Annotated in this window: 105 protein-coding genes, 2 tRNA genes and 1 riboswitch (1 of these 108 cut by a window edge); of the genes, 54 read left to right on the top strand and 53 right to left on the bottom strand. The window is 60.4% G+C overall.

All coding sequences use genetic code 11. The features are described from left to right. From A9G06_RS02720 to A9G06_RS02700, 5 genes are all read left to right on the top strand, one after another. On the top strand, positions 1 to 566 hold the 3' portion of the coding sequence (locus A9G06_RS02720) for a DUF4310 family protein (RefSeq protein ID WP_011707606.1). Its footprint begins 85 nt before the window's first position; the window shows 566 of its 651 coding nt (coding positions 86-651); its start codon lies beyond the left edge, outside the window; the stop codon is at positions 564 to 566. A gap of 43 nt (positions 567 to 609) precedes the next feature. After that, positions 610 to 1,749 (top strand): amidohydrolase/deacetylase family metallohydrolase, encoded by a 1,140-nt coding sequence (locus A9G06_RS02715; RefSeq protein ID WP_069554199.1) that lies wholly within the window; start codon positions 610 to 612, stop codon positions 1,747 to 1,749. Continuing rightward, positions 1,733 to 2,848 carry a DgaE family pyridoxal phosphate-dependent ammonia lyase gene (locus A9G06_RS02710; protein WP_069554198.1) on the top strand — a complete coding sequence of 372 codons (1,116 nt, stop codon included), beginning with the start codon at positions 1,733 to 1,735 and terminating at the stop codon, positions 2,846 to 2,848. The genes A9G06_RS02715 and A9G06_RS02710 overlap by 17 nt, the downstream gene beginning before the upstream one ends. Continuing rightward, on the top strand, positions 2,848 to 3,588 hold the full coding sequence (locus A9G06_RS02705) for a KDGP aldolase family protein (RefSeq protein WP_069554197.1): 741 nt from the start codon (positions 2,848 to 2,850) through the stop codon (positions 3,586 to 3,588). The genes A9G06_RS02710 and A9G06_RS02705 overlap by 1 nt, the downstream gene beginning before the upstream one ends. A 107-nt stretch (positions 3,589 to 3,695) precedes the next feature. Next, positions 3,696 to 5,600, top strand: a complete 1,905-nt coding sequence (locus tag A9G06_RS02700; RefSeq protein WP_069554196.1) for a PTS sugar transporter subunit IIA — start codon at positions 3,696 to 3,698, stop codon at positions 5,598 to 5,600. Positions 5,601 to 5,617: 17 nt separating this feature from the next. On the opposite strand, the gene npr is transcribed toward A9G06_RS02700, so the two are convergent. The 10 genes from npr to A9G06_RS02650 all read right to left on the bottom strand — a co-directional run bounded on the left by npr (position 5,618) and on the right by A9G06_RS02650 (position 12,434). Beyond that, positions 5,618 to 5,890, bottom strand: coding sequence for a PTS phosphocarrier protein NPr (gene npr, locus A9G06_RS02695; protein WP_005336318.1), 273 nt, complete (start codon positions 5,888 to 5,890; stop codon positions 5,618 to 5,620). Positions 5,891 to 5,910: 20 nt separating this feature from the next. Next, on the bottom strand, positions 5,911 to 6,777 hold the full coding sequence (gene rapZ, locus A9G06_RS02690) for an RNase adapter RapZ (protein ID WP_069554195.1): 867 nt from the start codon (positions 6,775 to 6,777) through the stop codon (positions 5,911 to 5,913). 45 nt (positions 6,778 to 6,822) lie between these two features. After that, the gene (gene ptsN, locus A9G06_RS02685; RefSeq protein ID WP_005336322.1) at positions 6,823 to 7,269 is read right to left on the bottom strand and encodes a PTS IIA-like nitrogen regulatory protein PtsN; all 447 of its coding nucleotides are present in this window, start codon (positions 7,267 to 7,269) and stop codon (positions 6,823 to 6,825) included. A gap of 2 nt (positions 7,270 to 7,271) precedes the next feature. After that, positions 7,272 to 7,559, bottom strand: coding sequence for a ribosome hibernation promoting factor (gene hpf / locus A9G06_RS02680; RefSeq protein WP_005336323.1), 288 nt, complete (start codon positions 7,557 to 7,559; stop codon positions 7,272 to 7,274). A 20-nt stretch (positions 7,560 to 7,579) separates the two neighbouring features. Further along, positions 7,580 to 9,019 (bottom strand): RNA polymerase factor sigma-54, encoded by a 1,440-nt coding sequence (locus tag A9G06_RS02675; RefSeq protein ID WP_005336331.1) that lies wholly within the window; start codon positions 9,017 to 9,019, stop codon positions 7,580 to 7,582. Positions 9,020 to 9,084: 65 nt separating this feature from the next. Then, positions 9,085 to 9,810, bottom strand: coding sequence for an LPS export ABC transporter ATP-binding protein (gene lptB, locus A9G06_RS02670; RefSeq protein WP_005336333.1), 726 nt, complete (start codon positions 9,808 to 9,810; stop codon positions 9,085 to 9,087). A 3-nt stretch (positions 9,811 to 9,813) separates the two neighbouring features. Continuing rightward, positions 9,814 to 10,341, bottom strand: coding sequence for a lipopolysaccharide transport periplasmic protein LptA (gene lptA, locus A9G06_RS02665; RefSeq protein ID WP_026034862.1), 528 nt, complete (start codon positions 10,339 to 10,341; stop codon positions 9,814 to 9,816). Next, positions 10,328 to 10,888: an LPS export ABC transporter periplasmic protein LptC gene (lptC, locus tag A9G06_RS02660; protein ID WP_069554194.1), complete on the bottom strand. Its 561-nt coding sequence runs from the start codon at positions 10,886 to 10,888 to the stop codon at positions 10,328 to 10,330. The genes lptA and lptC overlap by 14 nt, the downstream gene beginning before the upstream one ends. Next, entirely contained in the window at positions 10,885 to 11,439 is a 555-nt protein-coding gene (kdsC, locus tag A9G06_RS02655; RefSeq protein WP_069554193.1) for a 3-deoxy-manno-octulosonate-8-phosphatase KdsC, read from the bottom strand. The genes lptC and kdsC overlap by 4 nt, the downstream gene beginning before the upstream one ends. After that, entirely contained in the window at positions 11,439 to 12,434 is a 996-nt protein-coding gene (locus A9G06_RS02650) for a KpsF/GutQ family sugar-phosphate isomerase (RefSeq protein WP_058057518.1), read from the bottom strand. Before A9G06_RS02650 ends, kdsC begins: the two co-directional genes overlap by 1 nt. Before the next feature lie 207 nt (positions 12,435 to 12,641). On the opposite strand from A9G06_RS02650, the gene mlaF reads away from it, so the two are divergent. From mlaF to murA, 7 genes are read left to right on the top strand one after another with little or no spacing between them, the layout of a single operon-like run. Further along, the gene (gene mlaF / locus A9G06_RS02645) at positions 12,642 to 13,442 is read left to right on the top strand and encodes a phospholipid ABC transporter ATP-binding protein MlaF (protein WP_069554192.1); all 801 of its coding nucleotides are present in this window, start codon (positions 12,642 to 12,644) and stop codon (positions 13,440 to 13,442) included. Beyond that, positions 13,442 to 14,221, top strand: a complete 780-nt coding sequence (mlaE, locus tag A9G06_RS02640) for a lipid asymmetry maintenance ABC transporter permease subunit MlaE (protein ID WP_069554191.1) — start codon at positions 13,442 to 13,444, stop codon at positions 14,219 to 14,221. Before mlaF ends, mlaE begins: the two co-directional genes overlap by 1 nt. A 7-nt stretch (positions 14,222 to 14,228) precedes the next feature. Beyond that, positions 14,229 to 14,726, top strand: a complete 498-nt coding sequence (gene mlaD / locus A9G06_RS02635; RefSeq protein WP_069554190.1) for an outer membrane lipid asymmetry maintenance protein MlaD — start codon at positions 14,229 to 14,231, stop codon at positions 14,724 to 14,726. Positions 14,727 to 14,728: 2 nt separating this feature from the next. Further along, positions 14,729 to 15,361 (top strand): phospholipid-binding protein MlaC, encoded by a 633-nt coding sequence (locus tag A9G06_RS02630; protein WP_005336350.1) that lies wholly within the window; start codon positions 14,729 to 14,731, stop codon positions 15,359 to 15,361. Continuing rightward, positions 15,358 to 15,630, top strand: coding sequence for an STAS domain-containing protein (locus A9G06_RS02625; protein WP_005336352.1), 273 nt, complete (start codon positions 15,358 to 15,360; stop codon positions 15,628 to 15,630). Before A9G06_RS02630 ends, A9G06_RS02625 begins: the two co-directional genes overlap by 4 nt. Further along, positions 15,630 to 15,887 carry a BolA family iron metabolism protein IbaG gene (gene ibaG / locus A9G06_RS02620; protein ID WP_005306001.1) on the top strand — a complete coding sequence of 86 codons (258 nt, stop codon included), beginning with the start codon at positions 15,630 to 15,632 and terminating at the stop codon, positions 15,885 to 15,887. Before A9G06_RS02625 ends, ibaG begins: the two co-directional genes overlap by 1 nt. 19 nt (positions 15,888 to 15,906) lie before the next feature. Then, on the top strand, positions 15,907 to 17,163 hold the full coding sequence (murA, locus tag A9G06_RS02615; RefSeq protein WP_005336355.1) for a UDP-N-acetylglucosamine 1-carboxyvinyltransferase: 1,257 nt from the start codon (positions 15,907 to 15,909) through the stop codon (positions 17,161 to 17,163). 87 nt (positions 17,164 to 17,250) lie between these two features. Here the strand turns inward: murA and pmbA are convergent, their stop codons facing one another. Further along, positions 17,251 to 18,594, bottom strand: a complete 1,344-nt coding sequence (gene pmbA / locus A9G06_RS02610) for a metalloprotease PmbA (protein ID WP_069554189.1) — start codon at positions 18,592 to 18,594, stop codon at positions 17,251 to 17,253. A gap of 115 nt (positions 18,595 to 18,709) precedes the next feature. Between pmbA and yjgA the strand changes: the two genes are divergently transcribed. Together yjgA and A9G06_RS02600 are read left to right on the top strand one after the other, a co-directional pair. Then, positions 18,710 to 19,234 (top strand): ribosome biogenesis factor YjgA, encoded by a 525-nt coding sequence (gene yjgA, locus A9G06_RS02605; RefSeq protein ID WP_005336359.1) that lies wholly within the window; start codon positions 18,710 to 18,712, stop codon positions 19,232 to 19,234. 396 nt (positions 19,235 to 19,630) lie between these two features. Next, positions 19,631 to 20,413, top strand: a complete 783-nt coding sequence (locus tag A9G06_RS02600; RefSeq protein WP_069554188.1) for a gamma-glutamyl-gamma-aminobutyrate hydrolase family protein — start codon at positions 19,631 to 19,633, stop codon at positions 20,411 to 20,413. A 12-nt stretch (positions 20,414 to 20,425) separates the two neighbouring features. On the opposite strand, the gene A9G06_RS02595 is transcribed toward A9G06_RS02600, so the two are convergent. Next, on the bottom strand, positions 20,426 to 20,809 hold the full coding sequence (locus A9G06_RS02595) for a hypothetical protein (protein ID WP_040069030.1): 384 nt from the start codon (positions 20,807 to 20,809) through the stop codon (positions 20,426 to 20,428). 145 nt (positions 20,810 to 20,954) lie between these two features. Between A9G06_RS02595 and A9G06_RS02590 the strand changes: the two genes are divergently transcribed. Next, the gene (locus tag A9G06_RS02590) at positions 20,955 to 22,481 is read left to right on the top strand and encodes a cyclic nucleotide-binding domain-containing protein (protein WP_069554186.1); all 1,527 of its coding nucleotides are present in this window, start codon (positions 20,955 to 20,957) and stop codon (positions 22,479 to 22,481) included. Between the two features lie 45 nt (positions 22,482 to 22,526). Beyond that, complete coding sequence (locus tag A9G06_RS02585; RefSeq protein ID WP_069554185.1) at positions 22,527 to 22,925, top strand: STY0301 family protein; 399 nt, start codon at positions 22,527 to 22,529, stop codon at positions 22,923 to 22,925. A 76-nt stretch (positions 22,926 to 23,001) separates the two neighbouring features. Here the strand turns inward: A9G06_RS02585 and A9G06_RS02580 are convergent, their stop codons facing one another. The 6 genes from A9G06_RS02580 to A9G06_RS21310 form a co-directional block, all read right to left on the bottom strand. Then, positions 23,002 to 23,712, bottom strand: a complete 711-nt coding sequence (locus tag A9G06_RS02580) for an HAD-IA family hydrolase (RefSeq protein WP_069554184.1) — start codon at positions 23,710 to 23,712, stop codon at positions 23,002 to 23,004. Positions 23,713 to 23,744: 32 nt separating this feature from the next. Further along, positions 23,745 to 24,722, bottom strand: coding sequence for a tyrosine recombinase XerC (gene xerC / locus A9G06_RS02575; protein ID WP_069554183.1), 978 nt, complete (start codon positions 24,720 to 24,722; stop codon positions 23,745 to 23,747). Beyond that, positions 24,715 to 25,395, bottom strand: a complete 681-nt coding sequence (locus A9G06_RS02570; protein WP_005336370.1) for a DUF484 family protein — start codon at positions 25,393 to 25,395, stop codon at positions 24,715 to 24,717. The genes xerC and A9G06_RS02570 overlap by 8 nt, the downstream gene beginning before the upstream one ends. Before the next feature lie 91 nt (positions 25,396 to 25,486). Then, positions 25,487 to 26,317, bottom strand: a complete 831-nt coding sequence (gene dapF / locus A9G06_RS02565) for a diaminopimelate epimerase (protein WP_005336371.1) — start codon at positions 26,315 to 26,317, stop codon at positions 25,487 to 25,489. Positions 26,318 to 26,392: 75 nt separating this feature from the next. Continuing rightward, the gene (gene lysA, locus A9G06_RS02560; RefSeq protein WP_069554182.1) at positions 26,393 to 27,643 is read right to left on the bottom strand and encodes a diaminopimelate decarboxylase; all 1,251 of its coding nucleotides are present in this window, start codon (positions 27,641 to 27,643) and stop codon (positions 26,393 to 26,395) included. A gap of 32 nt (positions 27,644 to 27,675) precedes the next feature. Beyond that, positions 27,676 to 27,852 carry a lipoprotein gene (locus tag A9G06_RS21310; RefSeq protein WP_081990731.1) on the bottom strand — a complete coding sequence of 59 codons (177 nt, stop codon included), beginning with the start codon at positions 27,850 to 27,852 and terminating at the stop codon, positions 27,676 to 27,678. Between the two features lie 73 nt (positions 27,853 to 27,925). Here A9G06_RS21310 and cyaY point away from each other — a divergent pair, with 73 nt between their 5' ends. Then, positions 27,926 to 28,240: an iron donor protein CyaY gene (gene cyaY / locus A9G06_RS02555; RefSeq protein WP_069554181.1), complete on the top strand. Its 315-nt coding sequence runs from the start codon at positions 27,926 to 27,928 to the stop codon at positions 28,238 to 28,240. Beyond that, entirely contained in the window at positions 28,237 to 28,890 is a 654-nt protein-coding gene (locus A9G06_RS02550) for an alpha/beta hydrolase (protein ID WP_069554180.1), read from the top strand. The genes cyaY and A9G06_RS02550 overlap by 4 nt, the downstream gene beginning before the upstream one ends. Before the next feature lie 64 nt (positions 28,891 to 28,954). Here A9G06_RS02550 and A9G06_RS02545 read toward each other — a convergent pair whose 3' ends face one another. After that, positions 28,955 to 31,474: a class I adenylate cyclase gene (locus A9G06_RS02545; protein WP_069554179.1), complete on the bottom strand. Its 2,520-nt coding sequence runs from the start codon at positions 31,472 to 31,474 to the stop codon at positions 28,955 to 28,957. A gap of 323 nt (positions 31,475 to 31,797) precedes the next feature. On the opposite strand from A9G06_RS02545, the gene hemC reads away from it, so the two are divergent. The 4 genes from hemC to A9G06_RS02525 are packed head-to-tail and all read left to right on the top strand — an operon-like array spanning position 31,798 to position 35,678. Further along, the gene (gene hemC, locus A9G06_RS02540; protein ID WP_139126144.1) at positions 31,798 to 32,727 is read left to right on the top strand and encodes a hydroxymethylbilane synthase; all 930 of its coding nucleotides are present in this window, start codon (positions 31,798 to 31,800) and stop codon (positions 32,725 to 32,727) included. Then, positions 32,724 to 33,458 carry a uroporphyrinogen-III synthase gene (locus A9G06_RS02535; RefSeq protein ID WP_069554177.1) on the top strand — a complete coding sequence of 245 codons (735 nt, stop codon included), beginning with the start codon at positions 32,724 to 32,726 and terminating at the stop codon, positions 33,456 to 33,458. Before hemC ends, A9G06_RS02535 begins: the two co-directional genes overlap by 4 nt. After that, the gene (locus A9G06_RS02530; protein ID WP_069554176.1) at positions 33,455 to 34,504 is read left to right on the top strand and encodes a uroporphyrinogen-III C-methyltransferase; all 1,050 of its coding nucleotides are present in this window, start codon (positions 33,455 to 33,457) and stop codon (positions 34,502 to 34,504) included. Before A9G06_RS02535 ends, A9G06_RS02530 begins: the two co-directional genes overlap by 4 nt. Before the next feature lie 10 nt (positions 34,505 to 34,514). After that, the gene (locus A9G06_RS02525) at positions 34,515 to 35,678 is read left to right on the top strand and encodes a heme biosynthesis HemY N-terminal domain-containing protein (RefSeq protein WP_069554175.1); all 1,164 of its coding nucleotides are present in this window, start codon (positions 34,515 to 34,517) and stop codon (positions 35,676 to 35,678) included. Between the two features lie 70 nt (positions 35,679 to 35,748). Here the strand turns inward: A9G06_RS02525 and A9G06_RS02520 are convergent, their stop codons facing one another. Together A9G06_RS02520 and glpX are read right to left on the bottom strand one after the other, a co-directional pair. Continuing rightward, a complete protein-coding gene (locus A9G06_RS02520; RefSeq protein ID WP_069554174.1) occupies positions 35,749 to 36,000 on the bottom strand; it encodes a YkgJ family cysteine cluster protein in 252 nt (83 codons plus the stop codon). A 134-nt stretch (positions 36,001 to 36,134) separates the two neighbouring features. After that, complete coding sequence (glpX, locus tag A9G06_RS02515) at positions 36,135 to 37,145, bottom strand: class II fructose-bisphosphatase (protein ID WP_005336386.1); 1,011 nt, start codon at positions 37,143 to 37,145, stop codon at positions 36,135 to 36,137. Between the two features lie 221 nt (positions 37,146 to 37,366). On the opposite strand from glpX, the gene A9G06_RS02510 reads away from it, so the two are divergent. From A9G06_RS02510 to A9G06_RS02475, 8 genes are all read left to right on the top strand, one after another. After that, positions 37,367 to 38,422, top strand: a complete 1,056-nt coding sequence (locus A9G06_RS02510; protein ID WP_019444867.1) for a porin — start codon at positions 37,367 to 37,369, stop codon at positions 38,420 to 38,422. A gap of 122 nt (positions 38,423 to 38,544) precedes the next feature. Then, a complete protein-coding gene (locus tag A9G06_RS02505) occupies positions 38,545 to 39,468 on the top strand; it encodes an ABC transporter substrate binding protein (RefSeq protein ID WP_069554173.1) in 924 nt (307 codons plus the stop codon). 33 nt (positions 39,469 to 39,501) lie between these two features. After that, on the top strand, positions 39,502 to 40,380 hold the full coding sequence (locus tag A9G06_RS02500; RefSeq protein ID WP_083243719.1) for a DMT family transporter: 879 nt from the start codon (positions 39,502 to 39,504) through the stop codon (positions 40,378 to 40,380). Positions 40,381 to 40,815: 435 nt separating this feature from the next. Next, positions 40,816 to 42,282: a glutamate/gamma-aminobutyrate family transporter YjeM gene (yjeM, locus tag A9G06_RS02495; RefSeq protein WP_069554172.1), complete on the top strand. Its 1,467-nt coding sequence runs from the start codon at positions 40,816 to 40,818 to the stop codon at positions 42,280 to 42,282. A 259-nt stretch (positions 42,283 to 42,541) separates the two neighbouring features. Beyond that, the gene (pbpG, locus tag A9G06_RS02490; protein ID WP_069554171.1) at positions 42,542 to 43,453 is read left to right on the top strand and encodes a D-alanyl-D-alanine endopeptidase; all 912 of its coding nucleotides are present in this window, start codon (positions 42,542 to 42,544) and stop codon (positions 43,451 to 43,453) included. A gap of 222 nt (positions 43,454 to 43,675) precedes the next feature. Next, positions 43,676 to 44,713, top strand: a complete 1,038-nt coding sequence (locus A9G06_RS02485) for an acyltransferase family protein (RefSeq protein WP_069554170.1) — start codon at positions 43,676 to 43,678, stop codon at positions 44,711 to 44,713. Positions 44,714 to 45,006: 293 nt separating this feature from the next. Then, positions 45,007 to 47,049 carry a TonB-dependent siderophore receptor gene (locus A9G06_RS02480; protein ID WP_069554169.1) on the top strand — a complete coding sequence of 681 codons (2,043 nt, stop codon included), beginning with the start codon at positions 45,007 to 45,009 and terminating at the stop codon, positions 47,047 to 47,049. 21 nt (positions 47,050 to 47,070) lie between these two features. Beyond that, positions 47,071 to 47,736, top strand: a complete 666-nt coding sequence (locus A9G06_RS02475; RefSeq protein WP_367141868.1) for a PepSY-associated TM helix domain-containing protein — start codon at positions 47,071 to 47,073, stop codon at positions 47,734 to 47,736. Between the two features lie 237 nt (positions 47,737 to 47,973). On the opposite strand, the gene A9G06_RS02470 is transcribed toward A9G06_RS02475, so the two are convergent. Then, positions 47,974 to 48,059: transfer RNA gene (locus tag A9G06_RS02470), tRNA-Leu, on the bottom strand. Positions 48,060 to 48,202: 143 nt separating this feature from the next. Between A9G06_RS02470 and A9G06_RS02465 the strand changes: the two genes are divergently transcribed. Further along, the gene (locus tag A9G06_RS02465) at positions 48,203 to 48,736 is read left to right on the top strand and encodes an RDD family protein (RefSeq protein WP_069554167.1); all 534 of its coding nucleotides are present in this window, start codon (positions 48,203 to 48,205) and stop codon (positions 48,734 to 48,736) included. Between the two features lie 74 nt (positions 48,737 to 48,810). Here A9G06_RS02465 and lptG read toward each other — a convergent pair whose 3' ends face one another. Together lptG and lptF are read right to left on the bottom strand one after the other, a co-directional pair. Then, positions 48,811 to 49,881, bottom strand: a complete 1,071-nt coding sequence (gene lptG, locus A9G06_RS02460; protein WP_021231808.1) for an LPS export ABC transporter permease LptG — start codon at positions 49,879 to 49,881, stop codon at positions 48,811 to 48,813. Positions 49,882 to 49,906: 25 nt separating this feature from the next. Then, entirely contained in the window at positions 49,907 to 51,019 is a 1,113-nt protein-coding gene (lptF, locus tag A9G06_RS02455; RefSeq protein WP_005356742.1) for an LPS export ABC transporter permease LptF, read from the bottom strand. Between the two features lie 172 nt (positions 51,020 to 51,191). Here lptF and pepA point away from each other — a divergent pair, with 172 nt between their 5' ends. From pepA to A9G06_RS02440, 3 genes are all read left to right on the top strand, one after another. Then, on the top strand, positions 51,192 to 52,700 hold the full coding sequence (gene pepA / locus A9G06_RS02450; RefSeq protein ID WP_005336423.1) for a leucyl aminopeptidase: 1,509 nt from the start codon (positions 51,192 to 51,194) through the stop codon (positions 52,698 to 52,700). A gap of 174 nt (positions 52,701 to 52,874) precedes the next feature. Next, complete coding sequence (locus tag A9G06_RS02445) at positions 52,875 to 53,330, top strand: DNA polymerase III subunit chi (protein WP_069554166.1); 456 nt, start codon at positions 52,875 to 52,877, stop codon at positions 53,328 to 53,330. Between the two features lie 64 nt (positions 53,331 to 53,394). Next, positions 53,395 to 56,247, top strand: coding sequence for a valine--tRNA ligase (locus tag A9G06_RS02440; protein WP_069554165.1), 2,853 nt, complete (start codon positions 53,395 to 53,397; stop codon positions 56,245 to 56,247). Between the two features lie 66 nt (positions 56,248 to 56,313). Here A9G06_RS02440 and A9G06_RS02435 read toward each other — a convergent pair whose 3' ends face one another. Continuing rightward, positions 56,314 to 57,300, bottom strand: a complete 987-nt coding sequence (locus A9G06_RS02435; protein WP_069554261.1) for a sodium:calcium antiporter — start codon at positions 57,298 to 57,300, stop codon at positions 56,314 to 56,316. A gap of 88 nt (positions 57,301 to 57,388) precedes the next feature. Continuing rightward, a riboswitch (yybP-ykoY riboswitch) is annotated at positions 57,389 to 57,495 on the bottom strand. Positions 57,496 to 57,667: 172 nt separating this feature from the next. Here A9G06_RS02435 and A9G06_RS02430 point away from each other — a divergent pair. Further along, positions 57,668 to 58,255 (top strand): superinfection exclusion B family protein, encoded by a 588-nt coding sequence (locus tag A9G06_RS02430; RefSeq protein WP_005336432.1) that lies wholly within the window; start codon positions 57,668 to 57,670, stop codon positions 58,253 to 58,255. A 96-nt stretch (positions 58,256 to 58,351) separates the two neighbouring features. Here the strand turns inward: A9G06_RS02430 and A9G06_RS02425 are convergent, their stop codons facing one another. Both A9G06_RS02425 and A9G06_RS02420 read right to left on the bottom strand, forming a co-directional pair. Beyond that, entirely contained in the window at positions 58,352 to 59,206 is an 855-nt protein-coding gene (locus A9G06_RS02425; protein WP_069554164.1) for a GyrI-like domain-containing protein, read from the bottom strand. A gap of 4 nt (positions 59,207 to 59,210) precedes the next feature. Further along, on the bottom strand, positions 59,211 to 59,708 hold the full coding sequence (locus tag A9G06_RS02420; protein ID WP_069554163.1) for a GNAT family N-acetyltransferase: 498 nt from the start codon (positions 59,706 to 59,708) through the stop codon (positions 59,211 to 59,213). A 161-nt stretch (positions 59,709 to 59,869) separates the two neighbouring features. On the opposite strand from A9G06_RS02420, the gene A9G06_RS02415 reads away from it, so the two are divergent. Then, entirely contained in the window at positions 59,870 to 61,318 is a 1,449-nt protein-coding gene (locus tag A9G06_RS02415) for a catalase (protein WP_069554162.1), read from the top strand. 310 nt (positions 61,319 to 61,628) lie between these two features. Here the strand turns inward: A9G06_RS02415 and A9G06_RS02410 are convergent, their stop codons facing one another. Next, on the bottom strand, positions 61,629 to 61,946 hold the full coding sequence (locus A9G06_RS02410; RefSeq protein WP_021231798.1) for a YnjH family protein: 318 nt from the start codon (positions 61,944 to 61,946) through the stop codon (positions 61,629 to 61,631). 223 nt (positions 61,947 to 62,169) lie between these two features. Between A9G06_RS02410 and A9G06_RS02405 the strand changes: the two genes are divergently transcribed. Beyond that, positions 62,170 to 63,540 carry a hypothetical protein gene (locus A9G06_RS02405; RefSeq protein ID WP_069554161.1) on the top strand — a complete coding sequence of 457 codons (1,371 nt, stop codon included), beginning with the start codon at positions 62,170 to 62,172 and terminating at the stop codon, positions 63,538 to 63,540. Positions 63,541 to 63,649: 109 nt separating this feature from the next. After that, entirely contained in the window at positions 63,650 to 64,426 is a 777-nt protein-coding gene (locus A9G06_RS02400) for an ABC transporter substrate-binding protein (protein ID WP_069554160.1), read from the top strand. Between the two features lie 12 nt (positions 64,427 to 64,438). On the opposite strand, the gene A9G06_RS02395 is transcribed toward A9G06_RS02400, so the two are convergent. Continuing rightward, positions 64,439 to 65,287, bottom strand: a complete 849-nt coding sequence (locus A9G06_RS02395) for a helix-turn-helix transcriptional regulator (protein WP_069554159.1) — start codon at positions 65,285 to 65,287, stop codon at positions 64,439 to 64,441. 145 nt (positions 65,288 to 65,432) lie between these two features. Here A9G06_RS02395 and tyrS point away from each other — a divergent pair, with 145 nt between their 5' ends. The 3 genes from tyrS to A9G06_RS02380 all read left to right on the top strand — a co-directional run bounded on the left by tyrS (position 65,433) and on the right by A9G06_RS02380 (position 68,524). Next, complete coding sequence (tyrS, locus tag A9G06_RS02390) at positions 65,433 to 66,698, top strand: tyrosine--tRNA ligase (RefSeq protein ID WP_069554158.1); 1,266 nt, start codon at positions 65,433 to 65,435, stop codon at positions 66,696 to 66,698. Positions 66,699 to 66,866: 168 nt separating this feature from the next. Further along, positions 66,867 to 67,778, top strand: a complete 912-nt coding sequence (locus A9G06_RS02385) for a triacylglycerol lipase (RefSeq protein ID WP_031227935.1) — start codon at positions 66,867 to 66,869, stop codon at positions 67,776 to 67,778. After that, positions 67,775 to 68,524: a lipase secretion chaperone gene (locus tag A9G06_RS02380; protein ID WP_069554157.1), complete on the top strand. Its 750-nt coding sequence runs from the start codon at positions 67,775 to 67,777 to the stop codon at positions 68,522 to 68,524. Before A9G06_RS02385 ends, A9G06_RS02380 begins: the two co-directional genes overlap by 4 nt. A 36-nt stretch (positions 68,525 to 68,560) precedes the next feature. Here A9G06_RS02380 and A9G06_RS02375 read toward each other — a convergent pair whose 3' ends face one another. From A9G06_RS02375 to sgrR, 4 genes are all read right to left on the bottom strand, one after another. Further along, the gene (locus A9G06_RS02375; RefSeq protein WP_069554260.1) at positions 68,561 to 69,262 is read right to left on the bottom strand and encodes a hypothetical protein; all 702 of its coding nucleotides are present in this window, start codon (positions 69,260 to 69,262) and stop codon (positions 68,561 to 68,563) included. A gap of 44 nt (positions 69,263 to 69,306) precedes the next feature. Then, positions 69,307 to 69,702, bottom strand: a complete 396-nt coding sequence (locus tag A9G06_RS02370; protein ID WP_042081229.1) for a thioesterase family protein — start codon at positions 69,700 to 69,702, stop codon at positions 69,307 to 69,309. Between the two features lie 264 nt (positions 69,703 to 69,966). Then, positions 69,967 to 72,144 (bottom strand): catalase/peroxidase HPI, encoded by a 2,178-nt coding sequence (gene katG, locus A9G06_RS02365; protein WP_069554156.1) that lies wholly within the window; start codon positions 72,142 to 72,144, stop codon positions 69,967 to 69,969. 145 nt (positions 72,145 to 72,289) lie between these two features. Next, positions 72,290 to 73,993, bottom strand: a complete 1,704-nt coding sequence (sgrR, locus tag A9G06_RS02360; protein WP_069554155.1) for an HTH-type transcriptional regulator SgrR — start codon at positions 73,991 to 73,993, stop codon at positions 72,290 to 72,292. Between the two features lie 100 nt (positions 73,994 to 74,093). Here sgrR and A9G06_RS21830 point away from each other — a divergent pair, with 100 nt between their 5' ends. The 3 genes from A9G06_RS21830 (at position 74,094) to A9G06_RS02350 (ending at position 76,422) form a co-directional block, all read left to right on the top strand. Then, positions 74,094 to 74,270, top strand: a complete 177-nt coding sequence (locus tag A9G06_RS21830) for a hypothetical protein (protein ID WP_139126135.1) — start codon at positions 74,094 to 74,096, stop codon at positions 74,268 to 74,270. Positions 74,271 to 74,420: 150 nt separating this feature from the next. Then, a complete protein-coding gene (locus A9G06_RS02355; protein ID WP_069554154.1) occupies positions 74,421 to 75,689 on the top strand; it encodes an aminotransferase class I/II-fold pyridoxal phosphate-dependent enzyme in 1,269 nt (422 codons plus the stop codon). Positions 75,690 to 75,795: 106 nt separating this feature from the next. Then, positions 75,796 to 76,422 carry a glutathione S-transferase family protein gene (locus A9G06_RS02350; protein WP_069554153.1) on the top strand — a complete coding sequence of 209 codons (627 nt, stop codon included), beginning with the start codon at positions 75,796 to 75,798 and terminating at the stop codon, positions 76,420 to 76,422. Between the two features lie 63 nt (positions 76,423 to 76,485). Here A9G06_RS02350 and A9G06_RS02345 read toward each other — a convergent pair whose 3' ends face one another. Together A9G06_RS02345 and A9G06_RS02340 are read right to left on the bottom strand one after the other, a co-directional pair. Continuing rightward, complete coding sequence (locus tag A9G06_RS02345; protein ID WP_005336466.1) at positions 76,486 to 77,385, bottom strand: DMT family transporter; 900 nt, start codon at positions 77,383 to 77,385, stop codon at positions 76,486 to 76,488. A gap of 136 nt (positions 77,386 to 77,521) precedes the next feature. Next, positions 77,522 to 77,962 (bottom strand): DUF2214 family protein, encoded by a 441-nt coding sequence (locus tag A9G06_RS02340; RefSeq protein ID WP_005355246.1) that lies wholly within the window; start codon positions 77,960 to 77,962, stop codon positions 77,522 to 77,524. A gap of 83 nt (positions 77,963 to 78,045) precedes the next feature. Between A9G06_RS02340 and A9G06_RS02335 the strand changes: the two genes are divergently transcribed. Continuing rightward, positions 78,046 to 79,680 carry a sensor domain-containing diguanylate cyclase gene (locus A9G06_RS02335; protein ID WP_069554152.1) on the top strand — a complete coding sequence of 545 codons (1,635 nt, stop codon included), beginning with the start codon at positions 78,046 to 78,048 and terminating at the stop codon, positions 79,678 to 79,680. A 115-nt stretch (positions 79,681 to 79,795) separates the two neighbouring features. Here A9G06_RS02335 and A9G06_RS02330 read toward each other — a convergent pair whose 3' ends face one another. The 6 genes from A9G06_RS02330 to A9G06_RS02305 are packed head-to-tail and all read right to left on the bottom strand — an operon-like array spanning position 79,796 to position 85,060. Then, positions 79,796 to 80,449, bottom strand: a complete 654-nt coding sequence (locus A9G06_RS02330; RefSeq protein WP_069554151.1) for an HAD family phosphatase — start codon at positions 80,447 to 80,449, stop codon at positions 79,796 to 79,798. A 39-nt stretch (positions 80,450 to 80,488) separates the two neighbouring features. Continuing rightward, positions 80,489 to 81,496 (bottom strand): ABC transporter ATP-binding protein, encoded by a 1,008-nt coding sequence (locus A9G06_RS02325; protein ID WP_069554150.1) that lies wholly within the window; start codon positions 81,494 to 81,496, stop codon positions 80,489 to 80,491. Positions 81,497 to 81,502: 6 nt separating this feature from the next. Then, the gene (locus tag A9G06_RS02320) at positions 81,503 to 82,279 is read right to left on the bottom strand and encodes an ABC transporter permease (protein ID WP_005355251.1); all 777 of its coding nucleotides are present in this window, start codon (positions 82,277 to 82,279) and stop codon (positions 81,503 to 81,505) included. Continuing rightward, positions 82,272 to 83,171: an ABC transporter permease subunit gene (locus A9G06_RS02315; RefSeq protein ID WP_069554149.1), complete on the bottom strand. Its 900-nt coding sequence runs from the start codon at positions 83,169 to 83,171 to the stop codon at positions 82,272 to 82,274. Before A9G06_RS02315 ends, A9G06_RS02320 begins: the two co-directional genes overlap by 8 nt. Continuing rightward, entirely contained in the window at positions 83,171 to 84,004 is an 834-nt protein-coding gene (locus A9G06_RS02310; RefSeq protein ID WP_069554148.1) for an alkaline phosphatase family protein, read from the bottom strand. Before A9G06_RS02310 ends, A9G06_RS02315 begins: the two co-directional genes overlap by 1 nt. Positions 84,005 to 84,013: 9 nt before the next feature. Next, positions 84,014 to 85,060, bottom strand: a complete 1,047-nt coding sequence (locus A9G06_RS02305) for an ABC transporter substrate-binding protein (protein WP_069554147.1) — start codon at positions 85,058 to 85,060, stop codon at positions 84,014 to 84,016. Between the two features lie 183 nt (positions 85,061 to 85,243). Between A9G06_RS02305 and A9G06_RS02300 the strand changes: the two genes are divergently transcribed. Further along, the gene (locus tag A9G06_RS02300; protein WP_253182302.1) at positions 85,244 to 86,074 is read left to right on the top strand and encodes a UTRA domain-containing protein; all 831 of its coding nucleotides are present in this window, start codon (positions 85,244 to 85,246) and stop codon (positions 86,072 to 86,074) included. Between the two features lie 49 nt (positions 86,075 to 86,123). On the opposite strand, the gene A9G06_RS02295 is transcribed toward A9G06_RS02300, so the two are convergent. Together A9G06_RS02295 and A9G06_RS21825 are read right to left on the bottom strand one after the other, a co-directional pair. Further along, on the bottom strand, positions 86,124 to 86,888 hold the full coding sequence (locus tag A9G06_RS02295; RefSeq protein ID WP_005336490.1) for a helix-turn-helix transcriptional regulator: 765 nt from the start codon (positions 86,886 to 86,888) through the stop codon (positions 86,124 to 86,126). A gap of 254 nt (positions 86,889 to 87,142) precedes the next feature. Beyond that, on the bottom strand, positions 87,143 to 87,343 hold the full coding sequence (locus A9G06_RS21825) for a hypothetical protein (RefSeq protein WP_139126133.1): 201 nt from the start codon (positions 87,341 to 87,343) through the stop codon (positions 87,143 to 87,145). An 821-nt stretch (positions 87,344 to 88,164) separates the two neighbouring features. Here A9G06_RS21825 and A9G06_RS02290 point away from each other — a divergent pair. After that, positions 88,165 to 88,791, top strand: a complete 627-nt coding sequence (locus tag A9G06_RS02290; protein ID WP_069554146.1) for a porin family protein — start codon at positions 88,165 to 88,167, stop codon at positions 88,789 to 88,791. An 88-nt stretch (positions 88,792 to 88,879) separates the two neighbouring features. Here the strand turns inward: A9G06_RS02290 and A9G06_RS02285 are convergent, their stop codons facing one another. Next, positions 88,880 to 89,878, bottom strand: coding sequence for a sensor domain-containing diguanylate cyclase (locus tag A9G06_RS02285; RefSeq protein ID WP_069554145.1), 999 nt, complete (start codon positions 89,876 to 89,878; stop codon positions 88,880 to 88,882). Between the two features lie 682 nt (positions 89,879 to 90,560). On the opposite strand from A9G06_RS02285, the gene A9G06_RS02280 reads away from it, so the two are divergent. Together A9G06_RS02280 and A9G06_RS02275 are read left to right on the top strand one after the other, a co-directional pair. Then, on the top strand, positions 90,561 to 91,847 hold the full coding sequence (locus tag A9G06_RS02280) for a patatin-like phospholipase family protein (RefSeq protein ID WP_069554144.1): 1,287 nt from the start codon (positions 90,561 to 90,563) through the stop codon (positions 91,845 to 91,847). Positions 91,848 to 92,431: 584 nt separating this feature from the next. Next, positions 92,432 to 93,037 (top strand): DUF6338 family protein, encoded by a 606-nt coding sequence (locus A9G06_RS02275; RefSeq protein ID WP_069554143.1) that lies wholly within the window; start codon positions 92,432 to 92,434, stop codon positions 93,035 to 93,037. 276 nt (positions 93,038 to 93,313) lie between these two features. Here the strand turns inward: A9G06_RS02275 and recD are convergent, their stop codons facing one another. From recD to A9G06_RS02245, 6 genes are all read right to left on the bottom strand, one after another. Beyond that, entirely contained in the window at positions 93,314 to 95,377 is a 2,064-nt protein-coding gene (gene recD, locus A9G06_RS02270) for an exodeoxyribonuclease V subunit alpha (RefSeq protein WP_069554142.1), read from the bottom strand. After that, positions 95,374 to 98,982: an exodeoxyribonuclease V subunit beta gene (recB, locus tag A9G06_RS02265; protein ID WP_069554141.1), complete on the bottom strand. Its 3,609-nt coding sequence runs from the start codon at positions 98,980 to 98,982 to the stop codon at positions 95,374 to 95,376. The genes recD and recB overlap by 4 nt, the downstream gene beginning before the upstream one ends. Continuing rightward, on the bottom strand, positions 98,982 to 102,335 hold the full coding sequence (gene recC, locus A9G06_RS02260; protein WP_069554140.1) for an exodeoxyribonuclease V subunit gamma: 3,354 nt from the start codon (positions 102,333 to 102,335) through the stop codon (positions 98,982 to 98,984). Before recC ends, recB begins: the two co-directional genes overlap by 1 nt. A gap of 257 nt (positions 102,336 to 102,592) precedes the next feature. Next, entirely contained in the window at positions 102,593 to 102,985 is a 393-nt protein-coding gene (locus tag A9G06_RS02255) for a DoxX family protein (RefSeq protein WP_041210053.1), read from the bottom strand. A gap of 39 nt (positions 102,986 to 103,024) precedes the next feature. Continuing rightward, complete coding sequence (locus A9G06_RS02250; RefSeq protein WP_069554139.1) at positions 103,025 to 103,711, bottom strand: pirin family protein; 687 nt, start codon at positions 103,709 to 103,711, stop codon at positions 103,025 to 103,027. 30 nt (positions 103,712 to 103,741) lie between these two features. Continuing rightward, the gene (locus A9G06_RS02245; RefSeq protein WP_041210051.1) at positions 103,742 to 104,074 is read right to left on the bottom strand and encodes a hypothetical protein; all 333 of its coding nucleotides are present in this window, start codon (positions 104,072 to 104,074) and stop codon (positions 103,742 to 103,744) included. Positions 104,075 to 104,332: 258 nt separating this feature from the next. On the opposite strand from A9G06_RS02245, the gene A9G06_RS02240 reads away from it, so the two are divergent. After that, positions 104,333 to 105,247, top strand: a complete 915-nt coding sequence (locus A9G06_RS02240; protein WP_042030198.1) for a LysR family transcriptional regulator — start codon at positions 104,333 to 104,335, stop codon at positions 105,245 to 105,247. A 99-nt stretch (positions 105,248 to 105,346) separates the two neighbouring features. Then, positions 105,347 to 105,766, top strand: coding sequence for a hypothetical protein (locus tag A9G06_RS02235; protein WP_069554138.1), 420 nt, complete (start codon positions 105,347 to 105,349; stop codon positions 105,764 to 105,766). 177 nt (positions 105,767 to 105,943) lie between these two features. Here A9G06_RS02235 and A9G06_RS02230 read toward each other — a convergent pair whose 3' ends face one another. After that, positions 105,944 to 106,294 (bottom strand): hypothetical protein, encoded by a 351-nt coding sequence (locus A9G06_RS02230; protein ID WP_042059745.1) that lies wholly within the window; start codon positions 106,292 to 106,294, stop codon positions 105,944 to 105,946. A gap of 199 nt (positions 106,295 to 106,493) precedes the next feature. Here A9G06_RS02230 and A9G06_RS02225 point away from each other — a divergent pair, with 199 nt between their 5' ends. From A9G06_RS02225 to A9G06_RS02215, 3 genes are all read left to right on the top strand, one after another. Further along, the gene (locus tag A9G06_RS02225; RefSeq protein WP_005336534.1) at positions 106,494 to 107,216 is read left to right on the top strand and encodes a response regulator; all 723 of its coding nucleotides are present in this window, start codon (positions 106,494 to 106,496) and stop codon (positions 107,214 to 107,216) included. Between the two features lie 33 nt (positions 107,217 to 107,249). Then, positions 107,250 to 108,611: an ATP-binding protein gene (locus A9G06_RS02220; RefSeq protein ID WP_021231762.1), complete on the top strand. Its 1,362-nt coding sequence runs from the start codon at positions 107,250 to 107,252 to the stop codon at positions 108,609 to 108,611. A gap of 140 nt (positions 108,612 to 108,751) precedes the next feature. Further along, complete coding sequence (locus A9G06_RS02215) at positions 108,752 to 110,140, top strand: sensor domain-containing diguanylate cyclase (RefSeq protein WP_069554137.1); 1,389 nt, start codon at positions 108,752 to 108,754, stop codon at positions 110,138 to 110,140. A 66-nt stretch (positions 110,141 to 110,206) separates the two neighbouring features. Here the strand turns inward: A9G06_RS02215 and A9G06_RS02210 are convergent, their stop codons facing one another. Further along, positions 110,207 to 112,159 carry a ligand-gated channel protein gene (locus tag A9G06_RS02210; protein WP_069554136.1) on the bottom strand — a complete coding sequence of 651 codons (1,953 nt, stop codon included), beginning with the start codon at positions 112,157 to 112,159 and terminating at the stop codon, positions 110,207 to 110,209. A 584-nt stretch (positions 112,160 to 112,743) separates the two neighbouring features. Next, positions 112,744 to 112,820, bottom strand: a tRNA-Asp gene (locus tag A9G06_RS02205). Positions 112,821 to 112,909 lie beyond the last annotated feature (89 nt).

Here is a 112,909-nt window from a genome sequence, read left to right as displayed (position 1 = left end):
CCGGTACCCACATGTTCTATCTGTACGGGGTCGGTGCCTTCAACGAGGTAGCCTTCGTCGCCATGCTGAAAGCCGGAATGGACACGGGTGCCTACGGCGCGGTAGCAGCGTTCGGTGCCAGCTTCCTGTTCGCCCGCATCATCGAGGGATCCCTGGTGGGGATCCTCGATATCGGCGGAGCCATCCAGACTGGGGTTGGCCTCGGAGTGCCAGCCCTGCTGCTGGGAGCCGGCATCGTCTATCCGGTGGAGAACTTCGGAGCCTCGCTGGCAACCGGCATGGGGATTGGTCTGGCCATCGGCTACGTCATCATCCTGGCACGCAAGTTCACCATCAACCAGAGCAACTCCACCTACGGCGCAGACGTCATGATGGGGGCTGGCAACAGCTCGGGCCGCTTCCTCGGCCCCCTCATCATCCTCTCCGCCATGGGCGCCTCGATCCCGATCGGTATCGGTTCTCTGCTGGGTGCATTGCTGTTCTACGTGTGGGGCAAGCCCATCACCGGCGGTGCCATCCTGGGGGCCATGCTGCTCGGTACCTTCTTCCCGGTTGCACTTGCATAACCATCCGCCGCCCTGCGGGGCGGCGCTCGAGAGGCCATCTAGCATGTACGACATCATCATCAGAGCGGGGCGCCAGGGAGATGGCCAGCTCGTCGATATTGCCATCAAGGAGGGCAAAATCGCCGCCATCGGCTCCCTGCCGGAGATGGCAACGGCGCGGCAGACACTTGAGCTCGGCGGCCGGGTGCATGTGAGCGCCGGCTGGATCGACGGCCACACCCACTGCTACCCAGCCTCCCCCATCTATCACGATGAGCCGGACAAGGTGGGCGTAGAGTCCGGCGTCACCACCGTGATCGACGCCGGCAGCACCGGGGCCGACGATGTGGATGACTTCCAGCAGATCGCTGCGGATTGCAAGACCCGGGTGCATGCCCTGCTCAACATCTCCCGTATCGGCCTGTTGCGCCAGAACGAGCTGGCCGACAGCCGGGACCTCAATATGGATCTCGCCTCGGCAGCCATTCGTCGCCACCCCGACTTTATTGTCGGCATCAAGGCGCGGATGAGCGGCAGCGTGGTCGGTGAGAACGGCCTGCAACCGCTGCGCATGGCCAAGGCGCTGCAACAGGCCCACGGCCAGCTACCGCTGATGGTGCACGTGGGCAACACGCCGCCGGATCTGGACGAAATCGTTGCCTTGCTGGGGGATGGCGATCTGCTGACCCACTGCTTCAATGGCAAACCGAACCGCATTCTGACCCCGGCTGGCGAGCTGCGGGTCGCGGTGCGCGAGGCGATGCAGCGGGGCCTGTTGCTCGACATCGGCCACGGCGGCGCCAGCTTCAGCTTCGAGGTGGCGGAGCTGGCTATCCGACAGGGGATCCTGCCCCGCACCATCAGCTCCGACATCTACTGCAAGAACCGCATCAAGGGGCCGGTCTACAGTCTTGCCCACGTGATGTCGAAATTTCTCGCCATCGGCATGACGCTAGAGCAGGTGCTCGCCTGCGTCACCCATCAAGCCGCCGATGCCCTGCGCCTTTCCGCCAAGGGTCGGCTTGAGGTGGGTGCCGATGCCGATCTGACCCTGTTCGAGGTCGTCAGCGGCCCGACCCTGTTTATGGATACCGAAGCCCAGTCCCGCAGCGGTGACCAACAACTGCAGCCTCTCGCCGCCCTGGTCGGTGGCGAACTGGTTCTGACTCACTATGGGAAATCACACCATGCCTTCTGTTTATGAGAAATATCAGCTCAAACCGGTGATCAACGCCTCCGGGCGCATGACCATTCTCGGCGTCTCCACCCCCGAGCAGGAGGTGGTCGATGCGGTCAATTTCGGCCTGGGCCACTACTTCGAGGTCAAGGATCTGGTCAACAAGACCGGCACCTATCTGGCTGGTTTACTGGATGTGGAAGATGCGGTGGTGGTCTCCTGTGCCAGCGCCGGCATCGCCCAGTCAGTCGCCGCCATGATAGTGCGCGGCGATCCCTACCGCCTCGAGCACCTGCATGCCCATCCCCATGAGGTGCCGAGTGAAATCGTGCTGCCCAAGGGGCATAACGTCAACTTCGGTGCCCCGGTCGGTACCATGGTCAATCTGGGTGGCGGCAAAGTAGTGGAAGCCGGTTACGCCAACGAGTGCACCCCTTCCCAGCTGGCCGCTGCCATCAATGCCAACACAGCAGCCATCCTCTACATCAAATCCCACCACTGCGTTCAGAAGAGCATTCTGTCGGTGGCAGAGGCCGCCGAGGTCGCCAAGGCCCACGGGCTCCCGCTCATCGTCGATGCGGCTGCTGAAGAGGATCTGCGCCTCTACTACAACCAGGGAGCGGATCTGGTCATCTACAGCGGCGCCAAGGCCATTGAAGGGCCCACCAGCGGGCTGGTACTCGGCAAGCGCCAGTACGTGGAGTGGGTCAAGCAGCAGGCCAACGGCATCGGCCGTGCCATGAAGGTGGGCAAGGAGGGGATCCTCGGCCTCACCCATGCCATCGAGCGCTACCTGGCCAAAGAGAAGGAGAGCGGCGCCGCCATGGTCGCCAAGATGACCCCCTTCATCGAACGTCTCAACCAGCTGCCCGGCGTCACCGCCAAGGTGGTGTGGGACAGCGCCGGGCGCGACATCGCCCGCACCGATATCGCCTTCGACCACCAGCAGATCGGCATGACCACAGTGCAGGTTGTCACCCGTCTGCAGCAGGGCACGCCTGCCATCTACTGTCGTGGCTACAAGGCCAACGAGGGGCATATCGAGATCGATGTGCGCAGCGTCACCGTGCCCCAGCTCGACCAAATCCACTCCGCCATTGCCAACCTCGTTCAGGAGAATCGCTGATGTCCCTTACCCCCAACTACTACCGTGATCGGGTCTGTCTCAACGTGCTGGCAGGTTCCAAAGAGAATGCCGTCGAGGTGTATGACGCAGCCGAAGGCCACGTGCTGGTCGGTGTGCTCTCCAAAAACTACCCGGATATTCCCTCCGCAGTTGCCGATATGAAGGAGTACGCCAAGCTTATCGACAACGCCCTCTCCATCGGGCTGGGCGCCGGCGATCCGCGCCAATCCGCCATGGTGGCCGAGCTGGCCTGCCAGCTGCAGCCCCAGCACGTCAATCAGGTGTTCACCGGTGTCGGTGCCAGCCGGGCGCTGCTCGGCCAGTCAGAGACGCTGGTCAACGGCCTGATCTCCCCCACCGGCATGCCGGGCATGGTGAAGATCTCCACCGGTCCACTCAGCGCCGGGCAGCCGGATGGCATAGTGCCCATCGATACCGCCATCGCCCTGCTCAAGGACATGGGCGGCAGCTCGGTCAAGTTCTTCCCCATGGGTGGGCTGGCCTGCCGCGACGAGTATCAGGCAGTGGCCGAGGCTTGTGCCCGCCACGGCTTCTGGCTGGAGCCCACCGGCGGCATCGAACTGGAGAACTTCGAGGAGATAGTGCGGATTGCGCTGGATGCCGGTGTCGAGAAGGTGATCCCGCACGTCTACAGCTCCATCATCGACAGCGCGAGCGGGCACACTCGCCCCGAGGATGTGCGGACTCTGCTGGCCATAGTGAAACGACTGTTGGCCTGATGGCAGTCACGGGCGCCGGTTCAATCACTGACCGGTGCCTGGCTTGTTGATGACCCACTTGTTAACATCGACCCTTTATCTCGCAACAGGAGTCTTGCATACCCCCTATGATCAAGCTGCCACACCCCAGGCTCCATCAACTGCTGATCCAGCTCCACGCCGAACCGCTGCCACAGGAGGAGCTGGCTCGCCGCCTCAATGTCTCCACCCGCACGGTGCGCACCGATGTGGCGACCCTCAATGAACTGATTGCCACGCACGGCGCTCACCTGATCCACCAGCGTGGCAGCGGCTACCAGCTGAAAATCTACAATCAGGGACTGTTTGACGCTCTGCTGGCGGCCCAGGGTCAGGATAGTGGCCTGCCACGCACCAGCCGGGAGCGGGTGCTGCACCTGCAGATCCTGCTATTGACGGCAGAGCAGGGGATCAAGCTCGATGAGCTGGCTGATACCTGGTATCTGAGCCGGGCGGCACTGCAGGGGGATATGGCGGAAGTCCGTGAGCAACTCAGCCACTTCAGGCTCAGCGTTGAGAGCAAACCCCGCCTGGGGATGCGCATTCAGGGGGAGGAGACGGCGATCCGTGCCTGTTTGACCCAGCTGCTCTATCAGGAGTTGCTGCACAACAACCAGTTGCAAACCCTGTTGCCCAACCTTTGCCCCAGCAAGACGATGGAGGTAGTGGGCAATCATATCCATGCTCAGCTTGCCCGACATCAGCTGCGTCTCGCTGACGAGAGCCTGCAGCAGCTCGCCATCTGCTGCGCCGTTGCCCTGCTTCGTCAGGCATCCGGTCACGAGTTGCGCCACTTCGCCAGCGAAGATCTGACTCTGCCGCTGCTGGCAGTATCTCGCGATATTTATGCAGTATTGCCAACCCTGACGCCCCCCTTAGAGGACGAGATCGCCGGTCTCGCCATCCAGATCCAGGCGCGCCTGATTGCCGATACTCCCCAGCTCAGCCCGGCAATGGCCGCCGAGAGCGAACAGCTGGTGGAACATCTGCTGACCTACATTCATCAACACTACCCTTACGACCTGCGAGGCGACCAACAGCTGCGGGCCGACCTGCAAACCCATATCAGCGCCATGCTGCTACGGGTCAAATACCAGATTGGCAACCACAACCCGCTGGCAGATCATATCAAGCAGTACTACCCCCTCGCCTACGACATCACGCTGGCGGCCATTTCGGAGTGGATCAAGCAGACCCCCTACCGATTGACCCACCACGAGATCGGCTATCTGGTGATCCATATCGGGGTCGGGCTGGAGCGCCATTACGATATCGGCTATACCCGCCGCCCGCAGGCACTATTGCTTTGCGATGCAGGAAACGCCACCTTCCGGGTGCTGGAGGCACGTATCAAGCGGGAGTATCCCCAGTTACAGCTGACCACGCTTGAATCGGTGCGGGATTACGAAGGTCTGGCGCAGATCGCGCAGGACTTTGTCATCAGTACCGTCAAGGTGAACGAAAAAAACGCTCCCGTGGTACTCGTTGCCCCCTTCCCGACCCAATACCAGCTGGAGCAGCTTGGCAAGCTGGTGCTGATCGACCGCACCCGCCCCTATATGCTCGACAAATATTTCGATGCCGACCATTTCATGGTGGTCAACGAGCCGCTTACCCAGGCGGAACTATTTGATCGCATTTGCAGCCAGCTGGAGGCGGAGGATCTGGTAGAGAGCGGCTTCAGGGCCTCCCTGCAGGAGCGGGAGCGAATAGTCTCCACCATGCTGGGCGAGGGTATCGCCCTGCCCCACTCCCTCGGCCTGCTGGCTCATCGGACGCTGGTCTATACCGTATTGGCACCGCAGGGGATCGACTGGGGCAACGGGGAAATCGCGACGCTCATCTTCGTGCTGGCCATCAGCAAGGCCGACTACGAGGAGGCGATGGGTCTCTACGACCTGTTTCTGGCACTGATGAACGAAAAAGCCAGCAGGAATCTGCTGGCTTGTCGGGATTTTGCCAGCTTCAAAGCGCTGGCGCGTACCGGTTCATAACATATAACGAGGAGTGACTACTCCTCGTTGAAGCCGGAGGTGAACAGCTCCACCACGGCGGCCAGGGCCTCGACCTCTTCGGGCCCTTCAACCTGTACTTCCACCTGCCGCCCTTGCGCCGAATCCAGCATCAGCAGGCCGATGATGCTGTCAGCATCGGCCTCCACACCATCTTCATTGCGCAGCAGCACGTGGGCATCGAAACCCTGCACCAGCTCGAACAGCATCATGGCTGGTCTGGCATGAATACCCAGCTTGTTTTTCACTTCAACCGAGGCGGAAACAGTCATCGGGTCGTCCTATTGGTCCGTCAGGATTGGGGGGCACTCTTGTCGAGAGTGCGGTGGCGGATCTGCACGTTCTTGCCAAGCAAACGGAATGCACTGGCCAGCCGCTCTGCAATAAAGACCGAGCGGTGCTGACCGCCGGTGCAACCGATGCCGACCGTGAGGTAGCTGCGATTGTTGCGCTCCAGATGGGGCAACCAGGTAACCAGCATGTTCTCGATCTGCTGGGTAAACAGCATCACGTCAGCCTGCGCCGAGAGGTAGTTGGCGACCGGCTCATCCTTGCCGGTGAAGGGCTTGAGCTCAGGGAGCCAGTGTGGATTGGGCAGGAAGCGAGCATCGAACACGAAGTCGGCATCCTTGGGAATGCCGTACTTGAAGCCGAACGACTCGAACACCAGCACCAGCTCGTTCTCTTTCTTGCCGAGTACCCGGGTTTTGATGAGCTCGCTCAGGTCGTGAATGCTGAGGGTGGTGGTGTCGATACGCAGGTCAGCGGTCGAGGAGATAGGCGCCAGCAGGTGGGTCTCCTCCCGAATCGCCTCATCCAGCGACAGCTTGTTGCGTGAGAGGGGGTGCAGGCGGCGGCTCTCGCCATAGCGCTTGAGCAGAGTGCCGTTGTCGGCATCGAAGAAAAAGCTGGAGAACTCTACCCGCCCCTCATTGCGCACCTGAGCCAGCAGATTTTCCAGTTTCTCCGGATCGCTCGGCAGGTTGCGCACGTCGATGCTGACCGCCAGCTTGTCATACTGGCTCTCGACCGAAACAATCAGCTGGGGCAACAGATTGACCGGCAGGTTGTCCACACAGTAGTAACCCAGATCTTCCAGCACTCGCAGGGCTACCGTTTTACCGGAGCCCGAACGTCCACTTACCACGATTAACTGCATCTTGTTCCCTCACGCCAAAACGGGTGTCTCATCCTTGGCCTGCTGTCAGGCCGAGGTCATGATCTGATAGAGCTCTTCGTCGCTGGTTGCCTGACGCAACTGGCGGCAAACCGCCTTGTCACCCAGCTTGGAAGCCATCAGAGAAAGGGTCTTGAGATGCTGCTTGCACTCGCTTTCCGGCACCAGCAAGGCAAACAGCAGGTCAACCGGTTGATTGTCGATGGAGTCGAAAGGAATAGGGTCGGCAAAGGTCATCAGGATCGCGGTTGGCGGGAACTCATCGTCAATACGACCGTGGGGTATCGCAATACCGGCACCGATCCCGGTACTACCCATTTTTTCGCGGGCCAGCAAGCATTCAAACAGCGCCTGGCGGGAGGTGCCAAGGCGTTCGGCGGCCAGCTCGCTGATGATTTCGAGGGCGCGTTTCTTGCTGGTACAAGGGACTGCACTCTTGGTGCAGTCCCGACTCAGTATGTGTTCAAGTTGCATGGTTATTTTTTATTTAACTTATCTTTGTGCTTGATGATCTGCCTGTCCAGCTTGTCGAGCAAGGTGTCTATCGCAGCATACATATCGGCATGTTCAGAGTTGGCAAACACTTCGCCACCGCTGACGTGCAATTTGGCTTCCGCTATCTGGTTCAGTTTTTCCACGCTAAGCACCACATGAACATTGTTGATGTGGTCGAAGTGACGCTCGAGTTTGGCAAATTTGTTATTCACATAATCACGCAGAGCTTCGGTGATCTCGACATGGTGTCCGGTCAGGTTAATTTGCATAACATCATCCTTTTGTTTGCCTAAACCAGGCGTTTGCGCTGATTGGAAGGTGGGATAAACAAGGATTCGCGATACTTAGCGATCGTGCGTCTCGCCACCATAATACCCTGTTCGGCCAGCAAATCCGCGATCTTGCTATCACTTAACGGCTTGGCAGGATTCTCTGCCGTGACCAGCTTCTTGATAAGCGCGCGAATTGCGGTCGATGAGCACTCTCCTCCTCCTTCGGTGTTCACATGGCTGGAGAAAAAAAACTTCAATTCGAAGATACCACGGGGGGTATGCATGTACTTCTGGGTCGTCACCCGGGAGATGGTCGACTCATGCATCTCCACCGCTTCGGCGATGTCATTGAGCACCATGGGCTTCATCGCCTCTTCACCATACTCGAAAAAGCCCTGTTGCTGCTCGACAATGCAACTGGCCACTTTCAGCAGGGTGTCATTGCGACTTTCCAGGCTCTTGATGAACCACTTGGCTTCCTGCAAATGGGAGCGAATAAACTGGGTGTCGGTGCTGCTGCGGGCGTTGCGGGCCATGGCGGCATAGGTCTCGTTGACCCGAATGCGGGGGGCGGAGTCGGGATTGAGCTCGACCACCCACTTGCTGCCCTTCTTGACCACGGAGACGTCGGGGATCACGTACTGAGAGTCACTCTGGATGATGCCGTTGCCGGGACGCGGCTCCAGCAGCTGGATCAGATCCAGCACCTCCTTGAGGTCGCTCTCTTTGAGTTTTGTCTTGCGGGCGAGGGTGCGGTAATCCCGGTTGCCGAGCAGCTCCATGTGCTCGAGGATCACCTCTTTTGCCTCGTTGAGCCAAGGGGTCTGCGGGTCATACTGATCCAGCTGGATGAGCAAACACTCCTGCACAGAACGGGCAGCAATGCCGACCGGATCGAAGTGCTGCACCCGCTTGAGTACCGCCTCGACCTCATCGAGTTCCACCTCTACGTCATCGCTGGTGACGGCAGCCTGGATATCCTCCAGCGCAACGGTCAGATAACCGGATTCGTCGATGGCATCGATGATGGCGAGCGCGATGGCGGCATCCACATCGCTGAACGGCGTGAGCCGCATCTGCCACAGCAGATAATCCTGCAGGTTTTCGGTGGTTTCACCCTGATAGACGCTATCTTCCCCATCGTGGATGGGGCCCGCACTCTGGGCGGTGCCGGCAGAGTAAACCTCGTCCCAGGTGGTATCCACCGGCAACTCGTCCGGCATCTGCTCCTGAGCCATGGCATCGCTGGAATCCAGCTGGCTGGCATCGACCGGCGCTTCCGGACTGGTCTCTTGCGCCTCGCTCTCTTCCTGCTCCAGCAGAGGGTTGTTTTCGAGCGCTTGCTGAATTTCCTGCTGAAGTTCCAGAGTGGAGAGCTGGAGCAGACGAATCGCTTGTTGTAATTGCGGCGTCATGGTCAGGGACTGACCGAGACGCAACTGTAATGTCGGCTTCATCTACGTCGGGATATCCTTATGTTCAGCGAGGCACTCGTCAAAGGAAATGAAGGCATGCCCCCTTACTATAGACTGAATTGATCGCCCAAATAGACGCGCTTGACCTGCTCATCGGCAAGGATGTCAGCCGGTGCACCTTCGGCAATCATCTTGCCGTGGCTGACGATATAGGCCTTCTCACATACGTCCAGAGTCTCTCTGACGTTGTGGTCGGTAATCAAGACGCCAAGGCCTCTATCTTTCAGATGCTGAATGATCTTCTTGATGTCTATCACAGAAATCGGGTCAACCCCTGCAAAGGGTTCATCCAGCAGAATAAAACGCGGCTCGGCCGCCAGCGCACGGGCGATCTCGACCCGACGGCGCTCACCGCCGGAGAGGCTCTGCCCCAGGTTGTCGCGAATGTGAGTGATGTTGAACTCTTCCAGCAGTTGCTGAACCTTGTCCTCACGCTCCTCACGGCTCAACCCTTTGCGGGTCTGCATCACTCCCATCAGGTTGTCGAACACCGACAGGCGACGGAAGATGGAGGCCTCCTGCGGCAGGTAACCGATGCCGTTACGCGCCCGCACATGCATGGGCTGCAGGCTGATGTCCTGATCGTCGATGGTGATGAGACCGGCATCGCGCTGCACCAGCCCCACTATCATGTAGAAGGAGGTGGTCTTGCCCGCCCCGTTGGGGCCGAGCAGGCCGACAATCTGGCCGGTGCCCACTTCAAGGCTGACGTCACTCACCACCATGCGGCGCTTGTAGCTCTTCTGCAGGCCCACTGCTTTTAACACTGCCATGGCTTATTTTCCCTGCTTCTTCTGGTCGGCGGGCTTGTCGAAATTCTCTACCTGATCCGGCAGGAACACGGTTTTGACCCGCTGGCTCGGGCTCTTGCTCTCGGCAATCATCTTCTGTTTGACGATGTCGTAGCGGATCAGATCGCCATTGACCTGGCTATCTTCCTGCTTGAGCTGACCGTTGCCGGTGATGGTCACCAGCCGGTTCTTCAGCTCGTAGCGGATGGTATTGCCGTGGGCATTGACCGGCTTGCCGTTATCCAGGATCTGGAAGAAGGTGGCGGGCTTGCCGTAGGCAGTCATCACCTCGGCCCCTTTCTCGCCGGAACGGGTCACTACCACCTTGTCAGCCTTGATCCGGATGGTGCCCTGATTGATGGTCACATCCTCTTCGAAGGTGATGCGATTGTCCTGCATCTCGGCCACCTGTTTGACGGCATCGACGTAGACCTTCTCGGCAAAGTCGGACTCTTTGGCAGTCACCGCACCACACAACAACAGGGTTGCGAGGGCCAGATTAGCGTTTTTCATTGAAATAGATGGCATGGCCTTGATCCAGTAACTCAAAATATTTGCGGTCCAGATGGCCCTTGAGGCCAACCCCTTGGGTCTGGAAATCCCGACCCAGAATGTTCACTTCCCGGTTGCTGCGCACATCCTGTGTCACCAGATCCAGCTCCAGATAGGGGGTATCCAGTGTGGAGATAAAGGAGGTGGGCAGCAGACCATCCAGATGCACCTTGTCCCGCAGGATGACGTTGTCGCCGGTGTTGAGCACGCCGGTTTCGGCGGTCACCTTCCACTCGGCGGTACCCTGATCGTCATACATGTAGACCACCGGCTTGTCGAAGGTGGCCTGCTCGAGGATTTGATAATACTCGGCGTAGGTCGACTCCAACCGCTCGGTGCGCTTGCCGTTGATATCAAAACGGGTGGTCACCAGATCTTTGGCGACAAAATCCGGCTGATAGTTTTCGATTTTGACGGCGCTCTCAGGCACCAGCTCAACCTTGCCCAACTGCCAGGCAACCAGCGCGACCAGAAACAGCAGGGCAAACAACAGGGTCTGTCTGCTCATACCGAAGCCTCGGGCTGATAATCGTCATGGCCCTGCGCCTGCAAAATGAGGTCACACACCTCGCGCACCGCGCCCATGCCACCGCCAAGCCGGGTCACCATATCGGCACGATTCAGCACCAGCGGATGGGCATCGGCCACCGCGATACCCAGGCCGCAGGCGGCCATCACCGGCAGATCGATGGTGTCATCGCCCATATAGGCGGCCTGTTCAGCAGTCAGCCCCAGCTTGACCAGCAGCGCTTCGAAGTGAGGCAGCTTTTTATCAGCCCCCTGCACCACATGAGCCACCCCCAAGCTTTTCATCCGATCGATGACGATACGGGAGTTGCGCCCGGTGATGATGGCGATCTCGATCCCGGCATTGAGCAGTGCTCGCATGCCCGCACCATCGCGGGTGCAGAAGGTTTTCAGCTCTTCGCCGTTGTTTCCCATGTAGATGAGGCCGTTGGAGAGCACCCCGTCCACATCGCACACCAGCAGGCGGATTTGCGCCGCCTTGTCAAACTGGCTGCGCGTCACCGGACCATGGAGGGTCGGTACGTTTTGCATCAAATTACTCCGGCTTTCAGCAGGTCGTGCATGTTGAAGGCGCCGAGCGGGCGTTTCTCTTCATCCACGACCAGTAATCCGTTGATTTTTCTCGTTTCCATCAGCTTGACGGCTTCCGCAGCCATCATCTCTGGACCTACGGTAACACAGTTGGCCGTCATCACGCGGCTGATGGGGGTGTGATGGATATCGATCTGCTGGTCAAGAATGCGGCGCAGGTCGCCATCGGTAAAGAGCCCGGCCAGCAGGCCATTGCCATCGACCACCGCCGTCATACCGAGCCCCTTGCGGCTCACTTCCAGCAGCGCCTGGCTGATGGTGGCATCTATCCCCACCCGGGGCAACAGCTCGCCACTGTGCATCAGGTCGCCAACCCGCAGCAACAGACGCTTGCCAAGGGAACCGCCCGGGTGAGAGAGGGCGAAGTCATCGGCGGTAAAACCGCGCGCTTCCAGCAAGGCGACCGCCAGCGCATCGCCCATCACCAGGGTTGCCGTGGTGCTGGAAGTGGGTGCCAGACCCAGCGGGCAGGCCTCTTTCTCCACCTTGATGCACAGGTGTACGTTGGCCTCTTTGGCCATGGTGGAGGCGGGATTACCGGTCATGCAGATGAGCGGTATGCCGCGGCGCTTGAGTACCGGCAGCAGAGCCAGGATTTCGTCGCTCTCGCCGGAGTTGGAGATAGCGATGATAAGGTCGCCGCTGGAGATCATCCCCAGATCGCCGTGACTCGCTTCTCCCGGGTGAAGGAAGAAGGCAGGTGTGCCTGTGCTGGCGAGGGTGGCGGCGATCTTGCTGCCGATATGGCCCGATTTGCCCATGCCGGTGACCACTATCTTGCCACCGCAGCGCAGCACCATTTCGCACGCCTTGTCGAAGGCGTCGTTCAGATACTGATAGAGTCCATCAATGGCTTGCTTTTCTGTGTCCAGCACCGCGCGGGCACTGCGACGAAAATCGAACAGTTCAGACACTTTCTCAGGCTTTACAGACATAAAGACACAGCTCCGGGCCGAAATTAGCTGCGGGATTATAAAAAAGTCTGCCCGGATAAGCGAATCGGATGGCAACTCTCGCTCTCGATGACGCACTTTGTTACAGAAAACTGTCGTGCAAATGGGCTTGCAGCCTGTTCAATAGTTGTTCCTTGCTGTTGCTTAGACCTAGACTACCCCATAAAATTCGCACCTCATTTACACCGGATGGACAATTGTTTGAACAATGACCTGATCACCATCTCCGATCTGACCTTCAGTCACGGAGATCGGCTGTTGTATGACGGGATCAACCTGACCATTCCTCGTGGCAAGGTGACCGCCGTCATGGGCCCGAGCGGCATCGGTAAAACCACCCTGCTGCGGCTGATCGGTGGCCAGCTCAAGCCGGAGTCCGGTCACATTCTGTTTGACGGGGAAGACATCCCCACCCTCTCCCGCTCGCGCCTCTATGAAGTGCGCAAGCGGATGAGCATGCTGTTCCAGAGCGGCGCCCTGTTTACCGGCGTGACGGTCTACGACAACGTGGCCTTCCCGCTGCGGGAGCACTCCGGCCTGCCGGAGGAGCTGATCCACACCATCGTCATGATGAAACTGCAGGCGGTGGGCTTGCGCGGCGCGGCGAAACTGATGCCCTCCGAGCTCTCCGGCGGCATGGCGCGCCGGGCGGCGCTGGCTCGAGCCATCGCCCTTGACCCCGACCTCATCATGTATGACGAGCCGTTCGTCGGGCAGGACCCCATCACCATGGCGGTGCTAGTCAAGCTGATCAAGGAGCTGAATGATGCCCTCGGTATCACCTCCGTCATCGTCACCCACGATGTGAAAGAGGTGCTGAGCATCGCCGATTACGCCTACATCATTGCCAATCGCAAGGTGGTGGCGCACGGTACGCCGGATCAGCTGCGCGAGGAGCACAATCCCGAAGTCGAGCAGTTCCTCAAAGGATTGCCCGATGGTCCTGTTCCGTTTCATTTTCCGGCAGGCGATCTGCTACAGGATCTCTGATGTTGATAAGTCAAATAAGCAAGCTGGGGCGGGTCGGAGTGCGGTTTATCAGCTCCGTCGGTCGCGCCACCATCATGTTGTTCCATGCGCTGGCGGGCAAACCCGAGCCGCACAAGCACTTCCCGCTGCTTGTCCAGCAGCTCTATGTGGTGGGTGTGCAGTCGGTGGCCATCATTCTGGTCTCCGGCCTGTTCATCGGCATGGTGCTCTCGCTGCAGGGTTACAACGTATTGAAGGATTTCGGCGCCGAGCAGAGTCTGGGGCCGCTGGTTTCCCTCTCCCTGCTGCGGGAGCTGGGTCCTGTGGTCACGGCGCTACTGTTTGCCGGCCGTGCCGGTTCGGCCCTGACCGCTGAAATTGGCCTGATGAAGGCCACCGAGCAGCTTTCAAGCCTCGAAATGATGGCAGTCGACCCGCTGCGCCGGGTGGTTGCCCCCCGCTTCTGGGCTGGCGTCATCAGCATGCCGCTGCTGGCCTTTATGTTCAGCCTGATCGGCATCTTCGGCGGCAAGCTGGTCGGCGTGGACTGGCTCGGCGTGGACGAAGGGGGCTTCTGGTCTGCCATGCAGGCCTCCGTCGACTGGCATGAAGACATCATGCAGGGCGCCATCAAGAGCCTGATTTTCGCCCTGGTGGTCACCTGGATTGCGCTCTTTAACGGCTATGATGCCAAGCCGACCTCGGCCGGGATCAGTCAGGCCACGACCCGAACTGTGGTCCACTCATCCCTCGCCGTGCTCGGCCTGGATTTTATACTCACTGCAGTCATGTTTGGATAAGGTAAAGATGAAGTTCAGCAAAGTAGAATTCCTGGTCGGCACCTTCATGCTGGCTGGCATCGGTGCCATTCTGGCACTGGCCCTGCAAGTGGCCGGTTTGAGCTTCAAACCGGAAGGAGAAACCTATACCCTGCGCGCGCATTTCGATAATATCGGCGGCCTGAAAGTCCGTTCGCCGGTCAAGGTTGGCGGCGTGGTGGTCGGTCGGGTCAGCGACATCGTACTGGACCCGAAAACCCAGGTGCCCGAAGTGACCCTGATGATGCAAAAGAGCGCTGGCGAGTTTGCCGATACCAGCTCCCTCTCCATCCTCACCTCCGGTCTGCTCGGCGAGCAGTACATCGGTCTGGCCCCCGGCTTCAGCGATGAGGATATGGGCACAGAGATGCTCAAGGATGGCGACCTGATTGAAGACACCAAATCCGCCATCGTGCTGGAAGATCTGATTGGCAAGTTCCTCTACAGCCAATCCTCCGACAGCAAATCAGACAGCAAGAAGGAGTAATCATGTTCAAGAAAATCGCCCTGCTGCTGGGTCTGATGACCAGCATGCTCTTTTCCCTGTCTGCCCAGGCCGCAGTCGATGCCACCGACCCCAATGCGCTGGTGGATCAGGCTGCCAAGCAGACCTTTGCCCGCCTGAAAGCCGATCAGGCCCAGGTGAAGAGCAATCCGGATCACCTGCGGGTGATCATCCGCGAAGAGCTGCTGCCCTATGTGGACAACCGCTTCGCCGCCTACAAGGTGCTTGGCAACCAGATTAAAGAGACTACCGAAGCGCAGCGCAATGCCTTCGTCGAGGTGTTCACCGAGTACATGGTGAGCTCCTACGCCGATGCGCTGGCCCATTTTGACAAGCAGACCGTCAAGGTCGAGCCGGGCAAAGCTCCCAGCGGCAACATCACCGCCGTCAACGTCAGCGTGAAAGAAGCCGGCAAGCCGGACATCTTCCTCGAGTTCAAGCTGCGCAAGAACAACAAGACCGGCGAATGGAAAGCCTTCGACATGGTGGCCGAGGGGATCAGCCTGCTCTCCGCCAAGCAGAGCGAGCTCGGCGGTTTGATCCGCCAGAACGGCATCGATGCGGTGATCGCCCAGTTGCGCGAGCACAACGCCAAGCCGCTGGTACTCAAACCATGACCCTCAGCGGTGAGCTGCAGGCGCCACAGGTCAATGACCTGTGGCAACGCCGCGCTGAATGGTGGCAGGACGACCAGCTCGAGCTCGGCGGCGTCACCACCCTCGACTCTGCCGGACTGGCCCTGCTGGTCAAATGGGCCAAAGCCGTATTAGCGCGAGGCGCCACACCGCAACTGGTGGGCGCCTCCAGTGATTTCTATACCCTGGCCAACCTCTACGGGGTGGCCGGACTGTTTCAGTCAACCCCGCTCACAACTGAGGACGCATAATGCAAGTCTCTGAAATTGAAGCGATACTCCTTGAGGCTCTGCCATTGTCCGAAGTCCATGTCAAAGGGGACGGTAGTCACTACCAAGTGATCGCCGTCGGTGACATGTTTGACGGCATGAGCCGGGTCAAGAAGCAGCAGGCCATCTATGCCCCGCTGATGGACAAGATCGCCAGCAACGCCATTCACGCCCTCTCCATCAAGGCGTTCACCGACGCCGAGTGGAAACGCGAACGTAAATTCCTATTGCCCTCCTGATTTGGTAACGAAGTAAAAAATGGACAAATTCAAAATCGATGGTCGTTGTACTCTCAACGGCGAAGTGACCATCTCCGGCGCCAAAAACGCCGCACTGCCGATCCTGTTCGCGACCCTGCTCTGTGATGAAGAGGTACACCTCTCCAACGTGCCGCGCCTGAAAGATGTGGGCACCACCATCAAGCTGCTGGAGATGCTGGGCGCGACCACCAAGGTCAACGGCAACGTCACCGTGCTGACCGGTGCGGTGAACAACCATGTCGCTCCCTACGAGCTGGTGAAGACCATGCGCGCCTCCATTCTGGCGCTGGGCCCGCTGGCTGCCCGTTTCGGCGCGGCTGATGTCTCCCTGCCAGGCGGTTGCGCCATCGGTGCCCGTCCGGTCAACCTGCACGTCCACGGCCTGGAGCTGATGGGTGCCAAGATCACCATCGAAGATGGTTACATCAAGGCCCGTGTCGATGGCCGCCTGAAAGGCGCTCACATCCTGATGGATATGGTCTCCGTCACCGGTACCGAAAACCTGATGATGGCCGCCACCCTGGCTGATGGCCGCACCGTGATCGAAAACGCCGCGCGTGAGCCGGAAGTGGTCGATCTGGCCAACTTCCTCAATACCCTGGGCGCCAAGATCCAGGGTGCGGGCACCGATACCCTGACCATCGACGGTGTCGAGCGTCTGCACGGCGGCAACTACAGTGTGCAGCCTGACCGCATCGAAACCGGTACCTTCCTGGTGGGTGCAGCTGTCACCGGCGGCAAGATCACCTGCCGCAAGACCGACCCGACCCTGCTGGAAGCAGTACTGGTCAAGCTGGAAGAGGCTGGCGCCCTGATTGAGAAGGGCGAAGACTGGATCACCCTCGACATGACTGGCCGCACCCTCAAGCCGGTCACCATCAAGACCGCCCCCTACCCGGCCTTCCCGACCGACATGCAGGCACAGTTCACCGTGCTGAACGCTGTCGCCAAAGGCACCGGCATGGTCACCGAGACCATCTTCGAGAACCGCTTCATGCACGTTCCCGAACTGGTACGGATGGGCGCCGACATCGAACTGCAGGGCAACGTAGCCATCTGCCGTGACACCGAGCAGCTCAAGGGTGCCCAGGTGATGGCGACCGATCTGCGCGCCTCCGCCAGTCTGGTGCTGGCCGGCTTCGTGGCCGAAGGCTCCACCATCGTCGACCGTATCTATCACATCGACCGTGGCTACGAAGACATCGAGCAGAAGCTGCAGGGTCTGGGCGGCCGCATCGAGCGCATCAAGGGCTGATAGCCTCCTGATCGCTGGCCGATAAAAAGGCCCCCTCGCGTTGGCGAGGGGGCCTTTTTCATGGTTTCGGTTCTGTTGAAACCGGGATCAGTGACCCGCCAGCTTCATATTCTCTACCAACACCGAGCCGGTCTTGAGACTGGAGCGCTCATCCTCGTCACGACCCACCGCCACGATATGGCTGAACATCTCGGTCAGATTGCCGGCGATGGTGATCTCCTCAACCGGATAGGCTATTTCGCCATTCTCGACCCAGAAACCGGCAGCGCCGCGGGAGTAATCGCCGTTGACGATGTTGACCCCCTGCCCCATCAGCTCGATCACCAGCAGGCCGGAGCCCATCTCTTTCAGCATGCCCTGAAAATCCTGGCCGGTATTGGAGACCTGCCAGTTGTGGATGCCACCGGCGTGACCCGTAGTGGTCAGCCCCAGCTTGCGCGCAGAGTAGGAGGTAAGCAGCCAGCTCATCAGCTCGCCGTTACGGATGATATCCATGTCGCGGGTACGCACCCCTTCGCCATCGAACGGGGTACTGGCGAGCCCGCCCAACAGGTGGGGGAACTCCTGAATGGTGAGCCACTCTGGCAGGATCTGCTTGCCCAATTTGTCGAGCAGGAAGCTCGACTTGCGATAGAGGTTGCCGCCGCTGATGGCCATCACCAAGTGGCCCCACAGGCCAGAGGCAGTGTCTGGGTGGAACAGCACAGGCGCATGACGGGTAGAGATCTTGCGGGCGCCGAGGCGGGAGACAGTACGCTCAACGGCTTCGTCGGCAATGCGCTGCGGGCTCCAGAGCCCGTCGAGGGTACGGCTGGAGGAGTAGCCGTAATCCCGTTGCATGTCGCCATCCTGCTCGCCGATCAGCACGCAGCTCAGAGAGTTGCGCGACGCCGCGTAGCCTTTGACGAAGCCGTGGCTGTTGCCATAGACCTTGATGCCAAGATGGCTGGAGAAACCGGCACCGTCGGAGTGTTTGATGCGGGCATCGCGACCCAGAGCGAGTCGTTCGCACTCGATGGCCAGTTCGATGCCGCGCTGGGGATCTAGCTCGATTTGGTGGCACAGTTGCAGATCGGGGGCATCCCAGGCCAGCAGCTCGGCGTCCGCCAGACCGGCGCAATCATCCGCCGAGGTGTGGCGGGCAATCTCGATGGCCGCTTCAACGGCGGCACGAATGGCGGGTTTGCTCAGATCGGTGGTTGAGGAAGATCCCTTGCAACCATCGCGATAGACAGCGATGCCGAGGGCGCCATCTTTATTGAATTCAATGCTTTCCAGTTCACAACCCCGGGTGTTCACCGACAACCCGGTCTGCTTGCTGATGGAGACTTCGGCCAGCGAGGCGCCCAGTCCTTTGGCTATCTCCAGGGCTTCGGCAACCACGGCCTCGAGATGGGCTTGATCCTGGCGGATTTGGTCTTGCTGATCCATAACTCACATCTGTATGAAAGAAGGAAAGGGGGGGTAAGCATATCAGACCCCTGCGCCCAGCGGGAGAAGCTGGTAACATATCCGCCAAACGTGAATGACAGGAATCAAGAGACCGATGAGTCAATATCAAGACGACAACGAGTTCGAAGACTGGGGCCCCAGCAAGAGCCAGCTCAAGCGCGATGCCGAAGCATTGCAGAAAATGGGGGAAGAGATCGTCTCCCTCAGCCACAGCGAGCTGGAAAAAATCCCGTTGGATGAAGAGCTTGCAGAAGCTGTCGAGCTGGGTCGCAAACTCAAGCCGAAGAAGGATGAGTCCTTCCGTCGCCATCTGCAGTTCATCGGCCGCCTGATGCGCAGCCGCGATATCGAGCCGATTGCCGAAGCGCTCTCCATCATCAAGAACCGTCACTCCACCGTGAATGCCCGCCTGCATCGCCTGGAGCAGTGGCGCGAGCGCCTGATCACCGAAGGTGACAGCGCCCTCAACGAGCTGATGTCCCAGTTCCACGAGCTGGATCGCCAGAAGCTGCGCCAGCTGATCCGCTCCGCCAACAAGGAGCGGGAGCTGAACAAGCCGCCGGTCGCCTACCGCGAGATGTACCAGTATCTGCGCGGCGAGATCGAAGACCTGCTGTGATCCCCGAAACACGCCTCCCCTCGGGGAGGCGTGCTTCTATTGATGCCTTTTCCTCTCAACATCCCCCGCCATCCCTGCGCGTTTAATATATCCACCATTTTGCTACCCCAACCATAACGGCTCATCTCAACAACCCCGTTAAACCGCCGCTTCAGAGCAGTTCAAGACAAATTCGTTAACAACTTGGCATCATTTTGTTTGACATATTGAACGGCCTTGGCAGACTGAAGAGAGGATCCAGGCTGTCGCTGCCCAGGCTGACCAACGATTCTGTCACCCGGCCCGACGCGGGATCCCATGACCATGCCTTGAGGCATGCCCTTGCCCTACCGGTTTGCAAGGGTCTGCCCAAGGCGCAGGATGAGACTTCAACGCCAAGGATAATCAAGGTGCCCTATGCCAAATCCCCAGCCTCCCGCCACCCGTAAACCTGTCGTGCTGATGACCATGGGCGCCCAGCCCCGCAACGGCCACGCCTATCAGGTGATGACCCACAAATACATCATGCCGCTGGTGGAGATAAGCGGCTGCGTCCCGCTGCTGGTACCCACCTGCTGCGGCACCGCCGATCTGGAGCAGTATCTGGATCTCGCCGATGGGATCTATCTGAGCGGTGCCGGTTCCAACATCGATCCGGCCCTCTACGGTCAGGAGAACCTCACGCCAGAAAAACAGCAAGACAGGGATCGCGACCTGTTCGATCTGCCCCTCATCAAGGGGGCGCTCGCCCGTGGCTTGCCGATCCTCGGGATCTGCCGCGGCATGCAGGAGATCAACGTGGCGCTGGGGGGAGACATCCATCAGAAGGTCTACAGCGAGCCGGGTTATGACGATCACCGGGAGGATGCCGACGATCCGGTCGACGAGCAGTATGGGCCAAGCCATCAGATCAAACTGCTGCCGGGCAGCTGGTTTGCCGAACTGATGGGGGAAGAACAGATTCCGGTCAACTCCCTGCATGGACAGGGCATCAACCGGTTGGGGAAGGGTCTGGAGCCGTTGGCCCACGCAGAAGATGGGCTGATCGAGGCACTTCATGCTCCCGCACTGTCACCCTTTTTGCTGGCAGTGCAGTGGCATCCGGAGTGGAAAGCCAATGAAAATCCCCACTCCATCAAGATCTTTCAAGCCTTTGGCGATGCCTGCCGCCAACGCTGTACATTGATGGCAGCGAGTTAATCCCTCATCGATTCAGTCGCCAAACCCGCGCGCCTTGAGCTTGGGCAGTCCGCCTCGCTCGGGGCGCAAGGTGCGACAGATATCCATCCCCTTGAGCCCGCGCTGGATATGGTCAGGCGAATGACCAAACACCATGCCGTTGCTGCGGTAGAGGTTGTTGTCATCCAGCTCGAACTTCTCGCCGCCGATCAGCAGCTGCTCGCGGCCATTAACCGTGTCACCCCGCTTGATGGGCACCTTCATGTCGCTCAGCACCTCGCCGGTGGCACACCCCTCCCGCCAGCGCGCCTCGCTGGAGAAGGGGGTAATGGCTATTTCACGCCAGGAGCCATCCCGGAATTCGACCCGATACTTCTCGGCCAGCAGATCGCAGCCAGCCAATGGCAACAGGGCCATCAAACAGATGATTTTATTTGAAAATTTCACTCAATCGCACTCCTTTGCCCAGTTCTGCACAGGATAAATAAATTGCCGCCCCAACGCACCATTTCCTCGCGCCGCAGCAGCTATGCTGGAAATAAAACCACAATAAGGTGCTGCTATGGCTGGCGAAAACCTCACCGCGCTACCGACGCTGATCTGGATTGGCGAACACCCGTTCTGGACCTTGCTCACCCTCTCCCTGATGCTGATCCACTTCTGGCGCCGTCCGGGACAGCGACGGGAGCTGCTCTCCGAGCTCAGTTTCGTGATGATAAGCGCGGTGGTGATCCTGCTGATCCAGCTGGAGGGGGGCTGGTTCAAACTGCCACTGCCCCATCAATTGCTGATCGAGATCTCCACCCTGCTGGCTGGCCTGATACTGGTCAAGATATGGGGGATCCTGCTGTTCGAATTTCTGCTCCCCCTCTGCCATGTGCGGATCCCGCGGATCATCGCCGATATCGTCATCACCATCGGCTATATCGGCTGGGGTCTGTTTCGCCTCTACGCCTCCGGCATGGCGCTCGGGGAGATAGTCACCACCTCGGCGGTGATCACCGCTGTTATTGCCTTCGCCATGCAGGACACCCTGGGCAACCTGCTGGCCGGGGTCTCCATTCAGCTCGACAGCTCCATCGCCATCGGTGACTGGTTGCAAGTCGACACCACCCAGGGCCGAGTGGTGGAGATCAACTGGCGTGCCACCACCATCGAGACCCGCAACTGGGAGACTGTCGTCATCCCCAACAGCCACCTGCTTAAACAGCGCTTCACCGTGCTCGGGCGTCGCCGTGGCGAACCCTTGCAGTGGCGGCGCTGGGTCTGGTTCGATCTGACGCTGGATACCCTGCCGACCCAGATCATCGCGCTGATCGAGAAGTCCCTGCGGGAGACCAAACTGCCCTGCGTCGCCAAGCACCCGCAACCGGACTGTCTGCTGATGAACGTCGAAGGGGGAATAGCCCGCTATGCGGTGCGCTACTGGCTGACCGACCTGGCCCGCGATGATCCCACCGACTCCATGGTACGCAGCCTTATCGATGCCGCCCTGCGTCGCAATGACAGGCGCCTCACTCCGCCGATCTTCAACGTCTTTATGGCCAAGGAGAAGCAGCATCTGGATGCCCGCCACAAGCGCCACACCGCCGAACGAACCGATACCCTGCGCAAGCTGCCGCTGTTTGCCATGTTGCAGGAGAATGAGCTGCTTCAGCTGGCCGATCAGGTGAAGTTCGCCCCCTTCGTCAGCGGCGACATCATGCTGGAGCAGGGAGATGTCTCCAGCTGGCTGTTCGTACTGGTCAAAGGGGAAGCCGAGATGGTGGTCAATGTCGAAGGGCGAGAGCTGAAGCTTGGTACGCTCAACGCGGGAGACTTTTTTGGCGAACTGAGCCTGCTCACCGGCGAGCCCAGCTCCTTCACGGTACGGGCGGTGGCCACCGTCGAAACCTATCGCATCAACCAGGCAATGTTTCAGGAACTGGTGATGCAGCGTGAGGCGCTGGTCGAGCCCCTCTACCGGGTGCTGAGCGACCGCCAGCAGGAGCAGCAGGCACTGCTGGAGCGTGAAGCGGAAGCCATGAAACAGCCACCACAACAGCTTGATCTGCTTGATAAGCTGATGAAGCTGTTCGGCGGAAGATGACGTAGCATGGCATCGTATTGAGGACGTGAAGAGAGAACAGCACCCATGTTACTGACCACCCTGGCCCTTGCCGCCAGCCTGCAATTTGATTGTCCCACCACCATCGAGACTCGCCAGCAACTGCTGACCCCGCAGCAGGGCTGGCAGGCGTTCACCCGTAATGACGATGGCAAACAAGACGAAACCCTCAGCCACCGGCTCGATAATCTGGCCCTGTTCGACGGAGATCCTGCCGAACTGGCCCAACTCAAACCGGATAATGGCGACAGCGACGAGATCCACTACTGGAGCCAACTCGATAGTGGCCTGCGCCCGCTCTATCTGGTCTGCCGCTATCAGAACAGCGCCATCACCCTGCAGCAGGCGCTGCCCGTCGGCATCAGTTACTGCCGCGTCAACCAGCGCGATCGCTACACCCTGCTCGGGCTGGTTTGCCGCAAATAGTGATCCTGGATGGTTCCCGGTGACTTTCATCGACAGGTAACCATTACCGCCTGAGCCGGGCCACCCGCCAGCGCCATCAGAGCAGCAGCTCGGCCAGCTCCTCCAGTGCTGTCAGCTCCACGTCCGGCAACAGTTGCAGCTGTTGCCACGGTTGCTGCCGCTCGTTGAGCCAGGCGGCGCGAAAGCCGTGCAAACGGGCACCCAGCACATCGGTCTCGGGATGATCCCCCACATGGAGGATCCGCTCTGCTGGCAGCTTGAGGGTGCTGCGGGTCTGCTCAAACATATCCGGTGCCGGTTTCATTCTGGCACCCGCCCCCGCCTTGCAGACCAGCGTGAAGTAGCGATCCAGCCCTGCCTGCGCCAGATCCAGATTACCGTTGGTGATGACCACCAGCGGGTAGCGTTCGGCCAGTCTGGCCAGCAGCTGATGAGTGGACTCGCTCACCTCGATCTTCGAGCGCTCAGCCAGAAACGCAGCAAACACCTGCTCCGCCTCACGACTGGCCTGCTGGTCGGCCATCCCCCCCTCGACCATCGCGGTACGGATGGTCTGCTGGCGCGCCAGGCTGACATCGTGGCGCAGCTCGGGGTTGGCCAGCAACACGGCGCGTTTTAACTCCAGCCAGCGTGGCTTGTCGAGCATGGCGGTGGCCAGATATTCGCTGCGTAGATGGCTCAGCATCCACTGCTCGGCACGCACGATGGCAGGGCCGTTGTCATAGAGGGTGTCATCGAGGTCAAACGAGATGGCAGCAACCGGCTGCCAGCGGCGATAGAAGTGCATGGACTCTCCTCTGCAACGGGGCTCAGGGCTCGTTATTCATCTTCCTGTGCATCCGGGTCACGCTTGGCCCTTGGGTGAGCGCTGTCGTAGACCTTGGCCAGATGCTGGAAGTCGAGGTGGGTATAGATCTGGGTGGTGGAGAGATCGGCATGACCCAGCAGCTCCTGCACTGCCCGCAGATCGCCGGAAGACTCCAGCATATGGGTGGCGAAGCTGTGGCGCAGCTTGTGGGGATGAACGTGGGCGTTGAGCGCCTGCTTGTTGCCCCAGCCATCGAGGCGGGCCTGCACCGAGCGGGCCGACAGCCGCTGCTTGCGGCTGGAGACAAACAGCGCCTCGCTCTCGTCCCCGGCCAGCAGCGGGCGCACCTTGAGCCACTTCTGCAGCCACTCGACCGCCATCCGGCCGATGGGCAGCACCCGCTCCCGCGAGCCCTTGCCAGTCACCTTGAGCTGGCGGTCGTCGAGCTTCAGATCCACCAGATTGATCCCCACCAGCTCGGCCAGACGCAGCCCTGAGGAGTACATCAACTCCATGATGGCGCGATCCCGTACCGCCAGCGGATCCTGCTCGTCGGTGATGTTGAGCAGCTGGTGCATCTCGTCCACATCGAGGTTTTTAGGCAGCGGTCGCCCCTGTTTGGGGGTGACGATGCCACGGGCCGGATTGGCGGTCAGCCGCCCCTGCCGCACCTGCCAGTCGCAAAAGCTGCGCAGGGCCGAGACCTTGGTGGAAAGGGAACGAGGAGCAAGGCCTGCCTTGTGCATCCGGGTCACCAGAGTGCGCACCTGACTCGCCTCGAGCCGACCCCAGTCAGTGAGCCCGAGGGCCACCAGCTCGGCGGTCATCGCCTCCAGATGGGCTTGATAGTTATTGCGAGTATGAGGGCTGAGCTGACGCTCGACCCTCAGGTATTCGATAAAGGCCGCCAGCTCGTCCGCCAGTGCCGCAGGCAGTGGCGGTGCGACGACGGGAGCTTTGGCGGGTGCCCTGGCCGGTGTTCTAGCCATGAGTCAACTCGGGCAGACGCAGTTGCAGCAGGCGCCCCAGTTGGCCCAGCAGCAGGGTGTCGTTGTGGGGAGTAAAGTGGCCGGGATCCGAGCTGGCGAAGGCCAGCACGCCGAGATCACCGAGCCGCATCAGGGCCACCGAGTTGACCAGCACATCATGGCCAAACAGTGCCTGCTTCTCGCTCTGGCTCAAGCGGCCAAAGTAGTAATCCTGCCCCGGCAGACGCTGACCCAGCAGGGATTCGAGCTGCTTGCCTTGTGCCAGAAAGCGCTGCTCGGGCCCGCTCAGGGCAAACTTCTTGGGGTTGAGCCAGAGTCGCAACCCGGTCAGGCGCAGCCGCTGGACAAAGGCCTTGCCCATCACGGCACTCACTTCGAACAGAGTTTGGCAACCGTACAGCTCGCCGTAGAGATCGGCATAGACCCGGAAGATCCGTTCGTTCTCGCTGGCGATCCCCATCAATTCGGTGATCTCCTGCTCCAGCTGTTCGATCCGCTCGCGCTGACGCTCCAGCTGGCGCTCGACCAGCGAGACCGACCCTTTGCGTTCATGGGGAATGCGGATCCGGTCCAGCACGGCGGCATGGCGTTGGAAAAACTCGGGATAACGGGCCAGGTACTCCAGCACAGTGGCTTCATCCACCGATTGCTCCTGCCGTTTGAGTTCGCTCATAAATTGGTTGATCCATCAGAGAAATGGGGCTCGTTGCCCCGACATCATGGGCAAAGGGGGCCAACGCCCCCCGTACCTGAACCTTTATCGGCTAAACCTCTATCTGGCCGTCAAACACATGCTCGGCGGGACCTGTCATATAGACCGGCTGGCCCGGCCCCTTCCAGGCGATGGTCAGCTTGCCCCCCGGCAGACTGACGGTGACCCGCTCCTTGAGCTTGCCCTGACTGATGCCAATCACCGCCGCCGCACAGGCACCGGTGCCGCAGGCCAGGGTCTCGCCACAGCCCCGCTCGAACACCCGCAGTTTGATCTCGGTAGCATTGACCATCTCCATGAAGCCGACGTTGACCCGCTCGGGAAAACGCTCGTGGCGCTCCATGATGGCACCGAGCGTTTCGACCGGCGCATCGGCGACCGAAGGCACCTCGATGACGCAGTGGGGATTGCCCATGGAGACCACACCACACATCACGGTATGCTCCTGCGCCCGCAGCAGATAGGTTTTCTCTGCCTTCTGGGCCCGGAACGGGATCTTGCCCGGCTCAAACTGGGGAACACCCATGTTGACCGTGACCTGATTCTCCCCCTCCAGCTGCAACACGATGCGACCCCGGGCGGTACTGACCGCGATGCGATCCCGGTTGATCAGCCCCTTGAGGCGCACGAAACGGGCAAAACAGCGGGCGCCGTTGCCGCATTGCTCCACCTCGCTGCCATCGGCATTGAAAATGCGATAGTGAAAGTCGAGTTCAGGGTCATAGGGCGGCTCCACCAGCAGCAGCTGGTCAAAGCCGATCCCGAAGTGGCGATCTGCCAGCTTCTTGATGACGTCATTGCTGAAAAATACCTTCTGGGTGACGCCATCCACCACCATGAAGTCGTTGCCCAAGCCATGCATCTTGGAAAAATCTATCAACATCGTGCATTCCTGTGCTGTTAGGGCTGTAAAAACTCACCGTCAACCGTTATGAAATCATTGTCCCAGCCTGCGCCATCAGGGCAGCAAGTGCTCACCGCGCCAGAGATCGGCCAACTGCTCACGCTCGCGGATCAGGTGTGCTTCGGCACCATCCACCAGCACTTCGGCTGCCCGCGGACGGGTGTTGTAGTTGGATGACATGGTAAAGCCGTAGGCACCGGCCGAACGCACTGCCAGCAGGGAACCCTCGGCAATGGCCAGGGTGCGCTCCTTGCCGAGGAAGTCGCCGGTCTCGCACACCGGGCCCACCACGTCATAGAGCGCGGGAGCATGACCGGCGCGGCTATCCACCTCGATGATGTTCATCCAGGCGCCGTAGAGCGAGGGGCGCAGCATGTCGTTCATGCCGGCATCGATCAGCGCAAAGTTGCGGGTCTCACCCGGCTTCAGGTACTCGACCCGGGTCAACAGCACACCGGCATTGGCGACGATGGCACGGCCCGGCTCGAACAGCAGGGTCAGATCCCGGCCCACCAGCTTCTGCTTGAGCGCTTCGGCGTACTCGGTCGGATGGGGTGGCTGCTCGGAACCGTAGTTGACCCCAAGGCCGCCCCCCACGTCCAGATGGTGGATATGAATACCTTCCGCCGCCAGACCGTCGATCAGCCGCAGCAGCTTGTCAGCCGCTTCCATAAAGGGATTCAATTCAGTAAGTTGCGAGCCGATATGGCAATCCACCCCGACGATCTCGATGTTCGCCATCGCCGCCGCCTTGCGGTAGATGGCGGGCGCCTGTTCGATGGGGATGCCGAACTTGTTCTGCTTGAGGCCAGTGGAGATATAGGGGTGAGTACCGGCATCGATATCCGGATTGACCCGCACCGAGACGCGAGCCTTCTTGCCCATGCTGCCCGCCACCCGATTGAGGCGCTCCAGCTCTGCTTCCGACTCCAGATTGAAACAGAGGATCTCTTTATCCAGCGCGAGGCGCATCTCCGCTTCACTCTTGGCGACCCCGGAGAAGACCACTTTGGCCGGATCACCGCCCGCCGCCAGTACCCGCGACAGCTCGCCACCTGAGACGATGTCAAACCCCGAGCCCAGACGGGCCAGCAGGTTGAGCAGGGCCAGGTTGGAGTTGGCCTTCACCGCATAGCAGATCAGATGGGGAATATCGCCAGCGGCCTTGTCGAAGGCGTGCCAGTGGCGCTCGAGGGTCGCACGGGAGTAAACGTAAAGCGGGGTACCGTACTGCTCGGCAAGCTGTTGCAGCGAGGTTTGCTCGGCCTGAAGCTGGCCGTCGGCGTCGTAGTTAAAGTGATCCAAGGGGGCGGTTCCTTCCTAGAATGGGTGCGGCATTAGTGCGGCGCGGCCTCGGTGGCAGCCTCGGAGGTCGCAGGCGGTACTGCTTGCGGTGTACTCTGGCTCTGTGGCTGCTCGGGGGGCGGCATATAGAGCGGCCCCTTCAGACCGCACGCGGCCAACCCGAGGGACAGAAGAGTGGCAAGCAGACACTTGGTGAACTGGGTGATCATAATGGTTCGCTGCGAAAAAATTTTTGGCCCTCTATAATCGCACTCACATTGTTAAAAGCAACAGGATAAACCGATGAAGGATCACGAGTATCACGCCCTGACCGACGCCTTTTTCCAATATGTGGAAGACACGCTCGACGAGGGGTATCCGGATATCGACTGCGAACGCAACGGCGGCGTATTGACCCTCTCTTTCGAGAACAAGACCAAGGTCATCATCAACAAGCAGGAGCCGCTGCACCAGATTTGGGTCGCCACCCGCGAGAACGGCTTCCACTTCGAACTGCAGGGTGACACCTGGATCGACAACCGCTTCGGCCACGAGCTCAAGGCGCTGCTGAGCCAATCCTGCACCGCCCAGGCGGGCGAAGAGGTGGTGTTCCCATGATTGACCTGCACCCGCAGGGCGCCCGTCATGCGGTGATCTGGCTGCATGGGCTGGGTGATTCCGGCGCCGGTCTCGCCCCGCTGGTGGATGCGCTGGATCTGCCCACCGAGCTACCGGTGCGTCACCTGCTTCCGGATGCCCCCGAGCGCCCCATCACCATCAACATGGGCTACAAGATGCGCGGCTGGTACGACATCAAGAGCTTCGAGGATCCCGCCGAGCGGGCCGTGGAGTCCCATGTCCGTGAATCGGCCGACCAGATTGCCGCCCTGCTCGATCAGCTGGTGGCCGACGGGTTTGCCCCCGAGCATATCGTGCTGGCGGGCTTCTCTCAGGGCGGGGTGATTGCCTCCTTCACCGCGCTGCGCTATCAGGCACAGCTGGCGGGCCTGCTCTGCATGTCCACCTATCTGGCAACCCCCGACAAATTGCTTGGCGAGATGAGCGAGGCTGCTCGCACCCTGCCCATCTGCTACATGCACGGCATCTATGACGATGTGGTGAGCCTGTCGCTCGGTTGGGATGCCAAGAACCGGCTGGAAAGCGCCGGACTCGCCCCCGAGTGGCACGAGTACCCGATGCGCCACGAGATCTGCCGTCCACAACTCGGCGACATTCGCAGCTGGCTGCTGGCCCGTCTCGGCGCCTGAACAACCGCAAAAGCAAACGGCCTGCATCTGCAGGCCGTTTTTTATGGCGATTCCAACTGGCGGATCAACCCACTTCCCGAGTGGGCGGCACCTGTTCGCGCAGAGTGCCCTGACTGCGATAGGGGATCACATCCAGCTCGCCATTCACTTGTACTATCTCGTAGTACTGCGGCAGGTTGAAGTTGATGAACTGCCCATCATCGCTGAACCGCTCGTGATTGGAGGTGTAGAAGCGGTTGACCCCTGCCACCAGCTCATCCTTGTTGCCGGCAAAGTGCTGGTAGATCTCCACCCGGTTCGCCTCATCGAGGATATAGATGTTGGTGCCCGCATCACGGGTATCGAAGAAGAACTGCACCAATCCTTCGCTGGCGTAGGCATCGACGATGCTCGGCAGATGCTGGCTGTGGGTCTTGTCGAGCCGCAGCGGCAGGTGATCCAGCTTGTTGTGGGAGATGTGACGGTAAAAATCGATGGCGTTTTCCAGCTTCTTCACCGACACCCCGCGCCGCTCGAAGAAGATGCCGTACTTCTCGCGGCCAAGGGCCATGGTCTTGACCAGCTGCTGCTTGTCGCGGGCAAGGCGCAGGTCGATACACTCCGCCACCAGGGTCTGGAAGCGGGAGCGCACCAGAGAGCGGAAGTGCTGGCTGTAGCAGAACACCTCGATCATCTCGGGGGCGGCGGCATCCTGATGCATCTTGCCGAGGATGGTGGTGAGGGCATCGACCACGGCTTCATCCCCCTGGAAGTGCAGGGTACGAATCTCGCTCCAGGAGTTGCGATAGACCAGATCCACCGAACCGACCAGACACTCCTGATTGCGACCGAACGAGAAGACATCCACGGTATTGGCGTCAAATTCGATCACCTGACCGACCCAATGGCTGGTCGGGTCCATCTCCAGATTGAGGAAGATGGAGAGCTGACGGATCTCGCATGGTCGGCTGAGGGCCAGGTTGGTGGCCAGCGGGTACTTTTCGGGGAAGCAGCCGGAGAGATCGCGGCAGAACTGGTGCAGATTGTCGATGTGCAGATCCGAACCCTGATTGAACAGGTGCACCCGCGACTGGGGGGTCAACAGATCGTTGAAGTAGGCCCAGGAGACCAGCTTGCTGATGTAGCCATTGAACTCCAGCGGCGCGCGGCCAATGATGTCCACCGGCTCCAGCGAATGTTTGTAGAGATACCAGCCGGCGCGGTTGAGGCGACCGTGAGGCACCTGCACGAAGCTGAGATCCGGCTCGCTGAGATCAGGCGCGATCTTGAGGTTGATACGCTGCACCTTGCCCGGCAGGCTCTCGAACGCGGCGTAGAGCTTGCGCGACAGAATGCCGATATCTTCCGGGTTGATCGACTCGCTGATGTTGTTGCGGCGGGCGAACTGGATCAGGTTGCGGTAGCTCTGCATTAGGGCTTCCAGCAGCTCGGCGTGCGCGATCTTCACCTCTTCGATCTTCCACTCGTGGCGATGATCGAGCTGATAGAGCTTGTCCTGACTCCAGCCCCAGTAGGAGACCAGCTGGCTCATCTGCTCGCGACGCCACTCGGGGGAGTGATCATCCTTGGGATGGCTGAGACCGTCGCACACCTTGAGGTAGAAGCAGCGGCGCACCAGATCGAGCCGCGCCATGTCGCCGATGGACTTGAGGTAGTTGGTCACCTTGTCCAGCATCAGACAGTAGTTGTCGAGCCGATAGTGCATCCCCTCATTGTGCTGGAACCAGTCGCGACCAATCATCGACAGCAGGCGGGTGTTGGGATACTCGTGGGAGTAGGCTTCCATCAGTACCGACTTGAGCACCGCCTTGTAGGGGGAGTCGATCCCCTTGTAGAGCTGCCACAGGGCGGAGCCGAAATACTCTTCGGCCGGAATACGGTCAAAACTGCCGAGATCGAGCCAGTCTTCCTGCTTGAGCTTGCCGCTCTCGAACAGCTCGTTCACATACGCATCGTAGTGATCATCACACTCGGTGGGCACCAGATACCAGATCAAGCGTTTGCCCGCGATACGCATGGCACTGCGGTAGAACTCGTCGAGCAGCAGCAAGTGCTGCGCACTGCCGCAGCTCTCCCCCTGCATCTGGGCATCGTTGGTCTGGCGGAACTTGTCTTCCGGGATCAGGAAGAAGTTGAGATCGACCCCGCGCTGTTCGGCCCACTTGGAGAGTTGCTGGCATTTCAGCTCCAGCAGATCGAGCCGCTCCTGCGACAAACCGGCCACGTGGCAGACCCAGATATCGAGATCGGAGTGACAGCATTGACCGATGGAGGAGGTGCTACCCATGGAGTAGAGCCCCTGAATGGCTCGATCATGGGTTGCCAGACCGCTCTGACAGTTGGCGTTGCGGCAGAGGTCATCGATAAAGGCTTGCTGCTCGGCGGTGGCGCTGAAGCTCCAGATGCCATGAGGGACATCACCGGAGACATAACCGGGCAGCAGGGGATGATTGAAGTGCAGCATGACAGGCAGCAGTTGGAATACCTGCTGCCCATAGCGACTCATGAGGCCTAACGCCCGTTGCGTCTTGAGACAGGTAATGTCGTCATAACGCGCAACCAGCGTATCGATGTGTTCCTGCAATGCCCTGCCTATCACCTAAGTGAAAATGACGCACCAAAAGGGGGATACGTCAAAAAAGTGTGATCATGTTAACAATGCAAACAGCGGTGGTAAACAAGCCTTCAGCTAAACGTCAGATTATTTCTGGTATGACCACATAAAGTATCAGGGGAAATCATTAAATTCCAATACATTCAATGAATTAATCAACACCACTTGCTTAATGAAAATCATTTTCAGCATGCATTTTTGAGCTTGGCCCCGCTTTTGCCGGCTCCGCCATGAAAGCCCGGGCAAAGGGTGGTAATATCGATTTCCTTCTAAAAATGAAACAACTGATTGATATGGCAGCCCGAACCCTGAAAATTGCCACTCGCAAGAGCCCGCTGGCCCTGTGGCAGGCCAACTTTGTCAAAGACCGGCTCGAAGCCCTGCACCCGCAGTTGCAGGTCGAACTGGTGCCCATGAGCACTCAGGGTGACAAGATCCTCGATACCCCGCTGGCCAAGGTCGGTGGCAAGGGGTTGTTCGTCAAGGAGCTGGAGACCGCCATGCTGGAAGGGCGGGCCGATATCGCCGTTCACTCCATGAAAGATGTGCCGGTGGAGTTCCCCGAGGGGCTCGGCCTGCACACCATCTGCGAGCGGGAAGATCCCCGCGATGCCTTCGTCTCCAACCGCTTCAAGGTTATTGCCGAACTGCCGCAAGGGGCCGTAGTCGGCACCTCCAGTCTCCGTCGTCAGTGCCAGCTGCGCGCCGCCCGCCCGGATCTGGTGATCCGCGACCTGCGTGGCAACGTCAACACTCGCCTCGCCAAGCTGGATGCCGGTGAGTACGACGCCATTATCCTCGCCGCCGCCGGTCTGAAACGACTGGAGATGGCGCACCGCATCACCGCCTTTATCGAGCCGGAACATAGCCTGCCCGCCAACGGTCAGGGCGCCGTCGGCATCGAATGCCGCCTCGATGATGTTGAGCTGCACGCTCTGCTGGCGCCGCTTGAGCACGCCGAGACCCGCGCCCGGGTGTTGACCGAGCGAGCCATGAATCGCGCCCTGCAAGGGGGATGTCAGGTGCCTATCGGTGCCTACGCACTGGTCGAAGGCGAGCAGATCTGGCTGCGCGGTCTGGTGGGTAGCCCGGATGGCAGCCAGGTGATCCGCGACGAGATCCGCGGCCCGCTGGCCGATGGTGAGGCCCTCGGCGAGCAACTGGCCCAGCGCCTGCTGGCCGCCGGTGCCGACGAGATCCTGGCCGAGGTCTACCGCGCATGACCCCGCTGGTGGTGCGTCCGGCCGCCCAGGCCGCCGAGCTGGAGCAGTTGCTGCGCCAGCACGGTCATGCACCACTCTGCTGCCCGCTGCTGGAAACCGTGGCGGGCAGCGAACTCCCTCTCCTGCCCGACCTGTTGCGCAGTGCCGACGTGGTGATCGCCGTCAGCATCCATGCCGTTCATTTTGCACACGCTTTTCTGTTGCAAACTGGTCAGACCTGGCCACATATTGAGTACTTTGCGGTGGGTCAGGCCAGCGCAGATGCCTTTGCCGCCATCGGCATCGCGGCGATCTGCCCGGATGACCCGCGCAGCGAAGGGCTGCTGGCCCTGCCCGCCCTGCAGCAGGTAGCTGGCAAACGGGTACTGATCCTGCGCGGCAATGGCGGGCGGGATCTCATCGCCAGCACGCTGGCCTCACGCGGTGCTCTGGTGCACTATTGTGCGGCCTATGAGCGCCACTACCCCGAGCTAGACGGGGACAGATTGACCCACCACTGGCAGGCAGCGGGGCTGGACAGCCTGCTCATTACCAGTGGTGAACTGCTGCAACGGCTGCTGGAGCTGGTTCCCGACCACCAGCGGCCCTGGCTTTTTGACCGCCTGCTGGTGGTCCCCAGCCCGCGCGTGGCCGAGATGGCCAGTACAGCGGGCTTTATCCATATCACGATTGCCCAAGGTGCATCCAACCAGGCCCTGACGGCCGCACTGGAACTGAGGAAGATGGAATGACAGAACAACAAGAATCCCAGGTCAAACCCCAGCCGACCGCTGTGGTCAATGGCAGCAAGAACCGCTCCGGTGCCGTACTGGGAGGGGTCGCCATCCTGCTGGCCCTTGGCCTGACCGGCGGTCTCTATCTGCACGGTCACAAGAATGCAGTAGCCCAGCAGGCCGAACTGGCCCAGCTCAAGCAGCAGCTGGCGAGCGCCCTGAGCAAGATCGACCAGACCAGCAGCAAGGATGCCGAGCAGCTGGCCGCGCTGGATCAAACCCAGCAGCGACTGCAAGGGGAGATGCAGGGTCTGCAGAACCGGGTACTGGATCTGAATGACAAGCGCCCCAACGACTGGATGCTGGCCGAATCCGAATATCTGGTACGAATGGCGGGCCGCAAGCTCTGGCTGGAGCATGACCTCGTCTCCGCCATCACCTTGCTCGGCAATGCCGACGAGCGGATCGCCGCCCTCAACGACCCCAGCCTGATGCCGATCCGCAAGGCGCTGGCCGAGGATATCGCCAAGCTCAAGGGGATGCCGCGCATCGACCGCGAGGGGCTGACCCTCAAACTGGCTGCGCTCTCCGACCAGATCGAGCTGCTGCCCCTCTCCACCGTCAGCATGCCGGAAGCCAAGGCCGAGCCGGATCAGGCGGTCAGCGCCAATCCCGACGAGTGGGAGAGCAACCTGAAGAAGAACTGGGTCAAGTTCACCGAGAACTTCGTCACCATCCGTCGCCGCGATGGCGCGGTCGAGGCGCTGCTCTCGCCACAGCAGGAGATCTTCCTGCGTGAAAACCTCAAGACCAAGCTGTTGCAGGCCCAGCTCTCCGTCTATCGCGAGCAGCAGGCGCTCTACGAAGACAGCCTGGACAAGGCCCAACGCTGGCTGACCCAGTATTTCGACACCGACAACAGCGCCACCCGCTACATGCAGGGCGAGATCGACAAGCTCAAGGGTGAGCAGATCCAGATCGACTATCCGGCCCAGTTCAAGACCCAGGCCATGCTGGAGCAGGTGCTGACCGAACGCCTGCAACGCATTCTGGCCAGCAGCTGAGGAGGGCACCATGATCCGTATAATCATTCTGGTCGCCGTGATGGTCGCAGGGCTGATCTTTGGCCCGCAAGCCTCCGGCAACAAGGGCTATGTGCTGATTGCCCTTGGCAATTACACCATCGAATCCTCCGTCACCAGCGCGGTGATCCTGGCCGTGCTGTTCTACGGTGCCCTGCTGATCGTCGAGTGGCTGCTGGGACGGGTATTCGGCCTACGCCGCAAGACCCTCGGCTGGTACGGCTCGCGCCGCCGCCGCAAGGCCAATCAACAGACCGTTGCCGCCACCTTGGCGATGGCCGAAGGGCACTACAGTCAGGCTGAAAAGCTGATGATCAAGGGGGCCAGCAACAGCGACACCCCGCTGCTCAACTACCTGAGCGCCGCCAAGGCGGCACAGGCCCGTGGTGACGATGCCCGCCGGGATCAATACCTGCAAAAAGCGCAGGAGGAAAACCCCAAAGCCGAGCTGGCGCTCACCCTGACCCAGACCCAGCTGCAGATCGAGCAGGGCCAGTACGATACCGCGCTGGCGATGCTGGAGTCGGTCTACGCCCTCAACCCGCGCCACCCCATGGTGCTGGATCAGCTGCGTCAGGTGCATCTGGCCCGTCAGGACTGGAGCGCCCTGTGCGACCTGATCCCCAGCCTGCACAAGGTGGGCAAGCTGACCCCGAAACAGGAAGAAGATCTGCTGCAACAGGCTTGGTGTGGTCGTCTGCAACAGGCTGCCGGCAGCCTCGAGACCCTCAAAGCCGTGTGGCAGGATCTGCCGCGCAAGCTGCGCCTCGAGCCAGAGCTGCTGGCCTGCTACGGCGATCTGCTGCGCCAGCTGGGTGCTGACAGCGAGGCTGCCACCCTGTGGCAGGAGGCGCTGCGCAAACAGCCGATGCCCCAGTTGCTGGCTCGCCTGCCCAAGCTGAAACTCGACAGTTACCAGCCGCTGCTGGCACTGCTGCAAAAACAGCAGGGGCAACCGGAGGTGGACACCGCACTGGCCCAGCTCTATCTGCTGGCAGGTCAACTGGACGATGCCCAGAAGCTGCTGGAACAGGAGGTGGAGCGGGCGCCGAGCGCCGCCGCCTATCACGCTCTCGGCCAGCTGATGGACAAGCGCCGCCTTACCAACAAGGCCAACGAGTACTATCGTCAAGCACTGGAACTGGCGGGGATCTGATCCCCGGCGAACAGAAACGCGAGAGGCCGCATGATGCGGCCTCTTTTTTTATCTCTTCGCCCTGCCCTCGTCAGGTGGTGAGCCGCTCCAGCTCGCCGATCAGCCAGATGGCCTCGGCACGGTGGCTGCCACACACATCCATCATGGGGAGAAAACCGCCGCACACCGCTGGCCGCTCTGGTTGACCGAAGATCTTGCAGCCAAGGGCGCTATCGAGCTGGATACAGGGGACGCCAGCCGGTTTGCCATCTGGCATACCGGGAATGGCACTGCTGATACTGGGGGCGATGCAACAGGCAGCGCAGCCGCTACGACACTCCATAGACTCCACTCCTTTGGGACAGTCTGAGCCACCATAGCCGAAGCGGCGGCACAAACGTAGCTGGCGCACAACAAAAAGCCCGACCGCACGGGCGATCGGGCTTCAGACAACACAGCCGGTTCAGCGAGCCATCATCACAGGATGATGTCGCGAACCACGCTGTCTTTGCGTTCCAGATAATGGATCGACTTGATACGGCGGATTGTGCGCGACTTGCCACGGATCAGCAGGGTCTCGGTGGTCGCCATCACGCCATCGCTGGTGATGCCGTCAAGCAGATCACCCTTGGTGATACCGGTGGCGGAGAAGATGACGTTGTCATTCTTCGCCATGTCTTCCAGCTTGAGCACCTTGTTGACATCGATGCCCAGCGCTTCGCAGCGGGCAATTTCCTGCTCGCCCAGCGCACGCACTTCCGGGCTGTCGCCCTTGACGCGGTGACGCGGCACCAAACGGGCCTGCATGTCACCGTCCAGCGCGCGGATCACCGCCGCGGAGATCACCCCTTCCGGTGCGCCGCCGATGCCATACAGCATGTCGACTTCGCTGTCCGGCAGACAGGTGAGGATGGAGGCGGCAACGTCACCATCGGGAATGGCGAACACCCGCACGCCCAGACCCTGCATCTCCTTGATTGCCTTGTCATGACGCGGCTTGGCCAGGGTAATGACGGTCAGACGGGAGAGCGGCTTGCCCAGCGCCTTGGCCACGGACTTCAGGTTCAGCTCGAGAGCCTGATCCAGGTCGATGGCGCCTTTGGCCTTGGGCCCGACGATCAGCTTTTCCATGTACATATCAGGCGCTTTCAGGAAAGAACCCTTGTCGCCCACCGCCAGCACGGCCAGCGCATTGGCCTGACCCATAGCAGTCATGCGGGTACCCTCGATGGGATCGACCGCGATATCCACCGCGTCGCCGTGTCCGGTACCGACCTTCTCGCCGATATAGAGCATCGGCGCTTCATCAATTTCACCTTCGCCGATCACAATCTCACCATCGATCTCGATCTGGTTGAGAATGTGGCGCATGGCCGCTACGGCCGCCCCATCAGCGATATTCTTGTCACCACGTCCGAGCCACTTGTAGCCAGCCAGTGCAGCCGCTTCCGTCACTCGGGAAAACTCGATTGCCAGTTCACGTCTCATCGCATATCCAACCTATGGAGCTCGAAAACGGGCGGCATTCTACCACAAGGGCAAACCTTTGCGCACAAAAGTAGCCGCTGCGAGCAAGAATGTAGCCAATTCATCCAATTGCAACCCAATTGCCATCGACTCTTCATCCAACTGTCACCCCGCTGTCATCCCCGCTGCCTAGCATGACCCCGTTTTCAAAACAAAAGCTTGCAACACCACAAGGGATTAAGATGAAAAAGCTGACTGTAGTGGCACTGGCTCTCACCGCAGCCTTCCAGGCTCAAGCCGTTGAAGTGTACAAAAATGACACCTCCATGCTGGATCTCTATGGCCGTATCTACGCTGGCCACTTCTTTGGTGACAAGAAGGAACTGGATGCCAGCGGCAAACCGAAAAGCGAATACAGCGACAAACAGGGAGCCAACCAGTTTGTCCGTTTCGGCGCCAAGGCCGAGACCCAGATCCAGAGCGGCCTGAAGGCTCTGGCTCAGTACGAAGTACAGATGTATATCAATGACAGCGAGAAGACCATCAGCGAGAACTCCGACAACCTGCGCACCCGTCTGGCGTTCGCCGGTGTCGGCGCTGACTGGGGCACCGTGACCTTCGGTCGCCAGAAAGGGGCCCCGGGTTTCCTGGCCGACTGGACTGATGTCTCCCTCTCCGACGGCTACGGCAACGAAGCGCTGGGCGCCAAGACCGATACCTTCGCCACCAACCGCGCCGGTTCCGTGCTGAAATACTCCGGCCTGTTCAATGGCTTCCAGCTCGACACCAGCTACAAGTTCGACGGTGGTGACACCGAAGAGACCACCAGCAAGGATAGCGACGCCGCCTACGGTGCTGCCGTGGCCTATACCTTCCCGTTCAACCTGTCACTGGGTACCGCGTACAACGTCGGTATCCGCGACAAGAGCGGTGAAGAAGATGCCAAGCTGTGGCTGATCTCCGCCAAGTTCGACAACAAGGCCGCCTACGCAGCCCTGAGCTATGCCGATGGCAGCGACTTCCTGGCGACCGGCACTGATCACACCGGTTGGGAAGCCGCGCTGGGCTACAACTTCGAGAACGGCTTCGGTCTGATGGCCCTGTGGAACAAACAGGAGCAGGACAAGGCTGGCATCAAGAAAGACAACGTGGATTACTACACCCTGGGTGCCCAGTACAAATTCAACAAGAACCTGCGGGTGATTGGCGAGTACCGCATCAACAATCTGGACAGCAAGGAGAGCGGCAAGCTCAACGTCAAGGATGACTTCCAGCTGGCTGCCCGCTACGACTTCTAATCGAGGTTTTGCGGATCCCCAAAGCGCGATGGCTTGCCATCGCGCTTTTTGCTGGGCGTCGTTCACGACCGGAGAAAGTGGCCTAGGCTCATCAGACAAGGGTCTGCACGTGAGGTGAAAAAATGAGGGGTCAACTGCTTGTCACACTACTGTTGTTGCTGTCCCTGCCGGCTCACGCCCTCTCTATCGCCATGGTGCTGTGGCGCGGTGAAACCGCCGCCGAAGCGGGCTTTCGGGCAGAGCTGACCCGCCTTGGTTATCAGGCCACCATCACCACCTATAACGCCGATCAGGATCGTACGGCGCTGGCAACCATGCTGCGCCAGCAGATGCTGCCGAAACTGGCCGAATACGACTACATCTACACCTTTGGCACCACCGCCACCACCATGACCAAGAGTCTGGTGGCCAACCGCAAACCTCTGATTTTCAATGTGGTCTCCGATCCGGTCGGGGCAGACATCCTCTCGGAAGACAAAACCCAGAACAGCATGGTAGCCGGGGTAAGCAACATGGTGCCGATGGCGCTGCAACTGGCCAATGCCAGCGAGCATCTGGCCACCGGAAAACGGCTGCTGCTACCCTTCAACCCCCGCGAGCAGAACACCCTGCTGGTAGCCGATATGTTGCTCAATGAAGCGAAACGCTATCAGTGGCAGATGGTCACCTGGCGAATGGCCCCTGACCCACGGCGGCTGGACAACGAACTGAAGCGGCTGCAACAGGATGCCAAAAACGACATCGTCTTTCTGGCCGCAGACAGCTATCTGCTCTCCATCGCCCCCCGTTTGCTAAATGCACTCAACGAAGCGGCCATCCCTACCATCTGCAGTGCCGAGCTGTTCGTCGAACACGGCTGCAGCGTTGGCACCATCAGCAGCTACGAGGCACTGGGCAAGATGGCCGCCGGGATCATCCACCGCCACCAGCAGGGAACAGCACTGCAGGATATACCGCTGCAAACCGATCCCCATCCCAAACTGGTGTTGGGGCAACTGGGTAACGCCACCACGCAGGAGGCGAGCCCCGAAAAGCCGAAGCCTTGATAAAGATCTCGGCCAATCAGGCTCCGGGCGGGTATGCTGTTGACCCCCATCTCCCGAGAGCCCTTTCCCATGAGCACCACCGTCTTTTTTGCCGTTCTGCTGGCAGCCCTGCTTCACGCCAGCTGGAATGCGCTGGTCAAAATTGGCGAAGAGCGGCTGGTGGGCGTGTCACTGGTGGCGATCTTCTCAGGGCTTATCGCCGCCGTGGCGCTGCTGCCCATGGGGCTTCCCTCTGCTGCCGAGCTGCCCTGGCTCGGCCTCTCAGTCCTGCTCCATATCGGTTACTGCCTGTTTCTCAGCCATGCCTACAATCAGGGCGATTTTGGCCAGATCTATCCGCTGGCCCGTGGCAGTGCCCCACTGCTCGCCATGGCGTTAAGTGCCCTGCTGCTGGGGGACTACCCCGGTTACGGCGGCATCATCGGCGCCTGCGTGCTGATCACGGGGGTCTTGCTGATGGCCTGGCGAGGTGGGCAGCAGCGCCTTGACAGCAAAGCGGTTCGGGCGGCACTGATCACGGCCATGTTCACGGCGACCTATACCCTCTCGGATGGGGCCGGCGCCCGCGCAGGGGGTGAACCGGTACGCTACACCCTCTGGCTCTTTGCCTGCACTGGGCTGGCGATGCTGCTGGTGCTGCTCGTCCACCAGAAACGCAACGCATGGCGCCAGATCCGTCAATATGCACTGGTTGGCGCCACCGGGGGTGCCATGTCACTGCTCGCCTACGGGATTGTTATCTGGGCCATGACCCAAGCCCCCATTGGCGTGGTCGCGGCTCTGCGCGAAAGCAGTGTGCTGTTTGCCATGCTGCTCTCGGTCTGGCTGCTGAAAGAGCCGCTCGGGAGCATGCGGCTGACGGCGGCGGCCATTATTACCGGCGGCGTGCTGCTGACCCGGCTTGGAGGATAAGCGCTGTCGCCATTGGTGCGGATTTATCAGGCAGGATGGCGTAATTCACTCCGCCAAATATGCCGAATACGAATAATGGAAATAAGTGTCGGCCCGGGCGTAAATGTTTACATCCGCAACGTATCAATTAACTGGCAGGTCTGTTTATTTCAACCACAGCTTCATTCGGGAAACTTACCTGCCCAGTAGAATTAATGATAAAATCATTCACAGTTAATTTTCGGCAACGCTGACCAATACCGCGCATGGCACAGACCATGCCGCTCCGCCCATACATTCATTGACCGCCTGACGGGTAAGCCAGCCCGGTCAGAGATGACCCGATCGCGCCCGCCACAGCAGGATGGCATGGCGCTACCGCGTTATTAATGGGTCCGGTTTCGTCTGTTTAATTTTTGATTATTTTAAATCCAGCACCATCAGGGAGTTTTTAATATGTCGGCAAAAAAGCTGAAGTTGGGCGCCTTTATATTGATGATATTAACATCGGTATTTGGCGTCACTAATATCGGGATCGGTTTTTACCGAATGGGATATGCCGCCATTCCGATGTTCGTGATCGGCGGACTGTTCTTCTTCATCCCGTTCATTTTGATGATGATCGAATTCGGCACCGGTTTTCGCAAAGAGGCAGGCGGTATCTTTACCTGGATGCGCCACTCGGTCTCGACCCGATTTGCCTTTATCGGTCTGACCATGTGGTTTGCCTCCTACGTCATCTGGATGTTTGGCAAGGCGCTCTCTATGTGGGTGCCCCTCTCCTTCATGCTGTTTGGCCGCGACATCACTGTCATCCCGGTCACCCTGGGCACCGGCATCGACTTCGGCCCCTTTATTCTGGGTGTGGTCGCCATCGCGCTGGTTGCCACCGTCACCAAGCTCATCACTCTGGGCAGCGCCCGCTTCGCCAAGGTGGCGGCCATCGGCGGCCTCTCCGTGGTGGCGCTCAACGTGTTGCTGCTGGTCGGCGGCGTCTTCACCTTCGCGGTGAGCGGCATGACCCTGCAGGAGCCCTTCACACAGGCATCGCTGACGGCCTCTCCCAATGCCGCTTTCAACTACATCATCCCCTTCCTCGGCTTTATGGTGTTCGCCATCTTCGCCTACGGCGGGGTCGAGGCGATGGCCGGGGTGGCTGACGAGCTGGAAGATCCCGAGCGCGACCTCAAGCGCGGCATCTTCCTCTCCGGCGCCTTCATCGTGCTCTGCTACATCATCGGCTTTCTGGCGGTCGGCTCCATCATGCGCTGGAGCGACTTCCCGGCCGAGGGGATCACCTCTCTCTCCGCCCTCTTCATCATCATGCTGGAGCTGGGGCGCCATCTGGGTGGCGAGTGGTTGGGACAGGTATTCATGCGCTTTGCCGGATTGGGCATGTTCCTGAGCTATCTGGGTGCCTTTATCGCCCTCTCCTACGCGCCGCTGCGCCAGTTCATCACCGGCACCCCGAGCTACTTCTGGCCGGAGCGTTTCCAGCGCGAGAACGAGAATGGCGTGCGGATTGAAGCTCTCAAGGTGCAAGCCTGGGTGGTCTGTCTGTTCATTGCCGCCAAATCCATCTTCACCCTGATCAACCCGGAAGGGGCCGCCGCCCTCTATGAGCTGATCATCACCATGACCAACGTCGGCATGACCCTGCCCTACATGTTCCTCATCTACGCCTGGTATCGCTATCGCAACAACCCAGCGCTGGGCAAGGATCTGATCTTCTTCAAGAGCTCGGGCTCGGTACTGCTGGCTACCATCATCAGCCTGATCCTGGTCGCCTTCGGCAACGTCTTTACCGTGGTCGCCCCCTTTATCTCTGGCGATATATCCACCGGCGTCTGGACCATCATTGGCCCGCTGCTGTTCGTGGTGATCGCCATGCGCTTCAAGATCAAGCAGGAAGATACCCACTAAACGGTAAGCAATGCTCCATGCCAATCGGGACCGTTCTGGTCCCGATTTTTTTAGCGCTGGCTTCCGCTCGCCATCACGGCCAGCCCATAGTTTTAATGCAAAAAACGACTCCATGGAGACCTCTTTTACGCTCTCCTCGCCGTCAGAGCGCGCTCAACGCCGTAAATTATCAATATCAAGGTGAGAATGATTGTGAAGCGCCAGTTCACGACATATAACTTAGCGAGATATCCCTGTATTTCGTCCGGTAGAGCTGATCATGATGATGCGTTCCCTCCTTCCCCTGTTGCTTGGCGCAGTAATGCTGCCGGCCACTATGGACAGTGCCCATGCCAACCCCTTTTCCGCCAGCAGCAAGAGCAGCAGCGGCTTTCTCGAGCGACGGGATGTGCCCAACCTCAGCTCGGCCGCTTTCGTGGTGGCCAACCACAGAACCGGCGAGGTGATCTCCGAGCGCAACGGCAACCGGGTAATGCCCATCGCCTCTCTCACCAAGCTGATGACGGCGCTGGTAGTGCTGGATGCCAACCTGCGCCTCAACGAAATGCTCACCGTGACCAATGCCGACATCGACCGCATCAAGGGGACCGGCTCGCGCCTAGCTATCGGCTCCAAACTCAGCCGCGCCGAAATGCTCCATATCGCCCTGATGTCCTCTGAAAACCGCGCCGCCTCGGCGCTGGCCCGCCACTATCCCGGCGGCCAGCGTGCCTTTGTCGAGGCGATGAACGCCAAAGCCCGCATGCTGGGGATGTGGAATACCCGCTACGCCGACAGCACAGGGCTCAACCCGCGCAATGTCTCCACCGCGCAGGATCTCGCCAAACTCGCCGCCGCAGCGGCCTCCTATCCGCTGATCCGCCAGTACTCCACCGACGAGCAGAGTTATGTGCGCACCAACAAGCGTCAGCTGCACTACCTCAACTCCAATCGGCTGATCCGCGAAGGGCAATGGGAGTTCACTCTCTCCAAGACCGGCTATATCCGCGAAGCGGGCCGCTGTCTGGTGCTGGGCACCAAGGTCAATCGTGAGCCGGTGATCATGGTGTTGCTCAATGCCGAGACCACCAACGATCGGGTCGCCGACGCCAAGCGGATCAAAACCTGGCTGGAGAGCTCGGGCAGAACCACCCTGGCAGCCAACCAGAGCAGCATGCTGACTCACCAGTAAGCTCGAGATCCCCAACCAAGCGAGGCGCCCGCCTCGCTTTTTTATCTGCATGAGCGCGCCCAAAAAACGGGAGCCCGCTCCCGTTACAGGTAACACCTTCCACCATCCCGTTACAAAATGTAACTACTCAACAGCGTGATTCACACTAATAGAATCAATTGGTTGTAACCTAGCAGCGAGAATTTTAGCGTGCTATCACAACCCCTGTAACGACGAGCCACCATGCGTATTTCCAGTATCGAGTGCGGGCGGGTGCTGGCCATTCTGGCCGTGATGACCATTCACGTCTCCCCCTTCGCCAATCCGTTCAATCCCGCCCTGTGGGAAAGCGGATCTTGGCTCTGGCTGAGCGGCACCATCAACCAGTTATGCCGCTTTGCCGTGCCGCTGTTTTTCCTCTGTGCCGGTTATTTTCTGCAGCCGAGACTGAGTCGCGAGGCGCCGCTGACCGTGGCCTGGCGCTACTGCCGCCCCTTGCTGCTGCTCTGGCTGGTGTGGAGTCTGGTCTACCTGCTGGTGCCGTTCAATCCACTGGATGCCGTGCAGCAAGGCTATCTGACCTCCCTGCGCGGGCAGTGGCAATTCCAGCTCGGCGACCCCCTCAATGGCTGGCTGGTGGGCGGCATGATCCACCTCTGGTTCCTGCCAGCCCTGGTCATGGCGGTGGCCCTGCTGGCACTCTGCTACCGGCTTGGCAGACCATCGCTCGCCCTCTGGCTGGGTCTTGGCCTTTACCTACTGGCGCTGCTGGGGGGCTCCTATGCCAAGCCGCTGCTGGGCGCCGAGTGGCCACTGCTCACCCGTAACGGCCCCTTCTTCTCCCTGCTGTTTGTGGCGCTCGGGGCCCTGCTGCGCCAGCGTCAGTGGCAGCCGGATATCCGCACCGGCTGGCAACTGCTGCTGGCTGGGGTGACGCTCTATGGCTGTGAAGCCTGGGCGCTGCAGCACTTTGCCGCAGTGCCGCTCACCCGCCACGACTTCCTGCTCGGCTCCCTTCCCTGGGCTATCGGTCTGTTTGGCCTGCTGCTGGCCAATCCCGAGTGGGGCAAGGGCAGCTGGCTTGAGCGCCAGGCCCCCAAAGTGCTCGGGATCTACTGCCTGCACATGATGCTGGTGGTCTGGATCTTCGTGTTCGGCCCGCAGGGCGCATCCATCCTGTGGGAGATCGCCAAGGTGCCGCTGCTGCTGGGTTCATCTCTGCTGGCCTATCGCCTGATGGCGGCCCTGCCCCTCACCCGCCGACTGCTGCGCACTCACTGAGTCCGGTATCCGGCCCGTCCTATCGGGCCCGATAGATCTTCACGTTTAGCCCCTTTTTCTTCCTCTACGCCCTTTTTCCCTCGCTTCGTTCTCGCGGTTTGCTGCAATGACTCTGCTTTTCAGCCGTGCTCCCCCGACCGCACAAACCGTCCCCAATGCTCCCCTCCATTTTCACCTTGCTAGACAAATGAAAATCAATATCATTGGCATCCCGCTTTGGTGGGTCAGGCTAATTATAATTAAATCAATATGTTCGAGCCGTCAGGTCGATATCCAAAGAGTCAATATTGAATATGCAGCACCCTCACTTTCGCAGAACGCTGGTCTCGCTGGCACTGCTGGGCACCGGCTTCACTACCCAGGCCGCCGATGAAACCATGACTGTGGTTGGCAAACGCTCCCAGCATCAGGAAGTTGCCACCGCAACCCGTACCAATACGCCAGCCAAGCTGGTTCCCCAGACCATCGACAGCGTCAAGGTCAGCGAGCTGACCGCCTTCGGCCAACCGACGCTGAGTGAAGCCCTGAGCGGCATCCCCGGGGTCAACGCCAGCGGTGACACCCGCTTCGACGGGGTCAATATCCGCGGCTTCAGCGCCAGCAACGACTTCTATCTCGACGGATTCCGCGACGACATGCAGTACACCCGGGATCTCGGCAACATAGAGCGGGTGGAAGTGCTCAAGGGCCCGGCCGCCGTGCTCTACGGCCGCGGCAGCACGGGGGGCATCGTCAACCGGGTCAGCAAAAAGCCGCAAAAAGGGCAGGAGTCCAGCGTCACCGCCCGAGTCGGCAGCTTTGACAGCCAGCGGCTAGCAGCCGACCTCAATGGCGAGGCGAGTGAGCAGGTGCAGTTGCGCCTCAACATGGCGCAAGAGGACAAAGATAGCTTCCGCAACGACGTGAAGAGCAAGCGCACCCTGCTGGCACCTTCCGCCAACTGGGAGATCAGCGACAACCTCAACTGGCTGGTGCAGTACGAGCGCAACGAACATGACCGCACCCCGGATCGCGGCATTCCCGGGGTCAATGGGCGTCCGGCCGATGTGCCGCGGGAGTATGTCTACAGCGATACCAGCCGCGATTTCATCGATGACGTGGCGCAATCCACCCGCTCCCGCCTCTCATGGGATATCAACGATCAGTGGCAGTTGCGCCAGCAGCTCGGTTACTACACCCTCGACAGCCAGTTTGACAACACCTATGTCACCAGCGTCAAAGGGGATCAGGTGACCCGCTCCCGCTGGCAGCAGGATCTGAAAGCGAAGAACCTGATCAGCAACACCGAGGCCGAAGGTCTGTTCCAGACCGGCCCGGTGGAACATCGCCTGCTGGTTGGCTTCGAGCAGAACTGGCAGGAGCGCACACCCAAGCTCTACCAGAACGCCACCGCCATCCCGTCTGGCAACCTCTACGACCCGGGCTCACTGCCTACCTACAATGGCGCCATGAAGCTCTCCAGCGACGCCAAACACAAGGTGCGCGGCAATGGCCTCTATCTGCAGGATCAGCTCAGCCTGGGTGACTGGCATCTGGTGGGCGGGCTGCGCCGTGACGACTTCACCGTCACCAGTCGCCGCTACGACCTCAACAAGGAGGAGAGCGTCTCGGTCAACAGCCTGAGCCCGCGCCTTGGTCTGGTGTGGAATCCCCTCGAGGATCACGCCTTCTACACCTCCTACAGCAAGACCTTCACTCCGGTGGGCGGCGAGCTGATCGGCATCACCCCGGGCGACAAGAACAACGGGCTGGAACCCCAGCACACCCGCCTCTACGAAGGTGGGGTGAAGAGTGACTGGCTGAACGGCAAGCTGGCGACCACTCTCTCCCTCTATCGACTGGAGATGTACAACAAGCGCACCAAGGATCCGCTGGATCCCACCAAGGTGATCCTCACCGGCCTGCAGCGTACCGAAGGGGTCGAACTGAGCGCCCGCGCCGAGCTGACCGACGAGATCTATCTGCGTGGCGGCTTTGCCATTCAGGATGCCGAGCAGGTCAAGGCGGATGCGGATCTGCAGGGCAAGCGCCCGATGAACGTCTCCCGCCAGAATGGCCAGTTCTATCTCGGCTACAAGAGTGGTGAGCAGGGCTGGTTCGGTGAAACCGGTGTGACAGCGGTGGGCGATCGCTTTGCCGACAACGCCAACACCACCACACTGCCCGGTTACGCCCGCTTCGATGCGCGCGCCGGTTATCGCTGGCAGCAGTGGGAAGCCGAGCTGAGCGCCGAAAACCTGACCGATCACGAGTACTTCGTCAGCGCCACCAGTGCCAACCAGATCATGCCGGGCACACCCCGTCAGCTGAGTCTGACCGGTACCTACCGCTTCTGATCTCAGTGACAACCACCCCGACTGGCCAGCCCTTGCTGGCCAGTTTTTTATGAAGCAACCACGATGAAACGCAGAAGAGTTCCCCTTCACAACAACAAATGGGTACGCCGCCTCCATGCCTGGGCAGGCTTTTTTACCCTCGCCCTGATGCTGATATACGGCATCACCGGCCTCTGGCTGCAACACCGTGCCGTGTTGCCCATTCCGGGCCCCCACACCGACAAATCGAGTGAAGAGATAGTGCTCAAGGCGCCGCTCACCAGCCCGGAGCAGCTGAAAAGCCTGTTGCAACAGCGCTATCCCGAAACTTTTGCCGACGGGCGAACCATGCTCACCCCGGCCCAGACCCTGCCCACCCCGAACGGTCCGCTCACCCTGCCCGCCAAGTGGGAGATGCGCGGCGTCACCCTCAGCCAGAGCGTGGCCGCCAGCTATGTTGAGGGTACCTTGCTGGTTCGCACCGATCTGCAGCAAGCCAACTTTGCCGCCAGTCTCAACCGGCTGCACCGCGGCATGGGTACCGGCCTCGGCTGGCAGCTGTTTGGCGATATCGCCGCCCTGGCCCTGCTGCTGCTCGCCCTCACCAGCCTGTTTATGTGGACCAAACTGCACGGCACACCCAGAGCCATCATCACGCTGACGCTCGCAGGCAGCCTCGGTACCCTGCTGTTTGCCCTGCTGGGATAGCGCGGCAACCATGTTCTGATGCAGCATGGTTTGGAAAAAAACCGCAATAGAAACAGGCCGCTGGCAGTGATGCCGTCAGCGGCCACATCAAGAAAAGGAAATAACGGAGAGCGGGAAAAGAGAAGGGATACCAAGAGGTAACGGGAAGTACTACCTGTTCAGCAGTAACGCTCCAACTCGCAGGAACGCCAAAAACAAAAGGCCATCATTGCTGATGGCCTTTTGTCATGAATTTGATGGTGCCCGGGGTCGGACTCGAACCGACACGGTTATTCACCGGCGGATTTTGAATCCGCTGCGTCTACCGATTTCGCCACCCGGGCAACTGCGAGGGATTATACGAATGGCGCGATGCCATGCAAGGTGTTTTTCGATTGAACACTCCCGTTTGTTCATTTATTCAACGCCTTGCCGATGCGGGGCCAGTTACATAGAATGCCGCCATCATCTTAATGGAATAAAAACGATGGCCAAGCCTAAAAAAGTCCAACAAAAATCCCCCTCTCCCGCCACTCAGCCATACCCGTCAGCGGGTCTGATGCGTCGCCTCGGCGCCCTCATCTATGATGCGCTGGTGGTGACTTCGCTGCTGATCATCGCTGGCTTTATCGGCATGGGTGTCGCCAAGCTGTTGCTGATCACCGGCATGGCAAGCGTACCGGCGGGTGAAGATACCGTCTGGTTGCTGACCCGCCACCACCTGAGCCTGATCTACACCCTGTGGCTCGCCTTCGTCATCTGTGGTTTCTACACCTGGTTCTGGACCCGCGCTGGCCAGACCGTCGGCATGCGCGCCTGGCGGCTGCGAATTCAGAACGAGGATGGCAGCCACATCCGCGTTACCCAGGCGCTGATCCGTCTCGCCACCGCCGCCTTTGGTCTGGGCAACCTGATGTGCCTGTTCAACCGCCAACGTCCGCGGGCGTTTCAGGATATCTGGGCCGAGTGCGAAGTGATTGTGCTGAGCAAGCAGGAAAATCTGGAATTGCTTAACAAGTAATACCGGGTCAATGCAGCAACGAAAGAGGGCACCAACAGGTGCCCTCTTTGCATTTCCTCATAACCTCGTGCGGATTATTGCTTGCGGCTGAGGATGTAGAAGGAGATGCCGCCAAACAGCAGACTGGGCGCAATAGCCGCCAGAATGGGCGGTACCGCATAGACCAGACTGATGGGACCAAACACCCGATCACTCACATAGACGGCGAAGCCGGTCATGATCCCCATCAGCATCCGCGCGCCCATGCTCACCGAGCGCAGCGGGCCGAAGATGAAGGAGGAGGCCAGCAGGATCATCGCCACCACCGAGAGCGGTGACAGCAGCTTGCGCCACATCTCCAGCTTGTAGCGACCGGCATCCTGCTTGTTGGCATCGAGATAGCCGATGTAGTCGAGCAGACCGGAGACCGAGAGGTTCTCGGGGTCTATACTTACCACCCCCAGCTGCTTGGGCGTCAACTCCGAGCTCCACTCCATCTTGTCATGCTGTTCGCTGCGGATCTGCGCCGGGTCGTCGAAGCGGGTAACCTGAGTCTGCTTGAGCAGCCAGTGGTGGCGCTCGAACACACCCTCCTGCGCCTGCACCACGTCGATCAGCTTGCGCTCGGGGGTGAAGCGATAGAGGGTGATACCAGTCAGCGCGCCATCGTTGCGCACCCCGTTGATATTGACGAAGTTGTTGCCATCGCGAGCCCACACCCCGTAGGCGGAGACCGTCAGACGACCTTCGGAGAGCGCGCCCGCCTTGATGTCATCTGCCATCCGCTTGGCAATGGGGGCCACATATTCCCCCATCAACCCCACCATGATCATCAACGGGATCGCCGTCTTGAGCGCCGCCATCACGATACTGATCTTGGAGCGACCCGCCGCCTGCATCACCACCAGCTCGGAGCTGGTCGCCAACTGACCCAGACCAATCAGGCCACCCAGCAGCGCGGCCAGCGGGAAGAAAAGCACCGCCTCCTTGGGCATGGAGAGCAGCACATAGTAGAGGGCGTTGATCATGTCGTAATTGCCGTCACCGACCGACTTGAGCTGCTCTACATACTTGATGAGTGCAGCAAGGCCAACCAGCGTGATTTCACACAGCAGGATCGACATGAAAATGACCCGACCGATATATCTATCGAGAATGCCAAACATCAGCAGAAGTTCCTATGTTGCAGCATCATGCTGATTTTCTGTTGAAATAGCGGCCCTTCACCCCGTTCCACCAGCTGGTGCCCTGCAGATTGAGGGGCAGGCCGATAAACAGCAGGTAACCGAGCGGCACCAGGAACATCCCCGGCCAGTAGGGCAGCCGACCGCTGTCGATGGCCGAACGGGCGGCGCTGAGCAGCAGGAAGTAGGAGAGATAGAGCATGATGGCCGGCAACAGTTTGGCGTAGCGCCCCTGACGGGGATTGACCCGCGCCAGCGGTACTACCAGCAGGGTGAGCACCGGAATGGAGAGGGGCAGCGAGATACGCCACTGCAATTCCGCCATCATGGCGTTGTCCTGGGTACCGAACAGTTCCATGGTCGGCTTGGCCGCCGCCTTGCGGTTGGAACGCTCCATCTCCTGCTGGCGGATCACCAGACCATATTCGCGAAAATCGGAGATCTGGAACTGCTTGCCGGAGAAGTTCCCCTCGTAGCGAGAGCCATCCATCAGGGTCAGCCACTGCAGACCGTTCTCATCGACCGTCACCACCCCTTCGGTCGCCACCACCACCGAGGGAGGATTGTTCCCCTCCGCCCGCTGCAGCACGAAGATCTTTTGCAGTTTTGAGCCGTTGTCGTTCAAATCCTGGATATAGGCAACCAGGCGCCCCTTGTCGAGCTCCATAAAGCGGCCCGCCTGCAGGAAGGAGATACCCGGATCCGACTTGAACTCGTCGATCACCTGATACTCGCGCTCCTTGGCCTGCGGGGCGATCCAGCCGGTGTTGAACGCCGCGACCACCGCCGTCAGCAAGGCCAGCAACATGGCGCTGCGCATCACGAAACGGTGGCTGAAGCCGACCGCATGCATCACCGTCATCTCGCTTTCGGCGTAGAGGCGACCATGGGCAAACAAAATGGCTAAAAAGAGACTGATAGGCAGCATCAACAACGCCATATTGGGCAAGTTGAGTAGCAGCAGGGTGGAGACCAGACGTGTCGGCACCTCGCCATCGGCGGCGTCACCAATGATCTTGATAAATTGTTGGCTGACAAAGATAAGCAGCAATACGAATAACACTGCCAGCTGGGTTTTCAGGGTTTCCCTGAACAAATATCGGAAAACGATCACAGTCATTCCCAAGTAAACTTGTGTTTTTAGTCGAATGCCTGAAAAATAGGGCCGTATATTGGATTTTTACCAGTTTGAACTGCGGAGCCTGTGGCTGTTCGCTCCGCCTCTGATACCCCAACAAGCACCGCATTATTCAATAAAAGGTGCCTTTTGTCTTTAGGATGTAGGAGATTCCATGGAGTTCAGTGTAAAGAGTGGCAGTCCAGAGAAGCAACGGAGCGCCTGCGTCGTAGTCGGCGTATTTGAGCCTCGTCGCCTCTCTCCGGTTGCCGAACAACTGGACAAGATCAGCGATGGCTATATCAGTTCGCTGCTGCGCCGTGGCGACCTGGAAGGGAAACCAGGCCAGATGCTGCTGCTGCATCAAGTACCGGGCGTGCTCAGCGAGCGCGTACTGCTGGTCGGATGCGGCAAGGAGCGGGAACTCGACGAACGCCAGTACAAGCAGATCATCAACAAGACCATAACCACCCTGAACGAAACCGGCTCCATGGAAGCGGTCTGCTTCCTGACCGAGCTGCACGTCAAGGGTCGGGATACCTATTGGAAGGTGCGCCAGGCGGTAGAAACCACCAAGGCGGGCCTCTACAGCTTTGATCAGTTCAAGACCAACAAGGCCGAGCCACGTCGCCCGCTGCGCAAGCTGGTCTTCAACGTGCCGACGCGTCGGGAACTGACCATTGGTGAAAAAGCCATCGCTCACGGTCTGGCCGTGGCCAAGGGTGTGCGGGTCTGCCGCGATGTGGCGAACATGCCGCCCAACGTCTGCAACCCGGCCTATCTGGCCTCCCAGGCCCGTCGTCTGGCCGATGCCTACGACAACATCACCACCAAGGTGGTGGGCGAGCAGGAGATGGCCGAGCTCGGCATGAACTCCTACCTGGCGGTGGCCCGCGGCTCCGACAACGAAGCCATGATGGCCATCATCGAATACAAGGGTCATCCTGATGCCAAGCCCATCGTACTGGTCGGCAAGGGTCTGACCTTTGACTCCGGCGGCATCTCCATCAAGCCGGCCGACGGCATGGACGAGATGAAGTACGACATGGGTGGCGCCGCCTCCGTGCTCGGTACCATGCATGCGCTGGCCCAGCTGCAACTGCCGATCAACGTCATCGGCGTGCTGGCGGGCTGCGAGAACATGCCGGGTGGCAACGCCTATCGTCCGGGTGACATCCTCACCTCCATGTCCGGCCAGACCATCGAAGTGCTCAACACCGATGCGGAAGGTCGTCTGGTGCTGTGTGATGCGCTGACCTATGTGGACCGCTTCGATCCGGAAACCGTGATCGACGTGGCGACTCTGACCGGTGCCTGCGTCATCGCACTGGGCCACCACACCTCGGGTCTGCTGGCCAACCACAACCCGCTGGCCCACGAGCTGCTCAACGCCTCCGAGCAGGCGGGAGATCGCGCCTGGCGTCTGCCGTTGTTCGACGAGTATCAGGAGCAGATCGACAGCCCGTTCGCCGACATGGCCAACATCGGTGGTCGTCCGGCCGGCACAATCACCGCGGCCGCCTTCCTGTCACGCTTCACCAAGAAGTACAACTGGGCCCACCTGGATATCGCCGGGACCGCCTGGAAAAGTGGCAAGGACAAAGGCTCTACCGGTCGTCCGGTGCCCCTGCTGACCCAGTTCCTGCTGAACCGGGCTGGCGTGGATATCGAAGAGAAAGAGTAACTCTCCGGCCCCCGCCGATGGCTGCATCGGAAGGGTTGGCGTTACCCTGAACCACAAGGAAGAGGCCCGCCTCTTCCTTGTTTCATTCTTGAATCAGTGAGTTGCGGACGGGAAACGCCCCGTCAGCCTCATGAGGCGGTCAACAGTCCGTCACCGCAAAACGGGATCAACCTGATGAGCCAAGTGACCTTTTACCTGATGAGCGAACAGGATGACGCGCAGGCCTCTGCGGTCGAGCGACTGGCCTGCACTCTTGCTGCCGAGTCGTGGGGCGCGGGCCATATCTACCTGTTCTGCAACGATGAGGCCCAGGCCCTGCGTCTGGACGAGCTGTTGTGGCAGCTGCCGCCGGAGCGCTTTGTGCCGCACCAGCTACAGGGCGAAAGCGGCATGTCCCCGGTGGAGATCGGCTATCAACCACCGAAACGGCGCTACGCCCGCCTCATCAATCTGGCCACTGCGACACCTTTGTTTGCAGGACACTTCGCTCAAGTGGTAGATTTTGTCCCCACTGATGAAACACAAAAGCAGCAAGCCCGCGAGCGCTACAAGCACTATCGCCAGGCAGGCCATACCCTCGAAATGAGGGATCAGCCCGTCCTTGCCGCACCGGATCCGGCGCAGCCATGACTGCAACCAATTGATCCATAAAGAATCAACACCAGACTCCATCCATCCAGATTACGGCGAGACCATGGAAAAGACTTTTAATCACAACGCCATCGAACAGGCGCTCTATCAGCACTGGGAAGCCCAGGGTTACTTCAAGCCCCACGGCGACACCAGCAAAGACTCCTTCTGCATCATGATCCCGCCGCCGAACGTCACCGGCAGCCTGCACATGGGTCACGCCTTCCAGCAAACCCTGATGGATACCCTGATCCGCTACAACCGCATGCAGGGCAAGAACACCCTGTGGCAGGCAGGTACCGACCACGCCGGTATCGCCACCCAGATGGTGGTTGAGCGCAAGATCGCTGCAGAAGAGGGCAAAACTCGCCACGATTACGGCCGTGATGCCTTCATCGACAAGATTTGGCAGTGGAAGGAAGAGTCCGGTGGCACCATCACCCGCCAGATGCGCCGTCTGGGCGACTCCGTGGATTGGGAGCGCGAGCGCTTCACCATGGATGAGGGTCTCTCCGCCGCCGTGCAGGAAGTATTTGTCCGTCTCTACGAAGATGGCTTGATGTACCGCGGCAAGCGTCTGGTGAACTGGGATCCGAAACTTAACACCGCCATCTCCGATCTGGAAGTGGAGAACCGCGAAATCAAGGGCCACATGTGGCACCTGCGCTATCCGCTGGCCAACGGCGCCAAGACTGCCGAAGGCAAGGATTACCTGATCGTCGCCACCACCCGTCCGGAGACCATGCTGGGCGATACCGCAGTGGCAGTGAACCCGGAAGATCCGCGCTACAAGGCGCTGATCGGCCAGCACATCCTGCTGCCGCTGGTGAACCGTCTGATCCCCATCGTTGCCGACGAACACGCCGACATGGAGAAGGGCACCGGTTGCGTGAAGATCACCCCTGCCCACGACTTCAACGATAACGAAGTGGGCAAGCGCCACAGCCTGCCGATGATCAACATCTTCACCCTGGACGCCCACGTGCGTGCCGAGGCCGAAGTGGTCGATACCAACGGCAACCCGAGCACCGCCTACGATGCAGCCCTGCCGGCCGAGTTCGCCGGTCTGGAGCGCTTCGCTGCCCGCAAGGCGATTCTGGCCAAGCTCGAAGAGCTGGGTCTGCTGGACGAGATCAAGGATCACGTGCTGCAACAGCCGTACGGCGATCGCGGTGGCGTGCCCATCGAGCCGATGCTGACCGACCAGTGGTACGTGCGCGTGGCACCGATGGCCAAGACTGCCATCGAAGCGGTGGAAGATGGCCGCATCCAGTTCGTGCCGAAGCAGTACGAAAACATGTACTTCTCCTGGATGCGCGACATTCAGGACTGGTGCGTCTCCCGTCAGCTGTGGTGGGGTCACCGCATCCCGGCATGGTATGACGACGCCGGCAACGTCTACGTTGGCCGCAGCGAAGATGAAGTGCGCGCCAAGCACAGCATCCCGTCCGTAACCACCCTGCGTCAGGACGAAGATGTGCTCGACACCTGGTTCAGCTCCGCCCTGTGGACCTTCTCCACCTTGGGCTGGCCGAACAACACCGAGGCACTCAAGACCTTCCACCCGACCGACGTGCTGATGAGCGGCTTCGACATCATCTTCTTCTGGATTGCCCGGATGATCATGATGACCATGCACTTCATCAAGGACGAAAACGGCCAGCCGCAAGTCCCGTTCAAGACCGTCTACATCACCGGTCTTATCCGTGACGAAGAGGGCCAGAAGATGTCCAAGTCCAAGGGCAACGTGCTGGATCCCCTCGACATGATCGACGGCATCTCGCTGGAAGATCTGCTGGAGAAGCGCACCGGCAACATGATGCAGCCGCAGATGGCCGAGAAGATCGCCAAGCGTACCGCCAAGCAGTTCCCGGAAGGGATCGATGCCCACGGTACCGACGCCCTGCGCTTCACCCTGGCCGCGCTGGCCTCTACCGGTCGTGACATCAACTGGGACATGAAGCGCCTGGATGGCTACAACAACTTCTGCAACAAGTTGTGGAACGCCTCCCGCTATGTGCTGATGAACACCGAAGATCAGGATTGCGGTTTTGCCGGTGGCGAGATGCAGTTCAGCCTGGCGGATCGCTGGATCCAGTCCCAGCTGCAAGTGGCCATCCGTGACTTCCGTACCGCCCTCGATACCTACCGCTTCGACATCGCGGCTGGCGTGCTGTACGAATTTATCTGGAACCAGTTCTGTGACTGGTATCTGGAACTGACCAAGCCGGTGCTGACCAAGGGTTCCGAGGCCGAGCAGCGCGCTGCCCGCCATACCCTCGTCAGCGTCCTCGAGACCCTGCTGCGTCTGGCACACCCGATCATCCCGTTCATCACCGAGACCATCTGGAAATCGGTCGCTCCGCTGGCTGGCGTACACGCCGACACCATCATGATTCAGGCCTTCCCGGAGTTCGACGCCGCCAAGGTAGACGAAGCCGCGATGGCGGATCAGGAGTGGGTGAAGGAGTTCATCGTCAGCATCCGCAACATCCGCGCCGAGATGAACGTGGCGCCGAGCGTGCCCCTGAACGTGCTGCTCCAGTGCGATGCCAAGGATGCCCAGCGCGCCGCTGACAACGAGGCCTTCCTCAAGTCGCTGGCCCGTCTGGAGTCCATCCGCGTACTGGCGGACGGTGAAACCGCCCCGCTGTCAGTGAAGAAGCTGATCGGTGCCACCGAGCTGATGATCCCGATGGCTGGTCTCATCGACAAGGATGCCGAGCTGGCCCGTCTGGCCAAAGAGGTGGCCCGTCTGGTGGGCGAGTGCGGCCGCATCGAAGGCAAGCTTGGCAACGAAGCCTTCGTCGCCAAGGCGCCGGAAGCGGTTATCGCCAAAGAGCGCGAGAAGCTGGAAGATTACCGTCTCCAGCTGACCAAGCTGGAAGCCCAGCAGGCCGAGATCGCCGCCCTGTAAGCGCTGCCCAACCGATACAACAAAGCCCCCTGCCAAGGGGGCTTTTTCATATCCGCGCTTCCCGTTTCAGCTCACCAGCAGCCAGCCGCAGAAACCGAGATAGAGCAGACCAACCAGCGCCAGCCGTCCGGCGGTCATGGTTCCCTTTCTGAACCCCCACCACAGCAAGCCGACCGCCAGCAGTGTCACCAGCGAGGAGGCCATCATGGCGCCATCCAGCAGCCAGGGGGTGAAGAGCAAGCAGAACGCCTTGGGGATGGTGCCCTGGATCATCATGGCCCCGGAGATATTGGCCAGCGCCAGCCGGTTTTTGCCCTGTCTCACCCAGATCAGCACGTTCATCAGCTCCGGCATCTCGGTCGCCACCGGGCTCAGCAGCAGGGCCGCCAGTACCGGCGAGAGGCCAAACAGCTCGCCCATGCTCTCCAGCTGATGAACAAACAGCTGGGCCGCCAGCGCCACCACCACCAGCGCAGCCAGCGTCTGCAGCAACACCTTGCCAAGGGGCGGGATCCCGGCATCTGGGGCCAGCTTGAGGGGCTCTGGCAGCTCGACCTCATGGCTGTCGCTTTGTTTCAGCTCGCGCCTTACATAGACGAGGTAGACCAGCAGGAAGAGCGGGGCCAGCCAGCTCTTGCCGGTGAAAGCGACCAGCCCCAGCGCGGTAGCCACCAGAAAGATGCCCATAAACCAGCGCTGATCCCGGCCAATCTCGCGCTGCACCTCGCCATCGATGGCCCGTTCGGTACGCCCCATGCAAAGCAACAGGGTGAGGCCGACCGCTGCATAGCCGATGGTGGCCAACACCAGCGGCCCGCCGAGGGCGGCACCAATGCCGATCTCCTGCTGGGCGGTTGTGTTGCCCATCAGCAGAGCGGTCAGGGTCACGATACACTCGGGCAGCGCCGTACCCAGTGCCGCCAGCAGGGAGCCGGTGGCGCTTTGGGAGAGTTTGAAGTGGTGGCCGGTCCACTCGATGCCGTTGACGAAGTATTCGCAGGCAAGGTAGATGGTGACCGCAGAGACGAGAAATAACAGCAGGGTAATCAACATAATAGATACCGCCAGGCGAGCAGAATAACCGATGGACCCGATATGGCTCGCCCGGCTGGCGTGCATATCGAGGCCAAAGGTCTTGCAGAGCGATAGTGCCTATCGCCGCCCATGCCATGGATACGAGGATCCAAGAGTGTTGACATGGGCCCGGCCCGGAATGCGGGCGGGTTGCTACTCCCCAATGACTGAGGGGACGTTTTAGCAACTAGACCGCCGCCTCACAAGGCAAATTAATGACAACTCATTCAATAAGTTGTAAGGGAATGTAACCTCGCCAGCCCCTCCTCCCCACCGCTATTGCGCTGTTGGCACACCGATTGCTGTAGGTAGTTCACTATCCACAACAGTTTGGGAAGGATGAACAATGAAACGGTGGATCCAACATTTCTATCAACTGAACCGCCTCAATTGGCTGATGGTCTGGTTGTTGCTCTGCTGCAGCATCATTCTGCTGTTTCCGGCCGGGCTGATGAAAGGGGCCGTCAGCCAGTGGGCTGCGGATCATGCGGCCTGGCTGGGGGTCGGCATGCTGATCGCCATCTCCTACTTCTGCAGTCAGGGCTTCCTGATCGCCTGGGAGTGGGCATGCGAAGAGTGGCAGGCACGCCGTCAGCAGGATCAGCTGGCCCAGATGATTGGCTTCCTCGACTTCAACGAGAAGGCGGTGCTGCGCGAGTTCGTGCTACAGCGTAAAAGCGTCATAAACTTGCCGATCACCGAGCCCGCCGTCAAAAACCTGATGGATGCCGGTGTCCTCACCTACGCCTACGGCAAGCCGACCCGGGAGAAGGATGACGAGAACCAGATCCGCGCCCTGATGATCGCCCTGCCCGCCCGACCGCTGCTCACCTACAAGGTGCTGGGGCTGTCGCGCGGCAAGATGAGCGACGAGCAGGTGGAGCAGATCATGAATGCCAGACCCAAGTTCGCCCAGAAGGGGTTCCAGCGCTAACCGCCGCCCCATCCGCCAGATGCACAAGAGCCGGACACTGTCCGGCTCTCTCGTTTCTGCGCGACGTTCTGCACCGCCCTTCCGTCTTGTTGTGTCCTACCCCTTGAGGCTGGAGCAGAAGCTCACATCCGCGACCTTGGTCACCGGATCGAAGCTGTGATAGAGCTCGAAACAGGGTCGATCATCAAATTCGAAACCGGCCGCCACCACCTCACCGATATGTTGCTGCCAGAGCGCTGGATATTGGGCCGGTTCGGTCACGGTGAAACGTGACTGGCCATAACGGCCACCCGCCAGCGGCTGGATCTCCACATTGCCGCCGCCTTTGGTACCCGCAGGAACGGTGACGCAGATATCGGTGCGGCACTGCTGGGGTGCGGTGATTTCGGGGTTGTCGTGGTAAATAAAGATCCACTCCCCCTCGGCCAGCCCCAGCCCGGCGGCCCATTGATAGAGCTGGTCGCACACCGGTTCATAGCCAGTGCCGTAAGGGCCGGTCACCCGGATATAGGCCAGGGTGCGCGGGGCCATCTGTTCGGTTTTCATCGGTTGCCTCCTTTCATGGGAACGGCTTTCAGCATAACCAGCCTCGCGGGCGGCCGAGTGTCCATTCTTGCTCAGTTGCAATAGTGATGGTTGGCGGCGCAGCGCCCCCGGCGTCATGGCAAACTGCTTGCGAAACGCCTTGGCAAAGGCCTGCGAGCTGGCAAAACCGGCCGAGAAGGCAATCTCGGTCACCGGATCCCGGCTGTAACAGAGGGAGCGGGCCGCCCGCTCCAGCCGCAAGCGGCGCTGCATCTCGGCCGGGGTTTCGCCGGTGACGGCGGTAAAGACCCGGTGAAAGTGATAGCTGGAGAGCGAGGCGAGAGTGGCCGCCTCACTGAGGCAGAGCTCGGGGTTCTGCTCCAGCGCCCGGATCACCGGGCGCAATCTGGCCTGATAATCGACCATACCGTTAGCGACTGACGCTCCCCGCAACTCTGGCCATATAGAGCGCATCCACATAACGCCCTTGGCGGAAGGCATAGTCACGGGCTCGCCCCTCCTCGGTAAAACCGAACTTGCGATAAAGCGCCTGTGCGGCCTCATTGTCGGTATAGACGGTCAGCTCAATCCGGTGCAGGTTGAGCCAGTTATCGGCCAGATCCAGCGCCGCGGCCATCAGGGCAGAGCCAACCCCCTTGCCAGCCCAGTCATCCCGCACTCCCATGCCAATACCGGCCACATGCTTGCGTCTCGGATTGGGCTCAACCAGCAGCGATAGCTGGCCTACCAGCAGGCCGTCAACGTCGGCGACCAGTGCCACCACGCTGTCGTTCTCCAACCGCTTCTGCCACTGGCTAAGGGGTGGCATAGGCAGGTGCAAAGTGCCCGCCTGGGCAGTGGGCATGGCGTAAAGATCCCGCAAGGCGGGGGCATCGGCGGGTTCGGCATGACGGATAGTAATCTGCATATGAGGCTCCTTCTCGAAGCCACCATCATGCAATATCTGGCGCGGTTACACATCCCCTACACGCACCCATTTGTCTTGCCTATCAAAGGGCGAGGAAAGGCCCATTGGCCGAGCACGTCGCAGATCCGTAGGCTGACCCCATATCAACAAGGAGAGAAGCCATGACTGACAAGACTCTGCACAGCGCCAACGGCGCCCCCGTCGTCGACAACAACAACAGCCTCACCGCCGGTCCGCGCGGCCCCATCCTGATGCAGGATATCTGGTTGATGGAGAAACTCGCCCACTTCGACCGCGAGCGCATTCCCGAGCGGGTGGTTCACGCTAAGGGCTCGGGCGCCTACGGCACCTTTACCGTGACCCACGACATCAGCCAGTTCAGCAAGGCCGATCTGTTCAGCGCCATCGGCAAGCAGACGCCTGTATTCCTGCGTTTCTCCACCGTAGCCGGTGAGAAGGGCGCCGCCGATGCCGAACGCGACGTGCGCGGCTTCGCCCTCAAGTTCTATACCGAGCAGGGCAACTGGGATCTGGTGGGCAACAACACCCCGGTCTTTTTCATCCGTGATCCGCTGAAATTCCCTGACTTCATCCACACCCAGAAGCGGGATCCGCGCACCAACCTGCGCAGCGCCACTGCCGCCTGGGACTTCTGGTCACGCCATCCGGAATCCCTGCATCAGGTCACCATACTGTTCAGCGATCGCGGCATCCCCAAGAGCCTGCGGGAGATGAACGGCTACGGCAGCCACACCTTCAGCTTTATCAACGACGCCAACGAGCGCTTCTGGGTCAAGTTCCACTTCAAGACCGAGCAGGGCCACAGCTTCTACACCGATGAAGAGGCCGCCACCGCCGTCGGGCAGGATCGGGAGACCAGTCAGGCGGATCTGTTCAATGCCATCGAGCGGGGCGACTTCCCGCGCTGGAAGGTCTATGTGCAGGTGATGCCGGAGGCCGAAGCCCAGACTTACAACATTCACCCTTTCGACCTGACCAAGGTGTGGCCGCACAGCGACTACCCGCTGATCCCGGTGGGCGTGCTGGAGCTCAACCAGAACCCGGACAACTACTTCGCCCATGTGGAGCAGGCCGCCTTTACCCCGGCCAACGTGGTGCCCGGTATCGGCTTCTCGCCGGATCGCATGTTGCAAGGGCGACTCTTCTCCTACGGTGACACCCAGCGCTATCGCCTCGGTGTCAACCACGGTCTGCTGCCGGTCAACGCCCCGCGCTGCCCGTTCCATCACGGCGCCCATCGTGACGGTGCCATGCGGGCGGACAGCAATGGCGGCGCCAGCCCCAACTATCAGCCGAACCGTTTCGGCACCCAGCAGCCGAGCGAGCAGCACGAACCGGCGCTGAGTTTGGAAGGGGCCGCCCTGCACTACGACTTCCGTGACTACGACAGCGACTACTACAGCCAGCCGGGCAACCTGTTCCGTATCATGGACGAGGGGCAGCGTTCGCGGCTCGCCGCCAACCTGGCCCGCTCCCTTATCAATGTGGAGGATGACGCCATCGTCGCGGCCCAGCTCAAACACTTCGAACAGGCCGACCCCGAGTACGCTAAACGAGTCGAACTGGCACTGGCCTCCCTGCAGCGCTAAGCCACAAGCAGGCAACATCTGCAAAAACAAAACGGGGGCCTGATGGCCCCCGTTGTTATTCTGCTAAGAGTAATAAACGCAAAAACGGAGCCAGAAGCTCCGTTTTTCAATGCTGTATCAATCCCGGACGGAACGCGCTTCACGCTCTTCCCGCTCCCTTGCCAACAAGCGTTTGTACCACCAGCTACTGCGACGACGTTGTGCATTGGAAGAGCGACGAGCCATTTCTTAGGTTCCAGCCAAGAGAAGAAAGGAGCTGCATTATGCGACAGGGATCACGTCCATGTCTTTAGCTGGATCAAGAAAAGCCTCACTGACCCACGGAAATCGTCTTCTGATCTTTTGCTCCCCGGGTGGCAGGCAACACCACCGCAGGAGAGCGCCAGGCCAGCGGGCCATTGCTCTCGAGGTCGTTCTGCGGGCCGCACTCCAGCCAGATATCTCCCTGCAGAATGCGGGCCCCTTCGGAATATTTCTGATCCGCAAACCAGCAAACCCGCTCGGGCAATGAGCCCAGCGGCAACACCAGCTCGGGACTGGCAGACTCGCCCACCACAGTGGTTTTGGACGCGGCCAGAGCGGGGGCGAGCCAGAGGGAGGCCAGCAGGCAGAGCAGTACATTTTTCATGAGAGGGATCCTGTTTCGATGGGAGGCACTCTCGAAGAGTCGACCAGCCCCGGGGTTTACTTGACTGACAATCATACTGCCTGCTGGCATTGTGGAACCAATATGGTAGCCTGCCAGCGCCTGCGGGCAGTCTCTCGCTGCCACGCGCAAACTTCCGGTGAATTTGTCACGTCCTGACAAAATATAACCTTATTTATCAAATCGTTATTTGGATATTATCCCAATGCGTATCATGCCGTTGCTTCAGGCGGCCTGCCTGAGCCTGATGTTGTCCGCCTGCGTTGCCCCATTGCTGATGATGAGCCCCACCAGCCAGCTGATGTGGGCCCTGCTCAAGCCGCTGGTCGGCTTTGACCCAAACGAGGTCAATCTGTTCGAACAACCCCTGATCAAGGATCGGATGACCGCCATCCTTGGCCCCAATTACGACAGCACCATGCAGTTGCTCAAGACTGCCGACAAGTTACAGCAGGAGGGGCCGCTTTTCTATGTGGTCTCCGAGTATGCGCCGGTGCCGGATATCGCCAAGCAAGCGGGGATGGTGTGGAACTCGCAAACCAACCAGATGTCGGTATTGCTGCAAAAAGGGGATGGCACCACCCTGACCTTCGGCGAAAATCTGGCAGGCACGGCACCGACCTGGCCAACCGCCATGCAGGGCTGGCAGACCCCCACCAGCCAGCTCACCCCGGCGGCCAATGCCCTGACCGGCGCAGCGACCAGTCAGAGTGGCGCCTCCCCCTTCTCCCTTGGCAGCGCGCTGGGCACAGTGACCCGCGGCGTCACCGGCTCGCTGACCAACAGCGCAAGTCAGGCTATCAGCGGCGCAGCCGCCAACGCCACAGGGCAGGCAACTCAAGCGGTGAGCCAAAGCGCGACCGATCTGACCCGTAGTGCAACCACCGCAGTCACTGCGCCAGCCAAGCAAGCGGTGAGCAGTGCCGCTGCGACTGCAACGCAAGAAGCGACCAAGGCTGTTGCCATTCCTGCCAAGCAAGCAGTCAGCAGCGCCACTACGACCATGACCCAAGAAGCCACCAAGGCCGTTGCTGATCCGGCCAAGCAAGCCGTCAACAGCGCCGCTGCGACCGCGACGCAAGAAGCCACCAAGGCTGTTACCGCTCCGGCCAAACAGGCCGTCAGCAGCGCCACTGCAACCGCGGCCCAAGAAGCCACCAAGGCTGTTGCCGCTCCGGCCAAACAGGCCATCAGCAGCGCCGCTGCGACCGTGACGCAAGAAGCCACCAAAGCCGTTGTCGCTCCGGCCAAACAGACAGTCAGCAGTGCCGCCGCGACCGTGACACAGGAAGCCACCAAGGCTGTTACAGCTCCTGCCAAACAGGCCATTAGCAGCGCTACAGCAACCGCGACGCAAGAGGCCACCAAGGCTGTTACAGCTCCTGCCAAACAGGCCGTCAGCAGCGCCGCTGCGCCCGCGGCGCAAGAAGCTACCAAGGCCGTTGCCGAACCAGCCCGGCAGGCCGTCAGTACCGCATCCCATACGGCCGGAGAGAGCGTCGCCGATGCCGCCAGAGCGGCGGAAGCCAAGGCTCGCGCCAAGGCAGAGGCGGAGATGGAAGCCCTGCTCAAATAAACCGACAGGCCACCGCAAGGTGGCCTGTTTTTTATCCCGCTACCGGATCATGACGTTATGGAAAAGGCCACATAGACTGTTAGGTAACTACCCGCACAAGGAGTGCATCATGCATCGTCTGCTCCCTGCTCTCGCTTCTCTCGCCCTGTTTATCGCGCTCCCTGCTCCGGCACTTATCTACTATTCGGAGCAGAACATGCCACTCAATGGCCAGGATAAAAATGGTCAGCCTGTGGGGTTGGCGGTCGAGTTGCTGCGCCTGATGTGGCGCGAAATGGGGGAGCCGGAGCAACCCATCCACTTTCTGCCCTGGGCCCGCGGCTGGTATCTGCTGACCCAGCAGCAAGAGGCCGTGCTCTTTACCACGGCGCACACCAAGGAGCGGGATCCCCACTTCCTCTGGGTCTGCCCCATCAGCCACTCCAGGGTCGCGCTGGTCGGCCGCAAGCAGGATGCCCCCAAAGTGGCCAGCAAAGCGGATCTCGCCAAACTGCAGATCGGCGTGATGCAGGCGGATGTCGGGGAGCAGTTGCTGCTCAACCGCGGGATCAGCCCGGGCAATATGATGTCGGTAGAGCGCATGGAGCAGGTGGTGCGCCAGCTCATCATGGCACGCACCGATCTGGTGGCGGGCAACGAGGTGATGTTGCGCCATCAGGCCAAGGAGCTGGGTTTCCCCAGCGAGGATTTTGTCACCGTCGCGATTCTTGAAGAGCAGGACAACTGCTTCGCCTTCAACCTGAGGGCAGACAAGCAGCAGGTTGCCCGCCTGCAACAGGCGCTGGACAAGGTCAGACAGGGGGATGAATACAAGCAGCTGGTGAAGCGCTACCAGTTGCTCAGTATCCTGCCCGAAACCAATCCCCCCCTCCCGCGCCTCGAGTAACCCCGGCCCGCCCTATGGCGGGCTCGTTGTATCTCCCGCCGATGAGGCGGGGGATGGCTCCAGCGGCGCCGTAATGAGGTGGTTCAGAAAGAGATGGAACAGCTCGGCCCGCGAGCCGAGCCGTAGCTTGCCATAGAGATGCTTGCGGTGATTCTTCACCGTGCCGCTGCCAATCCCGAGCTCCGCGGCAATCGCCTCGGTATCCAGCCCCTGCAGCAGCAACTCCACCACCTGCCGCTCGCGCCGGGTAAGCCGATCCCCCCCCACGCTCGCCATCGCCTGCTCCACCGCACTCCTGAGGCTGGCGCTGTCTGGCAGTGCAGTGCTCTGGGCCAGCAGCGGCTGGCTCTGCTGCCACTGCTGACGACAGAGCGAATGCACCAGCGGGAACAGCTGCTCCAGCCTCGCCAGCTCGTCACGGCTGAGGGTGCTGCGCTTGTCGAGTCGTCCCAGAAACAGCATCAGCGTCAGTCCGTCCCGCACCGGCAGGATCAGCCCCACCTCCTCCTGCCAGCCGGTAGCCTGATAGAAGTGGTGGCGATATTCGGGATCGAGCCGCCCTTGGGAGACCTGCGCCAGGGTCCAGACGCCGGCAGGCAAGCCCTGCTCCAGCGCCTGCATAAAGGGATCCTGGCTGAAGTGGCTGGTGAGGTAGCGATCAAACAGCAGAGCCCGCTGATGATTGAGGTTGTCGTAGAGGTAGACGGGGCGCTGCCCCACCCCGAGCAGCAGGGCACAATCAAACGCCACCTGTTGCTGGATCAGCCGCACCAGCGCCGCCGCAAAGGCGCTGCTGTGCAGGGCATCGACCACCTCGGTCATGCTGCGGGTCAAGGCATCTGTGGTGAATGGCTGGGTCATGGTGACACGTTTCCGTTGACGGGGAGCGATTCCCCGCTATGACTGAATGCTAGCACGAGAGTGGCAAAACTGTCCCTCAGGGGACATATCCGCCACCAGCCAGAACGGCGAGGATGACGGCTTTTCCCCTGTTGTTGGAGTACCCATGATCAACCCCCACCTGCTCGATGAGCTGACCGAGCGCGGCCTTGTGGCCCAGAATTCCGACCCGGCGGCCCTAGCCGATCATCTTGCCACCCCGCGCACCGTCTATTGCGGGTTCGATCCCACCGCCGGCAGCCTGCATATCGGTCATCTGGTGCCGCTCTTGATGCTGCGCCGATTCCAGCTGGCGGGCCACACCCCGGTGGCACTGGTGGGCGGGGCAACCGGCCTTATCGGCGACCCCAGCTTCAAGGCGACCGAACGCAGCCTCAACAGTGCCGATACCGTGCAGGGTTGGGTCGCCAGCCTGTCGGCCCAAATCAGGGCGCTGCTGCCCGCCGATGATGGTATGTCTGCCCCGCAACTGGTCAACAATGGCGACTGGATGGGGCAGATGTCCGCCCTCGATTTTCTGCGGGATATCGGCAAGCACTTCTCGGTCAATGCCATGCTGGCGCGGGAATCGGTGCGCCAGCGGCTGGCTCGCCCGGATCAGGGCATCTCGTTCACCGAGTTCTCCTACGCTCTGCTGCAATCCTACGACTTTGCGGTGCTGCACCAGCGGCTCGGCTGCACCCTGCAGATTGGCGGCAACGACCAGTGGGGCAATATCACCAGCGGCATGGATCTGACCCGTCGCCTCCATCAGGCGCAGGTCCACGGCATGACCCTGCCACTTATCACCAAGGCAGACGGCACCAAGTTTGGCAAGACCGAGGGTGGTGCGGTCTGGCTCGATCCGGCGCTCACCTCCCCTTACGCCTTCTACCAGTTCTGGCTCGGCACCGCGGATGAGGATGTCTACCGATTCCTGCGCTACTACAGCTTTATGCCGCTGACCGAGATTGAGGCGCTGGAGGCAGAGGATGCCACGCGGCAAGGGCGCAAGCTGGCCCAGCAGGTGTTGGCGAACGAACTGACCGAGCTGGTGCACGGCAAAGCGGCGCTGGCGGCGGTGCAGCGCATCAGCGAACTGCTGTTTAGCGGCGACGTGACCCGCCTCGGCGAGAGCGATCTGGCCCAGCTGGCGCAGGATGGCATGCCGAGCAGCATCATCAGCGGCGAGACGGATCTGGTCAGTCTGCTGGTCAGCTGCGGTCTGGCTAACTCCAGGCGCATCGCCCGTGAACTGCTGGCGGCGGGCGCCATCAGCCTCAATGGGATGCTCAAGCAGGATGAGCTGCTGAGTACTGCGGATCGGCTGTTTGGCCGCTACCTGTTGCTGCGCCGGGGCAAGAAGCAGTACCACCTGGTGGAGTGGCAATAAGCCGCGGGGCGGGGAGCACAGCCTCCCCGCCCGCATCCTGAATCCCTTTTGAATCCCGAGTTGCGATCCCCCTCACAGCCTCTCCCGTCAGCAGCCACCATACTGGCACCGGCGAACATGGAGTACGCCACACAATCTGTTCCTCACGAATCAACAAGGATGCTGATGATGAAGAGATGGCTTCTGGTGCTGCTCTGTACCCTGCCCATGCTGGCACACGCCAGCGGATACACCCAGACCCGCTACCCCATAGTGCTGGTGCACGGCCTGTTCGGCTTCGACAAGCTGCTCGGGGTCGATTACTTCTACGGCATTCCCCAGGCCCTGAGCCGGGATGGAGCCAAAGTCTACGTGGCCCAGGTATCGGCCACCGCCAGTTCGGAGCAACGGGGGGAGCAACTGCTCGCCCAGGTTGAGCTGCTGCTGGCTGCCACCGGTGCCGAGAAGGTCAACCTGATCGGCCACTCCCACGGCGGCCCCACCATCCGCTATGTTGCCTCGGTCGCCCCCGAACTGGTCGCCTCCGCCACCAGCGTCGGCGGAGTCAACTATGGCTCCGAGATTGCCGATCTGGTGCGGGCCAATGCCGCCCCCGGCAGCGCCGCCGAGAAGCTGGCGGCCGCCGCGGCCCACGCTCTCTCCGGCATGATTTCACTGCTCTCCGGCGGGAGCCAGCTACCGCAAGATCCGGTCGCCGCGCTCGATGCCCTCACCAGCAAGGGGGCCAGCCAGTTCAATCAGCGCTACCCGGAGGGGCTGCCCAGCCGCTATTGCGGCGAGGGGCCGATGCAGGCCAGCAACGGCGTCTACTACTTCTCCTGGAGCGGACGCGGCAACCTGACCAATCTGCTGGATCCGGTGGATCCTGCGCTGGCGCTGACCGGTGCCTTCTTCAAGGAGCCCAATGACGGACTGGTCGGGGTCTGCAGCAGCCACCTCGGCAAGGTGATCGGCACCGACTACCGGATGAACCATCTGGACGAAGTGAACCAGTCCTTCGGTATCCACCATCTGTTCGAGACCGATCCGGTCACCCTCTATCGCCAGCATGCCAACCGTCTCAAGGAGCTGGGACTATGAAGATAGCCACCCTGCTCGTCGTGCCCTGCGCCATCACCCTGCTGCTTGGCGGGGTGTTGCTCTGGCCCACGGCACCGACGGCAGACTCATCCCCCGCTCAAGCCAGCCAGCATGCACAGAGCCACCCGCACGATCCCGAGCAGGAGGCTGCCGATGCCCTGCAGGCGCGCTATCGCACCTTTGTCTCCGCCCAGAGCAGCCTGACGGTGCCCACCGAGATCTCCCTCGCCAGCCTGCAGATCCTGTTTGACGAGCGGGAGCAGCTGCGCCAGCAGAGCTTTACCCCGGCGGAGCAGGCCCAGCTGTTTGCCGAGGATCGAATGATGGAGCAGTTGACCCTGCGCCGCAGGGCGCTGGCGGAGGCAAGAGACAGCGACAAGTCGCAGCTGGCCAGCGAGTTGGATCTCTGGCTGGCGGAGCAACCGGGCTGGTTTCGCGAGGCGGAGGCCAACAGCCGCCTGATTGAGGAGTTGCAAGAGCTGGCGCAGATGGAGCCAGCCAAACGGGAGGCTCTGCTGCTGGAGACGGGGGGGCCGGAAGCGGTGGATCGGATGCGCCAGCTGGAGCAGAACCGGCAAGGGTTCGAGGAGCAGCTCAGCGGTTTTCTGGCCGAGCTCAGGCAACTACCGAACGAGGCCAGGGCCGAACAGCAGCAGGAGCTGCTGGCCCGCTGGTTCGAGCCCGGACAGTGGCGCCGGGTCGAGGCGCTCACCCGGCTCAAGCTGGGGGAGCCACAAGCCGAATGAGAAGGGGGCCCTCGATGGGCCCCCTTGCTATTGCGCTTATTGCGGCTTGTTGGCCCCCGGCAGCGGCTGCCAGGTGAGGCGGGTCACCTGAGTGCCCTGCACCTCGCACTTGAGGCTCAGCTCCTGCCACCCCTTATCCTGACGCAGGGAGACCTCCCCCTCGATCCCCTGCTCGCCAATCTTCAGCTTATCCTGCTCGAAGATCACCTTGTCGCCGTGGGCGAGATCCATCAGCTTGCCGTTGCAGAGCCAGTGGGCGAGCTCAGCCCCCTTCAGCTTGACGCCCCCCTTGGCCGCCTTCTGTTCGGCCGCGCTCACCACAAACAGCTTGCTCAGCTCGGCGGCCCGCTTGGTGAGCCACTCCTGACGCTGCTGCATGCTCATCTTGCTGACGAACTCGGCGGGCTGACCCTTCTCGTCCAGCCATTGGGTCAGCTTGCCGCTGTCGTCAAAGGCGAACTGGGCGGCGGGCTCTTTGACCCCGAACAGCTTGCCGCCCTTGAAGTAGTAGCGGCTCTCCCCTTCCAGCTTGCCCAGCTCGTTCATGATGGGCACGGCGATGATGACGGGGGCGCCATCGATCCAGGCCTTGATATCGACGCCGTCATGGCTGAATTGACGGGTATCGAGGGCGCTCTCGGCCCCCTTCTCCATCAGGGTAAACTGCTCGGCGAGAGAAGCGGCCAGAGAAGGGAGGGAGCAGAATCCCAGGGTCAGCGCGATCGCTGTGTTGCGCATTGAGTTGTACATAACACTCCTGTGATGGGCCATCCGGCCCGTGGTTAACTCTCTGTCAGCCAGGCCCGCAGCCCCTCCCGGTGAGCATCGCTCAGGGGCTGGGATTGGCGGGCCCGGTAGTCAAAATGGATCAGGGTCGTTTCGGCGGTGACGGCCAGTTCGCCGCCCTGCCAGGCCTCCTGCCAGACCGTGAAAGAACTGGTGCCGATGCGGCGCACGCCAGTCTTGATGGTGACCGGCTGGCCGTAGAACAGCTCCCGTTTGAACTGCACTGTGTAGCCCGCGATGATCAGATGCCAGTTATGCACATCCAGATCGGGGGAGAAGATCCGGAACAGGGGATCCCGCGCCGATTCGAACCAGACCGCCGGCACCGTATTGTTGATATGGCCGAGGGCATCCGTCTCCTGAAAGCGGGGTTGGATCTGCATTTCCAGCATGGGTTGACTCCTTGTCTCTTTGTTTCTGTCCTTGTTCGTTCATGGGACATCAGTGGCCAATGGGTGGCCGCCGGGCATCATCAGCGGATCAGCATGTTACATGATACTGCTGGCCCAAGCACAGGGATGCCAGCGGCCCTGCGCGACCGGCCAGCAGGTGTCGCAGCACGGCGGATTGTAGGGCTGCACAGAAAAGCGGGTAGTAAAAAGCCCCGCACATCTTGGCTGTGCGGGGCGGGTGCAAATAACCAAACGGCTCGGGGACTAGCCCAACAGATCGAAGCGATCCGCATTCATCACCTTGTTCCAGGCGGTGATGAAGTCACAGACAAACTTCTCCTTGTTGTCGTCCTGGGCATAGACCTCGGCATAGGCGCGCAGCACCGAGTTGGAGCCGAACACCAGATCCACCCGGGTGGCCGTCCACTTCAGCGCGCCGCTGCAGCGATCGCGCATCTCGTAGAGATTGCTCGCTTTTGGCAGCCACTGGTAGCCCATGTCGGTCAGGTTGACGAAGAAGTCGTTGCTGAGTACCCCGACCCGATCGGTAAAGACCCCGTGCCCGGTTCCGCCGTGGTTGGTGCCGAGCACCCGCATCCCGCCGACCAGCGCCGTCATCTCGCAGGCGGTGAGCCCCATCAACTGGGCGCGATCCAGCAGCAACTCCTCCGCCGTCACCACATAGTCCTGCTTCAGCCAATTACGGAAGCCGTCGGCCAGCGGTTCCAGCACCTCGAACGAGGCCACATCAGTCTGGGCCTGAGTGGCGTCCCCCCGGCCCGGCGCAAACGGCACGCTCACCGTCACTCCGGCGGCCTGGGCAGCCTGCTCGATGGCGAGGTTGCCCCCCAGCACGATGAGATCCGCGACGCTGACGCCACACTCGGCCGCCAGCTTGTCATAGACCGCCAGCACCTTCGCCAGCCTCGCCGGTTCGTTGCCCGGCCAATCCTTCTGCGGCGCCAGCCGGATGCGGGCGCCGTTGGCACCGCCCCGCTTATCAGAGCCACGGAAGGTACGGGCACTATCCCAGGCGGTACTCACCCGCTCGCTGATGGAGAGGCCGCTGGCGGCGATCCTGGCCTTCACCGCCGCCACATCATAATCGGCACGCCCGGCTGGCACCGGATCCTGCCAGATCAGATCTTCTGTCGGCACATAGGGGCCGACATAGCGGCTCTTCGGCCCCATATCCCTGTGGGTCAGCTTGAACCAGGCGCGGGCGAAGGCGTCGGAGAAAGCCGCCGGGTCATCGCGGAAACGCTCGGCAATCTTGCGATACTCGGGGTCGAATTTGAGCGCCATGTCGGCATCCGTCATCATGGGTTTGCAGCGGATCGACGGGTCCTCCACATCCACCGGCATATCCTCTTCGGCGATATTGATCGGTTCCCACTGATGGGCCCCCGCCGGTGATTTTTGCAACCACCAGTCGTACTTGAACAGCAGATCGAAGTAGCCGTTGTCCCATTGGGTCGGGTGGGTGGTCCAGGCCCCCTCGATGCCGCTGGTCACCGTGTTGCGGCCGATGCCGCGGCTGTGGTGGTTAATCCAGCCGAGCCCCTGCTCCTCGAGGTTGGCCCCTTCCGGCTCGGGGCCAAGCTGTTTGGCATCGCCGTTGCCGTGAGCCTTGCCGACGGTGTGGCCACCGGCAGTCAACGCCACCGTCTCTTCATCATCCATCGCCATGCGGGCGAAGGTGACCCGCATATCTTGCGCGGTTTTCAGCGGATCGGGCTGGCCATCCACCCCTTCCGGGTTGACGTAGATAAGCCCCATCATCACCGCCGCCAGCGGGTTTTCCAGATCCCGCTCGCCGGAGTAACGACCGCCCGGCTTGCCGCTGGGCGCCAGCCACTCTTTCTCCGATCCCCAGTAGATATCCTTCTCCGGGTGCCAGATATCCTCACGGCCAAAGGCGAAGCCGAAGGTCTTGAGCCCCATGGACTCATAAGCCACGGTGCCCGCCAGAATAATCAAATCGGCCCAGCTGATCTTGTTGCCGTACTTCTTCTTGATGGGCCACAGCAGGCGACGGGCCTTGTCGAGGTTGGCATTATCCGGCCAGGAGTTGAGCGGGGCGAAACGCTGGTTGCCGCTGCCACCGCCGCCGCGGCCATCGGCGATGCGGTAAGTCCCGGCCGAGTGCCAGGCCATGCGGATCATCAGGCCGCCGTAGTGGCCCCAGTCGGCGGGCCACCAATCCTGACTGTCGGTCATCAGGGCGGTCACATCCTGCTTGAGGGCCGCCATATCGAGCCCCCTCAAGGCTTCCCGATAGTTGAAACCGGCCCCCAGCGGATTGGTCTTGGTATCGTGTTGGTGAAGAATGTCGAGGTTGAGGCTCTTCGGCCACCACTCCATTCTGGACGTCTCGACGGAGGTGGTTCCCCCGTGCATGACCGGGCATTTTCCTGCGGAACTGTCTGAATTGTTGCTCATCGTTTTCCTCATTTGCTCTGCTGTCCATAACCTGAAACAGCATGGCACAGAGGCGTGACACAAACTGTGCTGCGGCGGCCGTTTTACTGATTTTTCACCAAAGCGCCCCCGGCGCGCACGTCAGCCGCGCCAGAAATTGGGCGAACTATGGCGCCTCTGCGGGCTGATGGGTCGGCTCGGGCCGCAACCAGGCGCTGCGAAAATCGAACCAGCCGAGCGCCGTCATCCGCACCCCGTGCACGCCGACCCGGCTCTCCAGCTCCAGCCAGTGGTGAAACAGCGGCACAAACCAGCTCTGCTGCTGCACAGTTGCCAGCAGGGCTCGCGGCCCCGGCTCGGCACCGCTGGCGCGCCACTGCATCAACCCCTGCCACAACTCATGCTGACTGCCCCACACCTTGCGCAGCAACGGGGTGCCCTGCAACCAGGCGTAGGGGGCAAAGGGGCCGGCATGTTCGAGGTTGAGGGTGCCTAGCCAGAGATCCACATCCTCATCCTCGCCGCTTACCCAGCGACCGTAATCGAGAGTGCGCACCTCGAGCTGGATCCCCTGTTCGGCCAGCAGGCTGCTCATGGCGTTGGCGCACTCGTTGAATTCCAGATGCTGGTTGAAGCAGGCGAGCACCAGTCTTCCCGGCAACTGCGTCGGTGTGGGCAAGGGCGCGGGCAGCGCTTCGCGCCAGTGGGGCAGCAGACCGAGTGCGCTGGTCCAACCCCGTTGCAACTCGGGGGAGACCCGCCCCATCAGAGCCACCGGATTGAGCAGTTGGCCGAGCCACTGGCGCAGGGCGGGATCCTGCAAGGATCCGGAACGATCGTCCTGCAGCAGGAAGTAGCAGCCCGACTCCAGCTCCGACTCGCCGCGCATGGTACCGAGCTCAGGGCTGTCGCGCCCCAGCTGCAGGTGGGTCTCCAGTCGCTCCGCCAGCTCCGGCAGCATCCAGATATCGATCTCGTCGAGCAGGGCGCGCAGGCCGAAGTAGTCGTCAAACGCCGCAAGGCAAAGATGCAGGGGATCGTTGGCGGCCACCCGGTAAGGGCCTGTGCCCACCGGTTGCAGAGCAAAGCCCGCCTCCCCCTTGAGCTCCCGTGGCAAAATGGTCGCAACCGGTTCAGCCAGCAGGTGGGGCAGCCAGGGATCCGGGCTGTCGAGATAGAGATCCAGGGTGCGCGGCCAGGGGCTCTCCAGCCGAATCAGATGGGAAAACAGCGGGCGATCCCGCAGGGCCAGCAGGCTCTCCATCACATCCTCCACCACCAGCTCGCGGCCGTGGTGAAAGCGCACCGCCGGGCGCAGATAGAAGCGCCAGTGGCAGGGGCCCAGACACTCCCAGTGGTGGGCCAGATCCCCTTCGATTTCCCCATTTTCCTCATTTCGCCGGGTGAGGCCGTTGAAGATCTGGCGGCTCAGGTGAATTTCGGAGCGGCGCATCGGGCCGGTGGGCAGCAACTGCGGCAACGGCCGGTAGTAGGGCACCCGCAGGATCTGGCGCCCCTCGCGGGTGGCCTGACCGAGCTGTTCGATCAGCAGCGGGGTGAGCAGATCGAGGCGATCCTCGGCCAGCCGCACCGCCTGCGCCAGCTGGCCCTGACTGAGCAGATCCCGCAAGCGGCGCCGGGTCAGGCTCTCCTGACTATCGAGCAGGGTGAGCCGGGAGCGCCGCCCCCGCCCCGCTTCCGCCGACCAGCTGAGCCAGCCCTGATCCTGCATCCGCCGCAGCAGCAGGCGAGCGTTGCGCGGGGTGCAGCAGAGCAGATCCGCCACCTCGGCGAGGCTGATCTCCCGCTCGTCGCTGCCAAGCAGCTGGGCGAGTCGTTGAAATTGCTGGTAGAGGCGACCGGTCGGCATAAAAGAGGAAATCCTGTTGCTATAAGTCATCAGTTTTTACTTCCGCATTTTAGCTCAATACTGCTGGTGAACGTGAGAACCACAGCAGAGGAGCACTATCATGAGCCACGTCAACCCCCTCAAACCTAACCGGATCCAGCAGACCTTGCGCCGTTACTTCAAGCGGATCCTGCCGCACCCGCTGGCGCTCATCGAGGATCCCATGCAGCAGCTCAACCGCCTGATGCAGTGGGATATGAACCAGATCGATGACAAGGAGTATCGCCGTCGCCTCTGAGTGCGGGCCATGCCAACCACTCGGGACGCGCATCCCCTGCGGGCGACATTGCTTTGCCGGATCTTGCTGTTTACATCGGCCACGGGCCTGATAGATTGGACGTCTATCCATCTATAACTGCCATAAGCAACATCCAACAAGGAGTGTGTGATGAAAGATGCGACCCTGGCCTTGCACCACGGCTTTTCCAACGACCCCACCACCAAAGCGGTCGCCGTGCCCATCTACCAGACGGTGGCCTACGAGTTCGAGAGCGCCCAGCACGGGGCGGATCTGTTCAATCTGGCGGTGCCGGGCAACATCTACACCCGCATCATGAACCCCACCAACGATGTGCTGGAGCAGCGGATGGCCGCGCTGGAAGGGGGGATTGCCGCGCTGGTGGTCTCGGCAGGTTCCGCCGCCATCACCTACGCCATTCAGGCGCTGACCGCCGCCGGTGACAACATTGTCTCCACGCCCCAGCTCTATGGCGGCACCTACACCTTGTTCGCCCACATGCTGCCGAGTTTCGGGGTCGAGGTGCGCTTTGCCAAGGATGACAGCGCCGAGGCCATCGCCGCCCTTATCGACGACAAGACCAAGGCGGTCTACTGCGAGAGCATCGGCAACCCGGCGGGCAACATCGTCGATCTGGCCGCGCTGGCCAAGGCAGCCCACGCCCGTGGCGTGCCGCTTATCGTCGACAACACGGTCGCCACCCCCGTGCTGTGCAAGCCCATCGAACACGGCGCCGACATCGTGGTCCACAGCCTGACCAAATATGTCGGCGGCCACGGCAACTCGCTGGGCGGTGTCATCGTCGACTCGGGCAAGTTCCCCTGGGCGGATCACGCCGAACGCTTCCCCCAGCTCACCCGGCCCGAACCCTCCTACCACGGGGTGGTCTACACCGAGGCCTTTGGCCCGGCTGCCTTTATCGGGCGGGTGCGTACCGTGCCGCTGCGCAATACCGGCGCGGCGCTGGCGCCGATGAACGCCTTCCTGCTGCTGCAAGGGCTGGAGACCCTGAGCCTGCGCATGGAGCGCCACGTCGACAACGCCCTGCGGGTCGCCCACCACCTCAAGCATCACCCCAAGGTAGCCTGGGTCAGCTATGCCGGTCTGCCGGGTCACCCCCACTATTTGCTGGCAGAGAAGTACATGGCCGGTCGCCCCTCGGCCATCCTCTCCTTCGGTCTGAAAGATGGTTATGAAGCGGGCGTGCGCTTCTACGATGCGCTCAAGATCTTCAAGCGGCTGGTCAACATCGGCGACGCCAAGTCGCTGGCCTGCCACCCGGCCTCCACCACCCATCGCCAGTTGAGCGAGGAGGAGCAGGCCAAAGCTGGCGTGAAACCCGAGATGATCCGGCTGTCGGTGGGGATCGAAGCGATCGAGGACATTCTGGCGGATCTGGATCAGGCGCTGGAGGCCTGAGTCAGTCATCGAGGGAGCGGGCATCAGCCCGCTCTTTTTTAGCCATCGGTGAACCGCCTCCCTCGTCCGCTCATATACCCCATCCTGTCACCGAATCGAGGTCGTTATGATAGTCCTGCACCACCTGAACAAATCCCGCTCCCAACGCATCATCTGGCTGCTCGAAGAGCTGGGCCAGCCCTATGAGATCAAGGCTTACCAGCGCGATGCCGCGACCTTTCTGGCACCGCCCGAGCTCAAAGCCATTCACCCTCTCGGCAAGTCGCCGGTCATCGAGTTCGACGGCCGGGTGCTGGCGGAATCGGGCGCCATCACCGAGTACCTAATTGCCCGCTACGCCGCCGATCGGCTGGCACCGGCACCAGATAGCCCGGAGTATCCCGAATATCTGCAGTGGCTCCACTTTGCCGAGAGCTCCGGCATCCTGCCGCTGCTGCTCGACATGTTCGTGCGCAAGGATGGCAGCCCGATGCGCTTCCTGCCGGACTACGCCAAGGCGGAGTGTGCCAAGGTGCTGGGCTACCTCAACGAGGTACTGGCGAATCGCCACTATCTGGTGGGGGATCGCCTCTCCGGCGCCGACATCATGAACTCCTTCCTGGTGGATCTGCTGGCGCAAAGTGGTCAGCTGGCCCACTTCCCGCACCTGCAAGCCTACTGGGAACGCCTCAATACCCATCCGGCCCGTCAGAAGGCGGTAGAGCTGGAGCGCGAGCTGGATCAGCGCCCCTGACCGAGCTACCACCATGCAAAACGCCCCGACTGTCGGGGCGTGTTGTTATGCAGCGAGCGCGGTTTACTTGGTCGCAGGCACCTTGTCCCGACGCGACTTCCACCACCAGCGCAGCCTGATCTGAGAAATGAGCATCCCCGCCAGCATCAGGGCGCAACCGGCGATGGCGCGCTCATCCAGCGTTTCACCCAGCAGCAACACACCACCCACGGCGGCAAAGACGGTCTCCAGACTGAGGATGATGGCGGCGTGGGCCGGATGAGCGCCCCGCTGCCCCACCACCTGCAGGGTATAACCGACCCCGACCGACACCAGTCCGGCATAGAGCAGCGCCTGCCAACCGGCCACAGCGCCGCTAACAGTCGGAGTTTCAATAACAAAGGCGGTGGCGAGGCTGAGCAGGCCGCAGACTACGAACTGCACCCCGGCGAGCTTGATGGGAGCAACCCGATTGGAGTAGTGATCCACCAGCAGCAGATGCACAGCCCAGAACAGGGCGCCGACTACCTGCAACAGATCGCCAAAGCCGATGGTGAACTCGTCGGTGACGCTCAACACATAGAGACCGGCCAGCGCGATGATGGCGCCGATCCAGGTATTGAGGCCACTCTTGTGGCGCAGCAGCAGCCCTAGTACCGGCACCAGAATGATGTAGAGCCCGGTGATAAAACCCGCCTTGGCGGCAGTGGTATAGAGCAGCCCCACCTGCTGCAGGGAGGCGGCACAGAACAGCACCAGCCCGGCCAGTACACCACCGATCAGCAGCTGGCGATGGTCGCCCGCGACGGCAACAGGTTGTCGGGATTTGAGCCACCAGAGCAGCGGCAACAGGGAGAGGGCGCCGAGCAGAAAGCGCAGGCCATTGAAGGTATAGGGCCCCATGTGATCCATCCCGAGGCGCTGGGCGACAAAGCCCATACCCCAGATGGTGGCAGCCATCAGCAACATCAGATTGGAGCGCATGGCGATTCTTCCTTAAATCGGCGCGTGACGGGTTATCCGATCCAAGATACCCGCCTCCCTATCCTCTTGTCTCCACTCTTTGTCTTCGCTCTCGCTCTCCACGCCTGCATCGCACTGCTTTTGAGCACCGCGAGTGTTACAGCAACGAAGGCTTGGTGAACACGGCCAACAGGGCAATCAGTAGCAGATTGCCCCGCAGGATCCACACCACCCGGAAGTGCTGCTGAATGGAGATCATCGGCGCCTTGCCCAGACGCAGGGCGCGACGCCAGCGATAGAAGAGGCGGCTGGGATAAACGAGGGAGCCGACAATCAGCAGAAACAGCCCCATCTTGAGGCCGTGGGCAGGATGGGCAAAGATCTCTGCCACCGAGCTGGCATGCTCGAGGGCCAGCAGACACCCGGTGGCAAAGATGGAGAAGAGCGCCAGCGCAGCCACCCCATCTGCCAGCAGCAGGCGGCGCACTCGCAGCATGTTCAGGCCGCGCCGGAAGATCAGATACTCGACACAGAGGGCAAGGATTAGCACCGCTATGCTGCCATAATGAATCATTGAGAGCAGAGTGTGGTTCAGCATCGGAAACATCTCATTTTCTGCCTTTAGACGAGCCGCACAGCATCATATATGCTGGTGTCACCCGAGACGAAAAGGATCTGTTCATGTCCCCCGCCAAGCCCAAGAACACTTGGTCTTTGATCACCCGCATGCGGCTGGGCCTCCTCTTGCTCTTTATCCCAGTGTTGCTGCTCGGCAGCATCTACTACCTGCATATGGAGCGCACCCTGCGCCACGAGCAGCAACAGAACCTGATTGCTCGCAACACCCAGTATTTCCATACCCTGATCGAACCCTATCTGGCGACCCTCAAACGCCAGTTTACGCTCATTTATCAGCAGGTAAATTATCGGGATTTCAGCGGCCCGGAGATCCTTAACGGAGAGCGCTACCTGCAACAGTGGCAGGCCTATCACAAGGTGATGGAACTCGATTACGTCTACGTGGGCACCGAGCATCGCAAGATGCTGATCCACCCCTCCTGGCAGGCCGACGAGAAGTTCGATCCCAGAACCCGCCCCTGGTATCTGCTGGCATCCAGCCATCCCGGACAGATTGTCTGGACTGATCCTTATTACGACTACACCTTGGGCACTCTCACCATGGCGCTGGCCCGGGTGATTGAAGATCCTGACGGCAAGCGGGTTGGCGTACTCTCGCTGGATACCCAGCTCACCCCCCTCGCCAGCTGGCTAAACAGTCGGCATGATCAGAGTCACCATCTGGGCAATGGCTATCAGATCCTGCTCAACCATGACGGACTGGTGCTGGCCCATCCGGATCGTGAACGGGTATTCAAACCCCTCGCTCACCCCGACTGGCTGGCCCGGATGCAACTGTCGCAGGGCTTTTTCCTCGATGATGCCAGCGGCCTGATGGTCTCCTACTACCGCATCCCCGAGCAGCGCTGGATCCTGCTCAGCGTCGAGCCGACTGCCAGCATGCAGCAGGTGATCGATAGCGTCTCCATCAACGTGCAGCTGATGATTGCCGTCGCCTGCATTCTCTATCTGCTGCTGGCCCTGCTCTGGTCTCGTTACTTCCGCCGGATGCTGGGGGAGATCACCCTGCTGATCCGCGCCAGCCGCTCAGGCGGTATCGCCTACAACGGCCGCCGCATGCTGGAGCTGGCCAAGGTCTATGAAGAGATGGATGCCGCCAGTCAGGACTTTGCCCAGATCCGGCTGCAAGCCCATCAGGACAAGCTCACCGGGCTCTACAATCGTCGCTTCTTCGACGAGTGCCTGCAGAAGCAGCTCAACAGTGGCGCTCCCTTCGGGGTGGTGATGTTCGATCTGGATGACTTCAAACGGGTCAACGATACCCACGGCCATCAGGCGGGGGATGTGGTGCTCAAGCGGGTGAGCAAGCTGGGCATGAATCTGTTCCACGAGTGGGGCTGGTTCTGCCGCTATGGCGGCGAGGAGCTGGTGCTGATCTTCCGTTACGGCGAAGAGCAGCCGATGCTCCCCTCCCTGCTGGAAGCGTTCCGGCTCGGGGTGGAGCAGCTGGAGTGGCGCGAACCCGATCTCACCATCACCATCAGCGGCGGGGTGGCCTTCAGCCGCTCCGGGCTCTCGGCCAAAGAGCTGGTGGAGCTGGCCGACAAGGGGGTCTATCAGGCCAAGCGGGAGGGGAAAAACCGTATCTGCTTCCCGCTGCGCCACGCCCCTCACCAGAGTGCCGAGGAGGACATTCCCGCCTTTGGCGAGCCCCGGCAGCAAACCAACGAAGGGTAGCCCCAGCGGCCAGCCAACCACAACGCCGTCAGCAAAAGCAAAGAGAGAGGCTCCAGCCTCTCTCTTTTTGTTTATCGTGCTTCTTGCCGCACGTTAAGCCTGTGTGACGCACGACTCAGCGCAGCCACTCCCACACCGGCCAGCACAGCTCCTCGGCCTGCTGGCGCAGCGCGGGGGCCGGATTGACCGCATGGGGATGGCTCACTGCCCGCAGCATCGGCAGATCGTTGTGGGAATCGCTGTAGCCAAAGCTCCCCTGCCAGAGGTGGTCCCTGCCTGCAAACAGCTGGTTGATGCGGGCCACCTTGCCTTCGCGAAAGCTGAGGGTGCCGCGGGTCTGGCCGGTCAGCATCCCATCCTCCTCATCGAGCAGGATGGCGACGCAGTGATCCATCCCCAGCATCTTCGCCATGGGGGCCACCAGATGCTCGCCGGAGGCGGAGATCAGCACCAGATCGTCGCCCCGCTCCCGATGCCATTCGATGCGCGCCAACCCCTCGGGGTAGAGGCGCTCGCGCAGCACCTGCTCGGCAAAGCGGGTAGAGAGCGAGTCGAGCCACTGGCGCGTCTTGCCAGCCAGCGGTTGCAGGGTGAAGGCCATGTACTGGTGCATGTCCATCTTGCCCTGATGGTAGAGGGACATCATGGCCTGCTCCTCGGCGATCATGCTGGCCGGAGCCAGCTCCTCGGCCACCATGTACTCCAGCCAGAGGCTGGCGGAATCCCCCGCAATCAGGGTCTCGTCCAGATCAAACAGTGCCAGTGCCATGAGGGCTCCTTGCGGTAACAACGAAAATGAAACGAGGCGTCATGCTACCTCACAGAGTTGATCCCGGGCCACCGCCAGGGTCACGGCGCTACCGGTGGCCAGCAGATCGCCCACCGAACGGTTGAGGCAATCCACCGTCAACAGCCCCGCCTCGCACTCCACCTGATAGCGGATCACGTTGCCGAGCAGCTGTTGCTGGCGAACGATGCCGGGCAGGCTGGGTTCGCTGCTGGTCGCCCCTGCGGGCAGCAAGGTGATGGACTCTGGTCGCAGCGCAAGCTTGCCCTGAAAACGGGGGCCAAACAGCGACTTGCCCTGCTCGGCGCCAAGCAGGTTGTAGTTGCCGATAAAGCCCGCCACAAACTCACTGGCGGGACGGGTGTAAATCTCCTCCGGCGTGCCGCTCTGCACAATGGATCCCTTGTTCATCAGGAAGATCCGATCCGACAGGGTGAGCGCCTCCTCCTGATCGTGGGTCACGAAGATGGTGGTGAGCTCAAGGCGCTGCTGGATCTCGCGGATCTGCTGGCGCAGGCTGCGGCGGATGCGGGCATCCAGCGCCGAGAGCGGCTCATCCAGCAGCAGGATCCGCGGCTGTACCACCAGAGCCCGGGCCAGCGCCACCCGCTGGCGCTGGCCGCCGGAGAGCTCGGCCGGATAGCGGCGCTCGAAGCCGGTCAACTCCACCAGCTCAAGCGCCTCCTGCACGCTGGCGGCGAGATCCCGTCCCGGCTGCGGTTTCATCTTGAGGCCGAAGGCAACGTTGTCCCACACCGTCATGTTGGGGAAGAGCGCATAGCTCTGGAACACCATGCCGATGCCCCGCTTCTGGGGCTCCTGCCAGGTGATATCTTCACCGGCCACCCGCACCTGACCACCATCCACCGGGGTGAGCCCGGCCAGCGCCCGCAGCAGGGTCGATTTGCCGCAGCCGGAGGGGCCGAGCAGGGTCACCAGCTCCCCCTTGCGAATGCCGAATTCGATCCCCTCGAACACCGGCGTATCGCCGTAGGATTTGTGCAGTTGATTCACTTCTAAATGAAACATCTTGGATCACCGATGAAATCTGTTGGCCGCCCAGGTGAGCAGCAGGGTCAGCAGGAAGTAGCTCATCACCAGCGCACTGGTGAAGTGGCCCGAGGTGGCGCGCATGTTGTAGAGGTAGACCTGCAGGGTCTCGTAACGGGTGCCCACCAGCATGTTGGCGAACACGAACTCGCCGAGCAGGAAGGAGAGGGAGAGAAACAGCGCCGCCAGCAATCCCTTGCGCAGGCAGGGGATCACCACCAGCAGGAAGGCGCGCCGACTACTTGCCCCCAGCAGATGGGCGGCATCCATCAAATCCCTGAGCGGTACCCCTTGCAGGCTGTTGGCCAGCGCCCGGTACATGAAGGGGAGCACCACGGTGAACCAGGTGCCGATCAGGATCCACGGCGTGCCGATAATGGGCAGGACACCATCGGCGTAGATCTGCAGCAGCCCCACTGACGAGACCACTGGCGGCACCGCAAAGGGGAGCAGGATCAGCAGGTTCATCCAGGGATCCAGCTTTGGGAAGTAGTAGGCCACCACCAGCACGGTCGGTACCAGCACCAGGGTGCCCAGCAGCAGGGTGGCGAAGCAGACCAGGAGGCTGCGGCCAAATGCAGCCAGAAAACGCGGGTCGCCCCACAGCTTGAGATACCAGTCGAGGGTGAAGCCGTCCGGCAGCAGGGTCGCCCCCCAGCGGGTGGAGATGGAGTAGAGAAAGGTAGCCAGCAGCGGCAGCAGCAGGGTGGCGACCAGCCCACCCAGCACCCACTTGGGCCAGCGCGGCGTCAAATCATGCATGGGATTGCCCCTTGTTCACATAGCTCTTTTTCAGCAGCCACTGGTTGGCGGCCGTCACCACTCCCAGCAGCACCATCAGGATCACCGCCAGCGCCGCCGCCATATTGGGCTCGAGGAAGATATCGCCGGAGACCAGACTGGCCACCCGGATGGTCACCAGATTGAAGTTGCCGGTGGTGAGGGCGTAGGCGGAGGCATAGGCCCCCACCGCGTTGGCAAACAGGATGATCAGGGTGCCGAGCAGCGCAGGCGTCAGCACCGGCAGCGCTACATGCCACACATACTGCCCCTTGCTCGCCCCCAGCAACGCGGCCGCTTGCGGCCACTCATCCTGCAGCGCATCGAACGCCGGGTAGAGCAGCAGCAGGGCGAGCGGGATCTGGAAATAGGTGTAGATGAGAATAAGGCCCGACCCCGAGTAGAGGTTGAAGCCGTCGATCAATCCCCAGGATTTCAGCAGCAGAGTCACCGCACCGTTGATGCCGAGAATGATGATGAAGGCGAACGCCAGCGGCACCCCGCTGAAGTTGCCGGTCATGGTGACAAAGGCCAGCAGCAGCCGTTTGACCCGCTCGCCGCTGTGGCGCAGCGCGGCTGCCCCGAGGGTACCGATAGCCAGCCCCGCCAGACTGGCGATACCGGCGATGCGCAACGAGTTGCCGAACGATTGCAGGTAGAAGGGGGAGCTCAAAATCTCCCGGTAGTAGTCGAGGCCCCAGCCATCTGGGGTCTGAAAGCTGCCCACCAGCACCCACACCATGGGGGCGAGCTGGAACAGGATCATCAAGAGGATAAACGGCAGCAATACCAGTGTGGGCAGCCAGTTGCGGCGCACCTTGCGCTTGGTGGCCACGGGTTGATCCGCGAGGATCTCGGTGGTGGCAGGCATCATCAGTGCACCTCGCGCATAAAGGCCGCCTTGAGCAGCGGTGGCGCTGCCGGCTTGTCGTGGGAAACCCCCAGCAGATCCGCCATCAGGGCGCAGAGCTGGGTCTGGGCAATCGCCATTCCATCCGGCCAGCGCTCGATAAAGGCATCGCCAAACAGCCAGAGTGGCACTGTGCGCTCTTCCGGCAGGGTGCCGCCGTGGCTCAGGTCGTTGTTCATGCCGTGATCCGAGGTGATCACCACCTGATACCCCTCCGCCAGCCACTGGGGCAGCAGATCGGCCAGCAGGCTGTCCATGCGGCGAGCCTGATTGCGGTACTGGCGGGAATCGAGGCCAAACTTGTGGCCTGCATCATCCACCCCCATCGGGTGGATCAGCAGAAAATCGGGATCGTACTGGCTGCGCAGCCACTCGCCATCCATCAGCAGATGACTGTCGGGATAGTTGTCATCCCAGTAGAAGCAGCCGTGCTGGATCGGCAGCAGCTCGTCGTGAGTAAAGCGATCGCGGGCTGCCAGCCAGGGGCTGCGGTTGTAGAGTTCGCTCACCCAATGGTAAGCCGCCGCTGCGGTGCGTTTGCCCGCGGCGCGGGCCAGATGGAAGATGGAGTCATGCAGACTGAGACGACTCACCCCGTTGTGGGTGATGCCGCTCGCCACCGGCGGCACGCCGGTCAGGATGCACTCGTAGAGAGGACGGGAGAGAGACGGCAGGGCAGCATTCAGGGTCGTATGCAGGCCCCGCCCCGCCTCCACCATGCCACCGAGGTAGCCCATGGTGTGGGCTACCTCGGCTGCCAGACCATCCACAAGTACCACTATCACCTTGTGTTGCACTGGATTCCCTTACTGCATGTTGATCATGACGGTTTCTTGCCACTGGCGCGGCAGGGCTTTGGAGCTCTGCTCCCAGGCGGCGTGATCCTGCACCGGCTTGGCATTGGCGTACTGCTCGGCCGGCAGCAGCTTGGCCTTCACATCATCCGGCAGCGCAACGTTGCTGCGGATCGGGCGGGCATAGCCACGTGCCAGATTGATTTGACCGGCATCGGAGAGGATGTATTCACGGGCCAGCTTGGCGGCGTTGGGGTTCTTGGCCCACTTGTTGATGATGGTGGTGTAACCGGCAATGACGGAGCCGTCACTCGGGATCACCACATCAAACTTCTTGGGGTCGATCTGGTCGCGGTAGTTGAGGGCGTTGAAGTCCCACAGCACACCCACTTCCACCTCGCCCTTCTCGATGTTGGCGATGGTGGGATCGTTCAGGGAGAGACGACCCTGCTTGGCCAGCTGACCGAACAACTCCAGGGCAGGCTTGAGGTTCTTCTCGCTGCCGCCGGTGGCATAGGCCGCCGCCAGCACGCCGTTGTTGGCCTGGGAGGCAACACCCACATCACCCAGGGTCACCTTGTAGTCGCCACCCAGCAGGGATTGCCAACTGGTGGGGGCAGCCTTGACCAGATCCTTGTTGATCAGGAAGGCGATGGTGCCGGTATAGGCCAGCATCCAGTGACCGTCCGCATCCTTGGCCCAGTTGGGAATATCGGCCCAGGTGGAGGGTTTGTAGGGCTGGGTAACACCCTGCTTGACCGCAACCGGACCGAAGGCGCCGCCCACGTCGCCGATATCGGCGGTGGCATTGGCCTTCTCGGCGGCGAACTTGGCGATCTCCTGCGCCGAGCTCATGTCGGTATCCTGATGCTTGATGCCGTAGATGCTGCCCAGCTGCTGCCAGGTATCCTTCCAGTTGGCCCAGCTGTCGGGCATGCCGATGCTGTGGAGCTGGCCTTCACCGCGGGCGGCCTTTTCGAGATCCGCGATATTTTCGGCTGCAAACAGTGGTTGGCTGATGGCCACCATGGCCAGTGCACTTGCGATCACGCTTTTCATCATCCCATCCCTCTGGACTAGGTCAGTTAAGGTTCGAGAGGGATGCTAGAGGGGAATTGTGACGGTGGCGGGGCGCTTTAATGGCAGTTTGATGACAATCACCCTGTCATGGCGCTGTCATCCACAGCGGTTACAACTCTGAACCCGAGTGAAGCTGGACTACTCCAGTCATCCACCTTCTGAATAAGCAACAGGGACAAGAGTGTGACCGAGCCGAGATTGAGCGAGCAGAGAGTGAACGAACAGAGCATGGCCAGTGGCCGCTCCTCCTCCAAGTGCGAGCAGATTTGCCAGACCCTGCGCCGCTATATCGGCAGCGGCCAATTGGGGGCCGGGCAACAGCTGCCCGCCGAACGGGCCCTGAGCGAGCGTTTCGCCACTACCCGGATCACCATCAAGGAGGCGCTCTCCAGCCTCGAAGCGGACGGCCTTATCTACCGGGCCGAGCGGCGCGGCTGGTTTGTGGCACCGCCCCGCCTCACCTACGATCCCGCTATCCACACCCACTTTCACCAGTGGATCGGCGAGCAGCAGCGCACCGCCGAAACCCGGGTGCTGGCCCACGGCAGCGAACTTGCCAGCAGCGAGCTGTGCCGCTGGATGGGGCTGGAACCCTTCACCCCACTTTATGAAATCCGCCGCCAGCGGCTGATCGACGGCCGCCCGGTGCTTCATGTCAGCCACCACCTGCTGGCGAGCCGCTTTCCCGATATCGCCAGCGCGCCGCTGGCCAGCTCCCTCACCGAGCTCTATCAGCAGCGCTATGGCATAGGCCAGGGCGGGGCGAGTCTCGAGATCACCCCCTCGGCGGCGCGCGGCGCCATCGCCCGCGCCCTCAATCTGGCGGAGGGGAGCGCGGTACTGCGGCTGGTGCGGGTCAATTACGACGAGCGAGGCGGTCTGGTGGATTGCGATATCGAGCACTGGCGGCCGGATGCGATCCGCATCTGCCTCGATACCCGGGCGTTGCAACCCATCATCGCCAAAGCGCAGCCCGTGCAACTGGTAGAGTAGCCACGTTCAGGCTCATGAGCAGATGCGGATCCCGCAGGATCCGCCGGGATCAGTTGTCGATATTGGGGATCATGTCGTCAAAGCTCTGGTAGCCGCAGTCGGCCAGTTGCAGCGACATGGTGTAGGTCTTGGCATGCTCCTGCTGACCGATAGCGGGGCGGTTGAGCTTGATCTCCTGATGCCAGTACTCCTTCATCCGGTCGATCAGCGCCATCGCCTCCCCCTCGTTGAGGTGCAGCTGACAGAGCGCCATATAGTTGTTCGACTTGTGCATGTTCTCCACCAGATACTCCCCCAGCACCGACATTGCCTGCCGCGCCTGCTGGCGGGCGAAACGGCTGTGCTGCTCGAAGCTGATCCGCTCGCTGATGAGGAAGTGGTAACTGTTGTCGATACCGAGCTGCAAAATGCCGAGCTTCTCCAGTTTGCGCAGATAGAGGTAGCAGGAGGCATCGGTCAGGCCGTACTCCCGCTTGAGATCGATCAGCGTCTTGTCGCGCCAGAAGATATTGGCGAGAAAGGCGTAGAGCCCCGGCTCGTTGTGAAACGCCTCGTCCTGCTCCTGGGTAAAGACGGCGCGGCGGCTCTGGGCGTCCTGAGTGCGATCCAGCAGCTCCTCGAACGACAGCCCCACCAGATGGCAGATCTCCAGCAGAGTATCGAACGGCAGCGAGGGCTTGTTCATCATCCGTTTCACAGTCGCGATGGAGACACCCATGGCTTCTGCCAGGGTCTGATAGCGGATCCCCTTGTCGGTCAGGGTCTTCTTCAGGGTGTCGAGAATATTGTTGGCCAGGGTCTGGCTGTAGGTCATGCCACTCTTCCTTGTTATCGCACTTTCATTGCATGGTTATGCCGAGTCAGCTTCTGACCTGTTTTTACCTTCAAGGCTCAGATATTGACACCGAAAAAACAGCCGAGAGAAAAAATAGCCTATAACGCCCATCAGGACAGACCAGTTGAACGATAAGGTCGCAAAATCTGACACCAGACAGTGCATATCTTTCAACCCGCAAACATTTTGCTAGTGCTGCATAGAACATCGCGCATAATCGAAACGTATCGAATTCAAGACCCTTCCTGGTTGAGAAATCGATTGTTTGCTTCCAAATTTTTATCTTTTAAACCGTAAGGTTTTTTCTCTTTCCTGGCATTGGGCGGCGCTGATAGCACCGCCCTTTTCTTTTCCCTGAATTCGCAGGTCAGGTCAAGGGCCCCGGCAAGGGGAAGTGTCACCGGCCACCCGCCGCCCACTGATGCGCCAGCCACCACGACCTCTCTGGCAAGGTATTCTAAACGGTCATCAATACCGTGTTATTACCATTCAATATATTTAAACGGCTTGCTTGGAAAGCTTCACAAAATATAAAAATGAATATGGTCAAGTTATTTAAAATCCCAAAAACATATCTTTTAAATGGCTTGTATATATAAGCAAACAAAATTAATCAGACCGCACGCCCCATATCTGCTTATCACACCTCATGCCCACCCCAACGAGTGCTGCCGGGAGAAATGAAAAGTCACCCACAAGAGCCCATCCGCGTATCTGGTGGGCAACATGGCCCACGCATAAACAGCCTCAAAAGACCACCAAAACCCACAATGGGAACAATCCCAAACCTTAAAAAGAGCAAAAAACAGGCAAAAAGATAGATTTTTTTCTCACGGTTTCACCTTGTGAGGCGTTCAAAAAATCATCGAAAAGAACCTGATGCCAATCAGTGACATCTGAGATGCCAATTTTTAGACAACTCATCACGACTACGCTCGAATGAAAATTTAATGCCGATATAAATCAATCACATAGAATCATAGCCGAACTCTCAGCCTGTCATTTGCCTCACCAGTTAATTATTTAAACCTCAATAAAGCTAAAACTCTAATAACACCATTTATTAAACAAAATGCCCCTGCTTGCAGCCAGTCATATTTAGAAGGATGGGGAAATCACTCTCTTGTTATTCAGAAATCCGCTGACTATACTGCGGCCCCTCTGTGAAAGCAGAGCAATGACGGAAATATAAAAAGCTTCATGGATTGAGCAATATAAATCACACGCAGTTCACGCAACACAAGGTTATTTATCCATGAACAAGTTTAATAAAATTGCCGCTTTCTCCCTGCTTGCTCTGGCCATGAATGGCGGCGCCCATGCCGAAGGCTGGTATGCAGGTCTGGATCTGACCACCTCCAAGATGGATCTCGATGGTGACCTCCAGCGCGCCTATGACGCCAAAGTGATCGACGACCAGCTCGACGGCGGCAGCCTGATCGTGGGTTACAGCTTCAAACCCTGGCTGGCGGTTGAAGGTGGCTTGCACGCCCAGCAGATGGATCAGCTGACCTGGGTGACCTCCCCGATTGCAACCGGCTTTGCCGACACCACCATCGAAACCCGCAGCATCAGCCTGGCCGCCAAGCTGAGCCAGCCGCTGGCCTGGGGCTTCAGCGCCTATGCCAAACCGGGTATCGCCTACACCCGCACCGAATTGGAAGTTGTCGGCAACGCCACCCTCCTCGGTTTTAGCGGTCAGGTAAACGAGAGCGCAACCAAGAGCAAGGTGCACCCCAATCTGGAAGTGGGTCTGGACTACGCCTTCAACGACCACTTCTCTGCCGGTATCGGTTACGAGCGCCAGTTCGACGCCCTGAGCCTGGGTGACGAGCACTACTCACTGGATACCTTCAAGCTGGGTCTGCGCTACCACTTCTAAGCAGCGCCGCGTCAGTTAACAATACAAAAGGGCCGCAGGTTTCAAACCTGCGGCCCTTTTTACTGCTCTTCTTTCCGTACCCTGCGCGTTAGCAGATCTGGTCTTTACCCAGCTGCTTGGCCTGATAGAGCGCCCGATCGGCACGCACCATCAGGCTCTCCTTCTGCTCATCCTGCTGATACTCAGCCAACCCGAAGCTCATGGTAGCGGGCGCATGGGGGCAGATGGGCTCGCTCGCCATCAATGCCTGAAACTTGCTCGCCACCACCAGCGCATCCTCGCGGCCGGTGTTGGGCAGCAGCACCATGAACTCGTCACCACCCCAGCGGGCCAGCAGATCGATCTCACGGATATGGCGGCGCACCAGCGCCACTATGTTGATCAGAGTCTGATCCCCGGCGTTGTGGCCATAGCTGTCGTTGATCTGCTTGAAGTTGTCCACATCCATGGCGATCACCGTAAACGGCTGATGGAAGCGGCGCGCCCGCTCGCACTCCAGCTGCAACGCCCGCTCCAACCGATAGCGGCTGGCGGCACCAGTCAGGGCATCGGTCTCTGCCAGCAGACGGTTCTCTTCGGCTTTCTGTTGCAGCGCCTCGTTGAGTCGCACCAGCTCGGCGGTACGCTCGGCAACCTGCTGCTCCAGCGAGTGATTGCGCCGCTCCAGCTGCTCCAGCAACAACTTGCTGGCGTGGATATCGCGGTGGGCGCCGATCATCCGCGCCACAGACCCGTCGGGATTGCGCTCAATGATGCGGCCGCAATCCTCAATCCAGAGGTAACTGCCATCCCGACAGCGGCAACGATACTCGGCGCGATATTCGTGGGCGCTGCCGCTCAGGCAGAGATCGAACTTCGCCATCACCGCCGCCAGATCGTCGGGGTGGATCACGCTCTCCCAGGTGAAGACGGTATTGCCGAGGGAGTGAGGCTCGTAACCCAGCATCCGGTACCAGCCGGGGTTGCGATAGACAAAACCGGTATTGGCATGCCAATCCCAGATGCCATCGCTGGTCACCTCCAGAATGCCATGCACCACGGCTTCGCTGACATCCGAGATCCTGATCGTGTCACTGTCCTGCACCATAGCAGTTATCCTTGTTCTTCCGCCCCGCGCCACCACGGGGAATCGCACTGTTGTCGTGAGGCGCTACCTTGGCATATTGCAACAGATCTGTCAGCCAGAACCCCACCGCACCACCGTTTCCCCGGTTATCGGCCACTCACGGCGCAGGCTGAGTCAGGGTGGCCATAAGTGTGGCTCAAGCGCGCCCCATTTACCGGATTTAACTCACGATTCAGCCATTTGGGGGATGGAATAATCGGGCGGCGCAAGAGGGGGGACCAAGTGCAGCATATTGTGCCAACCCGCTCCCCTCACCCTCTCCCAAAGGGAGATAGCTAGGGATATAGCGTTGGTAATGGGGGAATGGCTGATGGCATGAACGCCCGGTTACGCTACACCAATCAACCCAACAACTGACTGACAAACCAGTGGCAGGAAACAGCTCAGAGGAAGTGCCATTGCTTCCGTTTATTGATAAAAAGACCGGAGAAAAACAGAGGGCAGAAAAAGAGATTGCATGGTAAATGCCGAGTTCAGAACAACCCAATATAAAAGATACCCTATGGCATGAATCACCACCATCATATATTGTGAGACCCACCCGACAAAATCAATACATTTAATTATTACCACCCTAGTAGGGCCTATAATTTAGCTGCTGTTATTTAATCAACCATCTGGTGATATTTTTCAGGGAGGATATATGACATTAAGTTATCAAGACTTTATCAACCACGTAGAAAAAGATCTTTCACAGAAAATAACACAACTGCATTTAAATCAAAAAATCTACAGCGACTGCATTGATAAAAATGGCCATCAATATATTGATATAGTCATGGAGGGTGGTGGCGTTCTCGGCATTGCACTGCTGGGATATGTGTATGTTCTGGAGCGCGTCGGTTTGAGATTTTGTAGCATCGGAGGGACATCGGCAGGCTCGATCACCGCCCTGTTTTTAGCTGCGCTGGACCAGCCTGAGCATGCCAAAGTGACCAAATTAATTGAGCTGGTCGCCAATATGCCCATGGCATCATTTGTCGATGGCAAAAAAGAAGGTGACAAAGATGCGCAAGAGTTCGTCAACGCCATGGTGAACGCAGATAACATACTGTCATTTTGGAATGTCGTCAAAGGCCTGCAGATCGTTGACAATTTCAAAGAAATAATGGGGCTGAACCGGGGGGACGTATTCCATCAGTGGGTGAAGGAGCATCTTGACCACCTTGGCGTACCCACGACCCAGTTGCTGAAAAATCGAATGGGCACCACTCCTGCAGGCTGGACCTTGAGAGATAATCCGTTCAAAGAGCGCCAGCAACTCACACCTTTAAACCCGGCTAACAATTATTTATGCCTTGTCGCCTCCGATGTCTCAACCGAATCACGAGCATTGTTCCCACAAATGGCAGAGTTATACTGGGAAAATCCGGCAAATGTGCATCCTGCTGACTATGCAAGATGTTCGATGTCCATTCCCGGCTTTTTCAAGCCAGTCAAGATCCCCGCCATGCCATTCAGTGATGCCAGAAAAAAACGCTGGCAAACCTATTTAAACGACTCAACGCTCACCAGTGACCAATTCCCTCCTGACAATTTTGTATTTGTTGATGGCGGTATGGTATCGAACTTCCCCATCGATGTGTTCCATAACCACAAGGCGATCCCAAGCAGACCGACTTTTGGCGTCAAGTTGCAACTCGATATTTTCAGCCATAACATCAATAATGGTTTCGATCTGATTTCGCGGATCATAGACACGGCCAGGCATACCCTGGATAGAGAGTTCATTAATAACAACCCTGATTTTTCGAAATTGATAAGCTATATCGACACCAAAAAGATCAACTGGCTGGACTTTAACATGAGTGATGAGACAAAATTATTGCTCTTTCAGATGGGGGTGGACACAGCGATTGGCTTCCTCCATACATTTGATTGGCATGGCTACAAGGATATCCGCAGTAAAAAGTTGGATTCCAGCTTGTAATAAATCGATGTTCTTCACCCTATACCCGAGGTGAGGGCCAATGGTAGCAGGGGGCAAGCATACGCCCTTGCACCTTGTCGGCAGATAAAGATGCGCGGTGCAATGCACGCTGTTCATTGCACCCTACCCGATTTTACGAAATGGGAATTGGGGCAACTCGCCCCCCTCACCCTGCCCTCTCCCGGAGGGAGAGGGAATGCGGCACCGGTAATATGATCTTCAGCCGTGTAGGTTCGATTAGCGAAGCGTAATCGGACAGCGGTAACGGCATTACTCCCTTCTCCCATTTATTAGAAAAGGAGGAGAAGGGCTGGGGATAAGGGGCAGGAAAAATGAGATTACGCGGTAAACGTTGGGCTTCGCTACGCTCAGCCACAACCTACACAATCGGTAGGTTGGTGCTGAGCCTGCGAAGCCCAACATACAAGATATATATAATGCGCAAGTTATTATGTTGACCGCATGTAAGAGAAGGAAATTTTACATTTCCATCTAAATACGCATTGACTCACTAAGCGTTTTTTGGTGATACCGCCTTATAAATCAATCATAAAAAACCACTATATGGCCAAGAGTTTTAAAATATGGATTTCAGTTCGGAGCTACTAGAGTTATTGAGGCAATTATTACCTGGATTTTTAACTGCTTGGGTTTTCCACGCATTAACTGCATACCCCAAACAGTCTCAGTTCGAAAGAGTAATACAAGCTTTGATTTTCACACTATTGGTTAAGGTTCTTTCAGATTTATTCAAAGAGATAACAATCTACATTGGTGGATTTTATAAATTTTTTGAATGGTCTGCTGGGAAAGAGCTGGCAACATCTATCATCATTGCATTTCTGTTGGGCTTGGTTCTCTCTTATTACACAAACAACTCTAAATTTCATGGACTCCTACAAAAATTAAAGATAACCAACCAGTCATCATTTAATAGTGAGTGGGAAGACATATTTAATAGCGTAACATCTTTTGTAATATTAGATCTAAAGGATGGGCGAAGAATTTTTGGTTGGCCTAGTGTATGGCCATCAGATCCATCCAAAGGTCATATTGTTTTACAAAATCCAGAGTGGATATCAGAACAAGGTGAATATATACCTATGTTGAGCGCACAATACATAGTAATCAAAGCCGAAGAAATAGAATTCGTTGAATTTTTGAAGGAGGGTAATTCTGATGAGCAATGAGAATAAAAAGCCTATTGAAAAGTCCGGCAAAAACCCACCACCACCATTAAATTACGTAAAACCTAAACCAACACCAACCCCTCCAACTCCAACCAAAAAGTGATGGTGATTTATGTCTGATAAGAGAACATATCCAGGCCCAGATACACAAAAGAACAGTAGAAATCCACCACCCCCAACAAGATATGAAAAACCATCGCCAACCCCACCGCCACCACCTAAAAAAAATTAACTTCAATTATGTGTTTAGCAGGCAATTATGCCTGCTAAACACAATCACTCCCCCAACCTCTCCGCCAAACCGGAATAACGCTCGGTCTTTTTCCGCACCGCTTGTGCCAGCAGGGCGCGATCGCCGTAGAGATCGAGGCGCGCCTTGGCGCGGGTGATGCCGGTATAGACCAGCTCGCGGGTCAGCAGCGGGCTGGGGCTGTCGGGCAACACCAGCACGGTATGGGCAAACTCCGAGCCCTGGGATTTGTGGATGGTCATGGCGTAGACCGTCTCGTGGGGCGGCAGCCGGCTGGGCAACAGGGCACGCAGGGTGCCATCCGGCTGCTCAAACCATACCTTGAGCCGCCCGCTTTCATCGGGCAGGCAGAGCCCCATATCGCCGTTGTAGAGGCCGACGCCGTGGTCGTTGCGCACCACCATCACCGGGCGACCTGCATACCAGTCGCCATCGCGGGCAATCAGCCCGGCCCGTGACAGGGCCAGTTCCAGCCGTTCATTAAGCCCCAGCACCCCGAACGGGCCGTCGCGCAGGGCGCAGAGGATCTGGAAGCTGTTGAATGCCTTGAATACGGCGGCGGGCGCCTCCCCGGCGCGGGCCGCCTGCAGATAACTGCCGTAACCGGCTACCCCCCGGGCAATCAGGGCATCGTAGGCTTCCCCCGCCCAGGGGTGCAGGCTGATATCGCTAAAGCCCATACCCCAGACCGCCTCCACCGCCGTGGCATCGCCGCTATTGCAGGCGCGTGCCAGCTGGCCGATGCCGGAGTGCTGATCAAAGCGCCAGCTCTTGGCCAGCAAACAGAGGCTGTCGCGCACCGGTGCCCCCGCGGGCGTGCCCTGCAAGCGGTAGCCGGTCTGGCGGGAGAGCCAATCCGCCTGCGCCGGGCTGATGCCCTGTTCGATAAAGCTGCAGATATCGCCGAGCACGGCCCCCGCCTCCACCGAGGCGAGCTGATCCTTGTCGCCGAGCAGGATCAGGCGGGCGTGGCTCGGCAGCGCATCGAGCAGGCGCGCCATCATCGGCAGGTCAACCATGGAGGCCTCATCCACCACCAGCAAGTCAAGGTGCAGCGGGTTGCCAGCGTGGTGGCGGAACTGGCTGCGCCCAGGGATCACCCCGAGCAGCCGGTGCAAGGTGCCCGCTTCGGTAGGGATCGCCTCCACCCACTCGGGGGGCAGATCGAGGGCCTGCAGGGCAGAACCGATACTCTCGGTGAGGCGCGCCGCCGCCTTGCCGGTGGGAGCCACCAGCCGGATCGCCGGCGCCTTGCCTGCTTGCAGGCCGGTCTCCACCAGAATGGCGAGCAGTTTGGCGACCGTAGTGGTCTTGCCGGTGCCGGGGCCACCGGAGATCACCGCAAAGGGGCGCGCCGCCGCGGTGGCCGCCGCCAGCTTCTGGCCGTTGCAGCAGAGAGCCTCGGGCACCAGCGCATCCAGTTTGCTCAAGTCGCTCGCCGCCTGGGCGCTGGCGAGCAGCCCTTCGATGGCGGGCCAATCCACTTCATTGGGGAACACCAGATCGAGATACTTCTCGATAAAGTGGCGGGCCGAGAAGTCCGGCGCGAGGCGGGCCTTGAGCAGCGCCGCGAACACCAAGCCGTAGTCGCGGGCAAAGAGGCGCGACAGGGCCGGGGCTATCTCCGGCCATTCGGCGCGTTCACTCAAAGCGCGCAGATGGCGGGCCACCCCCTGCTCGTGATTGTGGTAGCGAGTGAGGTAGAGCCGACCGTGCCACAGCCGCAGCGGCCAGCGCGGGGCGAGCCCCTCATCCTGCTCGGTTCCAACCAAGGGACTAGCCGCAAACAGAGCGGGCCAGCGGGCAGGATCCGCCAGATCAGCCAACAGATCCCGGCTCTGCTGGGGATCCAGCCCGAACGGGCGCAGGGATCCGGCGATGAGCATCTCCAGCGGCAAACAGACATGGCCGCGCCCCAGCTCGAAGCAGGCAAGCGCCGCCCCCAGCACCAGCTCGGGGCTGCCGCCAAGGTCTGCCACCAGCCGGGCAAATTGCAGATCCAGCTGGCGGATACGGCCAGCCAGCGCCAGTATTTTCAACCGTTCAACCATCATTGCGCTGGCTGCGGTGCTGATCATGGTGCCGCTCATGCCTCTACCTCGTTTAATTCTGCTGATGAAACACCGCCAGAGCGATCACCGTTTCTAAACAACTCATCCAGCCCCAGCACCAGTTCACGGCTCGGGCGGGTATGGAAAATGCCCCCCTGCGGCATGCCGCGCAGGAACAGATAGAAGACCCCGCCAAAGTGCTGCTCGAAGTCGTAGCCCGGCAGGCGCAGGGTGAGCAGCCGGTGCAGCGCCAGCGAGTAGAGCTGGTATTGCAGGTCGTAGCGGTGCTCGGCCATCGCCCGCTCCAGCGCCGGACGGCTGTAATCGGCGGGGCTCATGCCGAGGTGGTTGGATTTGTAGTCGAGCAGATACCAGCGCCCCTGCCACTCGAACACCAGATCGATAAAGCCCTTGAGCATCCCCTGCACGGTGGCAAAGCTGAGCGGCTTGTTGCCCCGCGACAACGGGTCGTGCTGCTGGCAGAGGGCGGTCAGCGCCGGTGCCGTCACCCGTCCCATGGGCAGGAAGAACTCCAGCTCCACCTGTTTGCGCTCGGGGGCCAGATCCCGCAGCCGCACCGGCTCGCCAAAGCCCGTATCCAGCGGGGTATCCAGCACCGCCTCTACATGCTGTTGCAGCACCGGGGCCCAGCTCTCGTCGAAGCCGTCTTGCGCCAACAGCGCGGCGATATGCTCTGCCAACGGCTCGCCAGCGGCGCTCTGAAAATCGATGGTCTCGAACAGGCTGTGCAGCAAGGTGCCGGGGCGCGCCCCCTTCGGGAAGGTGAAGATGGAGGGCTGGGGAGCCTCCTCCGGTTGCTCGGAAGCCAGCGCGGCCGCCTCGGTCACCACCTCGTCATCGAAGCCGGGGTTGGCCAAGACACCTTTGCTGTGACCATGACCCTGCGCCGCCAGCCCGGAGTAGGAGCTGATCCACCAGTCCCGCTCAAGGGAACCGCTAAAGTGGCGCACCTGCGGCTCGCCCAACTGCTCCTCTTCTGGCGGCAGCGGGGCCGGACGGGTGAGCGAGGGCTCACCGACGGCCACCCCGGGCAGCGCCTGCGCCAGCTCGGTCAGCGCGGTCGCCAGCGTCTGCGCATCCCCCTCTTCACCCTTTTGCAGCAGGTAGCCGATGGCGGTGTGGTGCAGATCGGTCTTCTCCGACTTGCCCGCCCCCGCCCGCACCGGCGCCAGCCCCAGCCAGGTGGCGTAGACGCCCCGGGTCAGCGCCACATAGAGCAGCCGCAAATCTTCGGCAAGGCGCTCGCGATCGGCTTCTGCCAGGGAGCCCTCGGCGCCGGTCAGATCGAGAATGGTGCGATTGCCCGCCTCGTCCGCCTCGTGATAGAGCGGGGTCTCGGCGGTTCTGTGGCTGCAGATAAAGGGCAGGAACACCAGCGGGTACTCCAGCCCCTTGGATTTGTGGATGGTGACGATCTGCACCAATTTCCGCTCGGATTCGAGCCGCAGTACCTGCTCCGCATCCTGCCCGTTGGGGCGGCTCACCGCCTCCCCCAACCAGCGCAGCAGCGCATACTCCCCGTCCAGCTCGCTGCTCACCTGTTGCAGCAGCTCGCCAAGATGGAGGAAGTTGGTCAGCCGCCGCTCGCCATAGGGGCTCGCCAAAAGCGAAGAGGCGAGATTGCGCCGGTGCAGCAGGGCCCGCAGCATCGCCAGCACGCCGCGGCGATGCCAGATCTTGCGGTACTCCATAAACTCCTGCACCGCGCTCTCCCACGCCCGCTCGTCGCTGGCCAGCCCATCGAGCGCCTTGGCATCCAAATCAAACAGGCCGGTGGCGAGCGCGGCCCGCAGGCTGCGCTCTTCGCTCGGGTTCTGACAGGCGTGCAAAATCAGCAGGATCTCCCGCGCCTCCACCTGCTCCAGCACGCTCTCGCGGTTCGACAGATAGACGGAGGCGATGGCGAGGCGCGCCAGCTCCTGCTGCACCAGCTTGCCCTCGGCGCCGGTGCGTACCAGCACGGCGATATCCCCGGCCTTCACCGCCTGATCACCGATCAGCGCCTTACCCTCGCGGGCCAGGGTCAGCAGGCGGTGGATCTCGGCGGCGGTGGCGCGGGCCATCTTGCTCTGGTAATCCCCCCGGTTGAAGGTAGGCTGGCCGGTCAGCTGCCAGCAGTGGAGCACAGGGGCGGTAACGCCATCGAGCTGCAGCGCCTTGCTCTTGCCCTGCGCCTCCACCGGCAGGAAGGGGATATCCGCCTCGTAGATAAAGGGATCCTTGGCCCGCTCGAACAGGCCGTTGACCGCCCCCACCAGCGCACTGCTGGAGCGCCAGTTGCGCCCGAGGGTGTAGTGGGCGCTCACATTTCGCCGAGCCTGAATGTAGGTAAAGATGTCGGCGCCGCGAAAGCCGTAGATGGCCTGCTTGGGGTCACCGATCATCAGCAGCGCCGTGTCGGTGTGGCCACCGTAGAGGCGATGGAAGATGCGGTACTGCTGGGGATCGGTATCCTGAAATTCGTCGATCATCGCCACCCTGTAGGTGGCGCGAATGCGCTCGCAGAGCCGCTCGCCAAGGCTTGAGCCGAGCGCCCCGTCGAGATCTTTGAGCAGGTCATCGAACGAGAGCTGATGGGCTTGCCGCTTGCTGGCCTGCATCCGGCTGCGCACTACTTTGGCGGCCCGTTGCAGGATGAGATCCCGGATACCGGGGCGGCTCGCCAGCAGTTCATCGATCTGGCCGAACAGTGGCAGGGTCGGCACCGCGCCCCCCTTCTTGAGGTTCTCCTCCAGCACTGTCTGGCCGAAGCGCTCCAGCTCCTTGGGAATGGCGTAGCCACTGCTCTCGTCCTGTGCCCAGTCGGCTATCTTGGCAAGCCACCCTTCGTAGTTCTTGCCTGTGTAGCGGCTTACTTGCCCGTCGGTCTGGCGGCGGATCTCGTCCGTCTGCGCCAGCCATTCGCTCTTCACCGCCGCGATGCGACTCATGGCGGCCTGATGGCGGGCGGCGAGGGTCTCGTCCCCCAACGCGGGGTGGATCTCCAGCTCGCTGTTGTCGAGCCAGCTGCCCATTTCCCGCAGCAGGGCGGCGGGGCTCGGCCAGAGCGCACGCACCGCGCTGGCGAGGGCTTTATCCACCGGATAGAACTCGGCGCGCCAGTAGTCGCTCACCGCCTGCAGCCTGAGCTGGCCGTCGTCGGTAAGAAATTCGGTTTCAAAGAGGGCACCCGACTCGAAGGCGTTCTGTTTCAGCATCCGCTGGCAGAAGCCGTGGATGGTAAAGACCGCCGCCTCGTCCATCTGGCGCTCGGCAGCCAGCAGGCGACGGGCCGCCAATTCGTGATCCTCCACCTCGGCTAGCAGTTGGGCCAGCAGGGCATCATTGCTCTCACCGCGCATAAAGGCGAGCCGAGCCTCGTGGATGCGACCGCGGATCCGCCCGCGCAGCTCGGCGGTGGCCGCTTCGGTAAAGGTCACTACCAGAATTTCGGTCACCGAGAGCGGCCGCTCGTGGGCGCTCGGCTGACCGGCATCGGCCCCCTCTTCAATGAGCGGGCCGTGGCCCAGCAGCAGGCGCAGGTAGAGACCGGCGATGGTGTAGGTCTTGCCGGTACCGGCGGAGGCTTCGATCAGTCGTTCACCATGGAGGGGAAAACGCAATGTATTGAGCGGGTTAGCCATTATTTCAGCTCCTCCAGGGTCTTGAGCAGCGGGGTCAGGTGTTCGCGAGCCAGCGCCTGCAACTGACCCAGCACCTCGTCATCGAGTTCGGGGAAGCAGCGGGCGACGTAAGGATCTTGCCCCTCCCCATTGATCATCCAGCCGCCGTTGAAACGGGTGAGGGCCGCCTTGTCGGCCGCCTCCGGCTTGTCGGGATCCTTCTCGATCGCCTTGAGCCAATCCCAGGCGGTGTTGGGGAAAAACGGCAGCGGCCGCTTCATCCCCTGCGCCCAGCACGCCACCAGCGCCGCCAGCTTGGGGCGCGCCTCGTCGGCAGCGAGTGCTGGCAGGCGCAGACTCTGTTTGGCATCGAACAGCAGGGTGTCACCGGGGGCGCCACTCAATGAGAGGCAGAGGTGCTGGATCCAGCCCAGCAGCAGATCCTTGCCGTTGAAGCTGCCGGGTTTGACCACCAGCAAGCGCCCCTTCTGGGTGTCGATCCACCCTTGCAGCTGGCCCTGAGTGAGGGAGATATCGATCTCCACCGCCTGTTTTTCTGCCTCATTGGCCGCCACCCAGGGCCGTAACCGATCCGCCAGCTTGCCCATCTCGGCATCCAGATCGTCCAGCAGCAGGCTGCCAAACCACCCTTGCGGCAGCAGGCCGGTGAGCTGCAACCGCTCGCGCCGCTCGGTACTTTCACCTTCCGCCAGATGGGCATCGAGCAGCAGATCTTTCAGCTGATAATGTTGCAGGCCATCCAGCTCGAACGGCTCGCTGTCCTCGATGTTGGCTTCGTTCAGTTCAAACCACACCTTGAGGCGACGGTTGAGGAAATATTTGGTGGGCTGGCGATAGAAGCGCAGCAGCTCCGCCAGCTCCAGCCCCTGCTCCTTGCCCCATTCGGGAGGTAAAGGCAGCTCGCCGCTCTGGAAGTTGGCCGCGCCGCGCACCGGATTGAGAGCGGGCAGCCAGTCGGCAGCATAGGTAAAGAGGCGTGAACCCGCCGCCGGGTAGAAGTAGTCGCGACTGTAGGGGGTGAGCGGGTGCGCCACCATCAGGTGGTTGAGCAACCGCTTGCCGGAGGTTTCGTCGTCGAGATCCTCATCCCCCGCCAACACGAAGCCCTGCCGCACATAGTCGATCAGCTCCGCCAGCAGCACCGAGGGCACCTTGTCGCTGTTGTCCTGCGCGCTGAAGCCCTGATAGCTGATATAGAGCCCCTGCTGGGCACTCAACAGCGCCTCGAGGAAGAGGTAGCGGTCATCATCGCGACGGGAGCGATCCCCGCGCCGCGACGCCACCGCCATCAGATCGAACCCCATGGGAGCCAGGGTGCGCGGGTAGACGCCGTCGTTCATACCGAGCAGGCAGACCTGCTTGAAGGGGATAGAGCGCATCGGCATCAGGGTGCAGAAGTTGACCTGACCGGCGAGGAAGCGCTGGCTGGAGCGGGATTCCCCCAGCACGCTGCCGAGGTAGTCCTGCAACAGGTCGGCGGTAATGGGCTGCTCGAAGCGAGCCTCGCCAAGCCGGGTCTGCCACTCGGCCAGCTGGCTGCGAATCAGCTGAAGCTGACGCTCTTCATCCTCGTCAGCCAGATAGAAGCGCTCCAGCAGCGCCAGCAGGCAGGCGTTCCACTCGGCCAGCGGCTGCGCCTGTTGCAGGCGGGGCAGGAATTCTGCCAGCGAATCGACAAACCAGGCGAGCTTGCCGAGCGCCAGCCCCTGCTGCCCCTCGATATCGGCGTAAGGCAGGATGCCCGCCACCGGCTCGCCATCCCCCATGGCGAAACCGAGCAGCATGCGGCGCAGACCGAACAGCCAGCTGTTGCCGGACATGGGCGGCAGATCGAAACGGACGGGGTAACCGTCGTCCAGCCCCCAGCGGATGCCGGTCTCCTGCACCCAGACCCGCAGCTGGTTGAACTCGTCGTCATCCAGCTCGAAGCGGCGCAGCACCGCGGGCACCTCGAGAATGGCGAGCAGCTCGCCCGCCCCGAAGCGGGCGTTGGGCAGCCTGAGCAGGGCAAGGAAGCTTTGCAGCAGCGGGCTCTCCTGACTCGCCGCCCGATCCGAGACCGCAAACGGGATCTGGCCGCGCGCGCCAAACACCGCCTGAATGTAGGGGCCGTAGCTGTTCACATCCGGCATCATCACCACCACATCTTTCGGGGTGAGGGACGGATCCTGCTCGAACAGCGCCAGCAGCCGGTCGTGCAGCACTTCCAGCTCCCGCATCGGGCCGTGGCAGGCATGGATCTGCAAGGATCCATCCGCCGGATCGATGGGGCTCTTGTGATGGCTGCTGTCGAGATCGAACTGACCGGCACCTCGCTCGGCCAGCTCCAGCACATCCTTCTGGATGGCATGCAGCAGCTTTATATTGCCCTTGCCATCAACCTCGTCGATATCGACGAAGGCCTCGATTTGCGGCACCTCCAGCTCCATCAGCTGATGCAGGTAGTCGCGCCCCAACTTGCCCATGGAGGCGAGTAGCGGGTTGGCGGGGCCCTGCAATGTCTCGATATCGGTGCCGGGTTTAAGCTTGTTTTCGAGGCGCGCCAGGGTTTTTCTGTCCAGCAGATCCCCCCAGTAGTAGCGGCAGGGGTTGGTGACGAACAGGTGCACCTCCACCTCCGGCCGACTGCCGAGGGCCAGCAGCGCCTCCACATAGCGCGGCGGCAGCGCCGAGATGCCAAACACGAAGACCCGCTGCGGCAGCTTGCCCGGCAGATCGGCGGTACGCGCCAGCTCGTGGATAAACTCCTCGTAGAGGTTGGCACGGTGGTAACCGCTCGGAGAGAGCGCCAGGGTGCGAGCCACCAGCTCGCGCCACAGTTCGGGCTGCCAATCCTGACCGCTCACCCCGGCCAGCTCCTGACTCAATCCTTCCCCCTCTTCCCAACGGGCGATCCAGTCCGGCCGGTAGACCAGATACTGGTCAAAGAGATCCGCTACCTTCTGGCAGAGCTGCCACAGCCGCACCTGCTCGGGATCCTGGGCGGGATCCTCGTCCTCTCCACCGCCCAGATAGGCGGCGAGCGGGGCAAAGGCGGGGCGATCCAGCAAGGCAGGCAGAATGGTCATCAGCTGCCAGCTCATGGATCCCTTGTTGTAGGGGCTCTGGCGCGGCACATCCGCCAGCACCCGGGTGAACATCTCCCAGATAAAGCTGGCGGGCAGCGGAAAATCGATATTGGCGGCGATGCCGAAGGCCTTGGCCAGCTCCAGCTTGAGCCACTGGGCCATGCCCGGACTCTGCACCAGGATCTGCTCCCGATCGAAGGGGTGAGAGAGAGGGGCCTGCCGGATGCGGCTCACCAGCAGCTCTTTGAGCAGATCCAGCTGATTGGAGTGGTAGAGGGTAAACATGAGCAATTCCCGCCTGTGGATGAGAGGGGGCGAGGGAAAAGGCGAGCCATTTCCGTCACTTCACAAGAGAGGGAATTGTCGGGGATCGGGGGATAAGATGCAAAAGGCACTTGTGGCCAGCAGGCGGGCAAACCGCCGAACCATGAGGGGGGCCGCAGATTTGTGCAGCTGCCTTACCGACCCGGAAAACGCAGACAGAAAAAAGCCGGTGCAGGGCACCGGCCAAAAGGCATTGGAAAACTCAAACTAACTGGCTGTTACCAGTTTTTGCCGAGACGGGCATCCACACTGAAAGCCCCTGCTCCGGCTGCCGCCAGCGCCAGGAAACCACCAGCGACGGAGACGTTCTTCATAAACATCAGCATCTGCATCTGTTCGGCAGGCTGGTAGTGGAAAATAAAGGCGGCCATCAGGGTGAAACCGGCCATCAGCACCGACAGGCTGCGGGTAAAGAGACCCAGCATGATGGCGAGGCCACCACCCAGCTCAAGCAGGATCACCAGCGGCAGGATAAAACCCGGCACCCCCATCGCTTCCATATAGCCCTGGGTGCCGGCGTAACCACCGATCTTGCCCCAGCCCGCAATCACGAACATCAGCGCCAGCAGTACACGACCCGCCAGCAGCGCTACATCTTTCATCTTGTCCATTTCATATTCCTCGTTTGTGTCACATCACCGCTGACTGCTTCAGGGTAGGTCAAATAACAGGGCCTGAGTGGCACTTGTCGCAACCAACTCCCACCGGTATTCATCACGACTGAGTACCCCGTCGCCGGGTCGGGCAGCCAGACCATTAGCGGTCAGCTCCCCTGAAATCATCTGCAGGTAACCATGTCGGCCAGCCAGTGCCCAGTCGAGCGTTTCGCCCGGGGCCAGCTCCAGCCGCCATACGCGGGCCTGCTGGCGGATCACGAAGGATCCCGCCTCGCCATCCGGTGACGCCACCAGCGTCATACCCGGTCTGGACTCAATTTTCTTCTGCTGATATCCGGGTGGCGTGCCGACTTCATTCGGCTCGATCCAGATCTGCAACAGGGAGAGGGGTTCCATCTGCGAGGGGTTGTACTCGCTGTGACGGATCCCGCTGCCTGCGCTCATCAGCTGGAAATCCCCTGCCGGGATCTGCTCGACATGGCCGAGGCTGTCCTTGTGCTCTATGGTGCCTTGCAGCACGCAAGTGAGGATCTCCATATTGGCGTGAGGATGGGTGGCGAATCCGCCACCCGGCGCAACCAGATCCTGATTGATCACCCGCAGCACCGAGTGTCCCATCCACTCCGGGTCGTAGTAGTGACCGAAGGAGAAGCTGTGGCGTGCGTCCAGCCAGCCGAAGTTGGCCTTGCCTCGCGCCTCTGCGGCTCTCAATTTCATCATGGTGTGCTCCTCATCTATCCGGGGTTCGGTTTAGCGATCTTTACCACCGCCGAGACCAAACGGAATGCGATACTCGCTGCTCTCGCCAGCCAGGCTGACAGTCAGGTTGCCCTGGGTACGACCCGGGATCTTCACCTGCTGGGTACCCATCAGGTTGGCGTGGACCGATGCCAGCAGATCGCCAGACTCGTCGCGCACTTCCAGCATCGGGTTGGCTTTGCCATCCAGCGCTGCGGTGGAGTGCCACTTCACAAACAGCACACCCGGGGTGGCGTTGAAGTCAGCCGGTACGGCGGCGTGGGCGAAACCTGTGGTCATCAGGCCTGCAACGGCCAGCATCTTGATTACGTTTTTCATGTTCATTCACTCTCTTGTTTTATATGTCATTGCCAAGGCCAACTCGGCCAGAATCAATGCATCCATGCAAGAGGTCATTCAAATAGTGTGTTGTTCTTTCACCGACATCAGACATGCCGATTTGGCCTGTCACAGTGCGGAACTTCCCGCATATTTGGCCGCCAGACGTTCCTGCCTAAGCGATGATTGAATATTAAAGGTGCTTGGCTTAACTTGTTAGCGAGATAATCTGGCGAACATATTCAAAAAAATTGAAGGTGAAAGATGGCCAAGGAGTCGAACAAGGAACGCGCACTCACCCTGGAGGCAATCCGGGTGCTGGATGCCATCGACCGCCGTGGCAGCTTCGCGGCGGCGGCCGACGAGCTGGGCAAGGTACCTTCGGCATTGAGCTACACGGTGCAAAAGCTGGAAGATGAACTGGATGCCATGCTGTTCGACCGCAGCGGCCACCGCACCAAGTTCACCCCGGCGGGGCGCATGCTGCTGGAACGCGGGCGGGTACTGCTGGAAGCGGCCGAGCATCTGGTGGGCGAGACCCGGGCGCTGGCCCGCGGCTGGGAAACCGACATCACCATCGCCGTCGATGCGCTGGTGCCCTTGCAGGCGCTCTACCCCTTGGTGGATCGACTGGCCGAGCAGACCGATACCCGGCTCAGACTGCGCGCCGAAGTGCTGGCGGGCAGCTGGGAGTGTCTGGAGGATGGCCGCGCCGACCTGCTCATCTCCTCCCTCAACCCGGATATCGTGATGACCGGCATCAAGCATCAGGTGCTGAAAGAGGAGGTTATGCTCTATGTCGCCCACCCCGACCACCCTCTCCATCAGGAGCCGGAGCCCCTCGCCGACGAGACCCTGCGCCGCTATCGCGCCATCGCCGTCGCCGATACCGCGCTGCGCAAGCCGGTGCTGACCTACCGCCTGCTCGACAAGCAACCGCGCCTCACCGTCAGCACCATGGCGGAGAAGCGCGATGCCCTGCTGGCCGGGCTAGGCATCGGCACCATGCCGCAGAGCTGGATTGAGGAGGACATCCGGGCCGGACGGCTCAAGGTGATCAGCCCCGAATATCGCCATCAGCTCCAGGTCGTGCTGGCCTGGCGGCGAGACACCATGGGCAAGGCCAAAAGCTGGCTGGTGCGGGAGATACCAAAACTGTTTGCGGCTGGTGAGAAATGAGATCCAGTTAACAGAAATGTTAATTGCATGCCTCACTTGACGCCCAATATCTTTGCTGATTTCATAGCCGCCTCATTGAACCCATGGAAGCTGTAGAAAATGAAAAAGAGTTTGCTGGTTGCCCTCACCACCCTGCCCCTGTTTGCCAATGCCGGCCTGATGGATTCGCTGACCGACAGCGTCACCAGCAGCGTCAAGGATGCGGCCAGCACTGCCGTATCCGGTGCAGTGGACAGCGCATCCAACGAAGCCATCAAGAAGGCACTGGATATCAAGGAAGGCGGCTCCAACAAGCAGGCAATTAAAGAGAAGCTGGGCGCTCCTGCCACCACCAAGACTGAATCCGGTCTGGAAGTGTGGACCTATGATCTGGATGCCTTGAACAAGGCCTCTCCGCTGCTGGCAGAAACCACCAAAACCCTGCTGAAAGATACCGACGCCGCCAAGAAAAACGTGGTCATCAAGTTCGAAGGCGAAACCGTCAAGAAAGTAGAGCTGACCGACAAGGCTCAAGGCTAAGTTCACTCGTCCGGTGGAGTGGGCTGAACACCCGCACCGGCACAGATAGCAAGAGGGGGAGCATCAGGCTCCCCTCTTTTATTGGCAATCACCAGCGTTCAACCAATCTGCTACTCAACGCAGTAAACACAAAAAGGGTGGCCTCGGCCACCCTTGGGTTGATAACAGCTGGCGCTGTTACTGGTTCGCTTCGGCAAACTGCTTCATCGCTTCGGCGTGCTTGGTCATACCGGCGGCACGCTCGTTGAGGTTCTTGATGAACTCCGCCTTCTTGGCAGGATCTTCAATGCGGTCATAACGTTGCTGCAGGTTGGCCTGGATCTGCTCCGGGGTCATGTTCTGCATGCGGGCCATCTTGTCGTGGCGACCTCCGTGGTGTTTGCCACCCATCATGCCGCCGCCGTCCATCGGGCAATCCACCATGGCACCGGGCTGGCCGGTGGGGGCAGCTTCACTGGCTGCATAGGCACCCAGCGGCAGGCCAAGGATCAGGGTGGCGGTCAGCAGGGTTTTGGTCAGCTTTTTCATGGTCTATCTCCTGTAGGGATGATTCTGGTTCGGCGCTCTTGCCTTGCCCTCAAGTAAACACCCTATCGGTGTCTGAACTTTGCCAGCCTCACCCTTTTTTGTAGCAGAGTGTGGCATCGTGCGGATCTGGCACACTTTGACACAAACCGCCGGGCGGATTTTCGTATACTCGTGCCAACGCCAAGCAGGGGAGGTATACATGAACCAGGGCAACACCCACATTCTGGTGGTCGACGACCACAGCGAGATCCGCGATCTCTTGAAGCGCTTTCTGGAGCAGCACGGCCTGCGGGTCAGCTGCGCCCGGGATGGCAAGGAGATGAAGCGACTGCTGGAGGAGCGTGAGTTCGATCTGCTGGTGCTGGATCTGATGATGCCGGGTGAAGATGGCCTGACCCTCTGCCGCGAGCTGCGGGTCAAATCGAACCTGCCCATCATCATGCTCACTGCCATGGGGGAAGAGACCGACCGCATCATCGGATTGGAGATGGGGGCCGACGACTATCTGGCCAAGCCCTTCAACCCGCGCGAGCTGCTGGCGCGCATCAAGGCGGTGATGCGCCGCACCCAGGCAGAAACCCAACCCGCCGCCGAGACCCTGACCCGGGATCTGCGCTTCGATCGCTGGCTGCTCGACGTCAATCGCCGGGAGCTGGTCGATGAGGATGGGGTGGGCCTGAGCCTCTCCACCGCCGAGTTCGATCTGCTCAAGGTGTTTCTGGAACGCCCGCAGCGAGTGCTGAGCCGGGATCAACTGCTGGATCTGGCCCGTGGCCGCGAGGCGGTAGCCTTCGATCGCGCCATCGATACTCTGGTGAGCCGCCTGCGCCGCAAGCTGGAGCGGGATCCCAAGAATCCGGAGCTGATCAAGACCATCTGGGGTGGTGGTTATATGTTCTCCGCCGACGTGACGCAGGTTTAAGCAGTGGGCACCTTGCGACGACTGTGGGCACGGATGTGGCCCAAGGGGCTGACCGGCCAGATCATTCTGGTGGCGCTGGCGGGGTTGATCCTGATCCAGCTGCTCAGTATCCAGATCTACCGCACGGATCGGGAGGAGGCGCTCGGCTTCGTCAACAGCCGCAACGCCATGCAGCGGATCATCTCGGTGGTGCGGCTGCTCTCCCTCTCCCCCCCGTCCCTCTATGACGAGATCCTCAAAGCGAGCCGCAGCGAGACCCTGCTGCTGCGCCTCTCCGACGAGCCGCTGCAACCGGATAACCGCAGTCCCCGCTTCGAGCAGCTGGTGCGCTCGCGCCTCAACTACCCCCCCGGCCTCACCGTCGAGATCAGTGCCGAACTGAAGGAGGATACCCAGCGCAGCAAGGCGTGGGAACATCATGCCCGCATGATGCGGGATCGCAAGGGGCCGCCCCCGCCGCGGGATATGCGGCTCTACGGCTCCATCGAACTGCCGCAGGGGGGCTGGCTGCAGTTCAGCTCGCTGGTCGACAAGGAGGCTGGCAGCTGGTCGTGGCAGACCACCCTCAACCTGATGCTGGTCGCCAGTCTGGTGATCGGGCTGATGGTGCTGCTGTTTCGCCGTGCCACCCGCCCGCTCAAGCAGCTGGCAGGCAATGCGGAGCGGCTAGGACGGGGCGAGGATATCGAACCCTTGAAAGAGGAGGGGCCGACCGAGATCCGCGAATCGATTCAGGCCTTCAACAGGATGCACACCCGGCTCGACCGCTTCGTGCAGGACAGAACCCGGATGCTGGCGGCCATCTCCCACGATCTGCGCACCCCCATCACCAGCCTGAGGCTGCGCACCGAGTTTCTGGCCGATGGCGAGGACAAGGAGCGCATCCAGCAGACCCTGCAACAGATGGAGCAGATGCTGGCGGCCACCCTCAGCTTTGCCCGCGAGGAGGGGCAGCAGGAGGCCACTCGCGAGCTGGATCTGGTCAGCCTGCTGGTCAGCCTGTGCGATGACTATGCCGATACCGGCCAGCCGGTCACCTGTCTGGCGGAAGGCAAAGAGGTCTACGCCTGCCGGGCCAACACCCTGCGCCGAGTGCTGCAGAACCTGATCGGCAACGCCATCAAATATGCCGGCAGCGCCGAAGTGTCGCTGGAGCGGCGCAAGGAGGAGCTGTTGATCCGGGTCTGCGATAACGGACCGGGGATCGATCCGGCCCGGCTGGAAGATGTGTTCAAGCCGTTCGTACGGCTCGACGAAGCGCGCAACACAGAGTCCGGCAGTGTCGGGTTGGGGCTCTCCATCGCCCGCACTCTGGTCCATCAGCACGGCGGCGAGCTGACCCTGCTCAATCGGCCACAGGGGGGACTGGAGGCGCGGATCAGCCTGCCGCTGTAAGTAGTTACTCTATCCGCCAGCCTTGTCATAGCGCCGTTTGCATCATGCAAACTTCATCATCTGAGCACTTGTTCTTCGATCAGAAAGGCGGTGATAATCGGTGACCACGGAACGGTATACGGCAGCGGATTGGAGCAAGGATGGCCTCTTCCAGGACAGGAGTCATAGTCAGTATCGGATGGGGGCTCCTGCTGCTCGCCCTTGCCCTGCCAGCCAGGGCAAAAGCCCCGGAAGAGCCGATCATCATTACCAACTCCAAAGCCTGGCAGCCCTTCTCCTATATCAATGAGTCGGGCCAGCCGGATGGCCTGCTGATCGATTTATGGCGTGAATATGCCCGGGTGACCGGCCAGAAGATCGAGTTCAGGCTGGTCGACTGGCAGGGCTCCCTCGACCTGCTCCATGAGGGAAAAGCGGACGTTCACGCCGGACTGCTCTGGTCACCGGAGCGGGACAAACTGTTCGACTATGGCCGGCCTCTCGCCCAGCTCGACTCCCAACTCTTCTTCTCGAGCGAACTGCGCGGCACCGATGTACATTACTACCTGCTCAATGAAACGGTCGGCGTGGTGGCCGGTGGCTACGAGGAGTATTACGCCAGGCGCTACTTCCCCGGCACCAGACTGCAGACCTTCAATGACAATGACACCATGCTGGCTGCGGCCTTCAAAGGGGAATTGAAGGCTTTTATCGCCGATCTGCAGGTCGCCAACTTCTACATCTATACCTCGGACGATCCCACCCGCTTTATTCCGGTTCGCCACCTTTATACCGACCAGATCCGCTTTGCGGTGAAAAAGGGCGACCTTGCCCTGTTAAACCGGCTGGAAGAGGGGTTCGCCCAGCTCAAAGAGAGCGATCGGGAGCGGATCATCCGCAAATGGATGCATGTCGAAACCGTCTATCCCATCCACCTCGGTCCCTGGCTACTGCTGGCCGCGGGACTCATCATGGTGGCCTATATCGTGCAACTGCGCCGGGCTGTCGCCAATCGCACGGCAGAGCTGAGTCGCGCCAATGCCAGACTGGAGAAACAAGCCAGTACCGATCCCCTGACCGGCCTGCTCAATCGACGGGCATTTATGCCCGCCATGGAGCAACGACTGGCAAGCGGGGATCCCTGTGCCCTGCTGCTGTTCGATGTGGATCACTTCAAGGAGACCAATGACCGCTTTGGTCATGGCATCGGGGATCTGTTGCTGGAAAAGCTGGCCACGACTGTGAGCAACCTGTTGCCCGAAGAGGCCCTGCTGGCCCGCATCGGCGGCGAAGAGTTTTGCCTGCTGCTGCCGCTGGCCACATTGGCAGAGACAGAGCAATGGGCCAAGCGCATCTGCCTGGAGAGCAACCGGCAAACCCTGCACACCAGCAGCGGCGAGGTGACCCTCTCCATCAGCACCGGGGCAGTCTGGGTAGCCGCAGAGAGAGAGGCTGATGCCGACCAGCTACTACGGCAGGCTGACGCCCTCATGTATCAGGCCAAGGGACTGGGGCGCAATACCTGGCAAGCCGCTCCCTATCAGGCATAGCCCCTGACGGACGCGCAATAAAAACGGCCGCCATCAGAAGATGGCGGCCGCATGACAGGTTCCCAATCAGAAGTTGTAGGTCACGCCCAGGTTGTAGCGGCGACCATCCAGCACAGTGCCATAGCTGCTGTAATCCACCGTCTTGTCGAACAGGTTGTAGACCCCGGCAGTCAGATCCAGATGCTTGTTGGCCTTGTAGACCAGACCCATGTCAAAGAAGGTGTAGGACGGGGTCCCCTCCGCCATCTTCACCCGACTCAGGTACTCGGAAGTCTCGCCACGGAAGTTGACCCGTGACCAGAGGCTGAGATCCTCGGTGGTCTGCCAGTCTACGCTGCCGTTGAACATGTGACGGGGCATCTGGTTGAGAGCATGGCCCGCCAGTGGGCCACTCTTCTGCTCGGACTGGGTAAAGGTGTAGCTGGAGCTGACCGACCAATCCTCGTTGATGGCCCAATCCATCATCCCCTCGACCCCGCGCATATTCGCCTTGTCGACGTTGACCCGATCGCTGATGAAGTCATAGCTGTGACCATTGAGCGTACAGGCTGGCTGCGTCTTGTCGGTACAGCGGCGCACTTCGGAGATTTTGTTCTTGAAGTCGGTGTTGAACAGAGTCACCCCGGCATTGAAGCCCTGATGGCCGTTCCACAGCAGGCCGATCTCTTCACTCACGCTGGTCTCGGGTTTGAGATCCGGGTTGCCGACCAGCATGCCATCCAGGCTGCCACCACCGGTGACCTGACCCCAGTTGGCCGCAGACATCCGCAAGTCAGGGGAGCGGTAACCGGTCGAGACGCCCCCTTTCAGGGTCCAACTATCATCCAGATGCCAGACGCCGTAAAGGCGCGGGCTCCAGTGAGAGCCGTAATTCTGATCCCGATCCATGCGTGCGCCACCGGTCAGGGCAAAGCTGTCGGTGAGTGACCACTCATCCTCGACAAACATCGCCCAGCTCCAGCGGGTCAACTGTTCGGCGGGGTTGGCCACTTTCAGGTTATTGCCCTGATCGTGCAGATCCTCATAGCGATACTGACCACCGACACTCAGGTAGTGATCCCCCAGAATAAACTGGGTATGGGTATCGGCGATGGTGTTGGTAAGCTCCATCTTGCGGCCGGGGTTGGTGTTGGTCTCCTGCTGCAGATAGCTGCTGGAAGAGCCGAAATCATACTGGCCATCATGGGTCAGCGCATAGTTGGTGCGCTCGTAGCGATTAAGGCTATCTTTCGCCTTCACAGCCAGCGAATTGCCGGCCGTGCGATCCCGATCCTGCAGACTGCGACTGGCTTCCAGATCGAAGCGGTTATGGTCATCAGGCTTGAAGCTGAGCACCGCCGTGCCACTGCGAGTCTCTTGCTCGGCAAAACCCTGGGTAAATTTGTCTTCACCGCGATGGGCAAGCTGACCGTTGAAACGCAGCCCCAACACGCCATCGATCAGTGAACCTGCGGTATAGGCATCGGTCTGGAAGCTGTTGCCAGCATCCTTGTTCTCCTGGAAGGTCGAATCAGCATGAACCGATCCCTGCCAGGCCAGGCCGGTGGTCTTGCGGGTAATCACGTTAATCACGCCCCCCATGGCATCGGAACCATAACGGGATGACATGGGGCCACGGACGACCTCAATGCGCTCAATCGCCTGCAGTGGCGGCAGCCAGCCCTGCTCGATACCCGGACCATCGCTGTTCGGGCGAGTGCCACGGCTATCCACCTTCTTGCCATCAACCAGCATCAGGGTGTATTTCGACCCCATACCGCGAATGCTGATATCACTGCTGCTGCCACCGCCAGTCACCACAACACCGGGAACATCCTTCAGGGCATCAGTCACATCGCGATATGCCCGTTTCTCCAGCTGCTCACGGGTAATCACGGAGATGGAGGCTGCAGAGTCTTCAATCTTCTGCTGGAAGCCGGAAGCGGTGACGACCATCACCTCTTGTTCGGCAGCATAGGCCTGGGTCGCAAGAAGGGAGCAGATCAACAAGGCAAGCTTGTTCAGTTTCACTGTTGTCATGTTTTAGCCTGAACGTTTTTAGTAGGAAGGTGGCGTATTCCCTTACTTCATTCGTTACAACGCCCTGGCATCCGGCCAGGCGCAGTATTAGAAAAGGCTCATTTGAAAAGCACTTTATTAATCAGTCCGCATTGTAACGACACCTCCCAGATCATTCAAACAATAATCATTATCATTTGCCTCGCGTGGCATTCCTGCTACAAAACAGCTCATTCTTGATAAGAGACTGTTTTAATGGAATAAATCCATAAACAAACACGGGAATTAAACAAACAAGCGGAAGCGATGACGTACCGTTGCAAGATGACCTGATTTAATCCTCAAGCTCTATCAGTTCGCAGCGGAACAATATCGCCAAGATGGGATGTGCTGCGATACAGAGGTGGAAACAGTAGCAAGAACACCAACAGGGGAAGGTATTGCCATCGTGGTGGGATGTCGGCAGCTCACCAGCAGGCTAAAACATCAAAACCCGGTCGTGAGACTGGGCTTTGTGTTCGTTCTGGTATGCAAACCTGTGGGTCTTATGGACAAAATCGCCCATGGCAAAAAGGCCTTCCCAATCGGGAAGGCCTTCAAATTAGTGGCGGAGCGGACGGGACTCGAACCCGCGACCCCCGGCGTGACAGGCCGGTATTCTAACCGACTGAACTACCGCTCCGCATTCGGTTAGCTTGCGCTAAATTGTTTGCCGCTTCTTCTGAGGTGTCATCCTCGCAGCCAGTGACGTGATTATCCACATCACCGTTT

It is taken from the genome of Aeromonas sp. DNP9 (genome assembly GCF_001728955.1).
GTDB classification, from domain to species: Bacteria; Pseudomonadota; Gammaproteobacteria; order Enterobacterales; family Aeromonadaceae; genus Aeromonas; species Aeromonas veronii.
The sequence above is the reverse complement of the archived record's forward strand: the minus strand, read 5'-3'. Positions and strand labels throughout refer to the sequence as shown.

Excerpts from the sequence above, each read along its gene's own strand:
- A9G06_RS02465 (WP_069554167.1), top strand. The coding sequence starts at position 48,203 with ATGGCCAAGCCTAAAAAAGTCCAACAAAAATCCCCCTCTCCCGCCACT.
- A9G06_RS02315 (WP_069554149.1), bottom strand. The coding sequence starts at position 83,171 with ATGATGCCTGCCACCACCGAGATCCTCGCGGATCAACCCGTGGCCACC.
- ptsN (WP_005336322.1), bottom strand. The coding sequence starts at position 7,269 with ATGCAACTTGAACACATACTGAGTCGGGACTGCACCAAGAGTGCAGTC.
- A9G06_RS02415 (WP_069554162.1), top strand. The coding sequence starts at position 59,870 with ATGACTGACAAGACTCTGCACAGCGCCAACGGCGCCCCCGTCGTCGAC.
- A9G06_RS02235 (WP_069554138.1), top strand. The coding sequence starts at position 105,347 with ATGAAAAAGAGTTTGCTGGTTGCCCTCACCACCCTGCCCCTGTTTGCC.
- rapZ (WP_069554195.1), bottom strand. The coding sequence starts at position 6,777 with ATGCAGTTAATCGTGGTAAGTGGACGTTCGGGCTCCGGTAAAACGGTA.
- murA (WP_005336355.1), top strand. The coding sequence starts at position 15,907 with ATGGACAAATTCAAAATCGATGGTCGTTGTACTCTCAACGGCGAAGTG.
- A9G06_RS02295 (WP_005336490.1), bottom strand. The coding sequence starts at position 86,888 with ATGACCTACAGCCAGACCCTGGCCAACAATATTCTCGACACCCTGAAG.
- A9G06_RS02520 (WP_069554174.1), bottom strand. The coding sequence starts at position 36,000 with ATGGAGTGTCGTAGCGGCTGCGCTGCCTGTTGCATCGCCCCCAGTATC.
- A9G06_RS02255 (WP_041210053.1), bottom strand. The coding sequence starts at position 102,985 with ATGGACAAGATGAAAGATGTAGCGCTGCTGGCGGGTCGTGTACTGCTG.
- recB (WP_069554141.1), bottom strand. The coding sequence starts at position 98,982 with ATGGCTAACCCGCTCAATACATTGCGTTTTCCCCTCCATGGTGAACGA.
- A9G06_RS02250 (WP_069554139.1), bottom strand. The coding sequence starts at position 103,711 with ATGATGAAATTGAGAGCCGCAGAGGCGCGAGGCAAGGCCAACTTCGGC.
- A9G06_RS02305 (WP_069554147.1), bottom strand. The coding sequence starts at position 85,060 with ATGAAAAGCGTGATCGCAAGTGCACTGGCCATGGTGGCCATCAGCCAA.
- A9G06_RS02385 (WP_031227935.1), top strand. The coding sequence starts at position 66,867 with ATGAAGAGATGGCTTCTGGTGCTGCTCTGTACCCTGCCCATGCTGGCA.
- A9G06_RS02380 (WP_069554157.1), top strand. The coding sequence starts at position 67,775 with ATGAAGATAGCCACCCTGCTCGTCGTGCCCTGCGCCATCACCCTGCTG.
- A9G06_RS02335 (WP_069554152.1), top strand. The coding sequence starts at position 78,046 with ATGTCCCCCGCCAAGCCCAAGAACACTTGGTCTTTGATCACCCGCATG.
- glpX (WP_005336386.1), bottom strand. The coding sequence starts at position 37,145 with ATGAGACGTGAACTGGCAATCGAGTTTTCCCGAGTGACGGAAGCGGCT.
- recC (WP_069554140.1), bottom strand. The coding sequence starts at position 102,335 with ATGTTTACCCTCTACCACTCCAATCAGCTGGATCTGCTCAAAGAGCTG.
- A9G06_RS02440 (WP_069554165.1), top strand. The coding sequence starts at position 53,395 with ATGGAAAAGACTTTTAATCACAACGCCATCGAACAGGCGCTCTATCAG.
- A9G06_RS02340 (WP_005355246.1), bottom strand. The coding sequence starts at position 77,962 with ATGCTGAACCACACTCTGCTCTCAATGATTCATTATGGCAGCATAGCG.
- A9G06_RS02675 (WP_005336331.1), bottom strand. The coding sequence starts at position 9,019 with ATGAAGCCGACATTACAGTTGCGTCTCGGTCAGTCCCTGACCATGACG.
- A9G06_RS02570 (WP_005336370.1), bottom strand. The coding sequence starts at position 25,395 with ATGAGCGAACTCAAACGGCAGGAGCAATCGGTGGATGAAGCCACTGTG.
- A9G06_RS02275 (WP_069554143.1), top strand. The coding sequence starts at position 92,432 with ATGGATTTCAGTTCGGAGCTACTAGAGTTATTGAGGCAATTATTACCT.
- A9G06_RS02425 (WP_069554164.1), bottom strand. The coding sequence starts at position 59,206 with ATGGTCGATTATCAGGCCAGATTGCGCCCGGTGATCCGGGCGCTGGAG.
- lptA (WP_026034862.1), bottom strand. The coding sequence starts at position 10,341 with ATGAAAAACGCTAATCTGGCCCTCGCAACCCTGTTGTTGTGTGGTGCG.
- xerC (WP_069554183.1), bottom strand. The coding sequence starts at position 24,722 with ATGGCTAGAACACCGGCCAGGGCACCCGCCAAAGCTCCCGTCGTCGCA.
- A9G06_RS02480 (WP_069554169.1), top strand. The coding sequence starts at position 45,007 with ATGCAGCACCCTCACTTTCGCAGAACGCTGGTCTCGCTGGCACTGCTG.
- A9G06_RS02710 (WP_069554198.1), top strand. The coding sequence starts at position 1,733 with ATGCCTTCTGTTTATGAGAAATATCAGCTCAAACCGGTGATCAACGCC.
- A9G06_RS02280 (WP_069554144.1), top strand. The coding sequence starts at position 90,561 with ATGACATTAAGTTATCAAGACTTTATCAACCACGTAGAAAAAGATCTT.
- A9G06_RS02375 (WP_069554260.1), bottom strand. The coding sequence starts at position 69,262 with ATGCGCAACACAGCGATCGCGCTGACCCTGGGATTCTGCTCCCTCCCT.
- hpf (WP_005336323.1), bottom strand. The coding sequence starts at position 7,559 with ATGCAAATTAACCTGACCGGACACCATGTCGAGATCACCGAAGCTCTG.
- A9G06_RS02550 (WP_069554180.1), top strand. The coding sequence starts at position 28,237 with ATGATTGACCTGCACCCGCAGGGCGCCCGTCATGCGGTGATCTGGCTG.
- A9G06_RS02405 (WP_069554161.1), top strand. The coding sequence starts at position 62,170 with ATGCGTATCATGCCGTTGCTTCAGGCGGCCTGCCTGAGCCTGATGTTG.
- kdsC (WP_069554193.1), bottom strand. The coding sequence starts at position 11,439 with ATGCAAAACGTACCGACCCTCCATGGTCCGGTGACGCGCAGCCAGTTT.
- pmbA (WP_069554189.1), bottom strand. The coding sequence starts at position 18,594 with ATGGATCAGCAAGACCAAATCCGCCAGGATCAAGCCCATCTCGAGGCC.
- A9G06_RS02435 (WP_069554261.1), bottom strand. The coding sequence starts at position 57,300 with ATGTTGATTACCCTGCTGTTATTTCTCGTCTCTGCGGTCACCATCTAC.
- A9G06_RS02525 (WP_069554175.1), top strand. The coding sequence starts at position 34,515 with ATGATCCGTATAATCATTCTGGTCGCCGTGATGGTCGCAGGGCTGATC.
- A9G06_RS02215 (WP_069554137.1), top strand. The coding sequence starts at position 108,752 with ATGGCCTCTTCCAGGACAGGAGTCATAGTCAGTATCGGATGGGGGCTC.
- A9G06_RS02595 (WP_040069030.1), bottom strand. The coding sequence starts at position 20,809 with ATGGCCCTGTTGCCATTGGCTGGCTGCGATCTGCTGGCCGAGAAGTAT.
- recD (WP_069554142.1), bottom strand. The coding sequence starts at position 95,377 with ATGAGCGGCACCATGATCAGCACCGCAGCCAGCGCAATGATGGTTGAA.
- lptB (WP_005336333.1), bottom strand. The coding sequence starts at position 9,810 with ATGGCAGTGTTAAAAGCAGTGGGCCTGCAGAAGAGCTACAAGCGCCGC.
- A9G06_RS02700 (WP_069554196.1), top strand. The coding sequence starts at position 3,696 with ATGATCAAGCTGCCACACCCCAGGCTCCATCAACTGCTGATCCAGCTC.
- A9G06_RS02240 (WP_042030198.1), top strand. The coding sequence starts at position 104,333 with ATGGCCAAGGAGTCGAACAAGGAACGCGCACTCACCCTGGAGGCAATC.
- A9G06_RS21830 (WP_139126135.1), top strand. The coding sequence starts at position 74,094 with ATGAGCCACGTCAACCCCCTCAAACCTAACCGGATCCAGCAGACCTTG.
- A9G06_RS02430 (WP_005336432.1), top strand. The coding sequence starts at position 57,668 with ATGAAACGGTGGATCCAACATTTCTATCAACTGAACCGCCTCAATTGG.
- yjeM (WP_069554172.1), top strand. The coding sequence starts at position 40,816 with ATGTCGGCAAAAAAGCTGAAGTTGGGCGCCTTTATATTGATGATATTA.
- A9G06_RS02395 (WP_069554159.1), bottom strand. The coding sequence starts at position 65,287 with ATGACCCAGCCATTCACCACAGATGCCTTGACCCGCAGCATGACCGAG.
- mlaE (WP_069554191.1), top strand. The coding sequence starts at position 13,442 with ATGTTGATAAGTCAAATAAGCAAGCTGGGGCGGGTCGGAGTGCGGTTT.
- A9G06_RS02325 (WP_069554150.1), bottom strand. The coding sequence starts at position 81,496 with ATGTTTCATTTAGAAGTGAATCAACTGCACAAATCCTACGGCGATACG.
- A9G06_RS02530 (WP_069554176.1), top strand. The coding sequence starts at position 33,455 with ATGACAGAACAACAAGAATCCCAGGTCAAACCCCAGCCGACCGCTGTG.
- A9G06_RS02420 (WP_069554163.1), bottom strand. The coding sequence starts at position 59,708 with ATGCAGATTACTATCCGTCATGCCGAACCCGCCGATGCCCCCGCCTTG.
- mlaD (WP_069554190.1), top strand. The coding sequence starts at position 14,229 with ATGAAGTTCAGCAAAGTAGAATTCCTGGTCGGCACCTTCATGCTGGCT.
- pbpG (WP_069554171.1), top strand. The coding sequence starts at position 42,542 with ATGATGATGCGTTCCCTCCTTCCCCTGTTGCTTGGCGCAGTAATGCTG.
- A9G06_RS02320 (WP_005355251.1), bottom strand. The coding sequence starts at position 82,279 with ATGCATGATTTGACGCCGCGCTGGCCCAAGTGGGTGCTGGGTGGGCTG.
- hemC (WP_139126144.1), top strand. The coding sequence starts at position 31,798 with ATGGCAGCCCGAACCCTGAAAATTGCCACTCGCAAGAGCCCGCTGGCC.
- A9G06_RS02230 (WP_042059745.1), bottom strand. The coding sequence starts at position 106,294 with ATGAAAAAGCTGACCAAAACCCTGCTGACCGCCACCCTGATCCTTGGC.
- A9G06_RS02505 (WP_069554173.1), top strand. The coding sequence starts at position 38,545 with ATGAGGGGTCAACTGCTTGTCACACTACTGTTGTTGCTGTCCCTGCCG.
- A9G06_RS02370 (WP_042081229.1), bottom strand. The coding sequence starts at position 69,702 with ATGCTGGAAATGCAGATCCAACCCCGCTTTCAGGAGACGGATGCCCTC.
- A9G06_RS02245 (WP_041210051.1), bottom strand. The coding sequence starts at position 104,074 with ATGAACATGAAAAACGTAATCAAGATGCTGGCCGTTGCAGGCCTGATG.
- tyrS (WP_069554158.1), top strand. The coding sequence starts at position 65,433 with ATGATCAACCCCCACCTGCTCGATGAGCTGACCGAGCGCGGCCTTGTG.
- dapF (WP_005336371.1), bottom strand. The coding sequence starts at position 26,317 with ATGTTGATAGATTTTTCCAAGATGCATGGCTTGGGCAACGACTTCATG.
- ibaG (WP_005306001.1), top strand. The coding sequence starts at position 15,630 with ATGCAAGTCTCTGAAATTGAAGCGATACTCCTTGAGGCTCTGCCATTG.
- A9G06_RS02585 (WP_069554185.1), top strand. The coding sequence starts at position 22,527 with ATGTTACTGACCACCCTGGCCCTTGCCGCCAGCCTGCAATTTGATTGT.
- A9G06_RS02220 (WP_021231762.1), top strand. The coding sequence starts at position 107,250 with ATGTGGCCCAAGGGGCTGACCGGCCAGATCATTCTGGTGGCGCTGGCG.
- A9G06_RS02350 (WP_069554153.1), top strand. The coding sequence starts at position 75,796 with ATGATAGTCCTGCACCACCTGAACAAATCCCGCTCCCAACGCATCATC.
- A9G06_RS02715 (WP_069554199.1), top strand. The coding sequence starts at position 610 with ATGTACGACATCATCATCAGAGCGGGGCGCCAGGGAGATGGCCAGCTC.
- lptG (WP_021231808.1), bottom strand. The coding sequence starts at position 49,881 with ATGTTTGGCATTCTCGATAGATATATCGGTCGGGTCATTTTCATGTCG.
- A9G06_RS02510 (WP_019444867.1), top strand. The coding sequence starts at position 37,367 with ATGAAAAAGCTGACTGTAGTGGCACTGGCTCTCACCGCAGCCTTCCAG.
- A9G06_RS02445 (WP_069554166.1), top strand. The coding sequence starts at position 52,875 with ATGAGCCAAGTGACCTTTTACCTGATGAGCGAACAGGATGACGCGCAG.
- A9G06_RS02500 (WP_083243719.1), top strand. The coding sequence starts at position 39,502 with ATGCTGTTGACCCCCATCTCCCGAGAGCCCTTTCCCATGAGCACCACC.
- mlaF (WP_069554192.1), top strand. The coding sequence starts at position 12,642 with ATGGACAATTGTTTGAACAATGACCTGATCACCATCTCCGATCTGACC.
- A9G06_RS21310 (WP_081990731.1), bottom strand. The coding sequence starts at position 27,852 with ATGATCACCCAGTTCACCAAGTGTCTGCTTGCCACTCTTCTGTCCCTC.
- npr (WP_005336318.1), bottom strand. The coding sequence starts at position 5,890 with ATGACTGTTTCCGCCTCGGTTGAAGTGAAAAACAAGCTGGGTATTCAT.
- cyaY (WP_069554181.1), top strand. The coding sequence starts at position 27,926 with ATGAAGGATCACGAGTATCACGCCCTGACCGACGCCTTTTTCCAATAT.
- A9G06_RS02225 (WP_005336534.1), top strand. The coding sequence starts at position 106,494 with ATGAACCAGGGCAACACCCACATTCTGGTGGTCGACGACCACAGCGAG.
- A9G06_RS02705 (WP_069554197.1), top strand. The coding sequence starts at position 2,848 with ATGTCCCTTACCCCCAACTACTACCGTGATCGGGTCTGTCTCAACGTG.
- A9G06_RS02600 (WP_069554188.1), top strand. The coding sequence starts at position 19,631 with ATGCCAAATCCCCAGCCTCCCGCCACCCGTAAACCTGTCGTGCTGATG.
- sgrR (WP_069554155.1), bottom strand. The coding sequence starts at position 73,993 with ATGCCGACCGGTCGCCTCTACCAGCAATTTCAACGACTCGCCCAGCTG.
- katG (WP_069554156.1), bottom strand. The coding sequence starts at position 72,144 with ATGAGCAACAATTCAGACAGTTCCGCAGGAAAATGCCCGGTCATGCAC.
- yjgA (WP_005336359.1), top strand. The coding sequence starts at position 18,710 with ATGAGTCAATATCAAGACGACAACGAGTTCGAAGACTGGGGCCCCAGC.
- A9G06_RS02330 (WP_069554151.1), bottom strand. The coding sequence starts at position 80,449 with ATGGCACTGGCACTGTTTGATCTGGACGAGACCCTGATTGCGGGGGAT.
- lptC (WP_069554194.1), bottom strand. The coding sequence starts at position 10,888 with ATGAGCAGACAGACCCTGTTGTTTGCCCTGCTGTTTCTGGTCGCGCTG.
- pepA (WP_005336423.1), top strand. The coding sequence starts at position 51,192 with ATGGAGTTCAGTGTAAAGAGTGGCAGTCCAGAGAAGCAACGGAGCGCC.
- A9G06_RS02485 (WP_069554170.1), top strand. The coding sequence starts at position 43,676 with ATGCGTATTTCCAGTATCGAGTGCGGGCGGGTGCTGGCCATTCTGGCC.
- A9G06_RS02535 (WP_069554177.1), top strand. The coding sequence starts at position 32,724 with ATGACCCCGCTGGTGGTGCGTCCGGCCGCCCAGGCCGCCGAGCTGGAG.
- A9G06_RS02400 (WP_069554160.1), top strand. The coding sequence starts at position 63,650 with ATGCATCGTCTGCTCCCTGCTCTCGCTTCTCTCGCCCTGTTTATCGCG.
- A9G06_RS02580 (WP_069554184.1), bottom strand. The coding sequence starts at position 23,712 with ATGCACTTCTATCGCCGCTGGCAGCCGGTTGCTGCCATCTCGTTTGAC.
- A9G06_RS02355 (WP_069554154.1), top strand. The coding sequence starts at position 74,421 with ATGAAAGATGCGACCCTGGCCTTGCACCACGGCTTTTCCAACGACCCC.
- A9G06_RS02290 (WP_069554146.1), top strand. The coding sequence starts at position 88,165 with ATGAACAAGTTTAATAAAATTGCCGCTTTCTCCCTGCTTGCTCTGGCC.
- A9G06_RS02410 (WP_021231798.1), bottom strand. The coding sequence starts at position 61,946 with ATGAAAAATGTACTGCTCTGCCTGCTGGCCTCCCTCTGGCTCGCCCCC.
- A9G06_RS02625 (WP_005336352.1), top strand. The coding sequence starts at position 15,358 with ATGACCCTCAGCGGTGAGCTGCAGGCGCCACAGGTCAATGACCTGTGG.
- A9G06_RS02345 (WP_005336466.1), bottom strand. The coding sequence starts at position 77,385 with ATGCGCTCCAATCTGATGTTGCTGATGGCTGCCACCATCTGGGGTATG.
- A9G06_RS02590 (WP_069554186.1), top strand. The coding sequence starts at position 20,955 with ATGGCTGGCGAAAACCTCACCGCGCTACCGACGCTGATCTGGATTGGC.
- lptF (WP_005356742.1), bottom strand. The coding sequence starts at position 51,019 with ATGACTGTGATCGTTTTCCGATATTTGTTCAGGGAAACCCTGAAAACC.
- A9G06_RS02630 (WP_005336350.1), top strand. The coding sequence starts at position 14,729 with ATGTTCAAGAAAATCGCCCTGCTGCTGGGTCTGATGACCAGCATGCTC.
- A9G06_RS02285 (WP_069554145.1), bottom strand. The coding sequence starts at position 89,878 with ATGGTGCAGGACAGTGACACGATCAGGATCTCGGATGTCAGCGAAGCC.
- A9G06_RS02210 (WP_069554136.1), bottom strand. The coding sequence starts at position 112,159 with ATGACAACAGTGAAACTGAACAAGCTTGCCTTGTTGATCTGCTCCCTT.
- A9G06_RS02650 (WP_058057518.1), bottom strand. The coding sequence starts at position 12,434 with ATGTCTGTAAAGCCTGAGAAAGTGTCTGAACTGTTCGATTTTCGTCGC.